The sequence below is a fragment of the Agromyces sp. NPDC057865 genome (assembly GCF_042796995.1).
Lineage (GTDB): Bacteria > Actinomycetota > Actinomycetes > Actinomycetales > Microbacteriaceae > Agromyces.
Genome location: NZ_JBHVMJ010000004.1, coordinates 1 through 111,351 on the forward strand (window position 1 = coordinate 1; position 111,351 = coordinate 111,351).

A 111,351-nucleotide genomic window follows, 5' to 3' on the forward strand; every position below is an offset into this window, starting at 1 on the left:
TCGAGGTCGGCGGCCGCTCGCGGGTCGCCCTCGGCCCGCAGGGCGAACCGGCCGTGGGGGCGCGGGGCGGGGGCGCCCCCCCCCCGCCCCCCGGGGGGTGCCCACCGCCCCGCCCTGGGGGGGCCCCCCCCGGGGGGGGGCGCCCGCCCGCCGGCGCCCCCCGCCCCCCTCGTCGTTGCGGACTACTCGGCCAGCACGGGCTCCGAGAGCTCGGCGCGCACGGCACGCGTCGCCTCGATGATGTGCTCGAGCGAGGCGACGGTCTCGTCGTAGCCGCGCGTCTTCAGGCCGCAGTCGGGGTTGACCCACAGCTTCGACGCCGGGATCTCGGCGACGGCCCGCTCGAGGAGCGCCTGCACCTCGGCGGCGCTCGGCACGCGCGGCGAATGGATGTCGTAGACGCCCGGCCCGATGCCGTGGTCGAAGCCGCTCGTCGACAGGTCGTCGACGACCTCCATGCGGCTGCGTGCGGCCTCGATCGAGGTGACGTCGGCGTCGAGGTTGCGGATCGCGTCGATCACCACGCCGAACTCCGAGTAGCAGAGGTGCGTGTGCACCTGCGTCGCCGACGCGGCACCGCCCGTGGCGAGCCGGAACGAGCCGACCGACCAGTCGAGGTACGCCGGCTGGTCGGCGAGCTTCAGCGGCAGGAGCTCGCGCAGCGCGGGCTCGTCGACCTGGATGACGCGGATGCCGGCCTGCTCGAGGTCGCCGATCTCGTCGCGCAGCGCGAGCGCCACCTGGCGCGCGGTGTCGCCGAGCGGCTGGTCGTCGCGCACGAACGACCACGCGAGGATCGTGACCGGGCCCGTGAGCATGCCCTTGACGGGCTTCTCGGTGAGCGACTGCGCCCAGGTCGACCACTCGACCGTCATCGGCGCGGGGCGCGAGACGTCGCCCCAGAGGATCGACGGGCGCGTGCAGCGCGAGCCGTACGACTGCACCCAGCCGTGCTGCGTCACCGCGAAGCCGTCGAGGAGCTCGGCGAAGTACTGCACCATGTCGTTGCGCTCGGGCTCGCCGTGCACGAGCACGTCGAGGCCGAGGTCCTCCTGCAGGCGGATGACGCGCTCGATCTCCTCGCGCATGAGCGCGCGGTACTCGGCATCCGACAGCTCGCCCTTCACCAGGCGCGCACGCGCGCGGCGGATCTCGGGCGTCTGCGGGAACGAGCCGATCGTCGTGGTCGGCAGCTCGGGCAGGTCGAGCGCCTCCTGCGCCGCGACCCGCTCGTCGTACGCCGCCCGCGTGAAGTCGCGGTCGGCGAGCGCGTCGAGGCGGTGGCGCACGGCGGGCACGCGCACGCCGGGCGCGCCGGCGCGGTCGGCCAGGGCGGCGGATGCCGCGTCGAGCTCGTCCGCGATCGCGTCGCGTCCCTCGGCGAGGCCGCGCGCGAGCGTCGCGACCTGCGCGACCTTCTGGTCGGCGAAGGCGAGCCAGCTGACCAGGCGCGGGTCGAGCAGCGTCTCGTCGTCGACGTCGTGCGGCACGTGCAGCAGCGACGTGGAGGTCGAGACGGCGACGTCGCCCGAGAACGAGCGCAGCGCGTCGGCGCGTTCGAACGCGTGCGCGAGGTCGCCGCGCCAGATGTTGTGCCCGTCGATGACGCCCGCGACGAGCGTCTTCGCGGCGTGCGACTCCTCGGTCGCCGGGTCGAGCTGCTCGGGCGCGGCACCGCGCACGAGGTCGAGCGAGATCGCCTCGACGGGGGCCGCGGCCAGCGCGGGCAGCGCGTCGCCGAGCGCGCCGTAGGGCGCGGCCACGAAGATCGCGGGACGGTCCTCGGCCGAGCCGAGGGCGTCGTAGGCACGGCCGATCGCGTCGAGCACCCGCTCGCGGGGTTCGTCGATGCTCTCGCTCACCAGTGCCGGCTCGTCGAGCTGCACCCAGCCGGCACCCGCCGCGGCGAGCTCCGCGAGGAGCTCGGCGTAGACGGGCACGAGGTCGTCGAGGCGGTCGAGCGGACGGAAGCCCTCGGGCGCGCCGTCGGCGGCCTTGGCGAGGAGGAGGAAGGTGACCGGGCCGACGATGACCGGGCGGGTCAGGAATCCGGCCGCCTTCGCCTCGGCGAACTCCGCGAGGATCCGGTCGGCGTGCAGCGCGAAGGCGGTGTCGGGGCCGATCTCGGGGACGAGGTAGTGGTAGTTCGAGTCGAACCACTTCGTCATCTCGAGCGGGGCGTCCTCGCCCTCGCCGCGGGCGATGGTGAAGTACCCGGCGAGGTCGACCCGGCCGGCCTCGTCCTGCAGGCGGCGGAAGCGCTCGGGCACGGCGCCGACGGCGATCGCGGCGTCGAGCACCTGGTCGTAGTACGAGAACGACTCGGGGATCGACGAGTCGTCGCGCCCGAGGCCGAGCGACGCGAGGCGCTCCCGGGTCGCGGCCCGGAGCTCGGCCGCGGCGGCCTCGAGCTCGGCGGCGTCGATCGCGCCGGCCCAGAAGGCCTCGACGGCCTTCTTGAGCTCGCGACGGCGGCCGATGCGCGGGTAGCCCAGGATCGTGCCGGTGGGGAAGGCGTGTGCGGTCATCGTTCTGTGGTGTTCCTCTCGTTGACGAGTCGGTCGTGGGGGCCGAGGCCGAGGCGGTCGACGACGTCGAGCACGGCTTCGTGGCGGTTGAAGGTGTAGAGGTGCAGGCCGGGGGCGTCGTCGCCGTCCAGCACCGCGGCGGCGAGCCGGGTCGCGTAGTCGATGCCGATCTCGGTCTGCGCGGCGGGGTCGGGCTCGATCTCGAGGTCGATCGCGAGCGACGCGGGCGGCTCGACGCCGGTGAGCTCGGTGAGCCGCGCGAGACGGGCGGGCGTCGTGACGGGCATGATGCCCGGCAGGATCGGGATGGTGACCCCGCCGGCGCGGGCGCGCTCGACGAACCCGAAGTAGTCGTCCGCGTGCCAGAAGAGTTGCGTGATCGCCAGGTTCGCCCCGGCGATCTCCTTCGCGAGCAGGGTGTCCACGTCCTGCGCGGGGCCTCGCGAGCGCGGATGCCCCGTGGGGAACGCCGCGACGGCGACGCGCTCGGGCCGCGGACGCTCGCGGATCTGCGTGACGCCGGGCAGCCCGGGGATGCCGACCTGCGCGAATGGCTCCCGTTCCTCCTGCACGCGGTGGATGAGCTGGACGAGCTCGGCGGCGCTGTCGAGGTCGCCGATCCCCGCGTCGGGATCGGCGCCCACGGGCGGGTCGCCCCGGAGCGCGAGGAAGCTCGTGATGCCGGCGTCGAGGAACTGCCGGACGAGGCGGTTCGCCTCGGCGTGCGAGGAGCCCACGCACGTGAGGTGCGCCATGGGCTCCACGTCGGTGTTCTCGAGCATGTAGCGGAGCACGGTGAGTGAGCGCTCGCGCGACGAGCCGCCGGCGCCGAAGGTCACCGAGATGAAGGCGGGATCAGCCTCGGCGAGGCGGTCGATCGTGCGCCCGAGCGCGAGCGCCGCGGCATCCGATCGCGGCGGGAACAGCTCGAACGAGACCGGCGGGCGGGGCCGACAGTCGGCGCCTCCGGCGTCCTGTCCGGTCTCTGCCATGGTGCTCCTGCGGGGCGGGGCCGCGTCGTCGGGGAAGGCACGGCAGGCCGCGTCCCCCGGCCGGACTCGGCGGGTGGGTGTCGCGGGCGGGTGCCGGGCTCGGCGGTCGCTCCTGGTGCCCGGCATCCGGCCGTGCACCGACGATCACCAGCGACGATACGCCTGCGTTCCGCGGAAATGAGCACTATGACGTGACGTGACGCCCCGAAACGGGACGATCGGCACACCCGGGGTCGGGTGCGCCGATCGTGTCGAGCGTTTCGCCCGCTCGTCAGGCGGGCACGGATGCCGCGTCGAACTCCGCGAGCTGTGCGGCCTGCTCGGGCGACGCGAGCGCACGGATGCGGGTGCCGTCCTCGACGTACTCGACCGAGAGGACGCGACCCGTCTCGTGCAGCGTGGAGACCACGTCGCCGCGGTCGTACGGCACGAGGAGGTCGACCTCCACGGCGGGGTCGGGCAGCATGCGCCCGATCGCCTCCAGCACGTCGGCGACGCCCTCGCCCGTGCGGGCCGAGGCGAACACGGCGTTCGGCTCGAGGCCGCGCAGCACGAGGCGGTCCTCGGGCGACACGAGGTCGGCCTTGTTGAAGACCACGAGCTCGGGCACGTCGCGCGCGCCCACCTCGCCGATGACGTCGCGCACGGTCGCGATCTGGCCGGCGGGATCGGGGTGCGCCGCGTCGACGACGTGCACGATCAGGTCGGCGTCGCCGACCTCCTCGAGCGTCGAGCGGAACGCCTCGACGAGCTGGTGCGGCAGGTTCCGCACGAACCCGACGGTGTCGGCGATCGTGTACACGCGGCCGTCGGCGGTGGTGTTGCGGCGCACGGTGGCGTCGAGGGTGGCGAACAGGGCGTTCTCGACGAGGACGCCCGCGCCCGTGATGCGGTTGAGCAGGCTCGACTTGCCCGCGTTCGTGTACCCGGCGATCGCGACCGACGGCACCGCGTTGCGGCGGCGGTTGGCCCGCTTCGCCTCGCGCGCGGGCTTCATGCCCGCGATCTGCCGGCGCAGCTTCGCCATGCGCGAGTGGATGCGACGGCGATCGAGCTCGATCTTCGTCTCACCCGGGCCACGGGAGCCCATGCCCGCACCTGCGCCGCCGACCTGGCCACCGGCTTGCCGGGACATCGACTCACCCCAGCCGCGCAGGCGCGGGAGGAGGTACTCGAGCTGCGCGAGCTCGACCTGGGCCTTGCCCTCGCGGCTCTTCGCGTGCTGGCTGAAGATGTCGAGGATCGTCGCGGTGCGGTCGATGACCTTCACCTTCACGACGTCCTCCAGCGCACGCCGCTGGCTCGGCGCGAGCTCGGTGTCGGCGATCACGGTGTCGGCGCCGAGCGCCGCCACGACGTGCCGGAGCTCCTCCGCCTTGCCGCTGCCGAGGTACGTGCTGGGGTCGGGGTGCGGACGACGCTGGAGCAGGCCGTCGAGCACGCGGGCGCCCGCGGTCTCGGCGAGGGCGGCCAGCTCGCGGAGCGAGTTCTCGGCGTCCTCCTGCGATCCCTGCGAGTAGACGCCGATGAGCACGACGTTCTCGAGTCGCAGCTGCCGGTACTCGACCTCGGTGACGTCCTCGAGCTCGGTGGAGAGCCCGCTGACGCGACGGAGCGCCGCGCGCTCCTCGCGGTCGTACTGCTCGCCGTCGGCGGTATCGGCGCCCGCGGCATCCGACCAGTCCCGCTGGATCGCCGTCGCCTCGGCGGCGCCGAATCGCGCCACGCCCGCGCGGGTCTCCGCGCTGCGCAGCACGCGCTCGACGGCGTCGTCGGCGGTGCTTCGCTCTGGTTCGTTCATCGAATCCACCCTACTTCTCTCGGTCCTGCTGTCGTGCGATAGCTTGCTTGCATGGGCTCCGACCACTACTTCTCCCCTGCCCCTCGGAGCGACTCCACCGTCCGCACCATCCGTGCGCGGCTGGCCGAGCGTGAGCTCGAGCTCGTGACGTCCGCCGGCGTCTTCAGCCCCGAGCACCTCGACCAGGGGACGCGGGTGCTGCTCGACACCGTGCCCGAGCCGCCCGCTGCGGGCCACCTGCTCGACCTCGGCGCCGGATGGGGGCCGATCGCAGTGAGTCTCGCGCTGCAGTCGCCGGATGCCACGGTCTGGGCGGTCGACGTCAACGAACGTGCGCTCGACCTCGTGCGGCGGAACTGTCAGCGGCTCTCCATATCGAATGTCAACGCCGTGGTGCCCGACGATGTTCCCGCCGAGGTGCGATTCGCGCAGATCGTGTCGAATCCGCCCATCCGCGTGGGCAAGGCCGAGCTGCACGCGATGCTCGGCCAGTGGCTGCCGCGCCTCGAGCCCGCCGCGGCGGCGTGGCTCGTGGTCGCGAAGCACCTCGGCGCCGAGTCGCTGCAGCGCTGGATCGGCACGGACCTCGGGTTCGACGTCGAGCGGGCGGCGAACTCGAAGGGGTTCCGCGTGCTCGAGGTGCGGCACGCGGCCGGCGACTGAGCCGCGGGTCAGCCGAGGCTGAGGACCCCGTCGAAGACGAGCTCGGCCGGCCCGGCGAGGGCCACGTGCTCGCCGTCGTGTGCTTGGAACATCCGCACGCCGAGCACCCCGCCCGGCACATGCACACGCCAGTCGTTCGGCGCACCCTCGCCCGCCCAGTGCCGAACGGCGAGGGCGGATGCCACGGCGCCCGTGCCGCACGAGAGCGTCTCGCCCGAGCCGCGCTCGTGCACGCGCATCCGGATGCGGCCGATGCCGTCCTCGACGAGCGGCTCCGCCGGAACGACGAACTCGATGTTCGCGCCCGCGTCGGGAACCGGGTCGATGAGCGGCTGGTAGTTCAGGTCGACCGTGTCGAGCTCGTCGTCGTCGGCGAGGGCCACGACGACGTGCGGGTTGCCGACGTCGATGCCGAGGCCGGGGCGTGCGACGGGCAGCTCCTTCGCCCGCACGAGCGGCTCGCCGCCGGCGAGGCGCCACGGGCCGAGGTCGGCCTGGAACCCGGTCGCCGTGCGGCTCACGGTGCGGACGCCCGCGCGCGTGCCGATCGCGATCGACCCGCCGGCCGGCAGCTCGGCGAGGCCCTGGTCGAGCAGGTAGCTCGTGAAGACCCGGATGCCGTTGCCGCACATCTCGGAGACGCTGCCGTCGGCGTTCCAGTAGTCCATGAACCAGACAGCATGGGGATCGGCGGCGAGTGCCGCGGCGCCGTCGTCGAGGTTGCTCGACCGCACGGCGCGGATGACGCCGTCGGCGCCGACGCCGAACCGTCGGTCGCAGATCGCGGCGATCTGCGTGGGCGTGAGCTCGGTGTCACCCTCGGGGTCGCTGAAGAGCACGAAGTCGTTGCCGGTGCCCTGCCCCTTGGTGAATCGCAGATCGAAGGACATTCGATCAGTCTAGGGCCGCCTGGCGGGCCAGCTCGGCGCCCCGCTCGACCGCGTCGTCGGCGTCGATCGTGGTGGCGTGGGCGTAGCGGCGGAACCAGCCGACCTGCCGTCGGGCGTACGTGCGGGTGAGCTGCTGCGTCTCGGCGACGGCGTCGTCGCGCGACATCCGCCCGTGCAGCTCGGCGAGCGCCTGGGCGTAGCCGATCGCCTTGCGGGCCGTGACACCCCGCTCGAGGCCCTGCGGCACGAGCGCCTCCACCTCGCCGACGAGCCCGTCGCGCCACATGCGCTCGACGCGGGCGTCGAGGCGCTCGACGAGACGCGCGCGGTCGCTGCGGAGGTGGACGATGCGGTGCTCGCGCCACGCGACCGGCTCGTCGGGCAGTCGTGCGGCCTTGGGCTCCCCCGTGAGCTCGATGACCTCGAGCGCGCGCACGATGCGCCGTCCGTTCTGCGCGTCGACACTCGCCGCGGTCTCGGGGTCGATGCCGCGCAGTCGCGCATGCAGCAGGCCGGGGCCCAGCTCGACGAGCTCGGCCTCGAGGCGCGCGCGGATCGCGGCATCCGTGCCCGGGAACCGGAAGTCGTGGATGACGGAGGACACGTAGAGACCCGACCCGCCGACGAGCAGGGCGACGCCGTCGCGCGCGACGATCTCGTCGATCACGGCGCGGGCGTCGGGTTGGTAGGCGGCGACGGATGCCTCCTGCGCGACGTCGAGCACGTCGAGCAGGTGGTGGGGCACCCCGCGGCGCGCCTTGGGCGGCAGCTTCGCCGTGCCGATGTCCATGCCGCGGTAGAGCTGCATCGCGTCGGCGTTCACGACCTCGGCGACCCGGCCGACGCGTCCGAACGCCTCGGCGAGGTCGAGCGCGAAGTCGGACTTGCCGGTGCCGGTGGCGCCGACGATCGCGATGAGGGTCACGTCAGCGCTGGGCGTCGGTGGGGTCGTAGATCGGCATGGTGCCGACGCCGGGCGCGACGAGCGGCTCGGTGCCGCGGGCGCGCAGCACGGGCAGCCCGAGCGAGACCCTGCCGGTGCCGGATGCCCCCGGGGCCGCCGGCACGCCGCAGCTCTCGGCCTCGGCGCGGTCCCACGCGTCGCCCGCGCGGGTGCGGCGGACGCGGAGCGGCGCGTCGTCGAGCGAGTCGGCGAGCAGGTGGAACGGCGCCGCCTGCGTGATCGTGACCGTGACGACGTCGCCCGGGCGCGGCAGCTCGGAGCCCGCCGGTACCTCGAAGTGCACGAGGCGGCTGTCTTCGGCGCGGCCGCTCAGGCGGTGCGTCTCAGCGTCCTTCTTGCCGTCGCCCGTGGAGACGAGCACCTCGACGGCCCGGCCGACGAGCCGCTGGTTCTCCTCCCACGAGATGCGTTCCTGGAGGGCGATGAGGCGCTCGTAGCGCTCGTGCACGACCTCCTTCGGCACCTGCTCGTCCATGGTCGCCGCGGGCGTGCCGGGGCGGATGGAGTACTGGAAGGTGAACGCGGACGCGAAGCGTGCCGCCTCGACGACGCGGAGGGTCTCCTGGAAGTCCTCCTCGGTCTCGCCGGGGAAGCCCACGATGATGTCGGTCGAGATGGCCGCGTTCGGGATCCTCGCGCGCACCCGGTCGAGGATGCCGAGGAACTTCTCGGAGCGGTAGGACCGGCGCATCGCCTTGAGGATGCGGTCGGAGCCCGACTGCAGCGGCATGTGCAGCTGCGGCATGACCGAGGGCGTCTCCGCCATCGCGTCGATGACGTCGTCGGTGAACGCGGCGGGATGCGGGCTCGTGAAGCGGATGCGCTCGAGGCCCTCGATCTGCCCGGCGGCGCGGAGCAGCTTGCCGAACGCCTGCCGGTCGCCGAACTCGACGCCGTAGGAGTTCACGTTCTGCCCGAGGAGGGTGACCTCGACGGCGCCGTCGTCGACGAGCGCCTGGATCTCGGCGAGGATCTCGCCGGGCCGGCGGTCCTTCTCCTTGCCGCGCAGCGCGGGCACGATGCAGAAGGTGCAGGTGTTGTTGCAGCCGACCGAGATCGACACCCAGCCGCTGTAGGTCGAGTCGCGCTTGGTCGGCAGCGTCGACGGGAAGACCTCGAGCGCGTCGAGGATCTCGAGCTGCGCCTCGTCGTTGTGGCGCGCCCGCTCGAGCAGGCTCGGGAGCGACCCCATGTTGTGGGTGCCGAACACGACGTCGACCCAGGGCGCCTTCTCGAGGATGACGTTCTTGTCCTTCTGGGCGAGGCAGCCGCCGACGGCGATCTGCATGCCGGCGTGGCGGCGCTTGACGCCGGCGAGGTGGCCGAGGTTGCCGTAGAGCTTGTTGTCGGCGTTCTCGCGGACGGCGCACGTGTTGATGACCACGACGTCGGGCTCCGCACCGTCGGCGGGGACGTACCCGGCGGCCTCGAGGGATCCGCTCAGGCGCTCGGAGTCGTGCACGTTCATCTGGCAGCCGAAGGTGCGGACCTCGTAGGTGCGCGGCGCCGCGGCCGGTTCGACGGCCTCGACGGTCGGGGCCTGGTGAAGGGTGCTCATGATCGCACCAGTCTACGAGCCCGCAGCGGACAGCGCCGCCGTCACCACCTCGCGCACCAGCTCGCCCGGATACCCGCGCCGCTGCAGGAACGCCGACAGCCGCCGCTCTGCCGTCTGCCGTTCGAGCCCGGCCAGCTGGCGCGCCCGCCTTTCGGCCAAGGCGTAGGCATTGCGCCGCTCCATGTCGGGATCGAGCTCGTCGACCGCGGCCCTGGCCGCCGCCGCGTCGACGCCGCGCCGAGTGAGCTCCTGCAGGATCGCGCCGCTCCCCCGCCCGCGACGCGTGCCGTTGACGTGGACGAGCTGCTCGGCGAGCCGGGCGTCGTCGAGGTAGCCGAGCCGCTCGTAGCGCTCGATCCACTCCTCGATCTCGACGTCGTCGAGCCCGTGCTCGGCGAGCACCGCCCGGACCTCGGCGACCGACAGCGCGGACCGGCGCAGTCGCGACACGACCAGGCGGTCGATGCGCTCGTCTCGTTCGGGCCCCGTCTCGGCGGGCTCGTCGTCGACGACGGTGAACCGGGCCCGGCGGGAGGCGACACGCCGATCATCGGATCGTGCCCGATCGCGGCGGTCGGATCGCCCGCGCTCACCGCGCTCGTGCCCGTCGGCGGGGCGCTTCCCGTCGACCTCGGCATCGACGTCGTCGGGCTCTTCGTCCTGCTCGGCGGAGTCGTTCAGTCCAGGGGTCCACGGCTCGGCCGGGACCTCGCCCGGCTTCGCCCACCGCTCGCCGGCGACCTCGCCGGGCTTCGCCCACGGCAGGTACGAGACCGGGGCGAGGTGCTCGGATGCGTCGCTCATCTGGTTCCCCTCCCCGGTCTCGGCTGCACACCGGGTGTGCGATGGTCGCTCAGGCGCCCTTGCGCCCGAGCTTGCTCTCGATGGACTCGACGTTGGACGGCGCGGCCTGCGCGCCGCCGGCCGGCTGGCCGATGCCGAGCTTCACGAGGATCTTCTTCTCGATGTCGGCGGCGATGTCGGGATTCTGCAGGAGGAAGTTGCGCGCGTTCTCCTTGCCCTGCCCGAGCTGGTCGCCGTCGTAGGTGTACCAGGCGCCCGACTTCTTCACGATGCCTTGGTCGACGCCGTAGTCGATGAGGCTGCCCTCGCGCGAGATGCCGACGCCGTAGAGGATGTCGAACTCGGCCTGCTTGAAGGGCGGCGCCATCTTGTTCTTGACGACTTTGACGCGAGTGCGGTTGCCCACGGCCTCGGTGCCGTCTTTCAGGGTCTCGATGCGGCGGATGTCGAGGCGCACCGAGGCGTAGAACTTCAGCGCCTTGCCGCCGGCCGTGGTCTCGGGGCTGCCGAAGAACACGCCGATCTTCTCGCGGAGCTGGTTGATGAAGATCATGGTGGTGTTCGTCTGGTTGAGCCCACCGGTGAGCTTGCGGAGCGCCTGCGACATGAGTCGCGCCTGGAGGCCCACGTGGGAGTCGCCCATCTCGCCCTCGATCTCGGCGCGCGGCACCAGCGCCGCCACCGAGTCGATGACGATGAGGTCGATCGAACCGGACCGCACGAGCATGTCGGCGATCTCGAGCGCCTGCTCACCCGTGTCGGGCTGGGAGACGAGGAGCGAGTCGATGTCGACGCCGAGCTTCTTCGCGTAGTCGGGGTCGAGCGCGTGCTCGGCGTCGACGAACGCCGCGATGCCGCCGGCGCGCTGGGCGTTGGCGATCGCGTGCAGCGTGAGCGTGGTCTTGCCCGAGGACTCGGGGCCGTAGATCTCGATGATGCGGCCTCGGGGAAGGCCCCCGACGCCGAGCGCCACGTCGAGCGCGATGGATCCGGTGGGGATGACCTCGACGGGAGCGCGCTCCTCGCTGCCGAGGCGCATGACCGAACCCTTGCCGAACTGGCGGTCGATCTGGGCGAGTGCGGTCTCGAGTGCTTTCTCGCGGTCTACAGGTGATGGCATGTGCTGGCTCCCTCGTGCTCGATGCGGCTGCCTCTAGGCTGTCGTTCCACGTTGCGGGCCGTGACCCGCGGCGTCTCGCGACAAGGCGTTTGCGGTGTGTTCCGACGCTTCGACCGTATGGCCGCCCACCGACATCCGGAGCTCCGAGGAGCCGGGTGTGGAGAGACGCGTCGTTCCTCCTGCTGTCGAGGACGAGCCTAGCCGAGCATCCGAACGGATGTTCGAAGCCGCGCCCGCGTGTCGAACACGTCTTCGGGCGCGTCCGAGCGACGGCGCGAAGGAGTCATGGCACCGTCTCGGCGCCCGTGATCAGCCCTCCGCGGGCTCGCGGAGGCCGACGCCGTGCCGGCGCGAGGGCGGGACATCCGTCGCCTCGCAGAGGGCGAGCCAGACGTCGCGGGCGGGCACGCCGGCGGCGAGCGCCTCGCGTGCGGTGCGGTCGCCGACGCCCGAGAGCACGACGTCGTTGACGACGACGTTGCCGTAGGCGGTGCCGAACTCGTCGTCGACGGCGTTCTGGAACTCGCTGAGCTTCATCGGACCCCTCCTCTGCGGGATCGGAGCATGGGGACACGGGGCTGCATGGCCCGGACACGCGATCGGCCGGTCCGAAGACCGGCCGATCGGGTTGGAACGTGCGTGATCAGCGGACCATCATGTCCGCATCGAACTCCGCCACGAGCTCGTCGGGGAGGCTGTCGGGCACCGTGGCCAGACCCTCGATGACCGCGATGCGGTCGCCGACCTCGTGCATGATGACGGAGATGGGGGTGTCGAGCGCGTCGGCGACCGACGCGAGGATCTCGGACGAGGCCTCCTTCTGGCCTCGCTCGACCTCGCTCAGGTAGCCGAGCGCGACGCTCGCCTTCGACGCGACCTGCCGGAGCGTGCGCCCCTTCTGCAGCCGGAAGTCCCTCAGCACGTCGCCGATCTCTTGTCGAACCAGAACCATCGGAACCTCCTTCTCTCTGCCCTGCGACTCCGCCGGAGCCGGAACGGGAGCGTCAGTTTACACTGACTCTCCGTACCCTCTAATCTAGCGTCGCACACTGTGGCTTCGGTGTGAACTCGACACATGTAACAGGGTGTTCACGTACGTTATTCCGCGACCGGTCCGCCCTCGCGGAGGCGCGCGAGGACCGCGTCGATCGCCGCGCGGACCGTCGCCGAGCGGATCTCCTGCCGGTCGCCGGTGAGCGCAAGCTCGACCGCCTCGACCTCGCCGAAGGCCGCGATGCCGACGAAGACCGTCCCCGGCTCGCGGCCGTCCTGGCCGTCGGGACCGGCCACGCCGGTCGTCGCGATGCCGATGTCGGCCGGGCGCCCGTCGACGGCCAGCGCCGCCGCGACGCCCGACGCCATCTGACGGGCGACCTCGGGATGCACCGCCCCCTCGCGCGCGAGAAGCGCCGCGTCGACGCCGAGCACCGACGCCTTCACGGCCGTGTCGTAGGCCACCACGCCGCCCGAGACGGCGAGCGAGGCACCGGGGATCCGCGTGAGCTCGGCCGTCACGAGTCCGCCGGTGAGCGACTCGGCCACGGCGATCCGGAGCCCGCGCCGGGTGAGCTCGGCGATGACGAGGGCGGTCGGGGCGGTCGGGTCGGTCGGGTCGGTCGGCTCGGCGGCGGGGTCGCCGGCCGCGGCATCCGTCGGCACCGGCGTCACCCCTGCGCGCGGTGCTCGCGCGCGAGGCGCACGGCGTCGCGCACGTAGAGCAGGCCCGACCAGACGGTGAGCACCAGGGCGATCGCCATGAGGACCGCGTTGACCCACGCCATCCACTCGCCGAGCAGCGCAGGCAGCGGCGCGAGGGCGAACGAGATCGCGATCGACTGGGCGAGGGTCTTCAGCTTGCCGCCCGAGGAGGCCGGGACCACGTTGCCGCGGCCGAGTTCGACGAAGCGCCAGATCGTGATGCCGACCTCGCGGATGACGATGAGCGCAGTGACCCACCACGGCACCTCGCCGAGGATCGAGAGGCACACGAGCGCGCCGCTCGTGAGGAGCTTGTCGGCGATGGGGTCGAGGATCTTGCCCAGGTCGGTGACCTGCCCGCGGCTGCGCGCGAGGTAGCCGTCGATGCCGTCGGTCGAGATGGCGATCACGAAGAGCGCGGTGGCGATCCACCGCAGCGTGCCGCCCTCGCCGTCGTCGGCCAGCAGCAGCCAGAAGAAGACGGGTGCGAGCAGGATCCGCACCACCGTGATGGCGTTGGGGAGGTTCCAGTTGGCCGAGCGCGCCGGGCTGCCGGCGGAGGAGGTCATATGGCCAAGGATAACGGGCGGCGGTCAGTCGCGGCCGGTCAGTCCCCAGGCGTCCTCGTCGGAGTCCCCGTCGACCTCCTCGAGGCCCTCGGAGCTGCGGCCCACGGGGTCGTCGTAGCGGTCGTCGACGGCCTGCTCGGCGGCCGCGTGGGCGGCGGCCGACGCACTCATGCCCGATCCGGCCGCAGCGGATGCCCCGCCGCCGGCGCCGCCCGCGGGCTCCTCGCCGCGCAGCCTCGCGAGCACGCCGGGCAGCTGCTCGGCCGTGACGAGCACGTCGCGGGCCTTCGATCCCTCGGACGGCCCGACGATCTCGCGCGACTCCAGCAGGTCCATGAGGCGCCCGGCCTTCGCGAAGCCCACGCGGAGCTTGCGCTGCAGCATCGAGGTCGAGCCGAACTGGGTCGACACCACGAGCTCGGCGGCGGCGAGCAGCAGCTCGAGGTCGTCGCCGATGTCCGCGTCGATCTCCTTGCGTTCGACGGCGGCCGCGACATCCTGCCGGTACTCGGGCCGTGCCTGCCGCGTGACGTGCGTGACGACCTTCTCGATCTCGGCCTCGCTCACCCAGGCGCCCTGCACGCGGATCGGCTTCGACGCCCCCATCGGGAGGAAGAGGCCGTCGCCCTGGCCGATGAGCTTGTCGGCGCCGGGCTGGTCGAGGATGACGCGGGAGTCGGTGACGCTCGTCACGGCGAACGCGAGGCGCGACGGCACGTTGGCCTTGATGAGGCCCGTGACCACATCGACCGACGGACGCTGGGTCGCGAGCACGAGGTGGATGCCCGAGGCGCGAGCGAGCTGGGTGATGCGCACGATCGAGTCCTCGACGTCGCGCGGGGCGACCATCATGAGGTCGGCGAGCTCGTCGACCACGACGAGGAGGTACGGGTACGGCTTGAGCTTGCGCTCGGAGCCGGCCGGCAGCACGATCTCGTCGTTGACGACGGCCTTGTTGAAGTCGTCGATGTGGCGGAAGCCGAACGACGCGAGGTCGTCGTACCGCATGTCCATCTCCTTCACGACCCACTGCAGCGCCTCGGCGGCCTTCTTGGGGTTCGTGATGATGGGCGTGATGAGGTGCGGCACGCCGCCGTAGGGCGCGAGCTCGACGCGCTTCGGGTCGATGAGCACCATGCGCACGTCGGCGGGCTTCGCCCGCATGAGCAGCGACGTGATCATCGAGTTCACGAAGCTCGACTTGCCCGAGCCGGTCGAGCCTGCGACGAGGAGGTGCGGCATCTTCGCGAGGTTCGCGACGACGTAGCCGCCGCCGACGTCCTTGCCGACGCCGATGGTCATCGGGTGCTTGGCGTTCGCCGACGCGCCCGACCGCAGCACGTCGCCGAGTGTCACGATCTCGCGGTCGGCGTTGGGGATCTCGACGCCGATCGCGCTCTTGCCGGGGATCGGCGAGAGGATGCGCACCTCGTTCGAGGCCACCGCGTAGGAGAGGTTCTTCGACAGCGCCGTGACCCGCTCGACCTTGACGCCGGGACCGAGCTCGATCTCGTACTGCGTCACCGTCGGGCCGCGCGAGAAGCCCGTGACCTTCGCGTCGACCTGGAACTGCTCGAGCACGCCCGTGATCTGGCGCACCACGTCGTCGTTCGCCGCCGAGCGCGACTTCGCGGGCGCACCGGCCGCGAGGGTCGATGAGGCCGGCAGGTGGTAGGGGCGCTCGGGCTCGGATGCCGCGGGCTCGCCGAGCGCGGCATCCGCACCGCCTGGCGCCCCCGGCTCGCCGTCGCCGGGCTCGTCGAACACCGAGAGCACGTTCGTCGCGCCGGCGTCGTCGCCGCGGAGGCCGGTGCCTCCGCGCGGCACGTCGCCGGTGAACGACTGGAGCGCCGACTCGGCGCGCTCGAGGTCGCCCATGACCTCGGTGCTGTAGGCGCCCGCGCCGCCGACGCCCTCGAGCGGCGACTCGAAGCTGCCCGCGGCGGATCCGGGGCCGAACACCTCGGTGATGCCGTCGACGCCGCCGGCCGCGAACGCGGGGTCCTCCTCGCGGTTGGACGCGTTGCGGCGCCACCACGGCACGAGGCCGCCCCGCTCTCCGTCGGCGTCGTCAATCCCGTCGAGCTCGGTCTGGACCGACTTGCCCTTGCGGCGCGACGCCTTGGCGTCGGCGGCCTCCTCGTCGCGCTCGGGTGCGCCGAAGAGCCAGACGTACAGCTCGCGGAAGCGCGCCGGGATCCGGTTCGGCGGAGTCTTCGTGATGATGAGGAGCGACAGCAGCAGGAGCAGCACGATGACGATCACCGCGCCGACCTCGGTGATGAGGAGGATCAGCGGCTGCGCCAGCATCCATCCCAGGATGCCGCCCGCACGGGCGAGGACCGCCATGCCCTGGCTCGGCTCGGGCTGCCCGCCGAACAGGTGGCAGAGCCCCGAGACGGTGAGCAGCAGCAGTCCGAGCCCGATGCCGATGCGGGTGTTGTCGTGCACCGAGCTCGGATGCCGGAACAGCCAGACCGCGAACAGCAGCATGATGACGGGCAGCGCGAACGCGACGCGTCCGAAGAGGCCGCCGAACGTCCAGGCGTCGAACGTCTGCGCGACCGGGTCGTTGATGAAGAACCACTCGACGACGGCGCCCGCGATGGCCAGCAGCACGATGAAGAAGGGGAGGCCGTCGCGACGCTCCTCCTTCGCGAGCGTCTCGGGGCCGAGCGCGCGCGCGGCACCGCCCGTGAGGTGGGCGAGGCCCATCCAGGCGCGCACGAAGACGTTGGGACCGTCGGACGGCGCCTTGGCCGGCTTCGCCTTCGAGGCGGCGGCACGCCCCGTGCTGCTCGACCCGCGGGCCGTCGTCGCCGGCAGCTTCTTCGTCGGCGCCGTCTTGGAGCTCGAGCCGCGCCCGGACGCGCCCGAGGCACGCCCGTTCGACCTGGTGCTCGTAGCCATGTCCCCAACGTTACGGCCGACGGGCGACGCGCGCCGACAGGACGCGGCGCATGTCCGCGATCAGCGAAGCCGCCGCACCATCGTGTCGCGCCCACTGCCGGTGCCGACGACGGTGAAGCCCTCCGAGCGGTAGAGCGCCTCGGCGAAGTTGCCGTGCTCCACGCTCAGCGTCAGCCGGGCGAATCCGGCCGAGCGCGCGGCATCCGCCAGCGACTGCAGCAGCGCACGACCGACGCCCTGCGCGCGCCAGAGCGGACGCACCCCGATGATGAGCTCGGGCACGCCGCTGCCGATGAAGCCGTGCGCCGGGGCATCCGCGGCGAAGAGCCGGTACCAGGCCGCGCCGACGGGCTTGCCGTCGCGGTCGAGGGCGACGACGCCCTGGTCGGACGGACGCTGCCAGCCCGCGATGTAGCCGCGGTAGGCGGGGTCGGCGAGCACGACCGGGCGGGGCCGGGTGATCCCCGCCCGCCAGTTCGCCGCCTCGACCACCATGTCCGCGAGGAACGCGCCGTCGCCGGAGATGGCCGGGCGGATGGTGAAGTCCGCCATGCGCGGATGCTACGCCGGGCGTGTTTCCGCGGTGTTTCTCCCCCTGGTCCCTCCGACGGCCCGCTACGCCTCGATGACGAGCGGGACGAGCATCGGCCGCCGCCGCAGCCGCCGGTTCACCCACGTGCCGACCGTGCGTCGCACCGTCTGCTGCAGCGCGTGCTGGTCGCGGACGCCGTTCTGCGCCGCCTCGAGCAGGGCCGCCGAGATCTTCGGCTTGACCTCCTCGAACACGGCGTCGTCCTCGGCGAAGCCACGGGCGTGGATCTCGGGGCCGACGATGATGCGGCCCGTCGAGGCGTCCACGACGATGATGACCGAGATGAAGCCCTCCTCGCCGAGGATGCGTCGGTCCTTGAGGTCGGCGTCGGTGATCTCGCCGACCGTGGAGCCGTCGACGTAGACGAAGCCGAGGTCGAGCTGCCCCGTCACCCGCACGACGCCGTCGCGCAGGTCGTAGACCGTGCCGTTCTCGCCGATGAACGTGTTCGCCTCGGGGATGCCCGTGTCCTGCGCGAGCTTGGCGTTCGCGAACAGGTGCCGGTACTCGCCGTGGATCGGGAGGACGTTGCGCGGCTTCAGGATGTTGTAGCAGTAGAGGAGCTCCCCCGCCGCCGCATGGCCAGAGACGTGCACCTTCGCGTTGCCCTTGTGCACGACGTTGGCGCCGAGCTTCGTGAGCCCGTCGATCACGCGGTACACCGCGTTCTCGTTGCCCGGGATGAGGCTCGAGGCGAGGATGACCGTGTCGCCCTCGCCGATCTCGATCTGGTGGTCGCGGTTCGCCATGCGGCTCAGGACCGCCATCGGCTCGCCCTGCGACCCGGTCGACATGTAGACGATCTCGTCGTCGGGGATGTCGCCGGCCTTCTTGTAGTCGACGAGCACGCCCTCGGGCACCTTGAGGTAGCCGAGCTCGGCGGCGATCGTCATGTTGCGCACCATGCTGCGCCCGAGGAGCGCGACGCGCCGGCCGTTGAAGGCGGCGGCGTCGAGCACCTGCTGCACACGGTGAACGTGGCTCGAGAAGCTCGCGACGATGACACGACGCGGCGAGCGCGCGATGACCTCGTCGAGCACGGGGCCGATCGAGCGCTCGAGCGGGGTGAAGCCCGGGACATCCGCGTTGGTGGAATCGACCATGAAGAGGTCGACGCCCTCTTCGCCGAGGCGTGCGAACTCGCGCAGGTCGGTGAGCCGGCCGTCGAGCGGCAGCTGGTCCATCTTGAAGTCGCCGGTGGCGAGGACGGTGCCCGCGCTCGTCTTGATGGCCACGGCGAGCGCGTCGGGGATGGAGTGGTTCACCGCGATGAACTCGAGGTCGAACGGGCCGATCCGCTCGCGCTGCCCCTCGCGCACGGTGAGCGTGTAGGGCTGGATGCGGTGCTCCTTGAGCTTCGCCTCGACGAGCGCGAGCGTGAGCGTCGAGCCGATGAGCGGGATGTCGCGGCGCAGGCGGAGGAGATACGGCACGGAGCCGATGTGGTCCTCGTGGCCGTGCGTGAGCACGACGCCCACGATGTCGTCGAGCCGCTCCCGGAGGAACCCGAAGTCGGGCAGGATCAGGTCCACGCCGGGCTGGTGCTCCTCGGGGAAGAGCACGCCGCAGTCGACGATGAGGATCTTGCCGTCGATCTCGTAGCTCGTCATGTTGCGGCCGACCTCGCCGAGGCCGCCGATGGGGATGATGCGCAGGGTCCCCGGATCGAGCGGCTCGGGTTCGATGACGACGTCGGGCATGGGCCCTCCTTACGTTGCGGTGTTCAGTTCGTGCGGGCCTTCACGGCTCCGCGGATGCCTCGTGGCGCGCGTCAGCGCGTCGTGCCCGCGACCTTCGGCAGCGCGCCGCCGGCGGCGGCGTTGCGGTCGGGGCGGAAGTTGTGGAAGTCGGCGCCGGGGATGCCCTGGACGAGGTCGATCTCGTCCTCGATGAGGGCGGCCTCCCACTCCTCGGGGCCGACGAGCGGCAGGCGCACGCGCGGGCTGCCGATGCGGCCGAGCCCGTGCAGGATGTACTTCGCCGCGACCGTGCCCGGCACGTGCGTCATGACCGCGCGCACGAGCGGTTCGAGCCGCTGGTGCTCGGCCGTGGCCGTCGTCAGGTCGCCCGCGTTCACGGCGTCCACGATGGTGCGGTAGGGCGCCGGCGCGATGTTCGCGGTGACGCCGATGAGCCCGGTGGCGCCGATCGCGAGGTGCGGCAGAACGTTCGCGTCGTCGCCCGAGAAGTACATGAGGTCGGTCTGGTTGAGCACGCGGCTGACCTCGCTGAAGTCGCCCTTGGCGTCCTTGATGGCGAGGATGTTCGGGTGCTTCGCGAGCCGCAGGATCGTCTCGTACTTGATGGGCACGCCCGTGCGCCCGGGGATGTCGTAGAGGATGACCGGGAGGTCCGTGGCATCCGCCACCAGCCGGAAGTGCGTGAGGATGCCCGCCTGCGTGGGCTTGTTGTAGTACGGCGTGACGATCATGATGCCGTCGGCGCCGACCCGCTCGCTGTGCTTGTAGAGCTCGATCGCGTGCGCGGTCTCGTTCGAGCCGCCGCCCGTGATGATCTTCGCGCGCCCCGCCGCGACGTCCTTGCCGACCTCGACGAGGCGGATCTTCTCGGGGTCGGTGAGCGTCGACGTCTCCCCCGTCGTGCCCGTGACCACGATGCCGTCGGCGCCCGCGGTGATGACGTCGTCGATGTGCTTCTCGACCCCGGGCCAATCGACCTCGCCGTCCGCCGTCATCGGCGTGACGAGCGCGACGAGCACCTGTCCGAAGGGGTTGTCCTGAGTCACGTGCTCAAGGCTATCGGGTCGAGCGGATGCCGCGCGGCCCCGCGACGCCGTGGGCACCACGCCCGGTCAGATGCAGGCCGCGGTCGAGCTTGGCGAGGATCGCCGCCTCGACGAGCGGCCAGTCGTGGACGACGAGCGCGTAGTCGAATCGCAACGTGTCGAATCCATGCGCGGCGGCGACCGCACCCCGCACGAGATCGCGATGGCGCTTCGGCGCTTCCTCGTGGTTCTGCCGGCCGTCGACCTCGAGGATGAGCCGGTCGCCGAGCACGAAGTCCACGCGGCCGACGCCCGGAACCTGGACCTGCGTATGCAGCGGGATCCCGAGACGGTGCAGGCGGATCCGGAGCAGGGACTCCAGACCGCTCTCGGCGTCACGCCGAGCGAAGTCCACGAGCCATCGTGCGGAGTCCGTGATCCGGCGGCGGAGCTCGTCCCGATCCAGTCGCGTGAGGACACCCTGGTGCAGTGCCGACTCGAGCGCGGCGAAGAACGCGTCCACGCCCTGACATCCGCGGACCTGCAGGAGCGCATCCACCAGCGAGACTTCGGTCGTCGTGCATTCGAGCGCGTTCCAGTGCTGGACGCAGGCGCAGCCGGGATGCCGTCGCGCGTGGCCGTTCGGCGGCAGCGAGACGTGCACGATCTCCGCAAGCGGCATCGCCCAGAGCCCCCGCATCCTCAGGACGGAGACGCACGCGAGGACGCCTCCGTGTCGGAGGGCGATGCGGACCGGCGCGGGGAGGTCGGGATCCGCGTAGGTCCCGGGTCGTACGCGCTCGAGCCCACCCGCGCGGACGGCGTGCCGCAGCATCCGGTCATCGACGCCCGCGCGTATGAGCTGCTCGCGCCGCGCGACCCCGCCGAGCGCGCGGCACACCGCAGCGACCGATCCCGCCGGCCTCTCGCTGCGCATGCCCCGATGGTCCCGGTCGCCGCCCTCGGCCGCGCCGCCGGCGCGAGGCACGTACGACGCCCGCCGACCCGCGGGCGCCTGTCGAGGACGAGTCGCCCGTCAAGGTCTGCGGATATACGATCCGCCACCCCGATGAATCGGGCGGCAGCGCGGCGGGTCGGATCGTATATCCGCCATGTTTGACGCGGGCGCGGGCACGGGCGCGGGCGCGGCACGGGCACGCTCGGGGACGAGCGGCCCCGAGACAGGGCCGGAGGGCGCGATTACGGCTCAGGCGCGGAGGTAGCGCAGGAAGCGGTACTCGAGGCCCGAGCGGGAGGGCAGCCAACCCGTGGCCGGGTCGACGTGGGCGAGGTGCCAGCCGGCGGGGTCGATCGTCGGTGCGGGGGTGTCGCCGGGCTCGGGCACGACCGCGTCGCCGCCGCCTGGGGCGCGCAGCTCGGTCACCTCGAGGCGGTCGGCCGTCGGCATGAGCTGGCCGAAGAGGTCGGCGCCGCCGATGACCCAGATCCAGGGCGGGTCGCCGGCCTCGGCGCGTGCGAGGGCGTCGTCGACGGATGCCGCGCGCATGGCGCCATCCGCTTCCCAGCCGTCGTTGCGGGTCACCACGATGTTGGCCCGCCCGGGCAGTGGGCGGAACCGTGGCGGCAGGGACTCCCACGTGCGGCGGCCCATCACGACGGGCGCGCCGAGCGTGACCTCCTTGAAGTGGGCGAGGTCCTCGGGGACGTGCCACGGCATGCCGCCGTCGCGGCCGATGATTCCCGCGGATTCGGCCCAGATCAGGCCGATGCGCGGCCGGCCGGCATCGACGGGCACTGCCCCCGCGGCATCCGCACCGCCCGTCATACGGCGACGGCCGCGCGGATCGCCGGGTGGTGCTCGTAGCCCTCCACGACGAAGTCGTCGAACTCGTAGTCGAAGATCGAGTCGGGGCGGCGAGCGAAGCGGAGCGTCGGCGCCGGGTACGGGTCGCGGGACAGCTGCTCGGTGACCTGCTCGACGTGGTTGTCGTAGATGTGGCAGTCGCCGCCGGTCCAGACGAAGTCGCCGACCTCGAGGCCGGTCTGCTGCGCCACCATGTGCGTCAGCAGCGCGTAGGACGCGATGTTGAACGGCACGCCCAGGAAGAGGTCGGCGCTGCGCTGGTAGAGCTGGCACGAGAGGCGGCCGTCGGCCACGTAGAACTGGAACAGCGCGTGGCACGGCGCGAGGGCCATGTCGGGGATGTCGGCCGGATTCCAGGCCGAGACGATGAGCCGGCGCGAATCGGGGTTCACCCGGATCTGCTCGATGACCTGGGAGATCTGGTCGATGGTGTCGCCGCCCGGCGTCGGCCACGAGCGCCACTGCACGCCGTAGACGGGGCCGAGCTCGCCCGCGGCATCCGCCCACTCGTCCCAGATGCTGACGCCGTGCTCCTGCAGCCACCGCACGTTGGACTCGCCGCGCAGGAACCAGAGCAGCTCGTACGCGATCGACTTGAAGTGGACGCGCTTCGTCGTGACGAGCGGGAACCCCTGCGCGAGGTCGAACCGCAGCTGCCGGCCGAACACGCTGCGCGTGCCGGTGCCCGTTCGGTCCGTCTTGTGCGTGCCGTGCTCGAGCACGTCGCGGAGGAGGTCTTCGTAGGGCGTGGGGATCGTCGCGGCCATCGCGTCGATGGTAACCCCGGCGTGCGTCATCCGCCGTCATACCGGGCCGGGCGGATGCCGCGTCGGCGTAGCATCCCCGCATGGACTGGCCCGCCGCGCTCATCGCCGCCGTCGCGCTGCCCGCGGCGGCCGCGGCGATCGGCCTCGCGTGGAAGTCGCGCACCGGCCGCGTCCGGACCGTCCGCAGCGCGGGCCGGACCGGCGACGAGGCCGCGGCCCCGACGACCGCCGACGCGGGCCGCGACCTGGGCGTCGCGACCGAGGCGTTCGGCGACTCGGCGACGCTCGTCCAGTTCTCCACCGCCTACTGCAGCCGCTGCCCCGCCACGGCCCGCGAGCTCGCATCGATCGCGCACGACTACGCCGGGGTGCGCCACGTCGAGGTCGACCTCACGCACCGCCCCGACATCGCGGACCGGTTCCGCGTGCTGCAGACGCCCACCACGCTCATCCTCGACGCGCGCGGCGCGACCACGGCACGCATCGCCGGGGTTCCGCGCTCGAACGAGGTGCGCGACCGCCTCGACGAACTCACCGGGAGGACCCGTGTCCCAGCCTGAACCCGCCGGCATCGATCCGCGCGGTCCCCGCTTCACCGCCGGCATCACGGCCGTGCTGCTCCTCGTGGTCGCCGTACTCGGCTTCGGCGGGGCCGACCTGGCCGCGTGGCTCCTGCTCGCGGCCCTCGCCGCCCTGTTCGCCTGGGGCGCGTTCGCCGGGGTCCGGCGGCATCCGTTCGGCCTGCTGTTCAAGCGATTCGTGCGGCCCCGCCTCTCGACGCCCGACGAGCTCGAGGACCCGCGGCCGCCGACCTTCGCCCAGGGCGTCGGGTTCGCGGTGACCGTCGTCGGCGTGCTGCTCGGCGCGATCGGGCTGCCGCTCGCCGTGCCGATCGCGGCGTCGCTGGCGTTCGTCGCGGCCTTCCTCAACGCCGTGTTCGGCTACTGCCTCGGCTGCCAGCTCTACCTGCTGCTGGTGCGCGCCCGAGTCATCCCCAGGACCTGACGACGCCTGCGCCCCCCGGGCTAGGCTGGGATCCCGGCTCGAGGAGGAGGACAACATGGCACTGACGTCTGAAGCGACCACCATCTGGAAGGGCACGCTTTTCGAAGGGTCCGGCGACGTGTCGCTCGACTCGTCGGGGCTCGCGACCTTCGGGGTGAACTGGGACGCTCGGGCGGCAGGCGTGGCGAACACCACCAATCCCGAGGAACTCCTCGCCGCTTCGCATTCGGCGTGCTTCTGCATGGCGCTCTCCCTGGCGCTCGCGCAGGCCGGCCATCCGGCCGACAGCATCCAGGCGACGGCCGCCGTGACGTTCGAGGCGGGGCGCGGCGTGCTCGGCAGCCACCTGCTCGTGAGCGCCCGGGTTCCCGGCATCACCGAGGAGGAGTTCGAGCGCTTCGCCGACGACGCCAAGGCGAACTGCCCCATCTCGCAGGCGCTGTCCATCCCGATCACGATCGAAGCCGAGCTCGCCTGACGTGCGGATCCTCATCGCCGGCGCCTCCGGTTTCATCGGAACGGCCCTCATCGAGCGGCTCACCGCCGAGGGCCACGAGGTCGTGCGATTGGTGCGGCGTCGCGCGCAGGGTCCCGACGAGGCATCCTGGTCGCCGGCCTCGGGCATCATCGACTTCACCGTCATGGACCGGGTCGACGCGGTCGTCAACCTGTCGGGCGCGTCGCTCGCGCGGCTGCCGTGGACGAAGAGCTATCGCGGCGAGATCGTCGACTCCCGGGTGACCGCGACGCGCACGCTCGCCGACGCGATGCGCAAGGCGCGACAGCCCCCCGCGGTGTTCCTCAGCGCGTCCGCCGTCGGGTACTACGGCGACCGTCCCGGCGAGCTGCTCACGGAGTTCTCCAGCGCGGGCTCGGGCTTCCTCGCCGAGGTCGTGCAGCGCTGGGAGGGCGCCGCCACGCTCGCACCCGACGAGACGCGCACGGTCGTGTTCCGCACGGGCATCGTGATCGGCCACGGCGGCGCCATGCAGCGGGTCGGCACCATCACCCGGCTCGGCCTGTCGGGCCGGCTCGGCACGGGCGGCCAGCACTGGCCGTGGATCTCGCTGCACGACGAGGTCGCCGGCATCGCGCACCTGCTCACGTCGCACGTCTCGGGGGCCGTGAACCTCTCCGGCCCGACGCCGGCGACGGCCGATCGCGTGATGACCGCGATGGCCGAGCGGATGCACCGCCCCTACACGTTCACCGTGCCCGAGCGCATGCTCGAGCTCGCGCTCGGCCGCGCCGCCGACGAGCTGCTGCTCTCCAGCCAGAAGGTGCGGCCGCAGCGCCTGATCGACGACGGCTTCCGCTTCGAGCACGTGACCGTCGAGTCGGCGCTCGACGCGATGCTCAGCGCTCCGAGCGCTCGAGCGTGATCGCGCGCCGCACGGCGCTTCGCGCCCGGCGACGGTCGCCCGCGGCGTCGTAGGCGAGGCCGAGCCGCAGCCACGCCCGCCAGGAATCGGGCTCGGCCTCGGCCGCCTCGCGGAATGCGGGGAACGCGGCATCCGCACCGGCGCGCTCTGCCCGGCCGCTCGGGGTGGTCGGGATGCCGAGGTCGAGCCCGTCCTCGGCCTCCAGGCGGCGCATGAGCGCCTGCGAGCGCACGCCGAACGCGATCTCGCGCCACAGCGCCCACGCCGCGATGACCGGCAGCACGATGAGCGCGATGCCGATGCCGACCGCGACCGGTTCCCCCGTGGCGACGAACTGCACCGCCCGCCAGCCGACGAGCACGAGGTAGATCGCGAGCAGCACCCCCATGAGGATGGCGCCCGCACGCGTCGTCACGGGGCGCCCGGGAGCCCGAGGTCGAGCAGCGCGTCGAGGCCGACGGTGACCCCCGTGGCCGACGGCGCGCGTCGCAGTGCGAGGAGGATGCCCTGCTCGTACGCCGACGACGACACGGTCGAGTGCGCGATCGTGAGCGTCTCCCCGTCGCCGCCGAGCACCACGCGCTGCTCGGCGAGCAGTCCGTTGAGGCGGAGGCTGTGCACGGGCACGCCCGAGACGAGCTGGCCGCGGGCGCGCTGGTCGGCGTGCGGCGCGGACACGGGGCCGATCGCGGCGCGGGCCTCGCCGATGAGCTCGGCCGTGCGCACCGCGGTGCCCGACGGGGAGTCGACCTTGCCCGCGTGGTGCGCCTCGACGATCTCGATCGAGTCGAAGAAGCGCGCCGCGAGCGCCGCGAAGGCGGTGCCGAGCACGCTGCCGATCGAGAAGTTCGGGATGAACAGCACGGCGCCCGCGTCGTCGTGCCCGCGCACGAACTGCGCGATCTCGGCGATGCGGTCGTGCGACCACCCGGACGTGCCCACGACGATCGGGATGCCGGCGCCCGTCGCGAACTCCACGACGCCCGCGCTGGCCGCGGGGTGCGTGACATCGAGGGCGACGTCGGCGCCGAGCATCTCGTCGAGCTCCGAGCTCGAGTCGAGTGCCGCGTGCAGTTCGAGGTCGTCGGATGCCTCGATGAGGTCGATCGCCAAGCGTCCCATCTTGCCCGTGGCTCCGGCCACGGCGACCCGTATCGTCACGTGCTTCACCCTAGCAAGGGCGGTCGGATGGCCCGTCCGCCCGCCCTAGGCTGGGGCCATGCGGTTCCGAGAAGTCGACGTCACGAGCGCCGAGGCGCTCGTCCTGCTCGATGCGTACTTCGCCGAGCGTGCGGCCGGATTCCCGGCGGAGCAGGGCGAGTACCGTCCCACGTATCCCACGTCCGAGCAGTTCACGCGGCCGGCGGGCGTGTTCCTCGTCGTCGAGGACGATGCCGGCGAGGTCATCGGCTGCGGCGGCGTGCGCCGTATCCAGCGCCGACCCGAGACCTACGAGGTGCGCTTCGAGGTGAAGCACCTGTGGCTCGCGCCGAACGCTCGAGGCAAGGGCGCGGGGCGACAGCTCCTCCATGAGCTCGAGCGTCGCGCGATCGGGTTCGGCGCGCAGGAGCTCGTGCTCGACACGAATGCGAGCCTCGAGGCCGCGGGCGGGCTCTATCGCTCGAGCGGCTACGTCGAGGTCGAGCCGTACAACGCGAACCCGAACGCCACGCACTGGTACGGCAAGCGGGTCGGCTGAGCGGGTCGCGAGGCCGCGGGGGTCGGGGCCGGGCCCGCGCTACAGGGCGTACTGCTCGGGCAGCCCGGTGCGCAGCTCGGGCGGCAGGTGCGCCAGGTCGTTGTGCACCATGAGGCTCCACGGCCGCCCGCTCTTCTGCGTGAGCACCGTGAGCCCGCAGTTCGCCTGGTTGATCGAGAGCCAGCGCCAGTCGGGCGCCCCGAGCGCCTCGCGCACGAGCCAGGCGATCACGAAGTTGTGGGTGATGAGGAGGTCGTGCCGGTCCTCGCGGTGCGACCGCAGGAACTCCGCCGCGGCATCCGCCATCTGGGCGCTGCCGGCCTCGATCTGGGCCTCGGTGACCGACCCGAAGAACCCCTCGTAGACCTTCGGCGTCTCGGGCGCCGGACCCGACGGGATGCAGTCGAACAGCAGCGCCGAGGGCTCGGGCTCGAGGGCCGGCATCTTCGCGGCGATGATCGCGGCGGTCTCGGCGGCGCGCTGCAGCGGCGAGTGCCACGCGTGGTCGAACGGCACGCCACCGAGGCGTTCGCCCAGCAGCTCCGCCTGGCGGCGCCCGCGCGGGGAGAGGGGTCCGTCGGGCATGCCGTGCTCCGCGTCGAGCTGCTCGCCGTGGCGGACGAGGTAGAGGTGGTGTGGCACGGTCCTGCTTTCCTGTGCTGCGTCGGAGCCTGGTCGGCGTCGGTCGGATCCGGCGTCAGGCGACGTCGGTGCCGGCGGCGATCTCGTCGACCGCGCCGTGGAGCGCCGCCTCGTCGGTCGCGCCGACGGCGACGAGCGAGAACGGCCGGGAGGCGAGGTCGGCCGCCAGCGCCTGCACGTCGTCGACGGTGACGAGCGAGATGCGGCGGAGGGCCTCGTCGAGGTCGGCGAACTCGCCGAGCGTGAGCTCGGCGCGTCCGAGCCGGGACATGCGGGTGTCGGAGTCCTCGAGCGCGAGCGCCGACGCGCCCGCGAGCTGGCCGGAGGCGCGACGCAGCTCGTCGGCGGTGACGCCGTGCTCGGCGACGCGCTCGAGCTCGGTGCGCATGAGCGCGGCGACCGTGCCGGCCTTGGCAGGGGCGCAGCCGGCGTACATGCCGAACAGCCCGGCGTCGGAGTAGGCGGGCGCGAACGAGTACACCGCGTAGGCGAGCCCGCGCCGCTCGCGCACCTGCTGGAACAGCCGCGACGACATGCCAGAGCCGAAGATCGCATTGAGCATGCTCATGGTCGAGCGGCGCTCGTCGGTCGCGACGATGCCGGGCACCCCGAGCAGCAGGTTGACCTGCTCGATGGGCCGCTCGACGACCGTCAGCGGTGTGCCGGTCGCGAGCGTCGCGGGCGCCTCGCTGCGGCGGTCGACGGGCGCGGCCTCGGTGCCGAGCTCCCAGCCGTGGCGGGTGAGCGCCGCCGTGAGGTCGGCGACGAGGGTGTCGTGGTCGACCGCGCCGGCGACCGTGACCACCAGGTCCTGCGGCCGGTAGTTGGCGCGGTAGTGGTCCCACACGGCGTCGCGGGTCGCGGCGCGGATGGTCGTCGGGTCACCGCCGATCGGGCGGCCGAGCGGATGCTGCCCCAGCACGGCCTCGAAGAACCGCTCGTTCGCGACGTCGGCTGGGTCGTCGCCGGCCATCGAGAGCTCCTCGAGGATCACGCCGCGCTCGTTGTCGAACTCGACCGGGTCGAGCAGCGACGACGTGAACATGTCGGCGAGCACCTCGACGGCCATCGGCAGGTCGCGATCCTGCACCTTGGCGTAGTAGCAGGTGTACTCCTTGGCGGTGAGCGCGTTGTGCTCGCCGCCGACCGCGTCGAACGAGATCGCGATGTCGAGGGCGGTGCGGCTCGTGGTGCCCTTGAAGAGCAGGTGCTCGAGGAAGTGCGTCGAGCCGTACGTCGCCGGGTGCGCGGCATCCGCGTGCTGCTCGTCGCGCGAGCCCACGGCGACCCAGAAGCCGACCGTGACGCTGCGGCTGCCCGGCACCTGCTCGGAGAGGACCCGGACGCCCGACGGGAGCACGCTGCGCCGAACTCGCGCGTCGCCTGCTGCCGTGAACGAGAGTTCGGCCTGGCCGAGTGGGAGGTCGACGGCGCCGTTCATCCCGAACAGCCTATGCCACGACGTCCCCGATGGGCAGGACGAGACCTGTCGGCGCGGCTCGCCGCGCGTCGGCGGCCTCGGCTCAGGCGGACGCGCGGTCGAGCTCGACGAGCTCCGAGCGGTGCAGCTCCACGGATGCCGCGGCGATGAGCGCCTCGACCTGGTCGGATCGCGTGGCGCTCGCCACCGGCGCGACGACCGTGGGCTTGGCGAGGAGCCAGGCCAGCGCGATCGACGCGGGCTGCACGCCGTGCGCGAAGGCGATCTCGTCGACGGCGGACATCACCCGGTGGCCGCGACGGCCGAGGTGCTTGGCCACCCGGTGGCCGCGGGCGTCGTGTCGGACGTCGGAGCGACGACGCACCTGGCCCCCGAGGAAGCCGTTGGCGAGCGCGAAGTACGGCAGCACCGCGAGCCCCTGCGCGTGCGCGACGAGCTCGGTCGCGCCCTCGAACGGCTTGCGCTCCATGAGATTGTAGCGCGTCGTCAGCAGCTCGAACCGCGGCAGGCCGTTCGCGGCCAGCACGCGCGCCTCGATGAGGCGCTCGGGCGAGAAGTCGGCCGCGCCGATCGTGAGCACCTTGCCCGCCGTGATGAGCGCGTCGACCTCGCCGAGGCTCTCCTCGAGCGGCACCTCGGGGTCGTCGCCGTGGAAGAACAGCACGTCGATGCGATCCGTGCCCAGTCGCTGGAGCGAGTCCTCGACGGCGGCGCGGATGTCGACCGGCGCGAGGCCCCGGTGGTCGGGGTGGCGACCGATCTTGGTCATGATCCGCATGCGGTCGCGCGTGTTCCGCGTGCGCATCCACGAGCCGAGGATGCACTCGCTGCGACCCGCGGCGTAACTGTCGGCCGTGTCGATCAGGTCGCCGCCGATGCCGGCGAACCGGTCGAGCACGTCGTACGCCTCGTCGCGGCCGAGCGTCCAGCCGAATGTGCTGCCGCCGAGCGCGAGCGGATGCGTCGAAATGCCGGTGTCGCCGAGCGGGCGCCGCACGGGGACCATGATCGGTCCCGACATGGTGTTCGTCTCGACCGTCTCGACCCGCAGCGCCGAGGTCGCCGCAGCGGACGCCGTGACGCTCGCCGCGTCGTCGACCGCGGTCGTGATGCCGTCCTCGACCAGCGTCGCCCCCGCGACGCTCGCCTCGTGGGCGCGGTAGCTATGCCGTCGTGCCACGCGCTCCTCCTCCCCAGGATTGACTCCGAGGATACGTCCTCGGGGTACCTGTCCCCCGGCGAACCCGCGAAATTCGGTGAACCGTTACCGAATCGTTTGCGGTGGCGGTACGGCGTGTCCCCCGAATCGAGGACCGAGCACGTGATATGTGCCCCCATCGGGGGGCGAACGACGTCCTCAGACGATTCAGTCCCGGTCGCGACGCACGACGGCCTCCGCCTGCTGGAGCAGCGGCGCGTCGACCATCGCGCCGCGGAAGGCGAACACGCCGGGCTCGTCGGCGGCGGCCGCGAGCACGGCGCGCGCCCACTCCAGCCGTTCGGGATCGGGTCGATAGGCTTCGCGCACGACGTCGACCTGCGACGGGTGGATGCACGCCGTGGCCGCGAACCCGACCGCCGCGGCATCCGTCGCCTCGGCGCGCAGGCCGTCGACGTCGGCGATCTCGAGGTGCACCGTGTCGATCGCGGCGACGTCGTGCGCGCCCGCCGCGAGCAGCACCTGGGACCGGGCGTGCGTCGCAACGTCGCGGTACCGGCCGTCGGCGTGCCGGCTCGAGGAGCCGCCCAGCGACGCGACGAGGTCCTCGGCGCCCCACATGAGCGCGGAGACGTTCGGGAGCGCGGCGACTTCGGCGGCGGCGAGCACGCCGCGCGCGGTCTCGCAGAGTGCGACGACCTCGTACTCCTCGAGGTCGACGAGGTCGGCGGTGCCCTCGCACTTCGCGAGCATGACGGTGCGGTACGCGGTGCCGGCGAGCGCCGCGAGGTCGTCGACGAAGTACGGGCTCCCGGCCGGGTTCACGCGCACGATGACGCGCTCGGGGTCGAGGTCCGACTCGACGAGCGCGATGCGCGCGTCGCGCTTGTCGGCGTCGGCGACGGCGTCCTCGAGGTCGAGGATCACCGCGTCGGCCCGCTCGAGCGCCTTCGCGTAGCGGTCGGGACGGTCGGCCGGGCAGAACAGCAGGGCCGGGCCGAAGCGGAACGGCGGATGCGTCATCCGTCGCTCCCGGATGCCGCATCGGTCGTGGATGCCGCGGCGGCGCGCTCCCCCGCCTCGCGCGTCCACACGAGCATGGTGCGCGACGCCGTGGCGACGACCACGCCGTCCTGGTTGCGCGCGGTGTGCCCGAGCACGACGATGCCCTCGCCGGGTCGCGACGACGACAGGCGCTTCGACTCGACGACGCTCTCGCCGTAGAGCGTGTCGCCCACGAACACCGGGTTCGGGAACGCGACCGCCCCGAACCCGAGGTTCGCGACGAGCGTGCCCTGCGTGAGCTGCCCCACGGACTGCCCGACGAGCGTCGACAGCGTGAAGAGCGAGTTCACGAGGATCCTGCCGAACGGCTGGCGCGTCGACCAGGCCGCGTCGAGGTGCAGCGGCTGCGGGTTCATGGTCAGCGTCGTGAAGAGGACGTTGTCCGCCTCCGTCACCGTGCGGCCGGGGCGGTGCAGGTAGCGCACGCCCTCCTCGAACTCCTCGAACCAGAGTCCGCGCTGCACGACCTCGCGCATCGGGGCATCCGTCATGACGCTCCCCTCCTTCCCGGCGGCCGAGCCGCCCTAGCCGGCCAGCCCGAGCTCGCGGGCGATGACCATGAGCTGCACCTCGTTCGTGCCTTCGCCGATCTCGAGGATCTTCGAGTCACGGTAGTGCCGGGCCACGGTCGTCTCGTTCATGAAGCCCATGCCGCCGAAGATCTGGGTCGCGTCGCGGGCGTTCAGCATGGCGGCGTCGCTCGAGACGAGCTTCGCGATCGCGGCCTCCTTCTTGAACGGGAGGCCGGCGTCGGCGCGCCGCGCCGCGTCGTGCCAGGCGAGGCGAGCGGTGTGCACGCGGGCCTGCATCCCGGCGATGGTGAACGCGATGTACTGGTGGCTCGCGATCGGCACGCCGAAGACGTTGCGCGTCTTCGCGTAGGCGAGGGCCTCGTCGAGGCATCCCTGGGCCGCACCCGTCGCGAGTGCGGCGATCGCGATGCGTCCCTCGTCGAGCGCCTGGAGGAAGTTGGCGAATCCGCGGCCACGCTCGCCGAGCAGGTTGGCGGCCGGCACCCGGACGTCGTCGAACGTCAGCGGGTGGGTGTCGGAGGCGCGCCAGCCGGACTTGTCGTAACCCGGCCCGACCGTGAAGCCGGGCGTGTCGTTCGGCACGATGATCGTCGAGAGCTCCTTCGAGACGGAGCCGTCGGGGCGCGTGCGCTCCCCGGTCACCGCGGTGACGGTGACGAATCGGGTGATGGGCGTGCCCGAGTTGGTGATGAACTGCTTCGAGCCGTTGATGACCCACTCGTCGCCGTCGAGCACGGCCGTCGTCCGGGTGGCTCCGGCGTCGGATCCGGCCTCGGGCTCGGTGAGGCCGAAGCCCGCCAGGGCGCGGCCCGCCACGAGGTCGGGCAGGAACTCGGCCTTCTGCTCGTCGGTGCCGTGACGGTAGATCGGCATGGCACCCAGGCCGACGCCGGCCTCGAGGGTGATCGCGATCGACTGGTCGACGCGGGCGAGCGCCTCGATCGCGAGGCACAGCGCCATGTAGTCGCCGCCCTGGCCGCCGAACTCCTCGGGGAACGGCAGGCCGAAGAGCCCGAGCTCGCCCATCTGCGCGACGACGTCCATCGACAGCTCGTGCGTGCGGTCGGCCTCGTAGGCCTGCCGGGCGACGACGGTGTCGGCGAACTCGCAGACCATGTCGTACAGCTGCTGTTCCTCGTCGGTCAGGTCGTGCATGGTGCTCCTCATTCCTGGTCGGATGCGTTCGCCACGGCGCCCTCGTGAGGGCCGTCGGTCGATTGGGGTTCGGATGCCTCGGGGTGCGGCTCGATGCGGGCGACCGCCTGGTCGCGGCTCACGAGGTCGCCCACGGCGACGCCGAGCCGCACGGTGCCGTCGAAGGCGGCGACGACGCGGTGCTCCATCTTCATCGCCTCGATGGCGACGATGGCGTCGCCCTCCTCGACGCGGTCGCCGTCTGCGGCGAACACCGCGGTGACGGTGCCCGGCATGGGGGCGCGCAGCTCGGGCTCCGCGGCGAGTCCGCCGCGCTCTGCCGCGGCGCGTCGTTGCTCGGCGCGCGTGCGACGGTTCACGCGCACGAAGGCGACGGACTCGCCGTCGCGGTGGACCCAGACCGCTCCGTCGTCGCCGATCCGGACGACCTCGTCGGCCGAAGCGGATGCCGCGGCGCCGTCGGGTTCGGCCGCGACCGCGCGCACGTCGTGCGGATGATCGCGCGGCGCGAGCAGCACCTCGAGCGGGCGCGCGGTGCCCGGACGCCAGCCCGCGGCCGACTGCCAGGTCCGCGGTCCTGCCGCGATCGACCCGAGCCGGCCTGCGACGTCGTCGCTCGCGAATCGGTGCGCGGCCGCCTCGACGAGCGACGGCGACAGGTCGGTCGCGTCGGCCTCGGGCATCCGATCGATGAGTCCGGTGTCGAGGTCGCCGGCCTGCACCGCGGGATCGGCGAGCAGGCGGCGGAGGAAGGCGATGTTCGTGTCGACGCCGAGCACGACGGAGTCGGCGAGCGCGCGGTCGAGCCGGCCGATGGCCTGCGCGCGATCGGAACCGTACGCGATCACCTTGGCGATCATCGGGTCGTAGTGGGCGGTGATCTCGAGGCCCTCGTCGATGCCCGCGTCGACGCGCACGCCCTCGCCGACCGGCGCGCGCCAGGCGAGCACCTCTCCGGTCGACGGGAGGAAGCCGCGGTGCGGCGTCTCGGCGTAGACGCGGGCCTCGATCGCGTGCCCGTGCAGCTCGACGTCCTGCTGCGCGACGGCGAGCGGCTCGCCGGCGGCGATCCGCAGCTGCTGCTCGACGAGGTCGATGCCCGTGACGAGCTCCGTCACGGGGTGCTCGACCTGGAGCCGGGTGTTCATCTCGATGAAGAAGAACTCGTCGGACGCGGCATCCGATACCAGGAACTCGACCGTGCCCGCACCGAGGTAGTCGACGCTGCGCGCCGCGTCGCACGCCGCCTGTCCGATGCGCGACCGGGTCTCGGGATCGAGCAGCGGCGAGGGCGCCTCCTCGATGACCTTCTGGTGGCGGCGCTGCAGCGAGCACTCGCGCTCGCCCAGGTGGATGACGGTGCCGTGGGCGTCGGCCAGCACCTGCACCTCGATGTGCCGCGGGCGCTCGATGAGCCGCTCGATGAGCATCGTGTCGTCGCCGAATGCGGCGAGGGCGATTCGGCGGGCCGCGGGCAGCGCGGCGGCCAGCTCCTCGGCGTCGCGCGCGACCTGCATGCCCTTGCCGCCACCGCCGGCCGAGGGCTTCACGAGCAGCGGGAATCCGACGGACCCCGAGGCGGCGATGAGCGCCGCGTCGTCGAGGGTGGGGTCGGCGATGCCGGGCACGGTCGGCACGCCGGATGCCTCGACGTGCCGCTTCGCGCGGATCTTGTCGCCCATCACCTCGAGCGCCTCGACGCCCGGACCGACGAACACCAGGCCCGCGTCGCGGCACGCCTCGGCGAACCCGGCGTGCTCGGAGAGGAAGCCGTAACCCGGGTGGATCGCCTGGGCGCCGGTCGCGAGCGCCGCGGCGACGATGCGCTCGGGGTCGAGGTAGCTCTCGGCCGCGGGGGCCGGCCCGATGCGCACGGCCTCGTCGGCGAGACGGACGTGCGGTGCATGGGCGTCGGCGTCGGAGTAGACGGCGATCGAGCGGATCCCGAGGCGGCGCAGCGTGCCGATGACCCGCACGGCGATCTCGCCGCGGTTGGCGACGAGCACCCGGTCGAAGGGTCGCGAGCCGGCGTTCGGCGCGGCCTGCGGCGTCGGTTCCGATGCCCGATCGGGCGGGCTCGTGAGCGTGACCATCCGCGCCTCTCTGCGACGTCGTCCGCGCGCCATCCAGTTAGCGCGCACTAACTGGATTCGATGTTAGCGGTCGCTAACTGAAATGACAAGAGGACTAGCGGCCGACCTTGCCGAACAGCCCCGCGATCGGCGCGAGCAGCGACGGCCGAGCGGCGACCCACGCCGCGGCGATCACCACGAGCGAGGCGACGAAGATCCAGAAGCCGAGCCAGCCGTCGGCGTCGCTCGCCGCGTACATGTGGTTGAGGTTGCGCAGCGCCCCGGTCAGGAAGACGAGCGTGACGTGCACCACGATGAACGCGACGAAGTAGAGCATCACCGGGAAGTGCACGGCCCGTGCCCACTCGACGGGATACACGCGGTTGAGCGTCGTCGCGTTCTTCGGCCACAGGCCCGACATGCGCACGCCGGTGATCGCCGCGAGCGGCGCCGCGACGAAGATCGTCACGAAGTACGCGAGCACCTGGAGGCTGTTGTAGTTGACCCACCCGTTCTCGAGCGGCCAGTCGAGCGACAGGTACTGCAGGCCGGCCGAGATCGCATTCGGCACGACCTCCCAGCTCGTCGGCACGACGCGCATCCACTGTCCGGTCGCGAACAGCAGCACCACGAAGACGAGTCCGTTCACCAGCCACAGGATGTCGAGCGACTGGTGGAACCACAGGTTGAGGCTGATCCTGCCCTGCCCGCCCTTGGCCCACCTGGGCGTCCAATAGGCCGGGGGCCGGCGCTCGGTGCGCACCTGCAGCCCCGAACGGATGATGAGCACGATCAGGAACACGTTGAAGAAGTGCTGCCAGCCGAGCCACGCCGGCAGTCCCACCGGCGCGCCCTCGGGGAGCGGCGTCTCGCCGGGGTAGGTCGCGAGGAAGTCCTGCATGAACTCGAGCCCGATGAACCAACGGGTGAGCTGCACGACGATCGTCGCGGCGCCGATGATCGCGAGGATGCCGACGACGGAGGCCCCGACCCACTGCTTCATGGTGAGGCGGCCGTATCGCTTCGGGCCGGCGGAGGCCGCGGGTGCGGGCGTCGCGGCCGACTCGGCTGACTGCGGGGGCGCCGCGGGCGCGGTCGCCACGGATGCCGCGGGAGCCGGGGCCGTGGGGGCGGGCACGGCGGGCGGCGCCACCTCCGCTTCCCTGGGCGGTGCGGATGCCGCCACTGACGCCGCGGGCGCGGGCTCGGCGGGCGCTGCTGACGGCTGCGATTCCGAGGCCGGCACCACCGGCATGGCCTCGGCGATCGGTGCGACGACGGACGCGGGCGGCCACGGGTCTCCCCCGGCGACCCTCGGGAGCCCGCGGCGAAGTCCGGTGGCCGTCGCGGCCGCCGAGGCTGCTGCGGCAGCGGCGACCGGAGCGGGCTGCGCGGCAGGTGCCGCGGGAACGGCCAACTCGGCGATGGGCTCCGCGGTGACGGCGGGCGCCGGCGTCGGCGCGGCATCCGTCACCGCGGCATCCGCCACCACGGCCTTCGCAGCGACGATCGCCTCGCCGGTCACCGGCCACGACGCACCGCCGGGCACGCGCGGGAGCCCGCTTCGCAGCCGACGACCCGACGCCCCCGTGGCTGCGACGACCGGAGCTGCGGGCGTGGACGCGACAGGCGGCGCAGGCGTCGTCGCAACGGGTTCCGCGGCGATGACCACCGTGGCGGCCGCCGGAGCCGCGGAGGCCTCGACCGGCGCACCGACGAGACCGACCGAGGCTTCGCCGCCCGGCGGCCAGGGCTCACCGCCGCGCTGCCGAGGCAGTCCCCTGCGCAGGTTCCGCACCGCGGTCACGGGTCAGCGCTTCCGTTCGGCGAGCGCGCTGATCAGCTGCGGGACCACGGTGAAGACGTCGCCGACGATGCCGAAGTCGGCGACCTCGAAGATCGGCGCGTCGGGGTCCTTGTTCACGGCGACGATGTTCTTGGCCGTCTGCATGCCGGCGCGGTGCTGGATGGCGCCCGAGATGCCGAGGGCGATGTAGAGCTGCGGCGAGACCGAGACGCCGGTCTGCCCGACCTGGGCGCTCGCCGGGATGTAGCCGGCGTCGACGGCGGCGCGCGATGCGCCGACGGCGGCGCCGAGCGCGTCGGCGAGCTCCTCGACGAGGGCGAACTGCTCGGCGGAGCCGAGGCCACGACCGCCCGAGACGACCCGCTTCGCCCCACGCAGCTCGGGTCGGCTCGACGTCTCGGTGACGGCTTCGACCGACTCGATGGTGGCGGATGCCGCGCCCGACGCGGGCACCTCGAGCGACTCGAGGACGACCGGCCGTGCCTCGGCGCGCGCGTCGACGGCGCCCTGGCGGACGGTGACGACGAGCGGACCGAAGGTGGCCGCGGAGTCGACGTTGTACGCGCCTCCGTAGACGGAGTGGTGGGCGAGGACGCCCTCGTCGTCGCGCGCGACGCCGATCGCGTCCACGGCGATGGCGGCGCCGGTGCGGGCGGCGAACCGGCCGGCGACATCGCGGCCGTCGATGGAGTTCGAGACGAGCACCGCCTCGGGGGCGACGAGGGCCGCCGCAGCGGCGAGGGCGTCGACCTGCGGGATGGTGAGCTCGGACGGCGCCGACGCCGTCTCGACGGCGAGCACGCGGTCGGCTCCGAACGCGGCGGCCTGCTCGGCGAGCGACTGCGCCTGTCCGGGCGCGGTGACGGCGAGCGCGACGGGCGTGCCGACGTGCGAGGCGGCAGCGAGGAGGCCGGCCGCGCTCGTCGCGAGCTCGCCGGTCGGCGTCGCCTCGAGCAGGACCAGGATCGAGTCTGCGGGGAAGTCGGTCATGATCGTCCTCTCAGACCAGCCGGTTCTCGATCAGGAACTCCGCGATCCTCGTGCCGCCGTCGCCCTCGTCCGTGATCTTGGTCCCCGCGGTGCGCGGGGGCCTCTCGGCGATGGCGGTCATGATCGACACGGCGACGGACAGGTCCTCGGGGTCGATGCCCAGCTCGGTCGCGCTCAGCGTCTCGTACGGCTTCTTCTTGGCGGCCATGATGCCCTTGAAGTTCGGGAAGCGGGCGTCGGGGAGCGCCTCGGTGATCGAGATGACGGCCGGCAGTGGGGCGCGCACGCGCATGACTCCGCCGTCGACGTTGCGGGTTCCTGACACGGCGTCGGCCGCGATCTCGACGGACGAGAGGCCGGTCGCGTTCGGCACCTCGAGCAGCTCGGCGAGCATGGCCGGGATCACGCCGCCGCTGCCGTCGGTCGAGAGGTTGCCGGTGATGACGAGGTCGAACCCGGTGCGCCGGATCGCCGCGGCGAGCGTGCGCGCGGTGAGGCCCAGGTCCGCAGCCGCCAGACCGGGGTCGGCGATGTGCACGGCGGAGGCGGCTCCCATGGCCAGGCCCTTGCGGATGGTCGTCGCGGCGCTCTCGGCCGACATCGACAGGACCACCACCTCGGTGTCGTCGTGCCCGTCGGCGTAGCTGAGGGCCACCTCGAGGGCCCGCTCGCTGATCTCGTCGAGCACGGCCTCGCTGGCTGCGCGATCGGCGAGCCCCGTCTCGAGGTCGAGCTTGCGCTCCCCGTAGGTGTCGGGGACCTCCTTCACGAGGACGATGATCCTCATCGGGCCCCGCTCCCCGGCGTGCTCAGCATGACCATCGGCGCCTCTCTGCGACGTTGCCTCGCGCGCTCGCAGTGAGCGCGCCGAACCCGAACTAGGTTAGTGGCCGCTAACTGAAATGGCAAGCGACGCGCGGCGGGCGGGCGAGCGTGCACCGAGGCGATCAGCGAGCGCCGGATGCCGCGACGGCGTCGGCGAGGCGCTCGACCCCGAACTCGAACGCGCGATCGACGTCGCCGCCGAGCCGGAAGGCGCCGGCGAGCTCCATGCTCACGAACCCGTTGGCCCAGGCCGTGAACGTGCGGGCGGCGTCGAGCGCGTGCTCCTCGCCCGCCAGCTCCCCCGAGACCGCCACGACTGACGCGCTCGACCGTGCCAGCGAATCGGGATCGAGTCGTAGCTCCGCGCCGGGCGCGAAGATGAGCCGGAACGCCACCGGGCGTCGACGGGCGAACGCGCGGACCGCGCGCGCCATCTCCCGCAACCGCTCGCGCGGGTCGCGCTCGAGATCGCCCGCCACCGCGTCGACCGAGTCGCCGAGCTCGCGCAGCGTCGCGTCGGCCACGAGGGCCACGAGCGCGTCGCGGTTGCTCACGCGCTTGTAGAGCGAGGGCGCGCGCACGCCGACGCGCGTGGCGACCGCCTGCATGGTGAGGCCGTCGAGTCCGTCGCGCTCGAGGAGCTCGCGCCCCGCCTCGACGATCTCGGCGAGCGAGGTGCGATCGGGTGTCGGCATGGGGTCCTCCGGAGTCCGTCGGCGAGCGGTTCGATCATTGGCTATTGACCGTAGCCATCATAGCTATGTAGCATAGCTATCGTCCAGTCCGCTCACCCACATCGAGGAATCAGGATGCAACTCCGACCCCACCTCCACCGCGTCGGCAACGACATCGTCGCGGTCTACCTCGTCGACACACCCGAGGGCGTCACCGTCATCGACGCCGGCCTCGCCGGGCAGTGGTCCGACTTCACCGCCGAGCTCGCCGCCATGGGCCGCTCGGTCGACGACGTGCGAGGTGTCGTCCTCACGCACGGCGACAGCGACCACCTCGGCTTCGCCGAGCGCCTCCGCCGCGATCACGACATCCCGATCTACGTGCACGAAGCGGATGCCGCGCGCGCACGTGGCGAGGTCTCGACCAAGCCCGAGTGGGGGCACCTCAAGCTCGGCGCCACCGCGAAGTTCCTCTGGTACGCCATGCGCAAGAACGGCCTGCGCACGACCCCGGTCGCCGAGGTCGTCCCCGTTCACGACGGCGACGTGCTCGACCTACCGGGCTCGCCGCGGGTGATCGGGATGCCCGGCCACTCCCCCGGCAGCATCGCGATCCACGTGCCCGCCGTCGACGCGGTGTTCGTCGGCGACGCGCTCACCACGCGACACGTCCTCACGGGCGCGAACGGTCCCCAGCCGGCGCCGTTCACCGACGACCCCGCCGGGGCGATCACCTCGCTCCAGCACCTCGCCGGGATCGGCGCCACCTGGGTGCTGCCCGGCCACGGCACGCCGTGGGACGGCGGCGTCGACGAGGCCGTGCGGCGGGTCACCGAGGCGGCGGGGCATCCGACGGCCTGACTCGCGGTTGCGCCACTTCGACGCCGCCTGCGCCACGTCAAGTGGCGCGCGGGCAGGCGAACAGGCGCAGCGGCCCGCGCAGCCGCCCGTCACATGCGGAACAGGCCGAACGCGGGCTCGGGCAGCGGCGTGCGGCTCGCGAGCTCGAGCGCCAGGCCGAGCACTGTGCGGGTGTCGGCGGGGTCGATGATCCCGTCGTCCCACAGTCGCGCCGTCGAGTGGTACGGGCTCCCCTGGTGCTCGTACTGCTCCTGGATCGGCGCCTTGAACGCCTGCTCCGCGTCATCCGACCATGCTTCGCCCCGCACCGCGAGCTGGTCGCGCTTCACGGTCGAGAGCACGGATGCCGCCTGCTCGCCGCCCATCACCGAGATGCGGGCGTTCGGCCACATCCAGAGGAACCGCGGCGAGTACGCCCGGCCGCACATGGAGTAGTTGCCGGCGCCGAACGAGCCGCCGATGACGACCGTGAGCTTCGGCACGCGGGTCGTGGCGACGGCCGTGACCATCTTCGCGCCGTGCTTGGCGATGCCGCCGGCCTCCGCGTCGCGACCGACCATGAAGCCCGAGATGTTCTGCAGGAACACCAGCGCGATGCCGCGCTGGTCGCACAGCTCGATGAAGTGCGCGCCCTTCATCGCCGACTCGCTGAACAGCACGCCGTTGTTCGCGATGATGCCGACCGGGTGGCCGTCGATGTGGGCGAAGCCCGTCACGAGGGTATCGCCGTAGTCGGGCTTGAACTCGTTGAACGCGCTCGCGTCGACGAGGCGCGCGATGACCTCGTGGACGTCATACGGCTGCTGCACGTCGACCGGCACCGCGGCGAGGAGGTCGGCGGGGTCGACGGCGGGCGGACGCGACTCCCGCACCGCCCAGGCGCGCTCGGCGGGCTGCGGCAGGGTCGCGACCATGTCGCGCACGAGCTCGAGCGCGTGCTCGTCGTCGTCGGCGAGGTGATCGGTGACGCCCGAGATCCGCGAGTGCAGTTCGCCACCACCGAGCTCCTCGGGGGTGACGACCTCGCCGATCGCGGCCTTCACGAGCGGCGGCCCGCCGAGGAAGATGGTGCCCTGGTTGCGCACGATCACGGACTCGTCGCTCATCGCGGGCACGTAGGCGCCACCGGCCGTGCACGAGCCGAGCACGGCCGCGAGCTGCGGGATCCGCATCGACGAGAGCTGCGCCTGGTTGTAGAAGATCCGGCCGAAGTGGTCGCGGTCGGGGAACACCTCGTCCTGCCTCGGCAGGAACGCGCCGCCCGAGTCGACGAGGTACACGCACGGCAGCCGGTGCTCGCGGGCGACCTCCTGCGCACGCAGGTGCTTCTTCACGGTCATCGGATAGTAGGTGCCGCCCTTCACGGTCGCGTCGTTGCAGACGACCACGACCGGACGGCCCTGCACGAGCCCGACGCCCGTGATGATGCCCGCGCCCGGCGAGTCGCCGTCGTACAGCCCGTCGGCCGCGAGCGGCGACAGCTCGAGGAAGGGACTGCCCTCGTCGAGCAGCCGGTCGACGCGGTCGCGGGGCAGCAGCTTGCCGCGCGAGACGTGCCGTTCGCGGGATGCCTCGGGCCCGCCGAGGGCGGCCGTGGCGAGCTTCTCGCGCAGCTCCTGCACGAGCACCGCGTGGCCCGCGGCGTTGCGCCGTGCCTCGTCGCTCGAGGGGTCGATGCCCGTCGTGAGGGTCGTCATGGCCTGCCCGTCTTCGTCGACGGCGTGCCCTCTTGTGCAGCGCACGCCATTTCGGTTAGTGTTCACTAACTCGATTCCCGATGTTAGCGAGCACTCACCGACATGGCAAGCACCCTCGACGACGCGGCGGTCCCCTTCGCGGACCCGCAGGCCGACGCCCCGGCGACCGACCTGCCGCGCACCGAGCGCGGACGGCTCAAGGCCGATCGACGCGCCGCGATCCTGAGCTCGGCCGCCACGCTGTTCGCCGAGCGCGGGTACGCCGGCGTCACGATCGAAGACCTCGGTGCCGCCGTCGGCGTGTCCGGTCCGGCCGTCTACCGGCACTTCCCGGGCAAGGCCGCTGTGCTCGCCGCGATCCTCGAGGGCGCCAGCCGTTCGCTGCTCGAAGGTGCGGAGGGCGTGCTCCGCGACGCCCCCGACGCGGCCGCCGCGCTCCGCTCGCTCATCCGCTTCCACGTCGACTTCGCCCTCGGCGAGGCCGACGTCATCGTCGTGCAGGATCGCGAGCTCGAGCAGCTCGACGGCGGCGCACGGCACGAGGTGCGCTCGCTCCAGCGGCGCTACGTCGAGCACTGGGTCGACACCCTCTCGCGACTCCGGCCCGATCGGGCCGAGACGGAGCTCAGGTTCCGGGCACACGCCGCCTTCGGACTCCTGAACTCCACTCCGCACAGCGCCCGCATCCCTGGGCGCAGACCCGCCGACGGCACCATCCGCGGCATCCTGGAGGAGATGACATGGGCGAGCCTCATGTCGTGACCCTGCGCGCGACCCGCGACGGGGATCTCGATGCACTGTTCACCTTCGAGCAGGACGAGGCGGCCGTGCAGATGGCCGCCTTCACGCCGCCCGACCCGACCGACCGCGCCACGTTCGACGCCCACTGGCGCCGGCTCCTCGCGGACCCGTCGGTCGACGCGCGCACGGTCCGCGCCGACGGCGCCGTGGTGGGCAGCGTCGCCCGCTGGTACGACGAGGGCACGGCCGAGATGACGTACTGGATCGACCCCGCGCACTGGGGCGAGGGCATCGGCAGCCGCGCGGTGCGACTGTTCCTCGACGCCGTCCACGACCGCCCGGTGCGCGTGCGCGTCGCGGCCGACAACGCGCGCTCGATCGCGATCGTCGAGAAGCTCGGCTTCGTGCAGGTCGGCACCGAGCGGAGCTTCGCGAACGCGCGCGGCATCGAGGTCGAGGAGCGGATCTACCTCCTCGATTGAGTCGGCGTCGGCCCGGCCTCAGCCCGGCGTCGCGCCGAGCTCGTCGGCGATCGCGCGGATGCGCAGCGCGAGGTCCACGTCGCGCTGGGTGACCCCGCCGACGTCGTGCGACGTGAGGGCGAACTCCACGTGGCCCCAGCCGAGCCGCACGTCGGGGTGGTGGTTCAGTTCGTCCGCGACATCGGCCACCCTGTCGACGAACTGCACCGCGCTGCGGAAGTCGGCCGTCGTGAAGGCGCCCACGAGGTGGTTCTGCGAGTTGCGGAATCCCGAGCCCTCGAGGCTCGCCTCGGTCTCGGTCGGCGAGAGGATGCTGCGTGCGTCCATGACGCCCATCCTCCAGCCGATCGCGACGTCACGCCATGGTCAGCGCCAGGCCGGGCTCCCGGAGGATCGCGCCGATGTCGGCGAGGAACCGCGACCCCTGCTCGCCGTCGACCAGGCGGTGGTCGAACGAGAGGCTCAGCGTCATGAGCTCGCGCAGCGCGATCTCGCCGCGGTGCTCCCACGGCTGGCGACGCACGGCGCCCATGGCGAGGATGGCCGCCTCCCCCGGATTGAGGATCGGCGTGCCTGCGTCGATGCCGAAGACGCCGATGTTCGTGATCGAGATCGTGCCGCCCGAGAGGTCGGCCGGCGGCGTGCGTCCGGCTCGCGCGGTCTCGGCGAGCGCGGAGATCGCGTCGGCGAGCTCGATGAGCGTCATCCGCTCGGCGCCCTTGACGTTGGGCACGACGAGCCCGCGGCCGGTCGCCGCGGCGATGCCGAGGTTCACGCCGCCGTACTGCACGATCTCCTGGGCGCCCTCGTCCCACCGCGAGTTCACCTCGGGCGTGCGGCGTGCCGCGATGCAGACGGCCTTCGCCACCACCGTGAGCGGGGTGACCTTGTGCCCGGCGAACGCGCGGTCCTCGCGGATGCTGCGGAGCAGCTCCATGGTCGCGGTCACGTCGAGCGTGAGGAACTCCGTCACGTGCGGCGCGGTGAACGCGCTCTGCACCATGGCCGCGGCGGTGTGCTTGCGCACGCCCTTGATCGGGATGCGGGTCTCGGCGGGCCGCTCGGCGCCGGCGACGGCCGGAGCGGCCGGAGCAGCGCCCGAGACTGCAGTCGGCGCGACGCCCGGCTCGGCGCTCGTCGGAGCACCGGAGGCGACGGCCTCGACGTCGGCGCGCGTGATGAGCCCGCGCTCCCCCGTGCCGTTCACGGTCGTGAGGTCGATGCCGAGGTCGCGCGCGAGCTTGCGCACGGGCGGGGTCGAGCGGGGACGCTCGGGTGCGCCCGTCGAGAGGTCCGTCGGCGGGGGCGTCGCCGCTGCGGCCGCGGCGCCGGCGGGCGGCGCGTCGAGGTCGGTCGCCCCGCCGTTCTCGGGAACGGACGGCACGAGGTCGTCCGCGAGCGCGGTGCGGCGGGCACGTCGCTTCGGCCCGCCCTCGTCGCGGGCTCCGTAGCCCACGAGGTTCGGTCCGGGTGCGGCGTCGGGCTCGGCCCCGGGGGCGGGCTCGGCAGCGGCGGTGGCAGGGGCCGCGGCGGCATCCGCCGACGTCGCGCCCGCGGCATCCGTCGGCGCACCTTCACCGGCGCCCTCGCCGGTGTCGCACGAGAAGAGCGGCTCGCCGACGTTCACGGTCTCGCCCTCGGCGGCGTGCAGCGCCGTGATGACACCCGAGTACGGCGACGGCAGCTCGACCACGGCCTTGGCCGTCTCGACGTCGGCGATGATCTGGTTGAGCTCGACGCGGTCGCCGACCGCGACGCGCCAGGCCACGATCTCGGACTCGGTGAGGCCCTCGCCGAGGTCGGGGAGCGGGAACTCCTTGATCATCCGGCTCACGCCTCCACTCCGCTCAGCGAGTTCGGTCGTCCGAGCGCGCGGTCGACGCCGTCGAGGATGCGGTCGAGGTCGGGCAGGTGGTGCTTCTCGAGCTTCGCGGGCGGGTACGGGATGTCGTGGCCGGTGACGCGCACGGGCGCGGCCTCGAGGAACTCGAAGCAGCGCTCGGTGATGCTCGCGGCGAGCTCCGCGCCGACGCCGCCCTGCTGGCCGGCCTCGTGCGCGACGACGAGCCGGCCGGTGCGGCGCACGGATGCCTCGACCGTCGCGTAGTCGACCGGAGCGAGTGAGCGCAGATCGATGACCTCGATCGACACGCCGTCCTCCGCGGCCGCGATCGCCGCGTCGCGCGCGGTCGTCACGAGCGCGCCGTAGGTGACGAGGGTCACGTCGGAGCCGGCGGTGACGACGGAGGCGACGCCCATGGGCTTCGCGTCGGCGAGGCTCGCGGTCTCGTGGACCTCGCCCTTCACGTGGTAGCGGCGCTTCGGCTCGAGGAAGATCACGGGGTCGTCGCTCGCGATCGCCTGCTGGATCATGACGTACGCGTCGGCGGGGTTCGAGCACGCGACGACGCGCAATCCCGCGGTGTGGGCGAAGTACGCCTCGGGCGACTCGGAGTGGTGCTCGGCCGCGCCGATGCCGCCACCGAACGGGATGCGGATCGTCAGCGGCATCCGCACCGTGCCGCGCGAGCGGTAGTGCAGCTTCGCGACCTGGGCGACCAGCTGGTCGAAGCCCGGGTAGACGAAGCCGTCGAACTGGATCTCGACGACCGGTCGGAAGCCGCGGTACGCGAGGCCCACAGCGGTGCCGACGATGCCCGCCTCCGACAGCGGCGTGTCCACGACGCGGTGCGCACCGAACTCGGCCTTCAGGCCATCGGTGATCCGGAAGACGCCGCCGAGCGTGCCGATGTCCTCGCCCATGAGCACGACCTTGTCGTCGCCCGCGAGGGAGCGGCGCAGGCCCTGGTTGAGGGCCTTGCCGAGCGTGAGCGTGGTCATCGTGCGGCTCCTTCGGCGGAAGCCGCGGCGCCCTCGTCGAACATCGCGAGGTAGCGGGCGTAGTGGTCGCGCTGGCGCGCGAGGTGCGTGTTCGGCTCGGCGTAGACGTGGTCGAAGACCGTCATCGCCTCGGGGTCGGGGATGGTCGTGATCGCCGCGCGCAGCTCGGCCGCGACGCGGTTCGCCTCCTCGGCGACCTCGCGCTCGAGCGCCTCGGTGTCGAAGCCCGTCGAGGCGAGCAGGGTGAGCACGCGCGCGAGCGGGTCGCGAGCGCCCCACTCGACGAGCTCTTCGTCGGTGCGGTAGCGCTTCGGGTCGTCGGCGGTGGTGTGCGGGCCGACCCGGTAGGTCACGGCCTCGATGAGCGTCGGGCCCTCGCCGCGGCGGGCGCGGTCGAGCGCGATGCGGGTGGCCGCGAGCACGGCGAGCACGTCGTTGCCGTCGACGCGGATGCCGGGCATGCCGAAGCCGTCCGCACGGCGCGCGAGGGGCTGCTTCGACTGCAGGCCGACGGGCTCGGAGATCGCCCACTGGTTGTTCTGGCAGAAGAACACGACGGGCGCGTCGAAGCTCGCGGCGAAGATGAACGCCTCGTTCACGTCGCCCTCGCTCGTGGCGCCGTCGCCGAAGTACGCGATGGTGGCGGTGTCGGTGCCCTCCCAAGCCGCGCCCATGGCGTAGCCCGTGGCGTGCAGGGCCTGCGCGCCGATGATGATCTGCGGCACGGCCATGTTGTGGTCGTAGGGGTTCCAGCCGGATGCCGCGGACCCGCGCCAGACGCGCAGCAGGTCGGCGGCGCTCACGCCGCGGCACCACGCCACCGCGTGCTCGCGGTAGCTCGAGAACACGAAGTCGTCGTCGCGGAGTCCGCGGGCGGAGCCGATCTGGGCGGCCTCCTGGCCCATGAGCGGCGGCCAGAGGCCGAGCTCGCCCTGGCGCTGGAGCGCGGTGGCCTCGGTGTCGATGCGGCGCACGATCGCCATGTCGCGGTACAGCCGGCCGAGGGCGGCGGTGTCGACGTCGGCGACCCACGGGTCGAACTCGGCGTCGGCGCGGCGCTCGCCGGCAGGGGTGACGAGCTGCACGAAGTGGTCGGGTCGGGTGAGGAGCCCGGTTGCGTCTCGGTCGGATGGGGTCATCGTCGATCCTCGCTCTCGGCGGGCTGCCTTGTGGGCGTGCCCGCGCCCGGCGGCTCTGCCGGATACCGTGAGCGTACGTCGATATGTCACTGCGCTCAAGTTGGCGCGGACGCGTTGAGCATGTTGCCAAGTACCTCCCCGCGATCCGGTGCTATCGTGTGGCGATATGAACGGCTACGACTCGGTGGACCGGGCACTGCTCGCGGCCCTCGCGGCGGACCCGAGGGCGACGGTCGTGGCCCTCGCCGATCGCCTCGCGCTGTCGCGCAACACGGTGCAGGCGCGCATGGCGCGGCTGGAGGCATCCGGTGCCTTCCTCTCGTTCGAGCGGAGCATCGATCCGGTGCCGCTCGGGTACCCGCTCGAGGCGTTCATCTCGGTGCACGTGCGGCAGAAGCAGCTCGCCGAGGTGGTCGACCAGATCGCGCTCATCCCCGAGGTGATCCAGGCGCACGGGCTCTCGGGCACCGTCGACCTGCTTGTGCGCGTGGTGTGCCGCGACGCGCACGACCTGTTCCGGATCGACGGCGTCATCCTCGCCATCGACGGCGTCGAGCGCACCGAGACCTCGCTCGCGATGGGCGAGCTGATCCCCTTCCGGCTCGCACCCCTCCTCGACAAGCGGGCCTGACGTCCATGCGCGTCGCGGTGCTGCGGTGCGAACGGCTCCCGAGCTTCGTCGACTGGGAGATCCCCGACGTGGAGGCGCTGTTCGACGACGACCGCCGGGTCCTCGACGCGTTCGCCGAGCGCGACGTCGACGCCGAGGCCGTGGCCTGGTCGCGCCCCGACGTCGACTGGGATGCGTACGACGTCGCACTGCTGCGCAGCACCTGGGACTACGTCGACCACCTCGGCGAGTTCCTCGACGTCACCGGCGAGATCGCGCGGTCGCGATGCACGCTCCTCAATCCGGTCGCCGCCGTGCACTGGAACGCCGACAAGCACTACCTCGACGACCTCGCGCGGATCGGCGTGCCGATCGTGCCGCTCGTGCGCGGCACGGCGGCCGAGGCATCCCGCCTGCTCGGTGCGGTGGAGGACGCGGGCTGGCACGAGCTCGTGCTGAAGCCCGCGATCGGCGTCGGCGGCTCGGGCGTCGTGCGCACGGATGCCGCGGGGCTGGCCGACGCGCTCGGCGCCATGGCGCCCGGGACCGAGGTCATGGTGCAGCCCTTCGCGGACGCGATCGTGGACGAGGGCGAGCTGTCGTTCGCGTTCGTCGGCGGCGTGCCGAGCCACGCGCTGCGCAAGCGCCCGGCCGCGGGCGACTTCCGCGCCCACGGGATCTACGGCGGGACGGTGGAGCTCACGGACCCCGATCCGGCCGACGTCGCGGCGGTGTCGGCGATGCTCGATCGGCTTCCCTTCGACCTGCTCTACGCGCGGTTCGACGTCGTGCGCTTCGCCGGGCGCCTCGCAGTGCTCGAGCTCGAGCTCATCGAGCCGATGCTCTACCTCGGCCTCGCGCCGGGGAGCGCCGAGCGCCTCGCCGACGCGACGATCGCGCGGCTCGACTCGGCGTGAGGCGACGCGCGCACCGGTGCCGGTGAGACGACGGATGCCCGCCCCGAACGAGTCGGGACGGGCATCCGGTGACGCGGTGATCGACTAGACGTCGGCGCCCTCGGCGGGAGCGTCGGCGTGCACGCCGGTCGCCTCGCGGCCCTCGGTGTCAGCCTCCTCGGCCAGCACCGGGGCGAGCGAGAGCTTGCCGCGGTCGTCGATCTTGGTGATCTCGACGAGGATCTTCTGGCCGACGCCGAGCACGTCTTCGACGTTCTCGACGCGCTTGCCGCCGGCGAGCTTGCGCACCTCGGAGATGTGCAGCAGGCCGTCCTTGCCGGGCAGCAGCGAGATGAAGGCGCCGAACGCGGCGATCTTCACGACGGTGCCGAGGAACTGCTCGCCGACCTCGGGGTTGGTCGGGTTGGCGATCGCGTTGACCTGGGCGCGGGCGGCCTCGGCCGAGGGGCCGTCGGTCGCGCCGATGTAGACGGTGCCGTCCTCCTCGATGGAGATCTCGGCGCCGGTCTCGTCCTGGATCGCGTTGATCGTCTTGCCCTTCGGGCCGATCAACTCGCCGATCTTGTCGACCGGGATCTGCACGCTGATGACGCGCGGCGCGGTCGGGGCCATCTCGTCGGGACCGTCGATCGCGGCGTTGAGCACCGCGAGGATGGTCGTGCGGGCGTCCTTCGCCTGCGTCAGCGCGCCGGCCAGCACCGAGGCGGGGATGCCGTCGAGCTTGGTGTCGAGCTGGATCGCGGTGACGAACTCCGACGTGCCGGCGACCTTGAAGTCCATGTCGCCGAGGGCGTCCTCGGCACCGAGGATGTCGGTGAGGGCCGCGTAGCGGGTCTCGCCGTTCACGGTGTCGGAGATGAGGCCCATCGCGATGCCCGCGACGGGAGCGCGCAGCGGCACGCCCGCATTGAGCAGCGAGAGCGTCGAGGCGCAGACGGAGCCCATCGAGGTCGAGCCGTTGGAGCCGAGCGCCTCGGACACCTGGCGGATCGCGTAGGGGAACTCGTCGCGCGTGGGCAGCACCGGCACGAGCGCGCGCTCGGCGAGTGCGCCGTGCCCGATCTCGCGACGCTTCGGCGACCCGACGCGGCCGGTCTCACCGGTCGAGTAGGGCGGGAAGTTGTAGTTGTGCATGTAGCGCTTCTTGGTGACCGGGCTCAGCGAGTCGATCTGCTGCTCGAGCTTCAGCATGTTCAGCGTGGTGACGCCGAGGATCTGCGTCTCGCCGCGCTGGAAGATGGCCGAGCCGTGCACGCGGGGCACGACCTGCACCTCGGCGTCGAGCGGGCGGATGTCCGCGAGGCCGCGGCCGTCGATTCGGACGCCCTCCTCGAGCACGCGCGAGCGGACGACCAGCTTGGTGACCGACTTGTACGCGGCGGACACCTCGGCGTTGGCGGACTCGGGGAGCTCGCCGCTCTCGACCTTGGCGGCCACCTCGGCCTTGACGCGGGCCTTGAGCTCGTCGTCGGCGTCCTGGCGCTCGACCTTGCCGGCGATCTGGTAGATGCCCTTGAGCTCGTCGTACGCCGCGGACGCGACCACGTCGTAGGTCGACTGCTGGTAGGGCGGGAACGTCGGGTAGTCGGCGGTCGGCTTCGCCGCGGTGGCCGCGACCTGCTGCTGCGCCTCGACGAGCTGGCGGATGAACGGCTTCGACGCCTCGATGCCCTCGGCGATGACGGTCTCGTCGGGCTTGACCCCGCCGGCCTGGATGAGGTTCCACGCGTTGTCGGTGGCCTCGGCCTCGATCATCATGATCGCGACGTCCTGCGAGCCGTCGGCCTCGGTGACCACGCGACCGGCGACGACCATGCTGAACACGGCCTCCTCGATCTGCGAGTACTTCGGGAACGCGACCCACTGGCCGTCGATGAGCGCGACGCGAACGCCGCCGATCGGACCCGAGAAGGGCAGGCCGGAAAGCTGCGTCGAGAGCGACGCGGCGTTGATCGCGAGCACGTCGTAGTACTCGTCGGGCTCGATGGCGAGCACCGTGACGACGACCTGGACCTCGTTGCGGAGGCCGTCGACGAACGAGGGACGCAGCGGGCGGTCGATGAGACGGCAGGTGAGGATCGCCTCGGTCGAGGGACGGCCCTCGCGGCGGAAGAACGAGCCGGGGATGCGGCCCGCGGCGTACATGCGCTCCTCGACGTCGATCGTGAGCGGGAAGAAGTCGAAGTGCTCCTTCGGCTGCTTGGAGACCGAGGTCGCCGACAGCAGCATGGTCTCCTCGTCGATGTAGGCGACCGCGGAGCCCTGCGCCTGCTGGGCGAGGCGGCCGGTCTCGAACCGGATGGTGCGGGTGCCGAACCGACCGTTGTCGATGACGGTTTCGGCGAACGTGATCTCAGGACCTTCCAAGAGGTCTTCTCCTTTGTTTTACGTCGCACCCCGTCGTGGGCGCGACTCATACGTCAGGAGCAGGAACAGGCATTACGAAACGCATCAGGCGATGTGCTCACGCTGGCCACCAGTAGAAGTCCACCAAGCCTCGCGGTTTGGTAAGCCACCACAGGGGACCAGCTTCCTGCCGGCCTGCTCCGTGTGTGCTCGAACTGAGCACGGTGCTCGATGTGCAGTTGTGCCGCCGGGATCATCCGAGCGGATGCGCCGGTTCACGGCACCCCAGACGGCGGTGGCCCATCGGGCGACCGGTCCCAGCCTAGCAGAGGGGTGCGTCGCGGCATCCGTGCCAGACTCGTGGACATGACTTCCGACGAGCAGAGCACCACCGGACCCTCCGAGGAGACGAAGCGCAAGTTCCGCGAGGCGCTCGATCGCAAGAACAAGGCCTCGAAGCAGCGCGAGGGCGAGTCGCATCTCGACGGCACCTCGGGCGCGAACAACACGCACGGCCCGGTCGACCACAAGCGGGAATTCCGCCGCAAGAGCGGCTGAGCGCCGCCCGGTTCGTTCGCCACCGCGCCACCCTGTCGGACCGGCTCAACGCGCGCGCAGAGTCGACGTCGTCGGCACCGCCACGAGCCCGGGCCGCTTCGCCTCACGCCCGTCGCCCGCGGTGCGCCCGCGCAGCCGACGCAGCACCCAGGGCGCGGCGTGCCGCGCCAGCCACTCGGCATCGCCGACCGGCCGGTCGGGCACCGCGCCGTCGTCGTGGACCGCCCGCTCGAGGCGCTCGAGCTCGGCCGCGTCGGGCACGCCCAGCACTCCGGCCGCCGCGTAGGCGAGCGCACGGTGTCCGGCCGAGTTCAAGTGCACCCGATCGGCGGCCCACATCGCGGGTGCGACGAGGCCGGAGTCCGAGCGCACGTCGAGGAGCCGCACGCCGGCGCCGTCGACGATCCCGGCGAGCCGCTCGGCGAACTGCGCGAACCGCAGGTCGAACAGGCGCGCGGCCGGACGGGCCGGCATGAACGGCGTGACGAGCAGCACGTCGGCGCCCGTGCCGCGCACCTCGAGCACCGCCTCGCCGAGTCGGGTCGCCAGCGCCGCGGCATCCGCTCGACGCCCGACGAGGTCGTTGGCGCCGATGAGCACGCTGACGAGGTCGGCCCCGAGGGCGACGGCCGACGGCAGCTGGTCGTCGATCGCGTCGGCGACCTTCCGGCTGCGCACCGCGAGGTTCGCGTACTCGACCGGGGCATCGGCCGGGCTCGCGAGCGCGAGCAGCAGGGCGAGGCGGTCGGCCCAGCCGCGGTACTCCCCCGCCGGCATCCGCGACGCGTCGCAGAGTCCCTCGGTGAGCGAGTCGCCGACGGCCACGTAGCGCCGCCAGCGGGGCGGGGCGACGACGGATGCCGCGGGCGCGCGATCCACCGTCGTCATCGGCGTCCGGCGCGCGGGGCGCGTCGGGCTCTCGACCACGTCCTCGTAGTGGCCGATGAGCTCGTCGCCGAGGACGTCCCAGCCGCGACCGCGGACGGCCTCCCGGGCGCGCACGCCGAACGCGCGACGCTTGGCGTCGTCGCCCGCGAGGTCGCGCACACGCTCGCGGAGCTCCTCGAGGTCGCCGGGGCGGTACAGCCAGCCGTCGACGCTCGAGCGCACGAGGTCGAGCGGGCCGCCGGCGCCCGTCGCGACGACGGGCACGCCGCTCGCGAGCGCCTCCTGCACCGTCTGGCAGAACGTCTCCCGCTCCCCCGGGTGCACGAACACGTCGAGGCTCGCCATCGCCTCGGCGAGCGCGTCGCCGCCGAGGAAGCCCGTGAAGTGCGCGCCCGGCAGGAGGCGCTCCAGGGCGGGACGGGACGGGCCGTCGCCGATGACGACGAGGCGCACGCCCGGCAGCGCGGTGATCGCCCGGAGGTCCTCGACCTGCTTCTCGGGGGCGAGGCGTCCGACGTAGCCGACGATCACCTCGCCGGGCGCAGCCACCTCGCGACGCCACCGCTCGCTCCGGCGGCCTGGCGCGAATCGCTCGGTGTCGACGCCTCGGCGCCAGATGCGCACGCGGTCGTCCTCCACGCCGGCCGCGGCGAGGCGCTCCACCGCGGACGACGACGGCGCGAGGGTCAGCGTCGCGCGGCGGTGCAGCCGGCCGAGGTGGCGCATGAGCGCGGGCGCCGCGCCGGGCACGCCGTACTTCTCGGCGTACGACGGGATGTCGGTCTGGTACACCGCCACCGACGGGATGCCGAGGGGTTCGGCCGCGGCGAGCCCCCGCCAGCCGAGCACGAACGGGGAGGCGAGGTGCATCACGTCGGCGCCGTGCTCGCGGAGCACGGCCGACAGCCGCTGCGTCGTCGCGAGCGTGACGCGCACGTCGGGGTAGCTCGGCAGCGGCATCGACGGGAGCAGCACGGTCTGCGCGCCGTGCAGCGAACGGTCGATGGGCCCGGATCGCGGTGCGACGACCAGGGCCTCGTGTCCGCGCCGCTCGAGGTGCCGGAGCACCTGGAGCAGCGAGTGGGTCACGCCGTTCATGTGCGGGAGGAACGATTCGGCGAGGAGGGCGACCTTCACGACTCCAGCGTGGGTGCTCCACGAGGCCGCGACCGACCGGAACGGCCCCGATCGCCGAGGATTCATCGAGTCGTCGGCGGCCGTTCGCCGGGCCGTCGCCGTGACGTCGGCTCGCGGCATCCGACCGTCAACCCCTCGCGGGCGGCAGGCCGAGGGCGGATGATGGGGCCCGAGGAAAACCCGCCTGTTCGAGGAGGAACGCCATGTCATCCGTCGCAAGGGTCACCACCATCACCGTCCGTTCGGACACCAGCTTCGAGGACGCCGTCGCGGTCGGCATCGAGCGCGCGGCGCAGACCCTGCGCCATGTCAGCGGCGCCTGGGTGAAGGAGCAGAAGGTCGAGGCGTCCGAGGGGAAGATCACCGCGTGGTCGGTCGTCCTCGAGGTCAGCTTCGTGCTCGACTGACCGTCGAAGGGCACGCCTGACACCGTCCCGTCGCCGGCCGTTCACATCGCCTCGATAGAACGGCGGGGTGGATGCTGCGTGGGTCGCCGGCCTCGCGGCCTCGCCGTGGCTCGTGCCCGCGCTGTTCGCGCTCGTGGTCGGCGACGCGTTCCTCGTCGTGGTCCCCAGCGAGACGGCGGTCGTCGCGCTGGGCGCGCTCTGGGCGACCGAGGGGGCGCCGCCGCTGCTCGCGATCGTGCTCGCGGCCGCCGCGGGCGCGGTCGTCGGCGACGGCCTGTGCTACCTCATCGGCCGCCGGATCGGGCTCGACCGGTGGCGCTGGCAGCGCGAGGGCCGCGCGGCCGCCGCGATCGCGCGCGCCCGCGCCACGGTGCACCGGCGCACGGCCGTGCTCGTGTTCACGGCGCGGTACGTGCCGTTCGCCCGCATCGCCGTGAACCTCGCCGCGGGCGCCGGACGGGTGCCGCTGCGTCGCTACCTCCCGCTCTCGCTCGCGGCGGGCATCGCCTGGGCGCTCTACAACGTCGGCGTCGGCGCCATCGTCGGGAGCGCGTTCCGCGACACCCCGCTCGTCGCGGTCGCGGTCTCGATTCCCGTCGCGATCGCACTCGGGCTGCTCGTCGACCGGATGGTCGCGGGGCTCGACGCCAGGACGGCGTCGAGCCCCGATGGCGACTCCTGACCTACTCCCCTGCGAGACCGCCGACGAGGTGGCCCATCGGACGGTCGAGCGCGAACGGGTCGTTCACGAGCTGCGAGCGGTCGGTGCGCTCGACGAGGTCGGCGAGCTCGCTCGCGCCTCGGAAGACGCGGTCGGGCAGCGACCGGACGCCGTCGCCGGCCTCGCCCGTGCCGCCCCAGTCGCTGGTCGCGGCGAAGACGCCGGTCGTGACCGGGATGGCGTGCAGGTAGGTGAACAGTGGGCGGATCGCGTAGTCGATCGCGAGCGAGTGGCGCGGGGTGCCCCCGGTCGCGCCGAGCAGCACAGGCAGGTCGGTGAGCGCCTGCGGGTCGACCACGTCGATGAACGACTTGAACAGGCCCGCGTAGCTCGTCGTGAAGATCGGCGTGACGGCGATGAGGCCGTCGGCCGACGACACGGCGTCGAGCGCCTCCTGCAGCTTCGGCGGGGCGAAGCCCATGAGCAGGTGGTTCGTGATGTCGTGCGCGAGGTCGCGCAGCTCGAACGTCTGCACCTCCACGTCGACGCCCCGCTCGCGCAGGATGCCGAGGGTGTCGGAGGCGAGCCGGTCGGCCAGCTGCCGGGTGGAGCTCGGGGTCGAGAGACCGGCCGAGATGACGACGATCTTCTTCGTGCTCATCGCACGACCTCCTTGCGGGTGGCGGCGGGGCCGAAGGCCGAGCCGGACTGGTTCGACGTCGCGGACGCGGCGGGCGCGTCCTGCTGGGCGTCCTGGTAGGGCGACCCGACGGTCAGGTTGTCGCCGCGGTTCGCGTTGGGCGTCGCCTGGCGCGGCGCCTCGTCGCCGTACGTCGCCCGCACGAGCGAAGCGTGCGTCGGCGCGTCGGGCACGTCGGCCGGGCGGTCCTTCGCGAACTCCTCGCGCAGCACCGGCACGACCTCGCCGCCGAGCAGGTCGAGCTGCTCGAGCACGGTCTTCAGCGGGAGCCCGGCGTGGTCGATGAGCCACAGCTGGCGCTGGTAGTCGCCGACGTAGTCGCGGAAGCCGAGCGTGCGGTCGATGACCTCCTGCGGGCTGCCCACGGTGAGCGGGGTCTGCTGGCTGAACTCCTCGAGGCTCGGGCCGTGCCCGTAGACCGGCGCGTTGTCGAAGTACGGACGGAAGTCGCGCACCGCGTCCTGCGAGTTCTTGCGCATGAAGACCTGACCGCCGAGTCCGACGATCGCCTGCGCCGCGGTGCCGTGGCCGTGGTGCTCGAAGCGCTGGCGGTACAGCGCGATCATGCGCTGCGTGTGCGACGCGGGCCAGAAGATGTGGTTCGCGAAGAAGCCGTCGCCGTAGAACGCGGCCTGCTCGGCGATCTCGGGGCTGCGGATCGAGCCGTGCCACACGAAGGGCGGCACGCCGTCGAGCGGACGCGGGGTCGAGGTGAAGCCCTGCAGCGGGGTGCGGAACTTGCCCTCCCAGTCCACGACGTCCTCACGCCAGAGGCGGTGCAGCAGCTCGTACGACTCGAGGGTGATCGGCAGGCCCTGGCGGATGTCCTTGCCGAACCAGGGGTACACCGGACCGGTGTTGCCGCGGCCGAGCATGAGGTCGGCGCGACCGCCCGATACGTGCTGCAGCATCGCGTAGTCCTCGGCGATCTTGACCGGGTCGTTGGTCGTGATCAGCGTGGTCGCGGTCGACAGCTGCAGCGTCGACGTCTGGCCGGCGATGTACGCGAGGGTGGTGGTGGGCGATGACGACCAGAACGGCGGGTTGTGGTGCTCACCGAGCGCGAAGACGTCGAGTCCGACCTCCTCCGCGTGCTTGGCGATCGTCAGCGTCGCCTGGATCCGCTCGGCCTCGGTCGGGGTTCGACCGGTCGTCGGGTCCTGCGTGATGTCGCTGACCGTGAAGATTCCGAACTGCATCTCGCCCTCCTGGGCTCTTCCTGCTACTTCATGCGTTTGCATGCAATTGTACTGAACGGATGCCCCCACGAATCTATTCCCGCATCCGTCGCGTCAGGTTCCCGCGAGTTCCAGCACCCGCTCCGCGGCATCCGCGAGGGCGATGCCGTAGCCGCGGCCGTGTCCGGCGGCGTGCACCGCGAGCGGATGCAGCTGGTGCAGCGGCACGCGATCGCGCCAGCCTTCCCGCAGCGGCGCCGCCGTGTCGTACGCCGCGAGCACCACCTCGAGATGCGGGCAGCCGAACAGGGCGAGCATGGCGAGGTCGGTCTCGCGATGACCGCCGTGCGCCGCGGGGTCGATCAGCACCACCCCGCGCGTCGACCAGAGCACGTTGCCGTTCCACAGGTCACCGTGCAGGCGGGCCGGCGGCTCGTCGTCGTCGAACGCGCCCGCCGCGACGATGTCGAGCGCCCGGCGCACGAGCCGACCCTCGGCCGGCGTCGTGTCGCCGACCTCCTCCGCGAGCTCGAGGTACGGCAGCACGCGGTCGCGCGCGTAGAACACGCCCCAGCTGCGATCGGTTGCCGCGGGGGGGGCCCTCCCAGCCGTCGGGCGGTGCGCCGAACGCCCGCGCGCCCGCGGCGTGCGTTCGGGCGAGGGCCGCCCCGAACGCCTCCGCCGCCGCGGGATCGGGACGCGTCTCGTCGATGCGCTCGAGCTCGATCCGGCCCGGCGACACGGCCGCGACGCCCACCGTGTCGACGCCGCCGGCCGCGGCCAGCCACGCGAGCCCGGCCGCCTCGGCCTCGAAGAAGCCCGGCGGGGCATCCGCCCGGCGCTTGACGATCGTCTGCACGCGTCACAGTCTGCCCGACCCGCTCCGGAGCAGCCGAAGGGCGGGGGCGCCTCGCGGCACCCCCGCCCCTGCATCACGCCGACTCAGTCGGCGTCGTCGTGACCGTGGCCGTGGTCGGGAGCGAGCCCGCCGCCGCCGGGCAGGTTCACGGTGCCCTCGGGGCCGGCCGGGGCCGGGAGGCTGAAGTTCCCGGGCACCTTCTTGCCCTTCACGCCGTTCACCGACTCGGTCGAGTACGCGTAGGTGAGCACCGCCGTCGCGATGGCGTCGGTGTTCACGTCGAGCGCGTGCAGCGACAGGTTGTCGATGTCGTCGCATGCGAGGTGGTAGCACGGGTCGTACTGCGCACCTGCGGTGCCGCCCCAGATCGCCGCCTGCTGCGCGGTCTTCACGACTTCGGCACCCGTGAACAGGCCGCCCGACGGGATGCCCTCCTGGATGAACCCCTGGTAGTCGCTGCGACCGCTGAACTGCGCGTCGTCGTACGGCACGCCCGCCCACGTGTAGTAACTCTCGAAGAGGTCCTCGATCTGGATCGACCCCTCGGGGATCGGCACGCCGGCCGGCGCGGCCCAACCGGACTCGTCGCCGTCGTACACCATGAAGATGTAGTTGGGCGAGGCGACCATGTCGAAGTTCAGGTACAGCGCGATGTCCTCGATGCCACCCGTCTCGACCTGCTCGTCGACGTAGGCGTGCGACCCGAGCAGGCCGCTCTCCTCGGCACCCCACCACGCGAAGCGCAGCGTGTTCTCGGGCTTGAGCTTCGAGATCTGCTGGGCGATCTCGAGCAGGGCCGACGAGCCGCTGCCGTTGTCGTTGATGCCGGGACCCGCCTGCACGGAGTCGAGGTGCGCGCCGGCCATCACGACGTTGGTGTCGTTCCTGCCCGGCAGCTCCGCGATCACGTTGACCTGCGGGCGCGACTCGGGCTGGTCGACCACGATGTGCGCCCGCGAGCCGGCCTGCGACAGCGCGGAGCCGTCGGCGAAGCTGGCGCCGACCACGGGGATGCTCAGCGGCGTCTGGTTGACGCCGAACAGCGTGCCGGTGATCAGCCCCTCGCGCAGCGGCGTGTTGCCCTGGTTGAAGATGATGACCGCTTCGGCGCCGGCGTTCTGGGCGTTGATGGCCTTGACGCCGAACTCGCAGGTGCCACGTTGGATGAGCGCGATGTCGGTGGGGCCGGTGAAGTTCAGCCCGCTGAAGTCGGACGCCTCGCACCCGCTCGTCACGGGGTCCCGCGGCGGCGTCAGGTTGATGTCGACCGGGATCACATTGCCCGTGATCTCGCCATAGCCCGTGCCGGTGAAGACGCCGGTGCCGTACTCGGCCTGCACCGGCGCCGTCTGCTCGAGCAGGGGCGGCGGCACGAACGTGAACGGGAACTCGTCGAGCTCGACGTTCCATCCGGCGGCTTCGAGGGTGTCGACGACGTACTCGACGCTCTCGGTGTAGCCCGTCGTGCCGGCAGCGCGGGTGTCGCCGTTGGCATCCGCGATGGCCTGCAGCGCCCGTTCGTGCTCGAGCACGCCGTCGACCGTGACGCAGCCGAGGAGCTTGTCGTAGGTGATGTTGGCGCGGTTGTCGCAGCCCTGCGACGACGGCGCGGCGATCGCGCCTCCGGCCGGCACCAGCGCCAGGGCCGCGATCGCGGTGGTCGCGATGATGGCCGTCTTGGCGCGTCTCGAAAGTGGTGCAGATGGGTACATCGTCTTCCCTTCCGTGCGGATGTCCTCGTTGACACCCGTTCCGGGGGAGCCTATGCGTTGGCTGTGCGCGGGCGGAACCCCCGGATGCGAAATGCCGTCGCGCCACGCACGATTGCTGCGTGGGCGCGCTCCCCCGATGGCTAGACTCGCCGTGATGAGCACGATCTCGGTCGTCATTCCGTGTCTGGACGACGCGGACTTCCTGGCGGCGTGCCTCGACGCGCTCGCGCGGCAGACCCGCCCGGCCGACGAGGTCGTCGTCGTCGACAACGGCTCCACGGATGCCTCGGTCGAGGTCGCCCGCGCGGCCGGCGCCCGCGTGGTCGACCAGCCCGTTCGCGGCATCTGGCCCGCGACCGCGGCGGGCTTCGACGCGGCATCCGGCGACGTGCTGGCCCGGCTCGACGCCGACTCGGTGCCGGCGCCCGACTGGCTCGAGTGCGTCGAGCAGCGGATGTCGCGCCGCGACCACCCGACGGTCGTGACCGGCACCGGGGTGTTCTACGGGCAGACGGCGCCGCGCCGGTGGATCGCCCGATACGTCTACCTGGGCGGCTACTTCACGGTGATCGGCGCACTGCTGGGGCATCCGCCGATCTTCGGCTCGAACTACGCCATCCGCTCCGACGCGTGGCTCGTGCTGCGCGACGTCGTGCATCGCGACCGCGCCGACCTGCATGACGACCTCGACCTCGCGTGGTGGCTGCGCCCCGGCATGACCGTCGTGTACGACCGGTCGCTCGTGGTGGGCGTCTCGGCACGGCCGTTCGACAGCTTCGCCGAGCTCCGCCGGCGCGTGCGCATGGCGTTCCACACGCTCGGCGTCGAGTGGCGGGCGTGGCCGCCGTTCGAGCGCCGCGCCGACCGGCGGATCGACGTCGACCTCGTCTCACCCGCGATGCTCGCCGAGGCGACCGACCCCGACGGCGACGGCGAGCGGCCGCTGCCCGCCTGAGGCGATCTACGGCACCGCGTCGGTGAGCTCGAAGAGCTCCCGCATGTCGCGCACGAGCTGGTGCGGCGCGGTCTCGCAGGGGCTGTGCCCCGTCGCGTACACGGCGAAGCGCGCGCCGATCTGCTGCGCGAACCGCTCGTGCAGTTCGCGTGGCCACAGGTCGTGCGCGCCGACGGCGACGAGCTTCGGCACGGGCGACGCCGCGAGCCGCGACCGCAGGTCGGGCGTGCGCATCATGAGCCCGATGATGTCGTCGACGCTCTCGCGCCGGGTCAGCGCGAACCGCTCGCGCACGAACGCGAGCCGCCGCGGCGGCACCTTGTTGAGGTTGTTGCGGATGCCCCAGAGCATGAGCGCCGCGCCTTGGCGCGGCGAGGTCAGGCCGCTGATGGGCCCGATGCGCTTGACCCCGCGGAACGCCTGGCCCGGTTCGGGCGGTGCACTGAGCAGCGTGAGGCTCGCGAACCGGTCGGGACGCTCGAGCAGTGCGAGCTCGGCGAGCGTGGCCGCGAAGCTGTAGCCCAGCACGTGCGCGTCGCCGGCGCCGTCGTCGAGCACGGCGAGCAGGTCGTCGAGGAAGAGGCGCTCGTCGTAGCGGCTGCGCGGCGGCTCGAGGTTCCACGGACCCGCGTTCCACGACTCGTACTGGCCTGCGAGGTCGTAGGACTCCACCCGATAGCCCGCGTCGGCCAGCAGCGGCATCATGAGGACGAAGTCCTCCTTCGACCCCGTCGCGCCGGGGACGAGCACGACGCGCGGCCCGTCGGCGGGGCCGAGCGCCACTCGGGCGAGGGGGCCGCTGGGCGCGGGGAACTCGGCGCGCTCCGTGCCGGGCGGGAAGGCACACCAGTCGAGGTCGGGGATCGTGCCGTCGAGCGCGAGGGCCTCGTCGCCGGGCACGTCGGCCTGCACGGGCTCGTCGTCGGGCGACGAGCCGCGCCGACGGAACGAACCGAGCACGCCTCCGAATGCGACCACGCCATGAGGATACTCGCGGCGTGCGGGTCGCCCACAGCGAACACCGGGCGATCCCCGGCCCGGTCGACATAGGGTGGTCGCATGGCTACCGTGGCGCTCACCCTCGACGACTTCGAGAAGACCATCCTCGACGGGGGCACCGTCTTCGTCGACTTCTGGGCGGAGTGGTGCGGTCCGTGCCGCCAGTTCGCCCCCAACTACGAGGCGGCGTCCGAGGCGAATCCCGACTTCGTCTTCGCGAAGGTCGACACCGAGGACCAGCAGCAGCTGGCCGCCGCGATGAACATCACGTCGATCCCCACGATCATGGCGTTCAAGGACGGCATCGGCGTGTTCGCCCAGGCCGGCGCGCTCCCCCGTCCCATGCTCGACGATCTCATCTCGCAGGTTCGGGCGCTCGACATGGACCGCGTCCGCGCCGAGCTCGCGCAGCGCGAGACCGAGCAGGCGGTCGCCTCCTCGCAGGCGACCGAGGCCTGAGCCGGGCGTCAGGCGTCAGGCGTCAGGCGTCGACGCCCTCGAGCCCGCTGAGGTCGAGGTCGATGCCGTAGGGCCGTGACGCGCCCACGATGATGGCGGGGACGCGCACGTAGGTCCCGCGCTCGCGCAGCCCGTCGAGCAGGTCGACCCATCGGTCCTCGGCGACGCGCCCGAGGAAGCCGGCGTGGCGCGGCCGGTCGCCGCCCACGAGCTGCACGCCGATGCGGTAGCGCCGCTTCAGCCAGCGGCTCGCGCGCGGCACGAGCACCGCATGCTGCTCGGCGCCGCCGTAGAGCCGCGCCAGCTCGATGGCGGGCTGGTGCCGGTTCGCCTCGTCGACCGGCACGACCGACCGCACCTCGCGGTCGCGTCGGGGCGCGTCGAGCAGGTCGAGCCCCTCGATCGTCGAGAGGTCGCCCCAGCGGTCGGGATTCGTGCGCCGGAGCCCGCGGACGAGCGAGACGATGAGCCACGCGACCGCGAGGCCGATGACCACGAGGTACGGCCAGAACACCGAGGGCGGGCCCTCGGGGCGGATCACCCCGGTCAGCAGCAGCAGCCCGACGAGCACGAGGAACGGGAGCGGCTCCCAGGCGAGCAGGGGCTTCGAGCGCGGAGCGGGCATGCCCCTCAGGCTATCGGTCAGCGCAGGCCGGGAAGCCGGGCCGCGACCTCGTCGAGCACCGCCTCATCGGCGGCGTAGAGGCCGTGCTCGCGGGGCCAGTGCGAGACCACGTCGGTGAACCCGAGCTCGGTCGCACGGCCGACGGCATCCTCGAAGACGCGGACGCTCGCGAGGCTGTGGAACGCCTCGGAGTCGAGCGAGAGCGTGCGCGCGATCGTCGACGGATCCCGGCCGATCGCCGCGCACGCGTCGTCGAGCCGCTTCGAGAGCTCGCCGGCCTCGCGCCACCATCCCTCCACGTCGTCGTCGCCGCGCGACGTGGTGACCCATCCGTCGCCGAGGCGGGCGGCCAGCGCGAGCGCCTTCGGCCCGTTCGCGGCGAGGTGCAGCGGCATCCGCGGATGCTGCGACGGCTCGCCCACCATGCGCGCGTTCGACGCGGTGTACCAGGACCCCTCGAACGAGACGCCGCCCGACCCGGGCGCTTCGAACCGCAGGAGCATGTCGAGCCCCTCGACGAACTCCGCGTACCGCTCGAACCGCTCGCGAGGGGTGAGCTCGGGCTGGCCGAGCACGTACGCGTCGAAGCCGGTGCCGCCGGATCCGAGGCCGAGCAGCACGCGCCCGCCCGCGACGTCGTCGACCGAGGCGATGTCCTTCGCGAACGGCACGGGATGGCGGTAGTTCGGCGACGCCACGAACGTGCCGAGGCCGATGCGGCTCGTCACGGTCGCCGCCGCCGTCAGCGTCGGGACGGTGGCGTGCCAGCGCTCCCCCGCGAGGCCGCGCCACGCGAGGTGGTCGTAGGTCCACGCGTGGTCGAACCCGTACTCCTCCGCCGCGCGCCAGCGTCGCGCCGCCTCGGGCCAGTCGTACTGGGGCAGGATGACGACGCCGAACCGCATGGGCCCGAGCCTAGCGGGGGTCGGCGGCTGTGGCGGAGGTCGGGGCGGCGCGCACGGTGGTCGACGCCGTGACCGGCACGGGTTCGCCGCCGAGCTCGACCACGCCGGCCGCCGCGGGCGCAGGGCGCTCCATGCGCACGCAGATGATGCCGCCGAGGATCAGCAGGCCGCCGAGGATCTGCAGCGGGCCGAGCGCCTCGCCGATGAGGATCCAGCCGACGATGCCCGCGAACACGACCTCGGAGAGGCCGAGGAACGCCGCGAGTCGCGCGCCGAGCATGCGGATGGCGGCGAGGCCCGCCACGTACGCGAACGCGGTCGAGACCGCGCCGACCGTGAGGAGCGGCACCCACCACGGCGCCGTGCCGCCGAGGAACGGCACGTCGGTGAAGGTCGCCTCCATCGGAAGCAGGCCGACCAGTCCGGTGAGCGCGAGCGCGACGGCGCCGACGACGAAGCCGGCTGCGATGAGCGCCACCGGCGGCAGCTGCTCGGCGGCGCGCTCGCCGACCGCGTAGTAGACGCAGACGCCGATCATGGCGATGGCGGCGAACAGGAGTCCGATCGGGTCGAGCGAGCCCCCGCCGGGCCCGATGACGAGCACGAGCCCGGCGATCGCCAGTGCCGAGCCGGCGAGCACGATGCGCTGCGGCATCCGTCGCGTGCGGACCCAGGCGTAGAGCACGAGCGCGATGGGCGCGAGGTACTCGATGAGGAGGGTCGTGGACACGGGGATGCGCTCGAGCGATGCGTAGAACGCGAACTGCACGCCCGCGACGGCGACGAGGCCGAAGACGAGCACGGTCCAGCGTGCGCGCCAGAGCGGACGCAGGTCGAAGCGGAGCGCGATGAGGCCGGGCACCGCGAGCAGGACGGCCGCCACGGTGATGCGCGCGAGGACGGCGGCGCCCGGCGACCAGCCGCTCTCGAGGAGCGGCTTCACGAACACGCCGCCGGCGCCGAACGCGAGCCCCGCCGCGAGGCCGAGTGCGATGCCGATCAGGCCACGCGATGCGCGCACGGCTGCCTCCCCGGAATGTGCGTCGAATTCGGCGCTGTCATGGGCGAACGCCGTTATGCTGATGACAGTACCGGAGACGGATGTCAGGAGTCAAATGATTTTCACCGATGACACGACCGCGGCGTTGAACTTCGTCGCGGCGCTCGCCGACACGGTGCCCGAGGCCTCCGAATCCGGCGAGGACGAGCTCGCGACGACGGCGCAGCTGAACGACCTGCTCGACGAGTGGATCTACTCCGGGCGCCGCGACGGCGACCCGCGCGAGCTCGCCGAGGTCGTCGCCGCACGAGAGCGGCTGCGCGCGCTGTGGGCGCTCGACCGCGACGACGCCGTGGTCGAGGTGAACGCGATCCTCGCCGAGTCGAGAGCCGTCCCCCGCCTGGTGCGGCACGACACGCTCGACTGGCACATCCATGCGACATCGCTCGAGGCGCCGCTCGCCGAGCGCATCCTCGTCGAGGCGGCGATGGCGCTCGTCGACGTCATCCGCGCCGACGAGACCGACCGCATGCGCGCGTGCGCCGCCGACGACTGCACCGGCATCTTCCTCGACCTCTCGAAGAACGGCTCCCGCCGGTTCTGCTCGACGCGGTGCGGCAACCGCATGGCCGTGCGCGCGTACCGGGCGCGCAGCACGGGGTAGGCCGGCCCGCGGCATCCGAGCATGACGAAGGCCCCCGCCCGTGCATGCACGGTGGGGGCCTTCGCAAGAAGTTCGCGGTATCAGCGAGAGCCGCGTCCGGAAAGACGCTTAGCGGCGCAGGCCGAGACGCTCGATGAGCGAGCGGTAGCGGTTGATGTCCACGTCGGCGAGGTAGCCGAGCAGACGACGACGCTGACCGACGAGGAGCAGCAGGCCACGACGCGAGTGGTGGTCGTGCTTGTGCTCCTTGAGGTGCTCCGTGAGGTCCTTGATGCGCTTGGTGAGCAGCGCGATCTGGACCTCGGGGGATCCAGTGTCACCGGGGTGCGTCGCGTACTCTTCGATGATCGCCTTCTTGACATCAGCTTCAAGTGCCATAGATGGGATCCCCTTTCTCCTCGTTGCGCGCTGCCCGGGGCCTTGTGCCTGGGCTCTCTTGATGCGCGGCCGTCATGACGGCAACCTGAAGAGTCTACCAGAGCGGATGCCGCACGGCCGACGGCCCCGCATCCGCCGCGTCCGTCGCGTTCGTCCCCCACTCTGGCGACTCCACGGCGTTCGCACGGCGGTGTAGCGTTCGGACCAGGTGGTCGAGGTGGCTCTGGACGACGCACGATCGGAGCTCGAGGCGCGAGTCTACTCCCGCGCCGGGGCCGACGAGCCGCGGGTCGAGCGCTTCGATCCCGAGACCGGGGTCACGCTGGTCGTCTCCGAGAGCGAGTGGATGCTGCTGCAGGCCGATCGGGCCATGCGCGCCGCCGCGGGCGAGGGCGTGCCGTCGCCTGTGTCGGTCGACCAGCGGGCGGCCGCGGGCGGTCTAGCTGGTCCGGGCGGTCCGGGCGGTCCGGGCGGTCCGGGCGGGGCCGATACCCGGCCGGGCTCGACGGATGCCGCGCGGGCGCGACGGCGGCGGCCCGCCACGACGACGATCGTCGCCGCGGTCGTCGGGCTCGCCGCGGGCGCGGCCCTCGTCGCGGGCGGGCTCTGGGCCGTCAGCACGGCGGGCCGGTCGCCGGTGCTCGAGCTCGCGTTCACGCCCGCCCCCACGGCGTCGGAGATGCTCGCCGACGAGACGCTCTACAGCGCCCCGGCGATGGAGGTCTTCCGGGACCCGTCCCGCGACCCCGGCTCGCTGCCGACGTGGCTGCGGGACGTCTTCCCCGATGCGCGGGTCGCGCGTCTCGTCGCGTCGGCCGACGGCCCGATCCCCGGCGTGAGCGTGTACGCGGCGACGACCGACTACACCACGGCATGCCTGATCGTGCGGCTCGACGCGAGCGGCATGGTGTGGAACTGCCGCCCGATCCGCGACGTGCTCGACGAGGGCATGCGCCTGCACGCGTCGATCCCGGCGAACCTCGGCACGGACGCCGACCTCGACGGCGACGGCATCTCGGGCGACGCGTCGCGCACCGACCTGCTGACGGTCGACTGGCACGCCGACGGCACCTTCGACGTGCGGCGCTCGCCGGGCTGAGAAGTCCGCCGCTCAGGCCGTCGTGTCGATGACGAGCTTGCCGTGCACCTCGCCGGCGCCGATGCGGCGCAGCGCCTGGGGCACCTCGGCCAGGGGCAGCACGGCGTCGATCACCGGATGCACCTCGCCTGCCAGGACGCGGGCGTCGAGCTCCTCGAGCCCCTGGTTCGGCTTCGCCGCCAGCAACCGGTACGACCGTCCGTCTCGCCCGAGCCGCGAGCCGAAGACGAACGTCGCGAGGATGATCCCCATGCGGCCGCCGACGATGACGAACCGCCCGCCCGGTGCGAGCATCGCCTGGTAGTCGCGCAGGCGACGCTGGGCGACGAGCTCGATGATGGCGTCGTAGCCGCCGTCGGGCGGCACGGCCGCCGCGGCATCCGCGAGGTCGATCGCCTGCGTGGCGCCGAGGCCGGTCAGCATGGCGAGCTTGTCGGCGCGGTCGACGGCCGTGACGATCGCGCCCGCGCGGTGCGCGAGCTGCACGGCGAGCGTGCCCGCTCCCCCGCCGGCGCCGTTGACGAGCACCCGGTCGCCGGCGGCGACCTCGGCGAGCGCGAGGCCCTGGATCGCGAGCCCGCCCGCCTGCGGCAGCGCCGCGGCGTCGACGAAGGCGATGCCGTCTGGAATGCGCCGGAACGCCGTCGCGTCGGCGGCGACGAACTCGGCGAACCCGCCCCAGCCGGCGCCCGACAGGTCGCCGTGCACGCGGTCGCCGACGGCGAATCCCGTCGTGCCGTCGCCGACGGCGACCACCTCGCCCGCGACGTCGGCGCCGAGCACGCGCATGCGCGGCCGGAACGGGCCGCCCATGCGGGCGAACAGCGGCCGCCCGCGCAGCAGGTCCCAGTCCCATGAGTTCACGGATGCCGCGTGCACGCGCACGAGCACCTGGCCCGGACCGGCCTCGGGGGTCGGCGCGTCGACCAGCCGCAGGCGCTCCGGGCCTCCGTACCGCTCGTACCGCACCGCCCGCATGCCGCGAGCCTATCGAGGCGGCGGCACTCGGCGGCGCGGCGGACCTCCTCACGGTGGCGGAATACCGGCGGCCCCGCGCCGGTTCCGATGCATGTGGATGTGATCGAGGTGGACGTCGCCATCATCGGCGCCGGGCAGGCCGGGCTCTCCGCCGCCCACCACCTGCAGCGCCGCGGCTTCGTGCCCGTGAGGCGCGAGACGTCGGCCGACCGGACGTTCGTGGTCCTCGACGCGAACCCGGCCCCCGGCGGTGCCTGGCAGCACCGGTGGGCCTCGCTGCGCATGGCCACCGTCAACGGCATCCACGAGCTGCCCGGGTTCCCGGTGCCGCCTGCCGACCCCGCCATGTCGAGCCGGGACGCGTTGCCGCCGTACTTCGCCGAGTACGAGCGGCGCTTCGACCTCGACGTGCAGCGCCCGGTCGCGGTGCGCGCGGTGCGCCGGGCCGACGACGACCCCGACGGGCGCCTCCTCGTCGAGACCGACCGGGGCACCTGGGCCGCTCGCTACGTCATCAACGCGACCGGCACCTGGACCCGCCCGTTCCGTCCGTACTACCCCGGCATCGAGCGCTTCCGCGGACGCCAGCTGCACGTGGCCGATTACGTCTCCGCCGAGGAGTTCGCGGGCAAGCGCGTCGTCATCGTGGGCGCCGGCGTCTCGGCCGTACAGCTGCTCGACGAGATCTCGCATGTCGCCGAGACCGTCTGGATGACGCGGCGCGAGCCCGAGTGGGTCGAGGAGGACTTCGACCTCGCCGCCCGCAGCGCGGCGATCGCAGGCGTCGAGGAACGCGTCCGTCGGGGCCTGCCGCCGGGCAGCGTCATCGCCGTCACCGGGATGCACTGGACCCCGTGGGCGCGCGCCGCCCAGGCCCGGGGCGTGCTCGTGCGGCATCCGATGTTCGCGGCGATCGAGGAGGACGGCGTGCGCATGCCCGACGGCTCGTTCATCGAGGCCGACGTCATCCTCTGGGCGACCGGGTTCCGCCCGGCGCTCGACCACCTCGCGCCGCTCCGGCTGCGCACTCCCGAGGGCGGCTTCCGCGTCGCCGACACGCGATCGCTCGACGAGCCGCGCCTGTTCCTCATCGGCTACGGGCCGTCCCAGTCGACGGTCGGCGCGAACCGCGCCGGGCGCGCGGCGGTGCAGCAGATCGTGATGGCGGAGAAGACTCGCAGCGACGGAGTCGAAGCAGACGTCGCCGCCTCCGCGGCCTGATTGCCGCGCCCGAGGCCAGTCACTCGGTCGAGGGCGTCAAGGCGCTGAGGCGTCGACTTCGCGGCGTCCCTCCGCCGCAGTCTCCCCTGACCCTGAGAACAACCTCGGCTCCAGCTCGAGGACGAGCCCGGTAATCACCGTGATCGGCAGCCATAGCGTTCCGGTCACTCCCCAGGTCTCCGCCTTGAACGTGCTCGGCAGCGCCATCACCGCGACAACGAAGCTGAGCAGGACGGCACTCGATGCTCCGATGAGGTCGAGTGCACGACGCCGCGGGTCCGCGGCGACCTTCGGGAGGAAGAGCAGCAACGAGAGGACCGCGCCCACGATCAAGACGTATCGTGCCGACCAGTCGAGCACGGCCGGCAGCAGGAGGCCCGCGTGAACAACCACCAGTGGAACCACTGCAAGGCGGGCAACCACCCTCCAGCCCACTGAGTGAGTCCGCCCCACGAGGTTCCACAACCCCAGCGCGATCGCAATCGCAAGCAGAACGAGGACGACTTGGACCGACGTCGCGACGCTGTACCAGCTTGGGGCGTTGGCAATGAAGACGATCAGAAGGAGGGCCGGGATGAGATACAGCGCGCTCGCCCACGCAATCGCCCTGGACGCCGTTCGACGGAACGCAGGGAGACATGCGACCACGGCAAGGAGGACGATGATCGCGAGCTGCACCGGTTGGTACCAGTCGACCCACGCATCAGGCAGAACGTTGGCACCGCTGACGATCGCAACGATCATTCCGATCACCACTGCAACCCAGGACAGCACCAACTCGAGCACGCCAGTGGCCGCGATCGTCCCTGCGATGAGGCGCTCACCATATCGACGGAATGGGCGGATCGAGGATCGGACTGCCGCCAGCGCGATGAACATAGCTACCGATGCGGCGATCACCCACGAGGTCGGAGCCTTCTGCCACGGAGTCCAGATCTCAGCATCGCTTTCATTGAACAGACCGTTGGCGACAGTAGATCTGAGGATGACGAGGCCGAGAACGATCAAGACGCACGTCCAGGCCACCGCCGGCCGGAGGTCGCGTCGCTTCGTGAACGCGAGCCCCTTCACCCGGACTTCCGACGCTCGAACAAGGCCGTAGTACGCACCGAAAACGGCGAATGTCGCCGCGAACCAGAAGAGCGAGGCCCACGTCCAACCACCGGACGGTACGCCCCCGAAGAGTTGTGCAATGAGCATGATCAGCCACGGAACCAATACCAAGGCGGCGATGATCGGGATCGAAGCCCAGCCGCGCCGCCCGATCACAGGGAGATGGGCAGTGATCTCCACGCCGAGAAAGGCGACCGATGCAATGCCTGCGAGAAGCAGTTGACGGTCGGCGGCTAATGCGAAGGCGGGGAATCCGGCGGCCACCGCAAGCACCACCTCGTAGCGAACTTCACGGCGCTGAGAACGCGCTCCTCCAAGGTCGGCACTGAGCGCTGCGAGCACGCATGCACTCACGGCCAATACTGCGATCGCCGCCATGAGCACCTCACGCAGCCAGAGCGGCGCGAAGAATCGGTCGACGGGATCCCCGCCGCTCGCGGGCTGGAGGTTGACCTGATCGGGGTCCATGAAGACCAGTACGACCGCTGTGACCACGGCCGAGACCCAGAGGGTGAGCAGGACCATGAGGAAGCCGCCGTGCACGCGGTCGGGGCGCAGCCGTCGAGTGCGTTTGGCGAATGCGGCGCCGATCCGCTGGAGCGGACCGATATCGGAAGGTGCGGCTGTCGTCACTTCCGCCTCCATCGTCGGAGCCAGTGCGGGCTTCGAAGCGGAACGTAGCATCGACTGCAATCAAACCCCAAGCCACGCGAACGGGTGCCATCCCGGCCGCCAACGGCGGGGCTGGAGTCGCCGTGGCTCGTCCGAGGGAGCAGACTGGCGGCATGGCGTTCACGATGAAGCGCGTGTACGAGCCGGCCGAGGCATCCGACGGCTACCGGGTGCTCGTCGACCGCCTCTGGCCGCGCGGGGTGAAGAAGGAGCGCGCGGAGCTCGACGAGTGGGACAAGGACGTCGCACCCTCGCCCGAGCTGCGCACCGAGTGGCATCACCATCGCGAGCGGTTCGACGAGTTCGCGGCGCAGTACCGCGCGGAGCTCGACGCGGGTCCGGCCGCGCAGGAGCTGCTCCAGACTGGCCGCGAGCACGATCGCGTGACCCTCGTGTTCGCCGCGCGCGATGAGCAGGTCAACCACGTGAGCGTGCTGCTCGAGTGGCTCGCGGCGCACGGGGCATCCGTCGAGTCGTAGGGGCGCGGATGCCGCGGGGCGGGGCTCTTGCAGGCGCTCGGGGGTCGGCGTAGCGTGCCGAGAAACCCGAGGAATCGAGCAATCATCATGATCACCCATCGGCATGCTCGGACCGCGGCACTGACGCTCGCCGTCGCCGCCGCCTTCACCTTCGCCGGCGCCGGCGCTGCCCAGGCCGCACCCGCCATCCCCTTGACCGGCGGACAGGAGTCGCCGAGGCCGAATAACTTCGGCGCGCACGGCTCGTTCAGCTACGAGATCGACGACGACCTCAACCAGTTCTGCTACACGCTCGTCGTGAACGGACTGTCCGCGCCGGCGACCGCCGCGCACGTGCACGTCGCCCCGCGCAACACGCCGGGCCCGGTCGTGATCCCGCTGGGCGTGCCGAGCGCGACCGACTTCTCGGTCAGCGGCTGCACGACCGTCAACGACGAGGCGCTCCTCGACGCGATCGCGGCGAACCCGAGCGCGTATTACGTCAACGTGCACAACGTGAACAACATGCCCGGGGAGATCCGGGGGCAGCTGAAGTAGCGCCGGCCAGAGCCGCCGCCTCACGCCCTTCGCGTGGTCGGGATCGCGATTGAACGGGAGGTCGCCCCCAACGATGACCGACGAACGACGAAGCGACGACCGCGCCGGATACCCGCCGCCCGCGGTCACCGCCGCCGTGCTCGCGATCGCGGCCATCGTGTTCGCCGTGGTCGCGGTCGTCATGATCGTCGAGACCTCGTCGCGCGCGTTCGCGTCGTACACGCCGCTCCAGGCCACCGTCGTCGACGAGCACAGTGAGCAGCTGATGGTCGCCGACCGGCGAGGGAACCGCACGGAGACCGTCCGCGTCGTGACGGTCGAGCTCCCCGACGGCGCCCTCACCGACCTGCGCAGCGAGGATCTCGCCGTCGGCTCGACGGCGACCGTCTACCTCGACGGGTCGGGCGCGGCGTACGAGACGCCGCCCGAGCCGCCGGGGGTGCTCGAGTGGGTCCTGTGCGCCGCGGCGGTGGGCGCTTCGGTCGTGCTCGCGGTCTTGGCGGTGCGGAGCGTGCGGCGGGTTCGCGCGTCGACATAGGCTGCACTCGCGCGCGGAATGCGGAACGGTGTTCTGATTTCCTCGCTGACCTGCGGTTCATGGCGTACAGGCGATGTCGGTGGGTCCTGCTTGGATGGATCCATGCCAGCCACTCTCGACCTCTCGCACGAAGCGGCGCTCGAGGCGGAGTTGGCGGCGATCGCCACGTTCGAGACGGCCATCCGACAGCTCCAGGCGGGGCAGTACCGGTGCATCCAGCGGGCTCGCCAGCTCGCTTCCGACGTCGAGCGTGTGACCGGATCGAGCACCCCACGCGAGCGCGAGATGGCGAAGCGCTCGTTCGTCGCCGAACTGGCGACGACGCTCGGCTGTCACGAGGCATCCGCTGCTCGTCTCGTCGCCGAGGCCGAGCGGCTCACGGGGCCGCGTCATGCGACGCTCGAGGCGCTGGGGGCGGGCGAGCTCGCACTTGCGCAAGTACGGTCTGTGCTCGAACTCACGCAGGGGCTTCCGGTCGAGGTCGCGGACGCGGTGGAGCTGGTCGCCCTCGACGCGGCATCCGCCGCAGCGACGCGCGGCGTTGTGTCGACAAACGCAGAGCTGCGACGTCGCATGCGGCGCGTGCGCGAGCGACTGCATCCCGAGCCGTTGGCCGAGCGACGAGCGCGCGCCGCCGACGACCGGCGGGTCTGCCTCGATCCGGCTCCCGACGGCATGGCCTGGCTGAGCCTCCACCTCGAGGCCGAGCGGGCGGTCGCGATCGACGCGCGCCTCACCTCGCTCGCGGCGCGTCCTGGCGTGGCCGGGGACACCCGCACATCGCTGCAGCGTGCGGTCGACATCGCCGCCGACCTGCTGCTCGGCGGAGCGCTGCCCGATGACGAGCGCACGCGTGACGGCGCGGCGGCAACCGGCGCGGTCGCGCCGCGCATCAACGTGACGGTGCCCGTGCTGTCGATGCTCGGGCTCGACGACGAGCCCGCCGAGCTCGAGGGCTACGGCCCGATCGACGCCGAGACCGCCCGCGTGCTCACCGCACACGCACCGTCGATGCGCCGCATCCTGGTGCACCCCGAGACCGGCGCGGTGCTGAGCTACGGGCGCGAGACCTACCGCGTGCCGACCGACCTCGCCGGGCTGGTGCGCTTCCGCGACGGGCAGTGCCGGTTCCCGGGATGCTCGCGGCCCGCCACGCACGCCGATCTCGACCACACGAACGCCTTCGCGCGCGGTGGCGCGACCTCCGCGACCAACCTCGCCGCGCTCTGCGAAGGGCACCATCACCTGAAGCACGAGAGCCGGTGGCGGGTGCTGCAGGAGCCCGGCGGCGTGATGCGCTGGACCTCGCCCGCGGGTCACGTGCTGCGAACGCTGCCCGAGCGGCCGTTCCTGCCGGTGGCTGCCGGCGAGGGCATCGATTCGGGGTCGGACGCCGCGTGGCGGATGGCTGAAGGGGTGGAGCGCCCTGGCGATCCGCCGCCGATCCCACCCGATCCGAGCTCGACGATCGACGACGAGTGGCAGGCGCTCCTCGAGCGATGCGAGCCGGTGCCGTTCTGAGGTCGGTGGTGCGCGGCGTGCGGGACCTCCGGTGCATTCGGCATTACCGTCAGGCGCAGGCAGGCACCGACTCATCGCAGGAAGGCGTCACTCGATGGGCGATCGGACAACGGAATCCGAGCCCGGCGCAGGTCTCGCCATCCAACGGGCGCTGGAAGCGGCTCAGCTGCGCGCCGGGGATTCCCTCGGCGGAACGACCGCGTCGGCCGTGACCGAGTGGGAACCGTCCGCCGCTGAAGCGGGCGATCTCGCCGGAGCGGTCGCGGCGACTGATCCGGTCATCCGCGTCGCGGCATCCGCTCGCTCGTCGCGCGCCCCGCTTCGCCCACCTCGATCAGGACGGCACGAGCGGGAAGATCGCCGGCCAGCCGTTGTGCGCATAGACGATGACGCAGAACACGACCGCGTCGAAGATGAGGTGCACGACCAGCACGTACGTGAGCGACTTCGTGAGCTTGAACGTGTACCCCTGGATCAGCACGAACGGGATCGTGAGCAGCGGACCCCACGACTGGTAGCCGAGCTCCCACAGGAACGAGACGAACACGATCGCCTGCAGCAGGTTCGCCTGCCAGGTCGGGAAGTGCCGGCGCAGCAGCGCGAAGACGGTGCAGATGAAGAACAGCTCGTCCCACGTGCCCACGGCGTTGACGCCGACGAAGAGGCGGGCGATCTCGTCGGGCGCGGTGACGGTCGGCCAGTTCTGGTAGACGCCCGACGTGATGAAGTAGAAGGGCAGGATGAGCCAGCCCGCGACCGTCACGGCGACGAGGTAGATCCACTGCGTGCGGGTCCAGCGCCGGCCGGTGCGCCACGGGAAGCGGATGACCCGGTCGCCGTACCAGTACCGCGAGATCACGTAGGGCACGGCAACCGCGGCGCCGAGCACCACGGCGAAGCGCAGCATCGCGGGATAGCTGATGTCGGCCTCGAGCGAGATCGTCGAGATGATCGCCTGCCCGAGCGCGATGAGGAAGAGGTCGGGCAGGAGCCGGCTCGTGCGCCCTGAGCGGTCGGTCAACCACGCCGCGACGAGACCGGCGAGGAGCATCGCGTACCCGGCGAGCGGGAGCAGGAACCCGAACAGCAGCACCGCCGCGCCGCACACCAGCACCGCGGGCACGAGGCCGATCGGATGCGTGCGCACCTCGGTCGGGGCGGCGACGGGAGCGGCGGTCACCGTTCCAGCTTCGCAAGCGGCGTTTCCCGCGGCAAGTGGCGACCCCACGCCGCGGCGTGTCGCACGCGGCGAGTGCGGGCGCGCATGTCGGCCCGACGTGGCACGATCGGGTGCATGACACGGATGCCCCGGCCCTACCCCCATCCGTCGGCCCACGCGGCCATCGTGCCGCCCTACCTGCTGGCGCGCATCGCACGAACCGACGATCCCGCCTACGCGGACGCCGCCGACGCCGCCCGACGTTCCTTGCTCCGCGATGCGCCGCTGCGCGAGTTCCGCGTGGCCGGCGAGCTGCCGTCGTTCATGGGGCCCGAGCGTCCCGTGCGCGACGAGCGACCCGCCGCGGCGCCCGGCACCGCGCCGCAGCCCGACCGGCGCATCTCCGACGCCGAGGGCGACGACAAGCTGCCCGGGCGGCTCGTGCGCCGCGAGGGCCAGCCGCCGAGCGCCGACCCTGCGGTGAACCAGGCCTACGACGGACTCGGCGACACCTTCGAGATGTTCGCGCGCGTCTTCGCCCGCGACTCGATCGACGACGCCGGCATGCCGCTCGAGGCCACCGTGCACTACGGCGACCGCTACGACAACGCATTCTGGGACGGCGAGCGCATGGTGTTCGGCGACGGCGACGGCGACGTGTTCCGCGGGTTCACCGAGTCGATCAGCGTCATCGGGCACGAGCTCGCGCACGGCGTCACCGAGCGCACGGCGCGCCTGCGCTACCAGGGCCAGTCGGGTGCCCTCAACGAGCACGTCTCCGACGTGTTCGGCGCGCTCGTCGAGCAGTACGCGATGGGGCAGGATGCCGCGTCGGCGACGTGGCTCATCGGCGAGGGCGTGTTCACCGACGCCGTGGAGGGTCGCGCCATCCGCTCGATGAAGGAGCCCGGCACCGCGTACGACGACGACGTGCTCGGACGCGACCCCCAACCCGACCACTTCGACCGCTACATCGAGACCGACGAGGACAACGGCGGGGTGCACCTCAACTCGGGCATCCCCAACCGCGCCTTCGCGCTCGCGGCCATCGAGCTCGGCGGGTTCGCGTGGGAGACGGTGGGTCGTATCTGGTACGACGTGCTCACGTCGGGTCGGCTGGAGCCCGACACCGACTTCGCGACGTTCGCGACCGAGACGGTTCGCGCGGCGCGCGAGCGCTACGGGCGCACCTCGCCTGAGGCGCGGGCGGTCGCGAACGGGTGGGAGAGCGTCGGCATCGAGGTGCCGCCGACGTCGTGACCCGCACGGCCGGGTCGGCTTCACGCCCGGGTCGGCTCGGCGGCGCCGGGAGTACGATCGCGGCATGGACGTCATCGTGTCGCGGAGCGGCGGCCTGGCGGGCCTGCGGCTCACGTGGGAGGTGCGCGTCGACGAGCAGCCCGACGCCGACGACTGGTACCTCCTCATCGAGGAGATCCCCTGGAGCCAGCCCCCGCCCGTGCCGCCTGAGCCCGACCGGTTCGTCTACCGGATCCGGTGCGCGCCGCACGAGGCGACGCTCGCCGAGCGCCAGCTCACCGGGCCGTGGCGGAAGCTGGTCGACCGGGTGCAGGAGACGACGGAGCCGGAGCGGAGAGCCGCACCACGCCGAGCGCGATGAGGCCCTGCGCGGCGAGGTACGTCGACATGACCGTGAGGTCGTGCAGAGAGAACTCGTAGCCCGGCAGGAAGCGCCCGAGCGCGAGCACCGAGTCGGACACCACGAACAGTGCGCCGCCCAGCGCGACGACGCCCCCGACCCCGCCGGCCAGCGCCGCCATCGCGCCGAGCACGAGCCCGTAGATCGCGACGGGCACGAACAGCACGCCGAGGTCGGGTCCGAGCAGGGCGAGGAATGCGGCGTACCAGGCGACGTAGACGACCGTCCACAGCGGGAGGCGCCGGCCGCGGGGACGCAGCCGGAGGAACAGCACGATGTACGCCACGTGCCCGACAAGGAACAGGCACAGCCCGACGACGAAGAGCAGCTGGCCCGGGAACGACAGTGCGACGTCGCCACCCCACGACAGCGCGATCGCCAGCAGCAGGAGGCCGATCGTCCGGCCGCGCAGCGGCCGGGCGACCATCATCACCGCGAGCGCGAGCAGCGGCATCAGGAGGGCCTTCGTCGCGGTGACCGCCCATGCGGGCCCGGTGTAGAGCAGGACGAGGTGCGCGGCCGACAGCACCAGGTAGGGCAGGAAGGCCGGCAGGAGCCGGCGGCGGTCGCCGGAATCGGGGCGGGAATCGGTCACGTCGTCGTGCCTCTCGGGGTCGGGTCCTCCCGATCGTAACGGGCGTCGGCCCGGCAGCTGCGCCGAGGCCCCCTACGAGCCGCAGCGGGCATGGCGAAGGCCGGCGGGAACGTCGCCCGCCGGCCTTCGCCCGGTTCGCTGGGGCTCAGCTCACGCCGAGCAGGTCGATCACGAAGATCAGGGTCTTGCCGCTGAGCTGGTGGCCACCGCCCGCGGGGCCGTAGGCCTTCTGCGGGGGCACGATGAGCTGGCGGCGACCGCCGACCCGCATGCCCGGGATGCCCTCCTGCCAGCCGGCGATGAGAGCCTGCAGCGGGAAGTTGATGGACTGCCCGCGGCTCCACGACGAGTCGAACTCGTCGCCGGTGTCGTACTCGACGCCGAGGTAGTGCACATCGACGGTCGAGCCCGGGGTGGCCTCGGGGCCGTCGCCGACGACGATGTCCTCGATGACGAGCTCGACGGGGGCCGGGCCCTCGGGGGCGTCGACCTCGGGCTTGCTGTTGGTGTCAGTCATGCGTTCCATCCAACTGGAGACGGCCGTCGCGGACAACCGTCCACCCTCCTCTTGCGCTGACTGCGAACAGCCTGCACGCTGGAATCCGGAGAACTCGTCGCCCGGTAGAGATGTCGGCATTGCCACACCACAAGGCGGCGAGTTTCCTTGTGTACGGGAGCCGTCAGCCGTCCATGAGCCGGGAGCGGATCAGGAAGCGCACGCCCTCCGGCGCCTCCACCGAGAATCCGCTGCCCCGGCCGGGCACCACGTCGACGACGAGGTACGTGTGCCGCCAGTAGGCGAACTGCTCGGCGCTCATCCAGAACGGCGCCACACGAGCATCGCCGCCGCCGCCGGCGCCGTCGCCGCCGGGCCCGAGGTCGAGCTCGCCGAGGAGCACGTCGGCGTCGCCGGTGAGGAACTCCCCCGCGGGGTAGCACATCGGGGCGCTGCCGTCGCAGCATCCGCCCGACTGGTGGAACATGAGGGGGCCGTGCTTCGCCCAGAGCCGGTCGAGGAGCACCGCCGCCGCGGGTGACAGCTCCACCCGCGGCGACGACTCCCCACCGATCGTGACGGACGCGACGACACCGTGGGCCAGGCGTGCCAGGGACATCGGTCCGCTCCGATCAGAAGAACCCGAGCGGATTCTCGCTGTAGCTGACGAGGAGGTTCTTCGTCTGCTGGTAGTGGTCGAGGGCCTGCTTGTTGTTCTCGCGTCCGATGCCCGAGGATTTGTAGCCGCCGAACGCCGCACCCGCGGGGTACGCGTGGTAGTTGTTCACCCACACGCGGCCGGCCTGGATGTCGCGGCCGGCGCGGTAGGCCTCGTTGCCATTGCGGCTCCAGACGCCGGCGCCGAGCCCGTAGAGCGTGTCGTTCGCGATCGCGATCGCGTCGTCGTAGTCGCGGAAGCTCGTGACCGCGACGACCGGCCCGAAGATCTCCTCCTGGAAGAGCCGCATGCGGTTCTGGCCCTCGAAGATCGTCGGCGCGACGTAGTAGCCCTCGCTGAGGTCGCCGCCGAGGTCGACCCGCTCGCCGCCGAGCAGCAGCTTCGCGCCCTCCTGCTTGCCGATGTCGATGTAGCTCAGGATCTTCTCGAGCTGGTCGTTCGACGCCTGCGCGCCGACCTGGGTCTCGGTGTCGAGCGGGTTGCCCTGCTTCGCCAGCTTGGTGCGCTCGATCGCATCGTCGAGGAAGGTGTCGTAGATGGACTTCTGGATCAGCGAGCGGCTCGGGCAGGTGCAGACCTCGCCCTGGTTGAACGCGAACAGGCTGAAGCCCTCGAGCGCCTTGTCGTAGAACGAGTCGCGGCGGTCGGCGACCGACTCGAACACGATGTTCGGGCTCTTCCCGCCGAGCTCGACGGTCGACGGGATGATGTTGTTCGACGCGTACTGCAGGATGAGCCGGCCGGTCGTCGTCTCGCCCGTGAAGGCGATCTTGCGGATGCGGTTCGACGACGCGAGCGGCTTGCCGGCCTCGACGCCGAAGCCGTTCACGACGTTGAGGACGCCGGCCGGGAGCAGGTCGGCGATGAGCTCGACGAGCACGAGGATCGATGTCGGCGTCTGCTCGGCCGGCTTCAGCACGACCGCGTTGCCTGCCGCGAGCGCCGGCGCGAGCTTCCACACGGCCATGAGCAGCGGGAAGTTCCACGGGATGATCTGCCCGACGACGCCGAGCGGCTCCTGGAAGTGGTATGCGACGGTGTCCTCGTCGAGCTGCGTGAAGCTGCCCTCCTGCGCCCGGACGAGGCTGGCGAAGTAGCGGAAGTGGTCGCTCGCGAGCGGCAGGTCGGCGTTGAGCGGCTCCCGCACGGACTTGCCGTTGTCCCACGTCTCGGCCACCGCGAGCAGCTCGCGGTGCTGGTCGATGCGGTCAGCGATGGCGTTCAGGATGCCCGCGCGGTGCGCGGCGCTCGTGCGGCCCCACGCGGGGGCCGCCTTGTGCGCGGCATCCAGTGCCGCGTCGATGTCCGCGGCGGTGCCGCGGGCGACCTCGGTGAACGGCTTGCCGTTCACGGGCGAGATGTTCTCGAAGTAGGCGCCTTCGGCGGGCTTCACCCACTCGCCGCCGATGAAGTGCTCGTAGCGCGGCTTGAACTCGATCAGTGCGCCGGCGGTGCCGGGCGCGGCGTACACGGTCATCGTGTCTCCTCGACGTCGTCGTCTGTGCCCGAAGCGGGCGCTGCCACGCTAGGCGCGCACGGGTTGCCGCCCCGTTGCCCGAGGGTTGCAAGGACGTTGCAACGGGCTCAGCGCAGTGCGGCCTCGATGCGCTCGAGGTGCGCGACGACGGAGGCGCGTCGCGGCGAGCGCGGCGGCAGCACCCCGAGGAGCGCCCGCCAGACCTCGGCGTCGTAGCGGCACTCGTCGCGCTCGGCGTAGGCGGCGAGCACCTCGGGCGAGGCATCCGACAGCATGGATTCGCGCAGTCGCCCGGCGAGCTCGTCGCGCAGCCCCCACGATGCCGGGCGCCGTCGAGGCGGGCAGCACGGGGCCCGCGTAGCGCTCGGCGGCGCGCTTCAGCGAGCCCTGCGTGAGCAGCTTCGCCACGGATGCCGCGTCGAGGTCGACCTCGCGACCGAGGCGGTAGGGACGCGACTCGAGCGGCGGCTCCCCCGCGCCCTCGAGCACGCGACGGAGGCGCACGAGCTCGGCGCGGAGCGTGACGGGCGACGCCTCGGTCTCGTAGACGAGGCTCGCGAGGCGCTCGGCGCCGAGGCCGCGCGGATGCCACGCCAAGAGCGTGAGGATCTCGGCGTGCCGCGGGCTCAGCTCCACCGCGCCGAGTCGCGGACGACGCTCGCCGAGCACCGTGAGCGGCGTGCGCGTCGGACGCGGCGTGGGCACGGCGGTCATGCGCGACCGGCGAAGCGTCGCGCGCACCGTGGACTCGAGGCTCGCGATGCGCAGCTCCGCCTCGACGGCGGCGACCGTCGCCTGCACGAGCGAGAGGGTGTGCGGCGCGACGGCGTGGTCGGTGCCCGTGATGTCGATGACGCCGAGGAGCTCGCCGCTGGCCGGGTCGTGCACGGGCGCCGCGGTGCAGCTCCACGGGTGCACGATCCGGTTGTAGTGCTCGGCGCCCCGGATCTGCACGGCGCGGTCGAGCTGCAGGGCCGTGCCGGGCGCGCTCGTGCCGACGCTCGCCTCCGACCAGTCGGCGCCGGCGATGAACAGCATGTCCTCGGCGCGTCGACGGAGCCCGGGGTCGCCCTCGACCCAGAGCAGCCGGCCGTGCTCGTCGCCCACGGCGACCACGAGGCCCGCGTCGTCGGCGCCGTCGACGAGCAGCCGGCGGATGACGGGCAGCACGGGCGCGAGCGCATGCGAGGCGCGGTACTCGCGGAACTCGTCCTCGTCGAGCTCGACCCGCGGCAGCGCGTGGTCGGGATCGATCTGCCCGCGGAGGGCCCGCTCCCACGACTCCCGCACGACGGGGCGGAGGGTGGGCGGCACGGTGCCGGTGGCGATCGCCGTCTCCTGGGCGCGCAGCAGCCGGTCGCGCAGGTCGTGCAGGTCGTAGCCCTGCGGATGCCGCGGCACGGGCATGCCGTCTCCGATCGCCGTCGATTCCGGATGCCGTCATCATAGTCGCGGCATCCGGGCGGCATCGGGGCGTGCGGTCAGCCCAGCAGCGCTGCGCGATCCGCCACGACGGCCCGCAGGAGCGCATCCTCGTCGACCGACGAGCGGAGCCCGGACCGCCCGGTGACGAGCCGCTGGCGCGTGAACGCCAGGTGCGTGGCATCCGTGATCAACCGCCGCATCTCGGCGGTGCGCGGCGGCGTCTGCTGCCTCGCCCACGCGCGCGCCTGCCGCCGGCCCGCCGGCGTGGCGAGCATCTGCACCTCGGCCGGGCTGAACCAGCCGGCCGCGCCGTACTCGGCGAGTCGTGTGCGCGTGACCCTGACCTCCTCGCGCCGGAGGAACACGGTCACGAGTATGAAGCCGATGAAGATCGGCACCTGAACGGTGAAGTACAGGCCGATCGCGTCGTCGGCGAACGCGAGCGAGCCGTTCCAGAGCGCGTGCAGCAGGATCGCGCCGGTCAGGCCGAGGAGGAACCAGCCGATCACGCCCGCGCCGCCGCCGCGTCGGGCGCCGATGCCGATGGCGATGCCCGTGCAGGCGGTGAACAGCACGTGCGCGAACGGCGAGAAGATGCCACGCACGACGAAGGTCGCGCCGAGCTCCTCCGCGCCGCCCTCGATGAGCGCGGCCCCGAAGTAGAGGATGTTCTCGGTGAACGCGAACCCCGCGGCGACCGTCGCGCCGTAGACGAGCCCGTCGACCGGACCGTCGAAGTGCGACCGCGAGAAGGCGAAGATGAGCAGCACGCCGATGCCCTTCGCCGTCTCCTCGACGATGGGCGCCTGCACGACGGCCTGCATCGCCTCGTCGAGCGTCGCGCCCGACTCGGCGTACGCGACGGCGAGCTGGATGCCGAGGTCGACGACGAGGGCGAAGGCGACCGAGACGGCGGCACCCCAGAGGAACGCGAACCAGAGCGCCCATCGCGGCTCGGGCTCCCAACGGTCGACCCACCGGATGGTCAGCAGCACGACCGCGAGCGGCAGGAGCGCGAGCGCCGCGCCGAGGGCGACGGTGGGCACCCCGAGCGCGAGCGCGAGGTAGCCGACCACGAGCAACCCGACCGAGCCGGCGATCACGATGCCGGTGACGGCGAACGCGATGCCGCCGGTGCGCCTCTTAGGGGGCGGGGCCGACCACAACGGGGGCGCGGGCGACGGGTTCGGCGGCGGAGGCTGCAGCGGCACGGTGCTCACTCGCGCAGCATACCGAGCGGGTGCGTCAGCGGCCGGATGCCTCGAACATGACGCCCGGGTTGAGGATGCCGGTCGGGTCGAACAGCGCCTTGATCCCCCGCTGCAGCTCGAACGAATCCTCGCCCAGCTCGTCGGCGAGCCAGCGTCGCTTCAGGATGCCGACGCCGTGCTCGCCCGTGAGCGTGCCGCCGAGCGCGACCGCCGCGCGGAACATCTCGTCGGCCGCCGCCCAGACGTGCGCGGGAACCTCGTCTCCGGTGAAGACGAAGTTCGGGTGCAGGTTGCCGTCGCCCGCGTGCGCGAGCGTCGGGATCTCCACGCCGTGGCGCCGACCGATCTCCTCGATCGCGCGGAACATCTCGGGGAGGCGCGAGCGCGGCACGGCGACGTCCTCGATGAGCACCTGTCCCGATGCGGCGAGCGCCGGGTGCATCGAGCGACGGATCGCGAGGAGCCGCTCGCCCGTCGCGGCATCCGTCGACACCGTGACCCGGCCGCCGGCGCCCGCGAACGCCTCGCCGATGCGCGCCGCCTCGGCGACGGACGCCCCGCCGTCGCTCTGCGCGACCAGGAACGCCTCGTCGGGCGCGAGCGACTCGAGGGGCGTGCCGGCGAGCTCCTCGGGTCCGAGGTGCGCCGCGACCCGGGCGAGGCCGGCCGCGTCGATGAGCTCGAGCACTGCGGGCCTGATGCGCGCGGCGGTGACGGCGGCGGATGCCGCGGCGGCCGCCTCGACGTCGGGGAACACCGCCGCGACCGTTACCACGTCGCCGGGCGTCAGGGGCCGCAGCCGCAGCGTCGCCTCGACGATGACGCCGAGCGTGCCCTCGGAGCCGACCATGAGCGCCGTGAGGTCGTAGCCCGTGACGCCCTTCACGGTGCGGTGCCCGGTGCGCAGCAGGCGTCCGTCGGCGAGCACGACGGCCAGCCCGAGCACGGCCTCGCGCGTGACGCCGTACTTCGCGCACAGGAGGCCGCCGGCGTTCGTCGCGATGTTGCCGCCGATCGACGAGATCGCGCGGCTCGCCGGGTCGGGCGCGAACCAGAGTCCGAGCGGTGCGAGCGCGGCGTTGAGGTCGCCGTTGAGCACGCCCGGCTCGACGACGGCGAGCTCGTCGGCCTCCGAGACCTCGAGGATCCGGTTCATGCGCGTCACGTCGAGCACGATCGCACCCGGGCTCGCGAGCGCCCCGCCCGCGAGGCCCGTGCCCGCGCCGCGCGGCACGACGGGCGTGCCGGTGGCGTGCGCGAGGCGCATGACGGCCTGCACGTCGTCGACGGATGCCGCGTGCACGACCGCCAGCGGCGGGGTCGCGCTGCGCCAGCCCGACTTGTCCTCGCGCGTCGCGTCGAGCACGGCGGGGTCGGTGATGACGGATGCCCCGAGGGCGTCCTGGAGGCGGGCGAGCACGTCGGTCGGCATCCGACCACGCTAGCCGCTGCGCCCGGCCGGCCGTGTCGGCGGGGCTCCATCGCGCATCGGAGGCCATGTCCGATTCCCGCTGGTCGATGTCGGTGCCGCGTGCGAGGCTGGACGCATGACCCCGCCGAACGCCACCGCCACGCGGCCCGCCGATCCCCTCGCCGACCCCGTGTTCGCCGAGCGGTACCGCGCCATGCGCGCCCGCGACGCACGATTCGACGGCCAGTTCATCACGGGCGTGCACTCGACCGGCATCTACTGCCGGCCGAGCTGCCCGGCGGTCTCCCCCAAGGCCACGAACGTGAGCTTCTACCTCACCGCTGCGGCGGCGCACGAGGCGGGGCTGCGCGCCTGCAAGCGCTGCCTGCCCGACGCGGTCCCCGGCTCCCCCGAGTGGGACCTGCGCGACGACCTCGCCGCACGCGCCATGCGGCTCATCGCCGACGGCGTGGTCGAGCGCGAGGGCGTGCCGGGCCTCGCCGCGCGTCTCGGCTACACGCCGCGCCACCTCACCCGCGTGCTCACCGCCGAGCTCGGCGCCGGGCCCCTTGCGCTCTCGCGAGCGCACCGGGCGCAGACGGCGCGTGCACTGCTCACCTCCACGTCACTGCCCGTCGCCGATGTCGCGTTCGCGTCGGGGTTCGGCAGCATCCGCCAGTTCAACGACACGATCCGCGCGGTGTACGAGCGCAGCCCGCTCGAGCTCCGGGCGACGGCGCGTCTGCGCGATCGCGGGCTCGCGGCGCCCGTCGCGCACGCCGGCGGCGACGACGGGGTCGCGCCGGGCTCGGTGCCGGGCGCCGAGGCCGACCCGCACGGCGGACTCGTGCGACTGCGGCTGCCCGCCCGGGCGCCCTTCGACGCGGCGGGCGTGTTCACCTGGCTCGGTACGCGCGCGCTCGACGGCGTCGAGGAGGCGGGCGCGCTGCACTACCGGCGCACGCTCCGGCTCCCCGGCGGGCCGGCGCTCGTGGGGTTCGAGTCCGGCGGCGACGTCGACGCCCCCTCGATCGACGTCGAGGCGCGCCTCGCGACGCTCGCCGACCTGCCGCCACTCGTCGCCCGCGTGCGACGACTGTTCGACCTCGACGCCGACGCCGTGGCGATCGACGAGGCCCTCGCGGCCGACCCGCGCCTCGCGGCATCCGTCGCCGCCGTCCCCGGCATCCGCGTGCCCGGATGCCTCGATCCGCACGAGCTCGTCTTCCGGGCGCTCATCGGACAACAGGTCTCGGTGAAGGCCGCCCGCACGGCGCTCGTGCGCCTCGCCGCCGAGCTCGGCGAGCACGTCGGCGACGGACCGTCGGTGCTCTTCCCCACGACGGCGGCGATCGCCGAGGAGGGCGAGCGCGTGCTCCGCGGCCCCGCCGCGCGCATCCGCACGATCGTCGACGTCGCCCGCCGGCTCGAGCACGGCGACCTCGTGGTGTCGGCCGACCGCGAGCGCGAGGAGCTCGCGCGCGACCTCCTCGCGGTGCCGGGGATCGGGCCGTGGACCGCGGGGTACGTGTCGATGCGCGTCACCCGTGCGCCCGACGTGCTGCTCACGAGCGACCTCGTGCTGCGCTACGGCGCCGCCGCGCTCGGGCTGCCGTCCGACGCGGCCGCGCTCGCGGCCGAGGGTGTCCGCTGGGCACCGTGGCGCAGCTACGCGTCGATGCACCTCTGGCGCGCCGCGCCCTAGACGTCCGATGTCTGCGCCGGTTCGCGCTACGATGCCGGAATGGCGGTCACCGACGAAGCGATCCTGCGCATCAAGGAGATGATCATCGCGGGCGACCTCGCCCCCGGCGATCGGCTCCCGCCCGAGAAGGAGCTCAGCGAGCGGCTCGGGCTCTCGCGGTCGTCGCTGCGCGAGGCCGTGAAGGCGCTGGAGGTCATCCGCGTGCTCGACGTGCGGCGCGGCGACGGCACGTACGTCACGAGCCTCGAGCCGCGCCTGCTGCTCGAGGCGATGTCGTTCGTGGTCGACCTGCACGACGACCAGTCGGTGCTCGAGATCTTCGCGGTGCGCCGCATCCTCGAGCCCGCGGCATCCGCCCTCGCGGCCCGCAACGCCGACGAGGAGGCCGTCGCACAGTTGCGCGAGGTCGTCGCGAGCGTCGACCAGGCCGCCGACGTCGAGAGCCTCGTCGAGCACGACCTCGAGTTCCACCGCGGCATCGCCGAGGCGACCGGCAACACCTACCTCGCGAGCCTCATCGACTCGCTGTCGAGCCACACGGTGCGGGCGCGCATCTGGCGCGGCATCACCCAGGAGAACGCCGTCGGCCGCACCCTGCAGGAGCACCACGCCATCCTCGACGCGATCTCGGCCGGCGACGCCGACCTCGCCTCCGCGCTGACCGTCGTGCACGTGTCGGGCGTGGAGCAGTGGCTCCGCAGCGCCCTCTGAGCGCGCGCCTCGCCTGACACGCAGGTGTGCCCGGCGACCGAGGTCGGTCGCCGGGCACACGCTGTTCAGCGGATCAGCGGAACGTGGCGGTGAGCGCCTGCAGCGCCTCCACGAGCTCGGCACTCGCCGCGCCCTTCCGAACGGCGTTGTCGAGCTGCGCGATCACGGCCCGGCGCGACGCGGGCGAGTCGGCGAGGTCCTCCGCCTGCTCGACGCGCTTCCGCACGTCGTCCGCGACGTCGCCGGTGAGGTCGCCCACCTGCTCGGCGCGATCGATGAGCCAGTGGACCGTCGAGAACCCGGCGCCGTCCGAAATCCGGTAGGTCTCACCGCCCTCCACGTCGAACCGGATGGTGTGGCCGTCGAGGTCGCCGTCATAGTCCGCCACCGCTTCGAACCGCACTTCGTCGCCGTTCGAGTCCGTCACCTTCATGCGGGCGAGGTCGGTGCCCTTGAGGGTGACGGTCTGCGAGACGTCGGGGGTCAGCACGGCCTCGGTGAGGTCGCCGCCGGCCCACGCGATGTCGACCCCGACGTCGCCGCGAGCCCGCAGGCCCGTCACCGAGCCGGTGCCCCAGACCTCCGGCATCGCCGGCAGGAGTTCGATGGCGTCGCCCTGGGACTGCAGGAGCATCTCGGTCGCGCCGGCGGTGCCGCCGAAGTTGCCGTCGATCTGGAACGGCGGGTGCGCATCCCACAGGTTGTCGTACGTGCCCTGCTTCAGCAGGGTGCTGTACAGGACGTGTGCGCGGTCGCCGTCGCGGACCCGCGCCCAGAAGTTCAGCTTCCAGGCCATGGACCACCCCGTCGAGGAGTCGCCGCGCGTGTTCAGCGTGACCTTCATCGCGTCGACGAGCGCATCCTCCTCGGCGCTCCGCCCGGCCACGACCTGGTCACCGGGGTGCAGGGCGTAGAGGTGGTTGGTGTGGCGGTGGCTCCCGTCGCCCGTGAAGTCGATGGCGATGGGGTTCTGCCACTCCTGCAGCTGACCGCCCTGGTAGGTGCGGCCGCCCTGCGTGTACGTGCCCTTGGGCGCGATCTGCAGGCCGAGCATGCCGTCCTTCGCCGTGGCGATCTCGTCCAGGTACCCGTCCTCGGCGGCGCGCCCTTCGAGACCAACGGCGGCGTCGGCCGCGTCGAGTCGGTCGCCGAGCACGTCGTGGGCCTCGATCACGTCCTCGAAGAGGCCGCTCACCACGGACTGCGGCTCCGTCGCGCCGGCCGAGTACGGTCCGTGCTCGGGCGAGTACGAGGGGCTCACGACGAGCTTGTTGCTCTTCGTGTCGAGCACGAGGGTGTCCACCCAGAACAGGGCCGCGTCGCGGAGGAGGTCGTAGTGCTCCGCGAGGAAGTCGACGTCCTTCGTGTACAGGTAGTGCTCCCACACGTGCTGCGCGAGCCAGGCGCCGTCCTCGGGGCTGAAGAAGGCCGAGGATGTCGCGGGCGCGGTGTTGCCCCAGGTGTTGTTCTCGTGCCAGGTCGTCCACCCGCGCGTGCCCTCGCCGAAGACCCGCTCGACGCCCTCCGTGCCACGCGGCACGAGGCTGTCGATGTAGCTGATCAGCGGTTCGGTGAGCTCGGAGAGGTTCGTCTGCTCGGCCAGCCAGTAGTTCATCTGCAGGTTGATGTTCGCGTGGTAGTCGCTGGCCCATGGCGGGTTGGTGCCGTAGGCCCAGATGCCCTGCAGGTTCGCCGGGAGCGACCCCTCGCGCGACGACGCGATGAGCAGGTATCGGCCGAACTGGTAGTACAGCGTCTCGAGGTACAGGTTCTCGTCGGCGGTGTTGGTGCCGTCGCGGTACCCCTTGAGCAGCTGCGGCGTCGTCTTCGAGGTCGCGGATGCCACGTTGCCGAGGTTCAGCTCCACGCGGTCGTAGAGGGCCGAGTAGTCGGCGAGGTGCGTCTCGTACAGCGCGTCGAAGCCCTTGGCGGATGCCGCGTCGATGCGCTCCTCGACCTCGGGGAGCGGGTCCTGGCCGTCGAAGTAGTTGTTCAGCGGGTCCTCGCCCGGGTAGGGCTCGTCTGCGGTGATGTCCTCCTGGTAGTTGGTGTTCGTGGTGGTGAGCAGCACGACCGAGTCGGCGTCCTCGACGCGGATCGCGTTGCCGGACTTCACGAGCTTCGCGTGCTCGCCCTGCGGGATCACCTGGAGCTGCTGGGCGTAGTGCAGGGCGTCGTTGAACCGGTTGACGTCGTCGGCCGCCTGGTTGTGGCCGCCGACCCAGCCGGTCGCGGTGATGGTGTCGCCCTCGACCGTGAGCTTCTGCGGGTCGATGGGCTTGATCGAGAACGCCTGCGTGATCGCCCCGGGCTCGGAGGCGGTGAAGCGGATCGCCATGACCTGGTCGGGGTTCGAGACGAAGTACTCGCGCTCGAAGTCGACGCCGTCGCGCGTGTACGAGACCGAGGCCTTGCCGCCGTCGAGGTCGAGCTCGCGGCGGTAGTCGGTGACGGGGTCCTCCTCCTCGACGGGTGCGGTGGGCAGCACGTCGATCTCCGACATCTGCGGCTGCTGGCTGAGCTGCGAGAGCGCCGTGACCGTCATGCGGAACGCATCGTACGTACCGGGCACGTCGACCTCGAACTGCTTGTAGGCCTTGCGCTCGGAGCCGAAGCCCGCGTTGTCGACGGTGTCGATGAGCACCCAGGCGCCGGTGCCCGCCTTGCCGTAGAGCTTCCAGGTCTTGAAGTCGCGCCCGGGCACGTCGTTGCCGGTGGCGAGCCGGTAGGTCGTCACCGCGAACGGCGCCGTGTACGACCAGTCGACCGTGTACGGGTTGGCCTCGGTGATCTGCCCGGCGCCGTCGGCGTACATCTTCGTGCCGGTGTCACCGTCGAACAGGGACGGTGAGCGTTCGGCCGCGTTGCCGGGGTGCTCTCGGCTGGCGGTGGAGCTGACGAACTTCGGCGCGCCGCTCCCGGGGATCGGCACGTCGATCTCCGACATCTGCGGGTCGCCGTTGCCTGCGGTCGCGGTCACCGACATCCGGTACTGGTCGTACGAGCCGGGCACGTCGAGGGTGAACGACTTGTAGGTCTGCCTGGCGGAGCCGAACGCGGCATCCGTCACCGTGTCGACGACGACCCAGGAGCCGTCGCCCTTCCTCGCGGAGAGCACCCAGCTCGTGAAGTCGCGGTTCGGGCTGTCGTTGCCCGTCGCGAGCCGGTACGTCGCCGCGTCGAACGCCTTCGAGTACGACCACTCGACCTCGTACGGCTTGGCCGTGCTCGGGGCGCCGAACTTGTCGGCGTACATCTTCGTCTGCGTGGTGCCGTCGAACAGCGACCGTGTCGTCTCGCCGGCGTTGTTCGGGTTCGTGTAGTTCGCCGAGTACCCGGCGATCTCGATGACGTCGCCCGAGTTCATGACGATGGAGCTCAGCTGCCGGTAGCTGCCGAAGTTCGCCTTGTCGCCGACGAGCTGGTTGACGACGCCCGTGATCTCGTTCATCTTCGCCGAGCTCGGCGTCGTCGCGGGCGTGATGTTGCCGTTGGCGTCGACCGTCGCCGGGGCGGTCTCGTCCCACGCTGCCTGGATGAGGTCCTGGGCCTTCGTGATGTTGGCCGCGTTCTCCTCCGACGTCTTCGAGCTGAACCCGCCGTCGTAGGCCGGGTTCTGCCCCGGCCCGCCGGTCCAGTACGTGTGGTCGTTGATGATGATCTCGTCGCTGTCGACGCCGCCGAGGATGCTGGCGCCGAGGAAGCCGTTGCCGAGCGGGATGCTCTCCTTCTCCCAGGCTCCCGCCTTGTCGTTGGCCGGTCCCGCGGGTGCGGCGTACCAGGCCTTCAGCGCCGGCTGCTCGCCGAACGGCGGGGATTCCTCCGCTGCAGCGGGCGGCGTGCCCAGTGCGACGACAGCGCCCGCGGTCAGTGCGAGGGCGAGCGAACCCGAGATCCACCTCCTCCCGCGTCGTCTCGCGCCGAGCGCGGCGGTCCCATCCGTATGCAGTCGATCTGATGTCAGCACAGTTCTCTCTCCATTGATCGGGCACGGCGAAGCGAGCCGGGTCGCGTTCCCAACTGGTTGGATGCGTCACCGCAGCGCGCGGTGTGAGTGGTGCATCACGACAGCGGGGCATCCGAGCCGCTGCGCGGGATCAGGGGAGGAATCCTCCATCGCTCGACATGGGACTGGACATGGAAGAGGCGGGGTGCCTTGGACACCCCGCCTCTGCTCGCTCACTCGTAGAGGACGGCCTGGATCTCGTCGTCGTCGATGTTCGACACGTCGTACCAGTAGAAGCCGGTGTCGATCGTCTTCGGCAGCTCCTTGCCGTCGATCGCCTCGACGGCGGCCTTCACCGTCTCGTAGCCGATGCCGACCGGGTTCTGCGTGATCGCACCGAGCATGAGCCCGTCGCGGATCGCGTCCATCTGCGCCTTGCCCGAGTCGAAGCCGACGACGACGAGCTGCGTCGGGTCGATGCCGAGCTCCTTGACCGCCTGCACGACGCCGATCGCCGACCCCTCGTTCGAGCCGTAGATGCCCTTGAGGTCGGGGTTCGCCGCGATGATCGCCTTGGCGAGGTCGGCCGACTTGGCCTGGTCGCCGCCGCCGTACTGGATGTCGACGATCTCGATGTTCGGCTCGTTCTCCTCCATGTAGTCGACGAAGCCGTCGCGGCGCTGCTGGCCGGTCACGGACGTCTGGTCGTGCACGACGAGCGCGACCTTGCCCTCGTGGCCGACGGCCTCCGCCATGTGCTCGGCCGCCTCGGCGGCCGCGGCGAGGTTGTCGGTCGCGGCGGTCGTCAGCGGGATGTCGCTGTCGACGCCGGAGTCGAAGGCGATGACCGGAATGCTCTGGTCCTTCGCCTGCTGCAGCAGCGGGCCGGCCGCCTGGCTGTCGAGCGCGGCGAAGCCGATCGCCGCCGGGCTCTTGTCGAGGGCGGTCTGCAGCATCTGGATCTGCTGGTCGACGTCGGCCTCGGTGTCGGGGCCCTCGAAGGTGATCTCGACGTCGAACTCCTCGGCGGCCTGCTCCGCGCCCGCCTTCACGGCCTGCCAGAACTGGTGCTGGAATCCCTTCGAGATGAGGGCGACGTACGGCTTCTCGCCGTCGGCGGCCGCGGAGCCGCCCCCGTCGCTCGCGCAGCCGGCGAGGACGAGCGCCGCAGCCGCGAGGCCGACGACGGCCCCGATCGTGCGCTTCTTGAACATGGTCACTCCCTTGTGTCGGTGGTTCGGTGTTGGTGCTGTGTTGCGGATGATCCGGGGTGGGGTCCCGGTGGTCTCAGGCCCGCCGGCGGCGAAGCATGTCGAGGTAGACGGCGATCAGGATCACGATGCCGACCGCGACGGACTGCCATTCCTGCGGGACCGAGATGATGCGGAGGCCGTTGGTGAGCACGGCCATGATGAGGGCGCCGATGACGGTGCCGACGATGGAGCCCTTGCCGCCTTGCAGCGAGGTGCCGCCGATGACGACGGCGGCGATCGCCTCGAGCTCGAGGCCCATGCCGCCCGTCGGCTGCGCCGACGAGAGGCGGGACGCCGAGAGCACGCCGGCCAGGCCGACGAAGAGGCCGGCCATCGTGTAGATGATGATCTTCCAGCGGCGCACGTTCACGCCCGACAGCTCGGTCGCGGCCTCGTTCGAGCCGATCGAGAAGGCGTATCGGCCCACGATCGTCTTCGACAGGAGCAGCGCGGCCACGACGATCATGACGATGAAGATCACGACGCCGAGCGGGAAGCGCAGCCCCGGGATGATCGACAGGTTCATGATCTGCTGGAACTCGGGGGTGTCGTTGAAGTAGATCGGCTTCGTGCCCGAGATGACCAGCGACAGGCCCGCGGCGATGAGCATCATGCCGAGCGTCGCGATGAACGGCGGGATGCCGAAGATCGAGATGTTCACGCCGTTGACCAGTCCGATGAGCGCACCGAACAGGATCGTCGCGATCACGCCCGCCCAGAGCGGCCAGCCCCAGTACGTGAGGAACACGCCGGCCATGACGCCGCAGAGCACCATGCCCGTGCCGATCGACAGGTCGATGCCGCCCGTGATGATGACGAACGTCGTGCCGAGCGCGAGGATGCCCGTGACGGTCGCCGCGGTCAGGATCGAGATGAGGTTGTTCGCGGTGAAGAAGTGCGAGCTCGCGAACGAGAAGAACACGACGATGACGATGAGGCTCGCCGCTGCGAGCAGCTGCTGCAGCGAGCCGCGCAGCCGCGCGAACCGGGGTGTGCCGGCCTCGACCGCGGCATAGGCCGACGTCGAGGGCGTCTCGGTCGTCGGGGTGGTGGTGGGGCTCATGCGATGGTCCCTTCGGCGCTGAAGCGGGTGGCGTAGTCCATGACGTTCTCCTGGGTGGCGTCGGCGTTGTCGAGGACGGCGGTGAGCCGTCCCTCGGCCATGACGGCGATGCGGTCGGCGAGGCGGAGCACCTCGGGCAGCTCGGAGGAGATCATGACGATCGCCTTGCCCTGATCGGCGAGCTCGCGCAGCAGGATGTAGATCTCCTCCTTGGCGCCCACGTCGATGCCGCGCGTCGGCTCGTCGAAGATGAGGACGTCGCAGTCCTTCGCGAGCCACTTGGCGATGACGACCTTCTGCTGGTTGCCGCCCGAGAGGTTGCGCACGAGCTGCGCGGTCGACGGGGTCTTGATGCGGAGCTTCCGCACGTACTCCCGGCCGGTCGCCTCGATGCGGCCGCTCCTGACGAATCCGAGGGCGCCCACGTAGTCGCGGAGCGACGCGAGCACGATGTTCTCGCGCACGCTGCGCTCGAGGAGGACGCCGAGCTGCTTGCGGTCCTCGGAGAGGTAGCCGATGCCGAGGCGCGCGGCATCCGCCGGGTTCTGGATGTTGACCTCGCGGCCGCGCACGGAGACCGCGCCCGCGTCGCGGCGGTCGGCGCCCACGATGGCGCGCGCCACCTCGGTGCGGCCGGCGCCCATGAGCCCGGCGAAGCCGAGGATCTCCCCCGCGTGCACGTCGAAGCTCACGTCGCGCAACAGCCGCTTCGTCGACAGCCCGCGTACGGAGAGCACGGGCTCCCCCTCGACGCGGCCGCCGGCCGGGCGCTGCTCGCCGCGCAGCTCGCGGCCGACCATGAGCGAGATGACCTCGCGCTGGTCGGTGGCGGCGGTCTCGAGCGTGTCGATGTAGCGCCCGTCGCGCAGCACGGTGATGCGGTCGGAGATGCGCGAGAGCTCCTCCATGCGGTGCGAGATGTAGATGACGCCGGTCTCGGGCGAGCGGAACCGGCCGATGAGCTCGAACAGCACGTCGACCTCGGCGTCGTTCAGCGCGGCCGTCGGCTCGTCCATGATGAGCACCTTCGCGTCGAACGAGAGCGCCTTGGCGATCTCGACCATCTGCTGCCGTGCGACGGTGAGCTGCTCGACGGGCTCCGCCGGGTCGAGCGCGAGGCCGAGGCGGTCGAACAGGTCCTGCGCGCGCCGGTTGAGGGCCCGGTCGTCGAGGAAGAGCCCACCGCTGCGGTGCTCGCGGCCGATGAAGATGTTCTGCGCGACCGTGAGGTCGGGCATCAGGTTGAACTCCTGGTGGATGATGCTGATGCCCTGCTCCTGCGCGTGACGGGGCCCGTCGATGACGAGCTCGTGCCCGTTCATCCGGAACACGCCCGCGTCGGGGGTGTAGATGCCCGCGAGGAGCTTCATGAGCGTCGACTTGCCGGCGCCGTTCTCGCCCACGAGGGCGAGCACCTCGCCGTGCCGCAGGTCGAGCCGCACGTCGTCGAGGGCCTGCACGCCCGGGAATCCCTTGCTCACGCCCTCGAGCTCGAGGAGCGGCACGCCGTCGACCGCGCTCATCGCGCGGCTCCCGTCGCGACGTAGGCGTTCACGACGCCCTTGCGGAGCAGGAGGTTGCCGTACGGGCGCAGCTCCCCCGTGCGGACGACGAGCCGCGCGGCGGCGGCGCGCTCGTAGAAGGCGAAGCGCTCGAGCTCCGCGACGCGGTCGGCCGGCGCGCTCGCGGCCTCGACCAGCTCGTGCTGCACCGCCAGCCGCTCGCCGCCCTCGGCGGCCATGAGGAGCACGGATGCGCCCTCGTATCCGTCGAGCGGGACGACCGTGCGGATCGCCTCGACCACCTCGGGCGACGGGAGGCCCGGGGTCTCGACGACCTGGGCGCCCATGCGGTGGGCGGGGAAGTTGGCGTCGGCGACGACGAGTTCGTCGCCGTGCCCGAGCCGATCGAGCGCGGCGAGCAGCTCGCCGGCGAGGATCGGGTGGATGCCGGTCAGCACCTGGGCCTCTCTTCCTTGAGATGGACGGGGATGAGTGTACTACTCATCCGATGTTTCGTGCGGATTCGTCGATGATTCGGGGTGATAGGCCAGATTCTGGGACGATCGATCTGATCTCTGGGTCGAGATAGACGCGTTCGGCGTTGCCCCCGAGCACCGCGTCGCGCTCGTCGGGCGCGAGGCGGTCGAGGCACGCGCGCATGACCTGCCAGGTCGGCTGGTACCCGCCGTGCGGCACCGACATGGGCCAGTCGCCGCCGTAGACGAGCCGCTCGGCGCCGAACGCGTCGAGCGCGAGGTCGAGCAGCGCGCCCACGGTCGCCTCGTCGAACGACACGCCCGGCAGGTGCAGGCCCGAGAACTTCGCCATGGTGTTCGGCAGGGCCGCGACGGCCCGCAGCTCGGCCTTCCACGCGGGGAGTGCATCGGTGCCGGCCGGCGGCTTCGCGAGGTGGTCGATGACGACCGTCAGCTCGGGCACGGCGCGCGCGACGCGACCGGCCGCGGCGAGGTGGCGGGGCCACGCGTCGGGCACGTCGAACACGAGGCCGTGCTCGGCCACGCGGCGCAGCGACGCCCGCACGTCGGGCAGGTCGAGGAAGTCGTCGCGCGGGTCGTCGTGCACCAGGTGGCGGATGCCGCGGAGCAGCGGCTCTCCGTCGAGCGCGTCGAGCGCCGAGGCGGCCGCGCGCTCGTCGTCGAGCGGCACCCATCCGACCACGCCGACGACCCAGTCGTTCGTCGCGGCGACGTCGAGCATGAAGCGGGTGTCGGCCGCGGTGTCGTCGGCCTGCACGAGGATGGCCGCGTCGACGCCCGCGGCCCGGAGCTCGGCGGCGGCCTCCTCGGGCGCGAAGTCCCGGTCGAGCGGACCGAGCTCGGGCGTGATCCAGGGGTACCCGCCCCGCGATCGATCCCAGAGGTGCAGGTGCGCGTCGACGATCCGGCCGCTCATGGGATCAGCCCCTCGTCGCGCAGGTCGGTCCAGAGCCCCTCGGGCACCTCGACGGCCAGCCGCGCCGCGTTCTCGCGCACGGAGCTCGCGCGAGCGGAGCCGACGACGACCGTGCGCACCGCCGGATGGCGCAACGGGAAGCGGAGCGCGGCGACCGGCAGCGACACGCCGCGTGCACGGCACGCCTCGGCGAGCCGTCGGGCGCGCTCGAGCACATCGCCGGGCGCCTCGGCGTAGTCGTAGCGGGCGCCGTCCGCGGGCGTGTCGGTCGCGAGCAGGCCCGAGTTGTAGGGCGCGGCCGCGACCACGCCGACGCCGCGCGCCTCGCACAGCGGCAGGAGGTCGTCGAGCGCGGGCTGCTCGAGCAGCGTGTACCGGCCGGCGATCATGACGAGGTCGAGGTCGCCCTCGCGCACGGCGCGCGCCGCGGCATCCGCGTCGTTCGTGCCGATGCCGATGGCGCCGACGACACCCTCGTCGCGCAGGCGCGCGAGGGCGGGCAGGCCCTCGGCGAGGCCCTGGTCGAGGTCGTACACGTCGGGGTCGTGCAGGTAGGCGATGTCGATGCGGTCGAGGCCGAGCCGTTCGAGCGAGTCCTCGATGCTCCGTCGGATGCCCGCCTCGCTCGGGTCGAAGCGCCGCACGAGGTCGTTGGGCACCGCGTAGGCGTCGGCGAGGTCGTCGCCGCCCGCGAAGTCGGGGTTCGGCTCGAGCACGCGGCCGACCTTCGTCGAGACGACCACCTCGTCGCGCGGCCGTCCGCGGAGGAATGCGCCGAGCCGTCGCTCCGACAGGCCGAGCCCGTAGTGGGGCGCGGTGTCGTAGTAGCGGATGCCGCCCTCCCACGCCGCCTCGAGGGCGGCCGAGGCGTCCTCGTCGGACACCGGGCGGTAGAGGTTGCCGATGGGCGCGGCCCCGAAGCCGAGCGGCCCGAGCCGTTCGGTGCTCGTCACGTCGTTCGCGGCTCCGCGATGCAGGGCGGTCATGCCGGCGCCACGGCGTGCGCGCCGTGCCAGGTGTAGGCGTCGACGGAGGCCTGCAGCATCTCGGTCGAGGCGCCGGGGGCGGTCGGCGCGAGGTAGCGCCCGCGGACGACCTCGGTGGGGACGGCGAAGTGCTCGTGGAGGTGGTCGACGTATTCGATCATGCGCCCGTCCATGCTGCCCGAGACTGCGACGTAGTCGAACATCGAGAGGTGCTGCACGGCCTCGCAGAGGCCGACACCGCCGGCGTGCGGGCAGACGGGGACGCCGAACTTGGCGGCGAGCAGGAGGTTCGCGACGTTCTCGTTGACGCCGCCGACGCGCGTGGCGTCGATCTGCATCACGGCCATGCCGCCGGCCTGCAGGAGCTGCTTGAACACGATCCGGTTCTGCACGTGCTCGCCGGTCGCCACGCGCACCGGCCGGATGCCGCGGGCGATCGCCGCGTGGCCGAGGATGTCGTCGGGGCTCGTCGGCTCCTCGATCCAGGCGGGGTGGAACTCGGCGAGGGCGTTCACCCAGGCGATCGCGTCGGACACGTCCCAGCGCTGGTTCGCGTCGATGGCGATCGGGAAGTCGGGACCCACCGCCCGGCGCGCGATGCCGAGGCGACGCACGTCGTCGTCGAGGTCGGCGCCGACCTTGAGCTTGATCTGCGGGAACCCATCGGCGACGGCCTCGCGGCACAGCCGCTCGAGCTTCTCGTCGGAGTACCCGAGCCAGCCGGGCGTCGTCGTGTACGCGGGATATCCGACCTCGAGCAGGCGCGCGGTGCGCTCGGCCCGGCCGGGCTCCGCCGCGCGGAGGATCGCGAGCGCCTCGTCGGGCGTGATCGCGTCGGTGAGGTAGCGGAAGTCCACGAGCGAGACGAGCTCCTCGGGGCTGAGGCTCGCGAGGTGCTGCCAGAGCGGGAGGCCGGCGCGCTTCGCGCGGAGGTCCCACAGGGCGTTCACGACCGCGCCGATCGCCATGTGCATGACGCCCTTCTCGGGGCCGAGCCAGCGCAGCTGCGAGTCGTGCATGAGCAGCCGCGACGTCGCGCCCATGTCGCCCAGGAGCTCCTCGACGTCACGGCCGAGCAGGTGGCCGCGCAGCGTGTCGATCGCCGCGACCTCGACGTCGTTGCCGCGTCCGATCGTGAACACGAACGCGTCGCCGGAGAGGCCGTCGGAGGCGTCCGTGCGGATCGTGACGTACGCCGCCGAGTAGTCGGGGTCGGGGTTCATGGCGTCCGACCCGTCGAGTTCGAGGGAGGTCGGGAAGCGGATGTCCCGGGTGTCAACACTGACGATCGTGCTCATGGCGTCCTTTCGTGGGCGACCTGAGCATAAACATCGGATGTCTCGGCTGTCAACATCTGAGATCTGTGCAAGAATCTCCATGATTCCACGGTCGCTCGGATCAGAGTTCCGATGTTCGACCACGCCACGATGGAGAGGACCCCCATGAGATTCGCCCGGCTCGGCAACGTGGGCACCGAGATCCCCGTCGTCCTCGACGGCGACGTGGCCCTCGACCTGCGCAGCGTGACGAACGACGTGGACGGGGCCTTCCTCGCCTCCGACGGCATCGCCCGCACGCGCGCCGCCCTCGAGGCGGGCGCCCTCCCCGTGCTGGCGGACGCCGGGTCACTGCGCGTCGGCGCACCCATCGCGCGTCCCTCGGCGGTGTACTGCATCGGCATGAACTACGCCGCCCACGCGGCGGAGTCGGGCTCGGAACCGCCCACGCGGCTGGTGATGTTCATGAAGTCCCCCAACACGGTCGTCGGCCCCTACGACGATGTCGCGATCCCGCGCGGCAGCACCAAGACCGACTGGGAGGTCGAGCTCGGCGTCGTGATCGGCCGTCGCGCGAGCTACCTCGCCTCGCCCGCCGAGGCGCGCGAGCACGTCGCCGGCTACGTCGTGGCGAACGACCTCTCGGAGCGGGACTGGCAGCTCGCGATCTCGGGCGGGCAGTGGTCGAAGGGCAAGAGCGCCCCGGGCTTCTGCCCCACCGGGCCGTGGTTCGTGACCGCCGACGACCTCGACGCCGACGACGTGCGCCTGACCAGCACGGTCAACGGCGAGCCGCGCCAGGACTCCCGCACCAGCGACCTCATCTTCGGCATCGACCGGATCGTGCACGAGCTCAGCCAGGTGCTCGCGCTCGAGCCGGGCGACCTCGTGCTCACCGGCACGCCCGAGGGCGTCGCGCTCTCCGGCCGCTTCCCCTACCTCGCCCCCGGCGACGTCGTCGAGCTCGAGATCGACGGCCTGGGGCGACAGCGCCAGCAGGTCGTCGCGGCCGCCTGACCCACCCGCTCCGCATCATCCAGCACCCACTTCGAGAGGACCGTCACCCACGATGTCGAACGACTTCACCGGACTCGTCGCGATCGTCACCGGCGGGGCATCCGGCATCGGCGCCGCGATCGCCCAGCGCCTGCGCTCGGGCGGCGCCACCGTCGCCGTGTTCGACCTGCGACCGGATGCCGCGCCGCACGCCGACCTCGCGGTCGCCGTCGACGTCGCCGACGACGCGAGCGTGCGCGCCGGCGTCGAGCGCGTCGTCGCCGAGCTCGGCCGCATCGACGTGCTCGTGAACAACGCGGGCATCGGCGCCCAGGGCACGGTCGAGGCGAACGACGACGACGAGTGGCACCGCGTGCTCGACGTGAACGTGGTCGGCATGGTCCGCGTGAGCCGCGCGGTCATCCCCCACCTGCGCCGCTCCCCCGCGGCCGCGATCGTCAACACGTCCTCCATCGCCGCCACGGCGGGGCTGCCCCAGCGCGCGCTCTACAGCGCGAGCAAGGGCGCCGTGGCCGCCCTCACCCGCGCCATGGCGGCCGACCACCTGCGCGAGGGGATCCGGGTGAACGCCGTGAACCCGGGCACCGCCGACACCCCGTGGGTCGGACGGCTCCTCGACTCGGCACCCGACCCGGCGGCCGAGCGCGCCGCGCTCGAGGCCCGCCAGCCGCACGGCCGGCTCGTCGCCGCCGACGAGGTGGCCGACGCCGTCGCGTACCTCGCGAGCCCGGCGGCCGGTTCGACCACGGGCGTCGCGCTCGCGGTCGACGGCGGCATGCAGGAGCTCCGGCTCCGGCCCGCCTCGAGCTGACGGGCGCGCCGCGCCGACGTGCCCCGGTTGTCGACGTCGTGGCGTCCCGGCATCCGTTCGTTGTACGCCATGCACATCGGCGGCGGCAACGCGGCCGATAGCCTAGACGGGTGAGATTCGCGCACCTCAGAGCCGAAGGCCAGACGACCCCTCGGCTCGCGGTGGTGGTGGCGGAGGCCGCGCTCTTCCTCGACGACGTCATGGAGCGGGCGCCCCGCGACCTGCAGGACCTCATCGAACGCGGCCGCGAGGGCCTCGCCGAGGTGCGGGAGGCCGTGGACGTCGCCCTCGGGAACGGCGCGGAGCTGACCGCCGTCTCGGAACTGCGCCACTCGTCCGCCGTGCTGCGTCCGGCCCAGGTCATCGCCATCGGCGCGAACTACGCGGCGCACGCCTCGGAGCTCAAGCTCCGCTCCGAGTCGGCCATGACGATCTTCTCGCTCTGGCCGAACTCGCTGGCGGGTCACGGCGCGACCACGACCTGGCCCGAGGACCTCACGACGCAGGTCGACTACGAGGCCGAGCTCGGCGTCATCACCGGCCGCCCGGCACGCGGCGTGCACGTGCGCGATGCGCTCGACTACGTCTGGGGCTACACCGTCGTGAACGACATCACGGCGCGCGACCTGCAGTTCAGCGAGGCGCAGTGGTCGCGGTGCAAGTCGTTCGACGGATTCACCCCGACGGGTCCTGTCGTGGTCACCGCCGACGAGATCGCCGACCCGCAGGACCTCTGGCTCACCACGAACCTCGACGGGCGCATCATGCAGGACGCGTCGACGAACGAGATGGTGCGCGGCGTCGCCGAGATCATCTCCTACCTCTCGCGGTCGGCGACGATCCCCGCGGGCACGCTCATCTCCACCGGGAGCCCCGGGGGCGCGGGCTACTCCCGCAACCCCCAGGTGTTCCTGCGCGACGGCTCCACCGTCACCGTGTCGATCGAGGGCATCGGCTCCCTGACGACCCACTGCCGCGTCGTCTGAGGCGACGGGCTACTCGCTGGCCTCGCCCATCAGGTCGACGACCGGGATGGCCTGCGTGACCGGCCGGATGCCCGAGAGGCGCCCAGGCTGCAGCTGCTTCATGACGTCCTCGCGGGTCATCAGGCCCGCCTCGACGACGAGGTCGGCGACCGGTCGGCCGGTGGCCAGCGCCTGCTTGGCGAGCTTCGACGCCTCGTGGTACCCGATGAACGGGATGAGCGCGGTGATCACGCCGACGCTCGAGGCGACCATCGCGTCGAGCCGCTCGACGTTGGCGGTGATGCCATCGACGCAGTTGACGCGGAGCGTCCAGCACGCCTGGCGCATCCAGGTGATCGACTGCAGCAGCGAGTGCGCGATGACCGGCTCGAAGGCGTTGAGCTGCAGCTGGCCGCTCTCGGACGCCATCGTGACCGTGACGTCGGCGCCCGCGACCGCGTAGGCGACCTGGCTGACCGCCTCGGGGATGACCGGGTTCACCTTGCCGGGCATGATGCTCGAGCCCGCCTGGCGCGGCGGGAGGTTGATCTCGCCGAGGCCCGCCTGCGGGCCCGACGAGAGCAGGCGCAGGTCGTTGCAGATCTTCGAGAGCTTGATGGCGCTGCGCTTGAGCGCGCTCGAGAACGTCATGAACACGCCCGTGTCGCTCGTCGCCTCGACGAGGTCGGGCGCGGTCTCGAGGTACTGGCCGGTGATCTCGCTGAGGTGGCGCACGACGGAGGCGCCGTAGCCCGGGTCGGCCGTGATGCCGGTGCCGACGGCGGTGCCGCCGAGGTTGACCTCGCTCAGCAGCTTGATGGTCTCGCGCAGGCGCGCGATGTCCTCGCCGAGGGTCGTGGCGAAGCCGTGGAACTCCTGGCCGAGCGTCATCGGCACGGCGTCCTGCAGCTGCGTGCGGCCGACCTTCAGCACGTCGGCGAACTCCCGACCCTTGCGGCCGAAGGCGATGCGCAGCTGGTCGAGCTCGTAGAGCATCGTCGTCAGCGACGCGGTCATCGCGAGCTTCAGGGCCGTCGGGTAGGTGTCGTTCGTCGACTGGCTGCGGTTGACGTCGTCGATCGGGTGGACGATGTCGTACCGACCCTTGGGGTACCCGGCGATCTCGAGCGCGAGGTTCGCGATGACCTCGTTGGCGTTCATGTTCGTCGACGTGCCCGCGCCGCCCTGGATGACGCCCACGACGAACTGGTCGTTGAGCTCGCCGTCGATGATGCGCTGGCACGCCTCGTCGATCAGGGCCGCCTTCTGCGGCGACAGCGCGCCGACCTCGCGATTCGCACGCGACGCGGCCTGCTTGACCTGCGCGAGCGCGATGACGAGGTCGGGGTAGACGGAGATCGGGCGCTTCGAGATCGGGAAGTTCTCGAGCGCGCGCATGGTGTGCACGCCCCAGTACGCGTCGGCCGGAACCTGGACGCTCCCGAGCGAGTCCGTCTCGGTTCGCGTCTCGATCGGTTCGTCGGTTCTGGCCACGTACTCCTCCTCGGCGGTCGGGCGGGTGGGCAGATGTTGGGGTCGGGTCATCGACACAGGTGGCTCCATTGCCTCGTGCGGTCGCCGTCTCGTGCGGCGGCATCCCGCTGTTCGCGCGCGGGGTCTCCGCGACTGGATACCCTTCGAGCCTACCGCTCCAGCATCGCCCCGGCGGCCCCGCCGGCAACGGCCCGGGGCCCCCGGGAGCGCGCACGAGGGCGGCGGGACGCCCCCACGCCCCGCCGCCCGTCGCGCCCCGCGCCTCAGACCTTGTCGGGCTCGTCGACGTCGTCGACCACGACCGCCGCAGCGGTGCCGTCGACGCCGTCGGCCGCGAGCAGCTCCTCCTCGACCGAGCCGCCGTAGCCCTCCTTCTGCGGGTTGCCGTGCAGGCCGCCCGAGACCGCGTACTCCTCCTCGGGCGACAGGATCAGCCGGTGCCGGCCCCACAGCGCGAAGACGAGCAGCATCACGGCGTACACGACGCCGATGGCGATGATCGCCGGCACGAACGTCGGGTTGAGCAGGAAGCCCAGGAAGATGAGCGCCGCGATCACCGCCGCCACGACCGCCCCCGGGATGCCCCACGGGCTGCGGTACGGGCGCTCTGCGTTCGGGTACTTGCGCCGCAGGATCACGAAGGCGACCATCTGCAGCAGGTACGCGAGCACGGCGCCCCAGACCGCGATGTTCAGCACGATCGCGCCGGCCACCGCACCGGCGCCCTCGGCGTCGGCCTGGGCGAGCAGGTCGAGCACGATGAGGGCGACGAAGCCGATGACCGCGCCCGCGACGAGCGCGACCCACGGGGTCTGCCGCTTGCCGGTGAGCGAGAGGAACTTCGGGTAGTACCCGGCGCGCGAGAGCGAGTACATGTTTCGCCCGTAGGCGAACATGATGCCCTGCAGCGACGCGAGCAGGCCGATGAGGGCGAACAGCGCGAGCAGCGCGGCGAGCTCGTCGCCGACGATCGCACGGAACCCGTCGAGCAGCGGCTCGGCGGCCACGCCCGTCGCCTCGGCGCCGACCACGCCCGTGTTGAGGAACAGCACGAGCAGGCCCGTGACGATGAGGGTGCCGCGGGCGATGAGACCGGCTCGCGGGATGTCGCGCACGGGGTCGTGCGACTCCTCCGCCGCGAGCGGCAGCTCCTCGATGCCGAGGAAGAACCACATCGCGAACGGCAGCGCGAACAGGATCGGCAGCACGCCGTGCGGCAGGAACGCCGTCTGGCCCGCGTCGGGCACGATGTCGAACAGCTTGTCCCAGGAGAACTGGCCCGAGAAGATCGCCATCGCGCTGAACACGAGCAGGATCGCGATGGAGATGATCGAGACCACGATCGCGAACTTGAACGAGATGTTCGCGCCCGCGGCGTTGATGCCGATGAAGATCAGGTAGAGGATGATCCACCACACCCAGCCGGGCATCGAGAAGCCGAGCAGCTCGCTCGTGATGGCGTCGGCGTACGAGGCCGAGAAGAACACGATGACCGCGGTCGTCGCGACGTACTCGATGGTCTCGGCGAGGCCGGTCACGAACCCGCCCCACGGCCCCATCGCCGCGCGCGAGAACGAGTACGCGCCGCCGGTGTGCGGCATGGCCGACGACATCTCCCCGATCGAGAAGATGAGGCCGTAGTACATCGCCACGAGGATCACGAAGGCGATGAGCATGCCGCCGAAGCCGGCGAAGTCGATGCCGAAGTTCCAGCCGGAGAAGTCGCCCGAGATGACCGCCGCGACGGCGAGTCCCCACAGGCCCCACACGCCGGCGGCGCGGGTGAGCTTCCGTTTCTCGAAGTATCCGGAGTCGGCGGTCGTGTACTTCACTCCCGAGACCCTCAAGGTGTCTTTCGCCATGACGGCTCCCTTGCTCTCATCGCGCGGGCCGGAGGGGCCGGCGCAGGGGGGTGCGATGCGTTGGCCCCGACTATAGGGCTCCCAATGGTCGCTCGTACAGACCTTTTTCGGGGACGTGACGGCGCGGCATCCGCAGACCGCCCGGAGTGGACGCGCGCCAAGCGGTGTCGCAGCCGCCGTCGGCTGTGGTGTAATGGTCGCCACCGCAGACCATTCACCGCCTCGAGGAGGAGCCACGGATGTCGGCACCGACCGGATACCTCTCGCTCGACCAACTGCGCGACGCGGTCGCCGACGGCCACGTCGACACCGTCATCGTCGCCTTCACCGACATGCAGGGCCGCCTCGTCGGCAAGCGCGTCTCGGCGCGGCTCTTCCTCGAGGACGTCGCCGCGCACGGCGCCGAGTGCTGCAACTACCTGCTCGCGGTCGACGTGGAGATGAACACCGTCGACGGCTACGCGATGTCGAGCTGGGAGCGGGGCTACGGCGACATGGCGATGATCCCCGACTTCACGACGCTGCGCATCGCGCCCTGGCTCGAGGCGACGGCCCTCGTGACGGCCGACCTGCAGTGGCTCGACGGCACGCCCGTCGAGGCGTCGCCCCGCCGCATCCTGCAGCGCCAGCTCGAGCGGCTCGCCGAGCGGGGCCTCACGGCGCACGTCGGCACCGAGCTCGAGTTCATCGTGTTCGACGACTCCTACCGCGAGGCCTGGCGCAAGGGGTACCGCGACCTGACCCCCGCGAGCGACTACAACATCGACTACGCGCTGCTCGCCTCCACCCGCATGGAGCCGCTGCTCCGCGACATCCGGAACGCCATGGACGGCGCCGGCATGTACTGCGAGGGTGTGAAGGGCGAGTGCAACTTCGGGCAGCAGGAGATCGCGTTCCGCTACGACACCGCGCTCACGACGTGCGACAACCACTCGATCTACAAGAACGGGGCGAAGGAGATCGCCGACCGCCACGGCAAGTCGCTGACGTACATGGCGAAGTTCAACGAGCGCGAGGGCAACAGCTGCCACATCCACATCAGCCTGCGCGGCGAGGGCGGCTCGGCGGTCTTCAGCGACGCGGATGCCCCGCACGGCATGTCGACGCTGTTCCGGCAGTTCCTGGCCGGGCAGCTCGCCGCCATGCGCGAGCTCACGCTCTTCTCGGCGCCGAACGTGAACTCCTACAAGCGCTACGTCGCCGGATCCTTCGCACCGACCGCCATCGCGTGGGGCCTCGACAACCGCACGTGCGCGCTGCGCGTCGTCGGCCACGGGCACGGCATGCGCGTCGAGAACCGGGTGCCCGGCGGCGACGTGAACCAGTACCTCGCCGTCGCGGCCCTGATCGCCGCGGGCCTGCACGGCATCGAGCAGGAGCTCGAGCCCGACGACCTCTTCGTGGGCAACGCCTACGAGAGCGACGTCGCACGCGTGCCGGCGACCCTGCGCGAGTCCGCCGACCTGTTCGCGGCGTCCGCCGTGGCGCGCGAGGCGTTCGGCGACGAGGTCGTCGAGCACTACCTCAACAACGCGCGCGTGGAGCTCGCGGCCTACGACGCGGCCGTCACCGACTGGGAGCGCGTGCGTGGCTTCGAACGACTCTGAACCCGACTTCGCGACGACGAGTGGGAGGGGGGACGGTGCGGATGCCCCGGCACGGCGGCCGGCGGCATCCGCACCGTTGATCGGCGTCACCACCTACCTGGAGCAGGCGCAGTCCGGCGTCTGGGACCTCCGGGCCTCGTTCCTGCCGAAGGTGTACCTCGACGCGGTGACGGATGCCGGCGGCATCGCCGTGCTGCTGCCGCCGCAGCCCGTCTCCCCCGCGATCGCCCGCACGGTGCTCGCGTCGCTCGACGGCCTCATCGTCGCCGGCGGCGCCGACGTCGACCCCGCCCGCTACGGGCAGGAGCCCCACCCGCGCACCGGGTCGCCGCGCACCGACCGCGACGAATGGGAGGACGCGCTGCTCACCGAGGCGATCGCCACCGAGCTGCCCTTCCTCGGCATCTGCCGCGGCGCGCAGGTGCTCAACGTCGCCCTCGGCGGCACGCTCGTGCAGCACCTCCCCGACGTCGTCGGCAGCGAGCGCTACCAGCCCTCCGCCGCCGTGTTCGGCGAGGGCGAGGTGAGCGTCGAGCCCGGATCCCGGCTCTCGAACGTGCTCGGCGACGAGGGCGGCACGCTGCCCGTGCACTACTACCACCACCAGGCGCTCGACGTGGTCGCCGACGGCCTCACCGTCACGGCGCGCAGCGAGGACGGCGTCATCGAGGCCGTCGAGCTCGAGTCCGTGCCGTTCGGCCTCGGCGTGCAGTGGCACCCCGAGGAGAACGCCGCCGACCGACGCCTGTTCGCCGGCCTCGTCGACGCCGCCCGCACGCACCGCACGAGAAGGAGCATCGCGTGAGCCACACGATCGTGAACCCCGCCGACGAGCAGGTCGTCGCCACGGTCACGTCCGCCACCATCGAGGAGGCGGATGCTGCGATCGCGCGCGCCGCGGCCGCGCAGCGCGACTGGGCGGCGCTCGCCCCGGTCGACCGGGCACGGATGCTGCGGCGCTTCGCCGAGGCGGTCGACGGCGCCGTGGAGGAGCTCGCCGCCATCGAGGTGCGCAACTCGGGGCATCCGATCTCGCAGGCCCGCTGGGAGGCCGGCCACGTGCGCGACGTGCTCGAGTACTACTCGGCCGCGCCCGAGCGGCTGTTCGGCCGCCAGATCCCGGTCGCGGGCGGGCTCGACGTGACGTTCCTGGAGCCGCTCGGCGTCGTCGGCGTCATCACGCCGTGGAACTTCCCCATGACCATCGCCTCGTGGGGCTTCGCCCCGGCGCTCGCGGCGGGCAACGCCGTGGTGCTGAAGCCCGCGGAGTGGACGCCGCTCACGAGCCTGCGGCTCGCTGAGCTCGGCCTCGAGGCAGGGCTCCCCGAGGGGCTGTTCCAGGTCGTGCCCGGCAAGGGCTCGGTCGTCGGCGAGCGGTTCGTGACGAACCCGACGGTGGGCAAGGTCGTGTTCACGGGCTCGACCGAGGTCGGCAAGCACATCATGGCGGGGTGCGCCGAGCAGGTGAAGCGCGTGACCCTCGAGCTCGGCGGCAAGAGCGCGAACATCGTCTTCGCCGACGCCGACCTCGAGCGCGCGGCCGCGACCGCGCCCTACGGCGTGTTCGAGAACGCCGGGCAGGACTGCTGCGCCCGCAGCCGGATCCTCGTGGAGCGCAGCGTCTACGAGCGGTTCATGGAGCTGCTCGAGCCGGCCGTCCACGGCGTGAAGGTCGGCGACCCAGCCGACGAGACGACCGAGATGGGCCCGCTCGTCGCCCGCCGGCACCTCGAGCGCGTGCGGTCGTTCGTGCCCGACGACGCCGATGTCGCGTTCCGCGGCAGCGCACCCGACGGCGCGGGATTCTGGTTCGCGCCGACCGTGCTCACGCCGTCGCGGGAGTCGCGCGCGGCGCGCGAGGAGATCTTCGGTCCGGTCGTGTCGGTGTTCCCGTTCGACGACGAGGCCGACGCGATCACGTTCGCGAACGCGAGCGAGTACGGCCTCTCGGGCTCGATCTGGACGCGCGACCTGAGCCGCGGCATCCGCGTCGCCCGTGCGGTCGAGTCGGGCAACCTCAGCGTCAACTCGCACTCGTCGGTGCGCTACGCCACGCCCTTCGGCGGGTTCAAGCAGTCGGGCCTCGGGCGCGAGCTCGGACCCGACGCCCCGCTCGCCTTCACCGAGACGAAGAACGTCTTCCTCGCCGTCGACTGACCCGCCATCCCTACGACAGGAGCACCATGACCGACCTGGCCCGCATCGACCTCACCCAGCGGCTCGCCGGACGCGTCGCCGTCATCACCGGCGGGGCATCCGGCATCGGACTGGCCACCGCGAAGCGCCTCGCCGCCGAGGGCGCGACCGTCGTCATCGGCGACATGGACGCCACGGCGGGCCCGGCCGCGGCCGAGCTCGTCGGCGGCCTGTTCGTCCGGGTCGACGTGACCGACCAGGAGCAGGTGGACCACCTCTTCGACGAGGCGGCCCGCGTCTACGGATCCGTCGACATCGCGTTCAACAACGCGGGCATCTCACCGCCCGACGACGACTCGATCGAGATCACCGAGCTGCCCGCGTGGCAGAAGGTGCAGGACGTGAACCTGAAGTCGGTCTACCTCTGCTCGCGCGCGGCGCTGCGGCACATGGTCGCGCAGGGCCGCGGGTCGATCATCAACACGGCCTCGTTCGTCGCGGTCCTGGGATCGGCCACCTCGCAGATCTCCTACACGGCCTCGAAGGGCGGCGTGCTGGCGATGAGCCGGGAGCTCGGCGTGCAGTTCGCCCGCCAGGGCATCCGCGTGAACGCGCTCTGCCCCGGGCCCGTGAACACACCCCTCCTCCAGGAGCTGTTCGCGAAGGATCCCGAGCGCGCGCAGCGCCGCCTCGTGCACATCCCCGTGGGCCGGTTCGCCGAGCCCGAGGAGCTGGCGGCCGCGGTCGCGTTCCTCGCCAGCGACGACGCCTCGTTCATCACGGGCTCGACCTTCCTCGTCGACGGCGGCATCAGCTCCGCCTACGTCACGCCGCTCTAGGCTCGAAGCATGCGAACCGACGCGCACGACGAGCGGGCGGCGGCGGATGCCGCGGCTCCCGTCGACGGCGCCGCGGAGGTGCTGAGCGCGGGGCTGCTGCTCACGCCCGCGCGGCCGGCGAACGCGTTCGAGGAGACCGTGCAGCGGCTGCTGCAATCGATCCGGCTCGGCCTCATCGGACCGGGCGAGCGGCTGCCGCCCGAGCGCGAGCTCGCGGGCATGCTCGCCGTGAGCCGCGACACGATCCGCGAGGCCATCGGCTCGCTCGCCGACGCGGGATGGGTGCTGTCGCGCCGGGGGCGCTACGGGGGCACGTTCGTCTCCGACGAGCTGCCGACGGCCTCGCCGCGCAGCTCGGCGCTCGACCGCGACCCGACCGACTCGCGCTCACGGCTCGAGGACACCTTGTCGCTCCGTGCGGTCATCGAGGTGGGCACAGCCCGCCGTGCGGCGGAGAGCGAGCTCGCGGCCGCCGACCGCGAGCGGCTGTGGCAGGCCTACGAGGAGTGCCGCACGGCCCGCGGCGACCAGTACCGCATGGCCGACTCCCGCCTGCACCTGCTCATCGCCGAGGTGCTCGGGGCGCCGAGCGTGATCCCACTGCTCGCCGACGTGCGCATGCGCGTCAACGAGCTCCTCGACGGGATCCCGCTGCTCGCGCCGAACATCGCGCACTCCGACGAGCAGCACCGCGCGATCGTCGACGCGATCCTGCGCGGCAGCCCCGACGACGCCGCGGCCGCGATGGCCGAGCACCTCGAGGGCACCGAGGCGCTGCTGCGCGGCTTCTACGCCTGACACGAGGCGGCGCGGCATCCGCTCGGCGACGGGGCGGGCACGTACCGGACACGCGAACGGGCCGCCCCCGAAGCCAGGGGGCGGCCCGTTCTGCCCGACGCGCGCCGGGCTGCCGATCAGAGGAACGCGAACGGCAGGAACGCGAGTCCGACGAGCGCGGCGCCGAACGCGAACAGCACCGTGCCGGCCAGCATGACCGCGTTGAGGACGATGCCCCAGATGGCCATGGTGCGCGTGTTCGGCTCGCGGCTGAGCGCCATGATGCCGAGCACGAGGCCGATGATCGGCACGAAGAACGTGGAGCTCGCGACGATCGACACGAGGCCGAGCACGAGGCTCGCGATGCTGAATCCGCGCGACTCGGCCACGGATGCGGCGGGGGTCGCGTAGGGGTTCGGCTCGCCGAACGGCGCCTGCTGCGACGAGGTGGGAGCTGCGGTGGTCATGGTGGTGATCTCCTGTTCGTGGGTGTGCTTCCACGCTACGGATGCCGCGCACGCCGCAGTATGGAGCTATCCCCCCGAAACGGAGGTGGGGTCGCTGCCGTCGGGGTCAGGCGATGCCGATGAACCGGTGCAGCGCCGGCACGATCAGGAAGATGCCCACGAGCACGGCGAGCGCGCTGAACACGAAGCAGCTCCAGGCGCCGATGAACGCCGCCCGCTTCTGCCCGTCGGTGAGCGGGCTCTTCTTCGCGGCCTTCGCCGCCTTCTTCGCCGCCGCCTTCGCCTCGGCGGGCGTGATGACCGTGATGGCGTCGGTGAACTCGGCCGGGGTCACGATCGGCGTGCGGCCCGAGATCGTCAGCAGCCGGATGCCGAGCGCGTAGGCGCTCACGATCACGGTCGCGCCGAGGAACGCCGCGATGAACACGACGACGAATGCGGCCCAGTCGATCATCGGGTCACCTGCTTCTTCGGCTTCGGGTTGCGCTTGATCTTCACGGCCCGGCCGGAGTCGGCGACCTCGCTGACCACGTTCTGGGAGGAGACCTCGCTGCGCCGCGACCACAGGAAGATGGTCGCGATGACCACGACGCCCGCGATGGTGTCGATGATGATACCGACGACGCCGAGCGAGGCGACGAGCGCGGCGAGCGCCCCCACCGCGCCGGCGGCCGGCAGCGTCATGAGCCAGCCCACGCCGATGCGGCCGGCGGTGCGCCAGCGCACCTTCGAACCGCGACGGCCGAGGCCCGAACCGACGACGGAGCCCGAGGCGACCTGGGTCGTCGAGAGTGCGAAGCCGAGGTGGGTCGACGCGAGGATCGTGGCCGCAGTCGAGGTCTCTGCCGCGAAGCCTTGGGCGGGCTTCACGTCGGTGAGGCCCGTGCCGAGCGTCTTGATGATGCGCCATCCGCCCATGTAGGTGCCGAGCGCGATGGCGATCGCGCAGACCACGATGACCCAGAACTCGGGACCGGCGCCCGCGGGCTGGAGGCCCACCGAGATCAGGGTGAGCGTGATGACGCCCATGGTCTTCTGCGCGTCGTTGGTGCCGTGCGCGAGCGCCACGAGGGAGCTCGAGAAGATCTGCGCATGCCGGAAGCCGTCGCGTCCATCGGGCTTGCCGTCGTAGCGGCGGGTGATCGAGTACGCGAGCTTCGTGGCGGTGTAGGCGACGACCCCCGCGGTCAACGGCGCGAGCACGGCCGGCAGCACGATCTTCGAGAGCACGACGCTGAAGTCGATGGCCTGGACGCCGAAGCCGACGAGGGCGGACCCGATGAGGCCGCCGAAGAGGGCGTGGCTCGATGACGACGGGAGCCCGAGCAGCCAGGTGACCATGTTCCACACGATGGCGCCGATGAGGCCGGCGAAGATCAGCTCCGGCGTGATGAGCACGCCGCCGTCGCCCTCCTTGATGATGCCGCCCGAGATGGTCTTGGCCACCTCGGTGGACAGGAACGCGCCCACGAGGTTGAGGATGGCGGCGATCGTGACGGCGACCTTCGGGCGGAGCGCGCCCGTCGCGATCGGCGTCGCCATCGCGTTGGCGGTGTCGTGGAAGCCGTTCGTGAAGTCGAAGAAGAGCGCCAGTGCGATGACCAGCACGACGATGAGGAGGGTTTCCACCGGCGTCTTTCTCTGTCTCGGTGGTGCGTTTCACCGAATGTTCAGGGGACGTTGGTTGCGGATCCGGCGAGCGCCGTGCCCCGTCGATACTACGCGACCGACTCCGGCTCAGCCACCACGGTCGCGAGATCCTCACCGAACACGAAGGTGCGGCGCACGCGGCCTCCCGCGAGCACCTCGGGCAGCCAGCGCCGCGCGTCGTCCCACATCTCGTCGAAGGGCACGTCATCGAGGGCGATCCACTCGGGGTCCAGCTCGTCGGAGCCCGACGGCTCGCCCGTCCACGTGCGGCACACGAAGACGTTCGACTCCTGGCTCCACGCCTCGCGGTGCGGGAAGTGGTAGGTCAGCAGCCCGCGCGGTTCGAGGTCGGATGCCGCGACCACGACGCCCGACTCCTCGAACACCTCGCGCACCGCCGCGTCGACGGCCGACTCCCCCGGCTCGAGCTTGCCGCCGAGGCCGACGAAGTAGCCCTCGCCGAGTCCGTGCTTCTTGCGCCCGAGGAGCACCTGCACGACGCCGCCCTCCTCGCGCAGGAGGTAGCAGACGCAGACCTGGGGCAGCGGCATCCGTCAGTCTCCCTTTCCCGGTCCCTGAGCCTGTCGAAGGGCGAAGGGTCAGCCGAAGAGGATCTTCGCCTCGTCGTACCGGTCCTGCGGGACGCGGTTGAGGCTGCCGGTCGCCTCGGCGATCGACACGGTCTTGATGTCGGTGCCGCGCAGCGTCACCATCGAGCCCCACGCGTGCGCGTAGGCCGCCTCGATGGCGGCCATGCCGAGGCGCGTGGCGAGCACGCGGTCGTAGGCGGTGGGCTCGCCGCCGCGCTGGATGTGGCCGAGCACGGTCGAGCGGGACTCGATGCCCGTGCGCTCCTCGATGAGCGGCGCGAGCAGCTCGCCGATGCCGCCGAGACGCGGCCGGTTGAACGCGTCGAGGCCCTTGTGCGAGTGCGCCTCGGTCATGCCGGGCAGCGTGAAGCCCTCGGCGACGACGACGAGCGGCGCACGGCCGCGGTCGCGCACCGACTCGACCCACTCGCAGAT

107 protein-coding genes and 1 pseudogene (1 of these 108 only partly in view) are annotated in these 111,351 nt (G+C 72.0%); 35 read left to right on the top strand and 73 right to left on the bottom strand.

From position 1 onward, the window contains the following. Positions 1-182: 182 nt before the first annotated feature. The 3 genes from metE to hflX all read right to left on the bottom strand — a co-directional run bounded on the left by metE (position 183) and on the right by hflX (position 5,321). Positions 183-2,528, bottom strand: coding sequence for a 5-methyltetrahydropteroyltriglutamate--homocysteine S-methyltransferase (gene metE / locus ACFVN5_RS17755; protein WP_376956849.1), 2,346 nt, complete (start codon positions 2,526-2,528; stop codon positions 183-185). Further along, positions 2,525-3,520 (bottom strand): methylenetetrahydrofolate reductase, encoded by a 996-nt coding sequence (locus ACFVN5_RS17760; RefSeq protein WP_376956851.1) that lies wholly within the window; start codon positions 3,518-3,520, stop codon positions 2,525-2,527. Before ACFVN5_RS17760 ends, metE begins: the two co-directional genes overlap by 4 nt. A gap of 271 nt (positions 3,521-3,791) precedes the next feature. Further along, positions 3,792-5,321 (bottom strand): GTPase HflX, encoded by a 1,530-nt coding sequence (gene hflX / locus ACFVN5_RS17765; protein ID WP_376956853.1) that lies wholly within the window; start codon positions 5,319-5,321, stop codon positions 3,792-3,794. A 51-nt stretch (positions 5,322-5,372) separates the two neighbouring features. On the opposite strand from hflX, the gene ACFVN5_RS17770 reads away from it, so the two are divergent. Next, entirely contained in the window at positions 5,373-5,984 is a 612-nt protein-coding gene (locus ACFVN5_RS17770) for a class I SAM-dependent methyltransferase (protein ID WP_376956855.1), read from the top strand. Positions 5,985-5,992: 8 nt separating this feature from the next. Here the strand turns inward: ACFVN5_RS17770 and dapF are convergent, their stop codons facing one another. From dapF to ACFVN5_RS17850, 16 genes are all read right to left on the bottom strand, one after another. Then, positions 5,993-6,874: a diaminopimelate epimerase gene (dapF, locus tag ACFVN5_RS17775; protein WP_376956857.1), complete on the bottom strand. Its 882-nt coding sequence runs from the start codon at positions 6,872-6,874 to the stop codon at positions 5,993-5,995. 4 nt (positions 6,875-6,878) lie between these two features. Continuing rightward, entirely contained in the window at positions 6,879-7,799 is a 921-nt protein-coding gene (gene miaA, locus ACFVN5_RS17780) for a tRNA (adenosine(37)-N6)-dimethylallyltransferase MiaA (RefSeq protein WP_376956859.1), read from the bottom strand. 1 nt (position 7,800) lies between these two features. Beyond that, positions 7,801-9,396: a tRNA (N6-isopentenyl adenosine(37)-C2)-methylthiotransferase MiaB gene (gene miaB, locus ACFVN5_RS17785; RefSeq protein ID WP_376956861.1), complete on the bottom strand. Its 1,596-nt coding sequence runs from the start codon at positions 9,394-9,396 to the stop codon at positions 7,801-7,803. 12 nt (positions 9,397-9,408) lie between these two features. After that, positions 9,409-10,200, bottom strand: coding sequence for a regulatory protein RecX (locus ACFVN5_RS17790; RefSeq protein WP_376956862.1), 792 nt, complete (start codon positions 10,198-10,200; stop codon positions 9,409-9,411). 49 nt (positions 10,201-10,249) lie between these two features. Next, positions 10,250-11,320, bottom strand: a complete 1,071-nt coding sequence (gene recA / locus ACFVN5_RS17795) for a recombinase RecA (RefSeq protein WP_376956864.1) — start codon at positions 11,318-11,320, stop codon at positions 10,250-10,252. Between the two features lie 309 nt (positions 11,321-11,629). Then, positions 11,630-11,857, bottom strand: coding sequence for a DUF3046 domain-containing protein (locus tag ACFVN5_RS17800; RefSeq protein ID WP_376956866.1), 228 nt, complete (start codon positions 11,855-11,857; stop codon positions 11,630-11,632). Positions 11,858-11,963: 106 nt separating this feature from the next. Further along, positions 11,964-12,272: a helix-turn-helix domain-containing protein gene (locus tag ACFVN5_RS17805; protein ID WP_376956868.1), complete on the bottom strand. Its 309-nt coding sequence runs from the start codon at positions 12,270-12,272 to the stop codon at positions 11,964-11,966. A gap of 146 nt (positions 12,273-12,418) precedes the next feature. Continuing rightward, positions 12,419-12,979 carry a CinA family protein gene (locus tag ACFVN5_RS17810; RefSeq protein ID WP_376957255.1) on the bottom strand — a complete coding sequence of 187 codons (561 nt, stop codon included), beginning with the start codon at positions 12,977-12,979 and terminating at the stop codon, positions 12,419-12,421. 5 nt (positions 12,980-12,984) lie between these two features. Beyond that, positions 12,985-13,587, bottom strand: a complete 603-nt coding sequence (gene pgsA / locus ACFVN5_RS17815; RefSeq protein WP_376956870.1) for a CDP-diacylglycerol--glycerol-3-phosphate 3-phosphatidyltransferase — start codon at positions 13,585-13,587, stop codon at positions 12,985-12,987. A gap of 24 nt (positions 13,588-13,611) precedes the next feature. Further along, entirely contained in the window at positions 13,612-16,497 is a 2,886-nt protein-coding gene (locus ACFVN5_RS17820; RefSeq protein ID WP_376956872.1) for a DNA translocase FtsK, read from the bottom strand. A gap of 60 nt (positions 16,498-16,557) precedes the next feature. Beyond that, positions 16,558-17,049, bottom strand: coding sequence for a GNAT family N-acetyltransferase (locus tag ACFVN5_RS17825; RefSeq protein ID WP_376956874.1), 492 nt, complete (start codon positions 17,047-17,049; stop codon positions 16,558-16,560). Positions 17,050-17,112: 63 nt separating this feature from the next. Further along, the gene (locus ACFVN5_RS17830) at positions 17,113-18,789 is read right to left on the bottom strand and encodes a ribonuclease J (protein WP_376956876.1); all 1,677 of its coding nucleotides are present in this window, start codon (positions 18,787-18,789) and stop codon (positions 17,113-17,115) included. A gap of 71 nt (positions 18,790-18,860) precedes the next feature. Further along, entirely contained in the window at positions 18,861-19,835 is a 975-nt protein-coding gene (gene dapA, locus ACFVN5_RS17835; protein WP_376956878.1) for a 4-hydroxy-tetrahydrodipicolinate synthase, read from the bottom strand. 10 nt (positions 19,836-19,845) lie between these two features. After that, positions 19,846-20,751, bottom strand: a complete 906-nt coding sequence (locus ACFVN5_RS17840) for a type IV toxin-antitoxin system AbiEi family antitoxin domain-containing protein (RefSeq protein WP_376956880.1) — start codon at positions 20,749-20,751, stop codon at positions 19,846-19,848. A 270-nt stretch (positions 20,752-21,021) separates the two neighbouring features. Next, positions 21,022-21,600 carry a dihydrofolate reductase gene (locus tag ACFVN5_RS17845; RefSeq protein WP_376956882.1) on the bottom strand — a complete coding sequence of 193 codons (579 nt, stop codon included), beginning with the start codon at positions 21,598-21,600 and terminating at the stop codon, positions 21,022-21,024. Next, positions 21,597-22,406 (bottom strand): thymidylate synthase, encoded by an 810-nt coding sequence (locus ACFVN5_RS17850; RefSeq protein WP_376956884.1) that lies wholly within the window; start codon positions 22,404-22,406, stop codon positions 21,597-21,599. The genes ACFVN5_RS17845 and ACFVN5_RS17850 overlap by 4 nt, the downstream gene beginning before the upstream one ends. Before the next feature lie 80 nt (positions 22,407-22,486). Between ACFVN5_RS17850 and ACFVN5_RS17855 the strand changes: the two genes are divergently transcribed. From ACFVN5_RS17855 to ACFVN5_RS17870, 4 genes are read left to right on the top strand one after another with little or no spacing between them, the layout of a single operon-like run. Continuing rightward, positions 22,487-22,966: a TlpA family protein disulfide reductase gene (locus tag ACFVN5_RS17855; protein WP_376956886.1), complete on the top strand. Its 480-nt coding sequence runs from the start codon at positions 22,487-22,489 to the stop codon at positions 22,964-22,966. Next, the gene (locus ACFVN5_RS17860) at positions 22,953-23,411 is read left to right on the top strand and encodes a DUF4395 domain-containing protein (protein ID WP_376956888.1); all 459 of its coding nucleotides are present in this window, start codon (positions 22,953-22,955) and stop codon (positions 23,409-23,411) included. Before ACFVN5_RS17855 ends, ACFVN5_RS17860 begins: the two co-directional genes overlap by 14 nt. 55 nt (positions 23,412-23,466) lie before the next feature. After that, the gene (locus ACFVN5_RS17865; RefSeq protein WP_376956889.1) at positions 23,467-23,889 is read left to right on the top strand and encodes an OsmC family peroxiredoxin; all 423 of its coding nucleotides are present in this window, start codon (positions 23,467-23,469) and stop codon (positions 23,887-23,889) included. A 1-nt stretch (position 23,890) separates the two neighbouring features. Continuing rightward, positions 23,891-24,793 (top strand): TIGR01777 family oxidoreductase, encoded by a 903-nt coding sequence (locus ACFVN5_RS17870; RefSeq protein WP_376956891.1) that lies wholly within the window; start codon positions 23,891-23,893, stop codon positions 24,791-24,793. On the opposite strand, the gene ACFVN5_RS17875 is transcribed toward ACFVN5_RS17870, so the two are convergent. Continuing rightward, positions 24,768-25,208: a hypothetical protein gene (locus tag ACFVN5_RS17875; RefSeq protein WP_376956893.1), complete on the bottom strand. Its 441-nt coding sequence runs from the start codon at positions 25,206-25,208 to the stop codon at positions 24,768-24,770. The two genes, ACFVN5_RS17870 and ACFVN5_RS17875, sit on opposite strands and share 26 nt — an antisense overlap. After that, a complete protein-coding gene (gene dapB, locus ACFVN5_RS17880) occupies positions 25,205-25,954 on the bottom strand; it encodes a 4-hydroxy-tetrahydrodipicolinate reductase (protein ID WP_376956894.1) in 750 nt (249 codons plus the stop codon). Before dapB ends, ACFVN5_RS17875 begins: the two co-directional genes overlap by 4 nt. Positions 25,955-26,012: 58 nt before the next feature. Between dapB and ACFVN5_RS17885 the strand changes: the two genes are divergently transcribed. Beyond that, positions 26,013-26,492, top strand: coding sequence for a GNAT family N-acetyltransferase (locus tag ACFVN5_RS17885; RefSeq protein ID WP_376956896.1), 480 nt, complete (start codon positions 26,013-26,015; stop codon positions 26,490-26,492). Between the two features lie 39 nt (positions 26,493-26,531). Here the strand turns inward: ACFVN5_RS17885 and ACFVN5_RS17890 are convergent, their stop codons facing one another. From ACFVN5_RS17890 to ACFVN5_RS17940, 11 genes are all read right to left on the bottom strand, one after another. Beyond that, positions 26,532-27,134 carry a histidine phosphatase family protein gene (locus ACFVN5_RS17890; RefSeq protein ID WP_376956898.1) on the bottom strand — a complete coding sequence of 201 codons (603 nt, stop codon included), beginning with the start codon at positions 27,132-27,134 and terminating at the stop codon, positions 26,532-26,534. A 55-nt stretch (positions 27,135-27,189) separates the two neighbouring features. Beyond that, positions 27,190-28,575 (bottom strand): M16 family metallopeptidase, encoded by a 1,386-nt coding sequence (locus tag ACFVN5_RS17895; RefSeq protein WP_376956899.1) that lies wholly within the window; start codon positions 28,573-28,575, stop codon positions 27,190-27,192. Between the two features lie 82 nt (positions 28,576-28,657). After that, positions 28,658-29,755 carry an aldo/keto reductase gene (locus ACFVN5_RS17900; RefSeq protein ID WP_376956901.1) on the bottom strand — a complete coding sequence of 366 codons (1,098 nt, stop codon included), beginning with the start codon at positions 29,753-29,755 and terminating at the stop codon, positions 28,658-28,660. A gap of 186 nt (positions 29,756-29,941) precedes the next feature. Continuing rightward, positions 29,942-30,757 carry an HpcH/HpaI aldolase/citrate lyase family protein gene (locus ACFVN5_RS17905; protein ID WP_376956903.1) on the bottom strand — a complete coding sequence of 272 codons (816 nt, stop codon included), beginning with the start codon at positions 30,755-30,757 and terminating at the stop codon, positions 29,942-29,944. Then, the gene (locus tag ACFVN5_RS17910; protein WP_376956905.1) at positions 30,754-31,290 is read right to left on the bottom strand and encodes a MaoC family dehydratase; all 537 of its coding nucleotides are present in this window, start codon (positions 31,288-31,290) and stop codon (positions 30,754-30,756) included. The genes ACFVN5_RS17905 and ACFVN5_RS17910 overlap by 4 nt, the downstream gene beginning before the upstream one ends. A 33-nt stretch (positions 31,291-31,323) precedes the next feature. Next, positions 31,324-32,487: an acyl-CoA dehydrogenase family protein gene (locus ACFVN5_RS17915; RefSeq protein WP_376956907.1), complete on the bottom strand. Its 1,164-nt coding sequence runs from the start codon at positions 32,485-32,487 to the stop codon at positions 31,324-31,326. Positions 32,488-32,495: 8 nt separating this feature from the next. Next, the gene (locus tag ACFVN5_RS17920) at positions 32,496-34,580 is read right to left on the bottom strand and encodes an acetyl/propionyl/methylcrotonyl-CoA carboxylase subunit alpha (RefSeq protein ID WP_376956909.1); all 2,085 of its coding nucleotides are present in this window, start codon (positions 34,578-34,580) and stop codon (positions 32,496-32,498) included. A gap of 94 nt (positions 34,581-34,674) precedes the next feature. Then, positions 34,675-36,366: a cytochrome b/b6 domain-containing protein gene (locus ACFVN5_RS17925; protein WP_376956911.1), complete on the bottom strand. Its 1,692-nt coding sequence runs from the start codon at positions 36,364-36,366 to the stop codon at positions 34,675-34,677. A gap of 3 nt (positions 36,367-36,369) precedes the next feature. Beyond that, a complete protein-coding gene (locus tag ACFVN5_RS17930; protein WP_376956913.1) occupies positions 36,370-37,356 on the bottom strand; it encodes an electron transfer flavoprotein subunit alpha/FixB family protein in 987 nt (328 codons plus the stop codon). Positions 37,357-37,366: 10 nt separating this feature from the next. Further along, positions 37,367-38,143 (bottom strand): electron transfer flavoprotein subunit beta/FixA family protein, encoded by a 777-nt coding sequence (locus ACFVN5_RS17935; protein ID WP_376956915.1) that lies wholly within the window; start codon positions 38,141-38,143, stop codon positions 37,367-37,369. Between the two features lie 160 nt (positions 38,144-38,303). Further along, positions 38,304-38,876, bottom strand: coding sequence for a TetR/AcrR family transcriptional regulator (locus tag ACFVN5_RS17940; protein WP_376956917.1), 573 nt, complete (start codon positions 38,874-38,876; stop codon positions 38,304-38,306). A 114-nt stretch (positions 38,877-38,990) separates the two neighbouring features. Here ACFVN5_RS17940 and ACFVN5_RS17945 point away from each other — a divergent pair, with 114 nt between their 5' ends. Next, complete coding sequence (locus ACFVN5_RS17945) at positions 38,991-39,716, top strand: MBL fold metallo-hydrolase (RefSeq protein ID WP_376956919.1); 726 nt, start codon at positions 38,991-38,993, stop codon at positions 39,714-39,716. Positions 39,717-39,805: 89 nt separating this feature from the next. Here the strand turns inward: ACFVN5_RS17945 and ACFVN5_RS17950 are convergent, their stop codons facing one another. Beyond that, positions 39,806-41,413 carry a carboxyl transferase domain-containing protein gene (locus ACFVN5_RS17950; protein ID WP_376956921.1) on the bottom strand — a complete coding sequence of 536 codons (1,608 nt, stop codon included), beginning with the start codon at positions 41,411-41,413 and terminating at the stop codon, positions 39,806-39,808. 102 nt (positions 41,414-41,515) lie between these two features. Between ACFVN5_RS17950 and ACFVN5_RS17955 the strand changes: the two genes are divergently transcribed. After that, complete coding sequence (locus ACFVN5_RS17955; protein WP_376956923.1) at positions 41,516-42,175, top strand: TetR/AcrR family transcriptional regulator; 660 nt, start codon at positions 41,516-41,518, stop codon at positions 42,173-42,175. Next, positions 42,154-42,636: a GNAT family N-acetyltransferase gene (locus ACFVN5_RS17960; RefSeq protein ID WP_376956925.1), complete on the top strand. Its 483-nt coding sequence runs from the start codon at positions 42,154-42,156 to the stop codon at positions 42,634-42,636. Before ACFVN5_RS17955 ends, ACFVN5_RS17960 begins: the two co-directional genes overlap by 22 nt. An 18-nt stretch (positions 42,637-42,654) precedes the next feature. Here ACFVN5_RS17960 and ACFVN5_RS17965 read toward each other — a convergent pair whose 3' ends face one another. The 4 genes from ACFVN5_RS17965 to pdhA are packed head-to-tail and all read right to left on the bottom strand — an operon-like array spanning position 42,655 to position 46,616. Beyond that, positions 42,655-42,963 carry a 4a-hydroxytetrahydrobiopterin dehydratase gene (locus ACFVN5_RS17965; protein WP_376956927.1) on the bottom strand — a complete coding sequence of 103 codons (309 nt, stop codon included), beginning with the start codon at positions 42,961-42,963 and terminating at the stop codon, positions 42,655-42,657. A 28-nt stretch (positions 42,964-42,991) separates the two neighbouring features. Then, complete coding sequence (locus tag ACFVN5_RS17970; protein ID WP_376957257.1) at positions 42,992-44,461, bottom strand: dihydrolipoamide acetyltransferase family protein; 1,470 nt, start codon at positions 44,459-44,461, stop codon at positions 42,992-42,994. Between the two features lie 5 nt (positions 44,462-44,466). Continuing rightward, the gene (locus ACFVN5_RS17975; RefSeq protein ID WP_376956929.1) at positions 44,467-45,477 is read right to left on the bottom strand and encodes an alpha-ketoacid dehydrogenase subunit beta; all 1,011 of its coding nucleotides are present in this window, start codon (positions 45,475-45,477) and stop codon (positions 44,467-44,469) included. Then, positions 45,474-46,616 carry a pyruvate dehydrogenase (acetyl-transferring) E1 component subunit alpha gene (gene pdhA, locus ACFVN5_RS17980; RefSeq protein ID WP_376956931.1) on the bottom strand — a complete coding sequence of 381 codons (1,143 nt, stop codon included), beginning with the start codon at positions 46,614-46,616 and terminating at the stop codon, positions 45,474-45,476. Before pdhA ends, ACFVN5_RS17975 begins: the two co-directional genes overlap by 4 nt. Before the next feature lie 166 nt (positions 46,617-46,782). On the opposite strand from pdhA, the gene ACFVN5_RS17985 reads away from it, so the two are divergent. Beyond that, positions 46,783-47,247, top strand: coding sequence for an Lrp/AsnC family transcriptional regulator (locus ACFVN5_RS17985; protein ID WP_376956933.1), 465 nt, complete (start codon positions 46,783-46,785; stop codon positions 47,245-47,247). A gap of 5 nt (positions 47,248-47,252) precedes the next feature. Then, positions 47,253-48,143 carry a RimK family alpha-L-glutamate ligase gene (locus ACFVN5_RS17990; RefSeq protein WP_376956935.1) on the top strand — a complete coding sequence of 297 codons (891 nt, stop codon included), beginning with the start codon at positions 47,253-47,255 and terminating at the stop codon, positions 48,141-48,143. Positions 48,144-48,227: 84 nt separating this feature from the next. On the opposite strand, the gene ACFVN5_RS17995 is transcribed toward ACFVN5_RS17990, so the two are convergent. Continuing rightward, entirely contained in the window at positions 48,228-50,510 is a 2,283-nt protein-coding gene (locus tag ACFVN5_RS17995) for a polyribonucleotide nucleotidyltransferase (protein WP_376956937.1), read from the bottom strand. Between the two features lie 345 nt (positions 50,511-50,855). Between ACFVN5_RS17995 and ACFVN5_RS18000 the strand changes: the two genes are divergently transcribed. Then, positions 50,856-51,047 (top strand): DUF5302 domain-containing protein, encoded by a 192-nt coding sequence (locus tag ACFVN5_RS18000; protein ID WP_376956939.1) that lies wholly within the window; start codon positions 50,856-50,858, stop codon positions 51,045-51,047. Between the two features lie 45 nt (positions 51,048-51,092). On the opposite strand, the gene ACFVN5_RS18005 is transcribed toward ACFVN5_RS18000, so the two are convergent. Next, positions 51,093-53,072: a glycosyltransferase gene (locus ACFVN5_RS18005; RefSeq protein ID WP_376956941.1), complete on the bottom strand. Its 1,980-nt coding sequence runs from the start codon at positions 53,070-53,072 to the stop codon at positions 51,093-51,095. A gap of 203 nt (positions 53,073-53,275) precedes the next feature. On the opposite strand from ACFVN5_RS18005, the gene ACFVN5_RS18010 reads away from it, so the two are divergent. Next, the gene (locus ACFVN5_RS18010) at positions 53,276-53,479 is read left to right on the top strand and encodes a dodecin family protein (RefSeq protein WP_376956943.1); all 204 of its coding nucleotides are present in this window, start codon (positions 53,276-53,278) and stop codon (positions 53,477-53,479) included. Between the two features lie 67 nt (positions 53,480-53,546). Further along, positions 53,547-54,161 (top strand): DedA family protein, encoded by a 615-nt coding sequence (locus tag ACFVN5_RS18015; protein WP_376956944.1) that lies wholly within the window; start codon positions 53,547-53,549, stop codon positions 54,159-54,161. A gap of 1 nt (position 54,162) precedes the next feature. On the opposite strand, the gene ACFVN5_RS18020 is transcribed toward ACFVN5_RS18015, so the two are convergent. The 4 genes and pseudogenes from ACFVN5_RS18020 to ACFVN5_RS18035 all read right to left on the bottom strand — a co-directional run bounded on the left by ACFVN5_RS18020 (position 54,163) and on the right by ACFVN5_RS18035 (position 58,589). Further along, a complete protein-coding gene (locus ACFVN5_RS18020; protein ID WP_376956946.1) occupies positions 54,163-54,801 on the bottom strand; it encodes an FMN reductase in 639 nt (212 codons plus the stop codon). After that, positions 54,798-56,039: an LLM class flavin-dependent oxidoreductase gene (locus ACFVN5_RS18025; protein WP_376956948.1), complete on the bottom strand. Its 1,242-nt coding sequence runs from the start codon at positions 56,037-56,039 to the stop codon at positions 54,798-54,800. Before ACFVN5_RS18025 ends, ACFVN5_RS18020 begins: the two co-directional genes overlap by 4 nt. Before the next feature lie 93 nt (positions 56,040-56,132). Beyond that, a pseudogene (locus tag ACFVN5_RS18030) lies at positions 56,133-56,868 on the bottom strand (fructosamine kinase family protein). A gap of 92 nt (positions 56,869-56,960) precedes the next feature. Beyond that, entirely contained in the window at positions 56,961-58,589 is a 1,629-nt protein-coding gene (locus tag ACFVN5_RS18035) for a M28 family peptidase (protein WP_376956950.1), read from the bottom strand. 154 nt (positions 58,590-58,743) lie between these two features. On the opposite strand from ACFVN5_RS18035, the gene ACFVN5_RS18040 reads away from it, so the two are divergent. Continuing rightward, positions 58,744-59,544, top strand: a complete 801-nt coding sequence (locus ACFVN5_RS18040) for a glycosyltransferase family 2 protein (protein WP_376956952.1) — start codon at positions 58,744-58,746, stop codon at positions 59,542-59,544. A gap of 6 nt (positions 59,545-59,550) precedes the next feature. On the opposite strand, the gene ACFVN5_RS18045 is transcribed toward ACFVN5_RS18040, so the two are convergent. Beyond that, a complete protein-coding gene (locus ACFVN5_RS18045; RefSeq protein WP_376957259.1) occupies positions 59,551-60,456 on the bottom strand; it encodes an alpha/beta fold hydrolase in 906 nt (301 codons plus the stop codon). Between the two features lie 147 nt (positions 60,457-60,603). Between ACFVN5_RS18045 and ACFVN5_RS18050 the strand changes: the two genes are divergently transcribed. Next, positions 60,604-61,002 (top strand): thioredoxin family protein, encoded by a 399-nt coding sequence (locus ACFVN5_RS18050; RefSeq protein ID WP_376956954.1) that lies wholly within the window; start codon positions 60,604-60,606, stop codon positions 61,000-61,002. Between the two features lie 22 nt (positions 61,003-61,024). Here ACFVN5_RS18050 and ACFVN5_RS18055 read toward each other — a convergent pair whose 3' ends face one another. From ACFVN5_RS18055 to ACFVN5_RS18065, 3 genes are read right to left on the bottom strand one after another with little or no spacing between them, the layout of a single operon-like run. Further along, a complete protein-coding gene (locus tag ACFVN5_RS18055) occupies positions 61,025-61,627 on the bottom strand; it encodes a hypothetical protein (protein ID WP_376956956.1) in 603 nt (200 codons plus the stop codon). A gap of 17 nt (positions 61,628-61,644) precedes the next feature. Next, positions 61,645-62,532, bottom strand: coding sequence for an LLM class flavin-dependent oxidoreductase (locus tag ACFVN5_RS18060; RefSeq protein ID WP_376956958.1), 888 nt, complete (start codon positions 62,530-62,532; stop codon positions 61,645-61,647). A 10-nt stretch (positions 62,533-62,542) separates the two neighbouring features. Next, a complete protein-coding gene (locus ACFVN5_RS18065; RefSeq protein ID WP_376956960.1) occupies positions 62,543-63,553 on the bottom strand; it encodes a DMT family transporter in 1,011 nt (336 codons plus the stop codon). A gap of 94 nt (positions 63,554-63,647) precedes the next feature. On the opposite strand from ACFVN5_RS18065, the gene ACFVN5_RS18070 reads away from it, so the two are divergent. After that, the gene (locus ACFVN5_RS18070) at positions 63,648-64,196 is read left to right on the top strand and encodes a CGNR zinc finger domain-containing protein (protein ID WP_376956962.1); all 549 of its coding nucleotides are present in this window, start codon (positions 63,648-63,650) and stop codon (positions 64,194-64,196) included. 108 nt (positions 64,197-64,304) lie between these two features. Here the strand turns inward: ACFVN5_RS18070 and rpsO are convergent, their stop codons facing one another. After that, a complete protein-coding gene (rpsO, locus tag ACFVN5_RS18075; protein ID WP_130351110.1) occupies positions 64,305-64,574 on the bottom strand; it encodes a 30S ribosomal protein S15 in 270 nt (89 codons plus the stop codon). A 217-nt stretch (positions 64,575-64,791) separates the two neighbouring features. On the opposite strand from rpsO, the gene ACFVN5_RS18080 reads away from it, so the two are divergent. After that, a complete protein-coding gene (locus tag ACFVN5_RS18080) occupies positions 64,792-65,673 on the top strand; it encodes a hypothetical protein (protein ID WP_376956964.1) in 882 nt (293 codons plus the stop codon). Between the two features lie 12 nt (positions 65,674-65,685). Here ACFVN5_RS18080 and ACFVN5_RS18085 read toward each other — a convergent pair whose 3' ends face one another. Continuing rightward, a complete protein-coding gene (locus ACFVN5_RS18085) occupies positions 65,686-66,651 on the bottom strand; it encodes an NAD(P)-dependent alcohol dehydrogenase (RefSeq protein WP_376956966.1) in 966 nt (321 codons plus the stop codon). An 87-nt stretch (positions 66,652-66,738) separates the two neighbouring features. Here ACFVN5_RS18085 and ACFVN5_RS18090 point away from each other — a divergent pair, with 87 nt between their 5' ends. Then, positions 66,739-67,872: an NAD(P)-binding domain-containing protein gene (locus tag ACFVN5_RS18090; protein WP_376956967.1), complete on the top strand. Its 1,134-nt coding sequence runs from the start codon at positions 66,739-66,741 to the stop codon at positions 67,870-67,872. A gap of 36 nt (positions 67,873-67,908) precedes the next feature. Here the strand turns inward: ACFVN5_RS18090 and ACFVN5_RS18095 are convergent, their stop codons facing one another. After that, on the bottom strand, positions 67,909-69,630 hold the full coding sequence (locus ACFVN5_RS18095) for a hypothetical protein (protein WP_376956969.1): 1,722 nt from the start codon (positions 69,628-69,630) through the stop codon (positions 67,909-67,911). 140 nt (positions 69,631-69,770) lie between these two features. On the opposite strand from ACFVN5_RS18095, the gene ACFVN5_RS18100 reads away from it, so the two are divergent. The 4 genes from ACFVN5_RS18100 (at position 69,771) to ACFVN5_RS18115 (ending at position 72,732) form a co-directional block, all read left to right on the top strand. Continuing rightward, the gene (locus tag ACFVN5_RS18100; RefSeq protein WP_376956971.1) at positions 69,771-70,136 is read left to right on the top strand and encodes a DUF488 domain-containing protein; all 366 of its coding nucleotides are present in this window, start codon (positions 69,771-69,773) and stop codon (positions 70,134-70,136) included. 87 nt (positions 70,137-70,223) lie between these two features. After that, positions 70,224-70,673 (top strand): CHRD domain-containing protein, encoded by a 450-nt coding sequence (locus tag ACFVN5_RS18105; protein WP_376956973.1) that lies wholly within the window; start codon positions 70,224-70,226, stop codon positions 70,671-70,673. Positions 70,674-70,746: 73 nt separating this feature from the next. Continuing rightward, positions 70,747-71,211 (top strand): hypothetical protein, encoded by a 465-nt coding sequence (locus ACFVN5_RS18110; protein ID WP_376956975.1) that lies wholly within the window; start codon positions 70,747-70,749, stop codon positions 71,209-71,211. Between the two features lie 102 nt (positions 71,212-71,313). Then, positions 71,314-72,732 (top strand): DUF222 domain-containing protein, encoded by a 1,419-nt coding sequence (locus ACFVN5_RS18115; protein ID WP_376956977.1) that lies wholly within the window; start codon positions 71,314-71,316, stop codon positions 72,730-72,732. 334 nt (positions 72,733-73,066) lie between these two features. Here ACFVN5_RS18115 and ACFVN5_RS18120 read toward each other — a convergent pair whose 3' ends face one another. After that, positions 73,067-73,912: a type II CAAX prenyl endopeptidase Rce1 family protein gene (locus ACFVN5_RS18120; RefSeq protein ID WP_376956979.1), complete on the bottom strand. Its 846-nt coding sequence runs from the start codon at positions 73,910-73,912 to the stop codon at positions 73,067-73,069. Positions 73,913-74,026: 114 nt separating this feature from the next. On the opposite strand from ACFVN5_RS18120, the gene ACFVN5_RS18125 reads away from it, so the two are divergent. Beyond that, on the top strand, positions 74,027-75,151 hold the full coding sequence (locus ACFVN5_RS18125) for a M4 family metallopeptidase (protein ID WP_376956981.1): 1,125 nt from the start codon (positions 74,027-74,029) through the stop codon (positions 75,149-75,151). Between the two features lie 64 nt (positions 75,152-75,215). Next, on the top strand, positions 75,216-75,512 hold the full coding sequence (locus ACFVN5_RS18130) for a protealysin inhibitor emfourin (RefSeq protein WP_376956983.1): 297 nt from the start codon (positions 75,216-75,218) through the stop codon (positions 75,510-75,512). Here ACFVN5_RS18130 and ACFVN5_RS18135 read toward each other — a convergent pair. The 7 genes from ACFVN5_RS18135 to ACFVN5_RS18165 form a co-directional block, all read right to left on the bottom strand. Beyond that, the gene (locus ACFVN5_RS18135) at positions 75,427-76,146 is read right to left on the bottom strand and encodes a lysoplasmalogenase family protein (RefSeq protein ID WP_376956985.1); all 720 of its coding nucleotides are present in this window, start codon (positions 76,144-76,146) and stop codon (positions 75,427-75,429) included. The genes ACFVN5_RS18130 and ACFVN5_RS18135 overlap by 86 nt on opposite strands. 145 nt (positions 76,147-76,291) lie before the next feature. Further along, positions 76,292-76,663 carry an FKBP-type peptidyl-prolyl cis-trans isomerase gene (locus tag ACFVN5_RS18140; RefSeq protein ID WP_376956987.1) on the bottom strand — a complete coding sequence of 124 codons (372 nt, stop codon included), beginning with the start codon at positions 76,661-76,663 and terminating at the stop codon, positions 76,292-76,294. Positions 76,664-76,826: 163 nt separating this feature from the next. Then, positions 76,827-77,261, bottom strand: a complete 435-nt coding sequence (locus tag ACFVN5_RS18145; protein WP_376956988.1) for a DUF779 domain-containing protein — start codon at positions 77,259-77,261, stop codon at positions 76,827-76,829. A 13-nt stretch (positions 77,262-77,274) separates the two neighbouring features. Then, on the bottom strand, positions 77,275-78,798 hold the full coding sequence (locus tag ACFVN5_RS18150) for an aldehyde dehydrogenase family protein (RefSeq protein ID WP_376956990.1): 1,524 nt from the start codon (positions 78,796-78,798) through the stop codon (positions 77,275-77,277). Positions 78,799-78,846: 48 nt separating this feature from the next. Further along, positions 78,847-80,205, bottom strand: a complete 1,359-nt coding sequence (locus ACFVN5_RS18155) for a GAF domain-containing protein (RefSeq protein WP_376956992.1) — start codon at positions 80,203-80,205, stop codon at positions 78,847-78,849. Positions 80,206-80,279: 74 nt separating this feature from the next. Then, positions 80,280-81,443: a PrsW family intramembrane metalloprotease gene (locus ACFVN5_RS18160; RefSeq protein WP_376956994.1), complete on the bottom strand. Its 1,164-nt coding sequence runs from the start codon at positions 81,441-81,443 to the stop codon at positions 80,280-80,282. Positions 81,444-81,468: 25 nt separating this feature from the next. After that, positions 81,469-82,866: an FAD-binding oxidoreductase gene (locus ACFVN5_RS18165; RefSeq protein WP_376956996.1), complete on the bottom strand. Its 1,398-nt coding sequence runs from the start codon at positions 82,864-82,866 to the stop codon at positions 81,469-81,471. A 115-nt stretch (positions 82,867-82,981) separates the two neighbouring features. On the opposite strand from ACFVN5_RS18165, the gene ACFVN5_RS18170 reads away from it, so the two are divergent. Continuing rightward, on the top strand, positions 82,982-84,550 hold the full coding sequence (locus tag ACFVN5_RS18170) for an AlkA N-terminal domain-containing protein (RefSeq protein ID WP_376956997.1): 1,569 nt from the start codon (positions 82,982-82,984) through the stop codon (positions 84,548-84,550). Positions 84,551-84,589: 39 nt separating this feature from the next. Further along, positions 84,590-85,261: a FadR/GntR family transcriptional regulator gene (locus tag ACFVN5_RS18175; protein ID WP_376956999.1), complete on the top strand. Its 672-nt coding sequence runs from the start codon at positions 84,590-84,592 to the stop codon at positions 85,259-85,261. Positions 85,262-85,334: 73 nt separating this feature from the next. On the opposite strand, the gene ACFVN5_RS18180 is transcribed toward ACFVN5_RS18175, so the two are convergent. The 8 genes from ACFVN5_RS18180 to ACFVN5_RS18215 form a co-directional block, all read right to left on the bottom strand. Beyond that, complete coding sequence (locus ACFVN5_RS18180; RefSeq protein WP_376957001.1) at positions 85,335-89,228, bottom strand: glycoside hydrolase N-terminal domain-containing protein; 3,894 nt, start codon at positions 89,226-89,228, stop codon at positions 85,335-85,337. 212 nt (positions 89,229-89,440) lie between these two features. Continuing rightward, positions 89,441-90,421, bottom strand: a complete 981-nt coding sequence (locus tag ACFVN5_RS18185) for an ABC transporter substrate-binding protein (protein ID WP_376957003.1) — start codon at positions 90,419-90,421, stop codon at positions 89,441-89,443. A 73-nt stretch (positions 90,422-90,494) separates the two neighbouring features. After that, positions 90,495-91,523, bottom strand: coding sequence for an ABC transporter permease (locus ACFVN5_RS18190; protein ID WP_376957005.1), 1,029 nt, complete (start codon positions 91,521-91,523; stop codon positions 90,495-90,497). Then, positions 91,520-93,046 carry a sugar ABC transporter ATP-binding protein gene (locus ACFVN5_RS18195; RefSeq protein ID WP_376957007.1) on the bottom strand — a complete coding sequence of 509 codons (1,527 nt, stop codon included), beginning with the start codon at positions 93,044-93,046 and terminating at the stop codon, positions 91,520-91,522. The genes ACFVN5_RS18190 and ACFVN5_RS18195 overlap by 4 nt, the downstream gene beginning before the upstream one ends. Beyond that, complete coding sequence (locus tag ACFVN5_RS18200) at positions 93,043-93,483, bottom strand: RbsD/FucU family protein (RefSeq protein WP_376957009.1); 441 nt, start codon at positions 93,481-93,483, stop codon at positions 93,043-93,045. The genes ACFVN5_RS18195 and ACFVN5_RS18200 overlap by 4 nt, the downstream gene beginning before the upstream one ends. Positions 93,484-93,526: 43 nt before the next feature. After that, the gene (locus tag ACFVN5_RS18205; RefSeq protein ID WP_376957011.1) at positions 93,527-94,438 is read right to left on the bottom strand and encodes an amidohydrolase family protein; all 912 of its coding nucleotides are present in this window, start codon (positions 94,436-94,438) and stop codon (positions 93,527-93,529) included. Continuing rightward, a complete protein-coding gene (locus ACFVN5_RS18210; RefSeq protein ID WP_376957013.1) occupies positions 94,435-95,424 on the bottom strand; it encodes an aldo/keto reductase in 990 nt (329 codons plus the stop codon). Before ACFVN5_RS18210 ends, ACFVN5_RS18205 begins: the two co-directional genes overlap by 4 nt. Next, positions 95,421-96,722, bottom strand: coding sequence for an L-fuconate dehydratase (locus ACFVN5_RS18215; RefSeq protein WP_376957014.1), 1,302 nt, complete (start codon positions 96,720-96,722; stop codon positions 95,421-95,423). Before ACFVN5_RS18215 ends, ACFVN5_RS18210 begins: the two co-directional genes overlap by 4 nt. Positions 96,723-96,866: 144 nt before the next feature. Between ACFVN5_RS18215 and ACFVN5_RS18220 the strand changes: the two genes are divergently transcribed. The 3 genes from ACFVN5_RS18220 to ACFVN5_RS18230 all read left to right on the top strand — a co-directional run bounded on the left by ACFVN5_RS18220 (position 96,867) and on the right by ACFVN5_RS18230 (position 99,515). Continuing rightward, positions 96,867-97,718 carry a fumarylacetoacetate hydrolase family protein gene (locus ACFVN5_RS18220; RefSeq protein WP_376957016.1) on the top strand — a complete coding sequence of 284 codons (852 nt, stop codon included), beginning with the start codon at positions 96,867-96,869 and terminating at the stop codon, positions 97,716-97,718. A 52-nt stretch (positions 97,719-97,770) separates the two neighbouring features. Beyond that, positions 97,771-98,529, top strand: a complete 759-nt coding sequence (locus ACFVN5_RS18225; protein WP_376957018.1) for an SDR family NAD(P)-dependent oxidoreductase — start codon at positions 97,771-97,773, stop codon at positions 98,527-98,529. 110 nt (positions 98,530-98,639) lie between these two features. After that, positions 98,640-99,515: a fumarylacetoacetate hydrolase family protein gene (locus ACFVN5_RS18230; protein WP_376957020.1), complete on the top strand. Its 876-nt coding sequence runs from the start codon at positions 98,640-98,642 to the stop codon at positions 99,513-99,515. A 9-nt stretch (positions 99,516-99,524) separates the two neighbouring features. Here the strand turns inward: ACFVN5_RS18230 and ACFVN5_RS18235 are convergent, their stop codons facing one another. Both ACFVN5_RS18235 and ACFVN5_RS18240 read right to left on the bottom strand, forming a co-directional pair. Then, positions 99,525-101,039, bottom strand: coding sequence for an aspartate ammonia-lyase (locus ACFVN5_RS18235; RefSeq protein WP_376957022.1), 1,515 nt, complete (start codon positions 101,037-101,039; stop codon positions 99,525-99,527). 212 nt (positions 101,040-101,251) lie between these two features. After that, positions 101,252-102,850, bottom strand: a complete 1,599-nt coding sequence (locus tag ACFVN5_RS18240) for an amino acid permease (protein WP_376957023.1) — start codon at positions 102,848-102,850, stop codon at positions 101,252-101,254. Positions 102,851-103,089: 239 nt separating this feature from the next. Between ACFVN5_RS18240 and ACFVN5_RS18245 the strand changes: the two genes are divergently transcribed. The 5 genes from ACFVN5_RS18245 (at position 103,090) to ACFVN5_RS18265 (ending at position 108,230) form a co-directional block, all read left to right on the top strand. Then, positions 103,090-104,457, top strand: coding sequence for a glutamine synthetase family protein (locus tag ACFVN5_RS18245; RefSeq protein WP_376957025.1), 1,368 nt, complete (start codon positions 103,090-103,092; stop codon positions 104,455-104,457). 76 nt (positions 104,458-104,533) lie between these two features. Next, a complete protein-coding gene (locus ACFVN5_RS18250) occupies positions 104,534-105,262 on the top strand; it encodes a gamma-glutamyl-gamma-aminobutyrate hydrolase family protein (protein ID WP_376957261.1) in 729 nt (242 codons plus the stop codon). Continuing rightward, positions 105,259-106,614 (top strand): aldehyde dehydrogenase family protein, encoded by a 1,356-nt coding sequence (locus ACFVN5_RS18255; protein WP_376957027.1) that lies wholly within the window; start codon positions 105,259-105,261, stop codon positions 106,612-106,614. Before ACFVN5_RS18250 ends, ACFVN5_RS18255 begins: the two co-directional genes overlap by 4 nt. 26 nt (positions 106,615-106,640) lie before the next feature. Continuing rightward, positions 106,641-107,432 carry a 3-oxoacyl-ACP reductase gene (locus ACFVN5_RS18260; RefSeq protein WP_376957029.1) on the top strand — a complete coding sequence of 264 codons (792 nt, stop codon included), beginning with the start codon at positions 106,641-106,643 and terminating at the stop codon, positions 107,430-107,432. Between the two features lie 9 nt (positions 107,433-107,441). Further along, on the top strand, positions 107,442-108,230 hold the full coding sequence (locus ACFVN5_RS18265) for a FadR/GntR family transcriptional regulator (protein WP_376957031.1): 789 nt from the start codon (positions 107,442-107,444) through the stop codon (positions 108,228-108,230). Between the two features lie 116 nt (positions 108,231-108,346). Here ACFVN5_RS18265 and ACFVN5_RS18270 read toward each other — a convergent pair whose 3' ends face one another. From ACFVN5_RS18270 to ACFVN5_RS18290, 5 genes are all read right to left on the bottom strand, one after another. After that, a complete protein-coding gene (locus tag ACFVN5_RS18270; RefSeq protein ID WP_376957033.1) occupies positions 108,347-108,676 on the bottom strand; it encodes a DUF4190 domain-containing protein in 330 nt (109 codons plus the stop codon). Positions 108,677-108,782: 106 nt separating this feature from the next. Continuing rightward, on the bottom strand, positions 108,783-109,130 hold the full coding sequence (locus ACFVN5_RS18275; protein WP_376957035.1) for a peptidase: 348 nt from the start codon (positions 109,128-109,130) through the stop codon (positions 108,783-108,785). Continuing rightward, positions 109,127-110,305, bottom strand: a complete 1,179-nt coding sequence (locus ACFVN5_RS18280) for an anion permease (RefSeq protein WP_376957038.1) — start codon at positions 110,303-110,305, stop codon at positions 109,127-109,129. The genes ACFVN5_RS18275 and ACFVN5_RS18280 overlap by 4 nt, the downstream gene beginning before the upstream one ends. An 89-nt stretch (positions 110,306-110,394) precedes the next feature. Further along, on the bottom strand, positions 110,395-110,877 hold the full coding sequence (locus tag ACFVN5_RS18285) for an 8-oxo-dGTP diphosphatase (RefSeq protein ID WP_376957040.1): 483 nt from the start codon (positions 110,875-110,877) through the stop codon (positions 110,395-110,397). 48 nt (positions 110,878-110,925) lie between these two features. Then, on the bottom strand, positions 110,926-111,351 hold the end of the coding sequence (locus ACFVN5_RS18290; protein WP_376957042.1) for a 6-phosphofructokinase. 606 nt of this gene lie beyond the right edge of the window; only the last 426 of its 1,032 coding nucleotides appear in the window; its start codon lies beyond the right edge, outside the window — the gene reads right to left on this strand; it ends in the stop codon at positions 110,926-110,928.

Coding starts and splice junctions, on each gene's coding strand:
- metE (WP_376956849.1), bottom strand. CDS start 2,528: ATGACCGCACACGCCTTCCCCACCGGCACGATCCTGGGCTACCCGCGC.
- ACFVN5_RS17760 (WP_376956851.1), bottom strand. CDS start 3,520: ATGGCAGAGACCGGACAGGACGCCGGAGGCGCCGACTGTCGGCCCCGC.
- hflX (WP_376956853.1), bottom strand. CDS start 5,321: ATGAACGAACCAGAGCGAAGCACCGCCGACGACGCCGTCGAGCGCGTG.
- ACFVN5_RS17770 (WP_376956855.1), top strand. CDS start 5,373: ATGGGCTCCGACCACTACTTCTCCCCTGCCCCTCGGAGCGACTCCACC.
- dapF (WP_376956857.1), bottom strand. CDS start 6,874: ATGTCCTTCGATCTGCGATTCACCAAGGGGCAGGGCACCGGCAACGAC.
- miaB (WP_376956861.1), bottom strand. CDS start 9,396: ATGAGCACCCTTCACCAGGCCCCGACCGTCGAGGCCGTCGAACCGGCC.
- ACFVN5_RS17790 (WP_376956862.1), bottom strand. CDS start 10,200: ATGAGCGACGCATCCGAGCACCTCGCCCCGGTCTCGTACCTGCCGTGG.
- recA (WP_376956864.1), bottom strand. CDS start 11,320: ATGCCATCACCTGTAGACCGCGAGAAAGCACTCGAGACCGCACTCGCC.
- ACFVN5_RS17800 (WP_376956866.1), bottom strand. CDS start 11,857: ATGAAGCTCAGCGAGTTCCAGAACGCCGTCGACGACGAGTTCGGCACC.
- ACFVN5_RS17805 (WP_376956868.1), bottom strand. CDS start 12,272: ATGGTTCTGGTTCGACAAGAGATCGGCGACGTGCTGAGGGACTTCCGG.
- pgsA (WP_376956870.1), bottom strand. CDS start 13,587: ATGACCTCCTCCGCCGGCAGCCCGGCGCGCTCGGCCAACTGGAACCTC.
- ACFVN5_RS17820 (WP_376956872.1), bottom strand. CDS start 16,497: ATGGCTACGAGCACCAGGTCGAACGGGCGTGCCTCGGGCGCGTCCGGG.
- ACFVN5_RS17825 (WP_376956874.1), bottom strand. CDS start 17,049: ATGGCGGACTTCACCATCCGCCCGGCCATCTCCGGCGACGGCGCGTTC.
- ACFVN5_RS17830 (WP_376956876.1), bottom strand. CDS start 18,789: ATGCCCGACGTCGTCATCGAACCCGAGCCGCTCGATCCGGGGACCCTG.
- ACFVN5_RS17840 (WP_376956880.1), bottom strand. CDS start 20,751: ATGCGCAGCGAGAGGCCGGCGGGATCGGTCGCTGCGGTGTGCCGCGCG.
- ACFVN5_RS17845 (WP_376956882.1), bottom strand. CDS start 21,600: ATGACGGGCGGTGCGGATGCCGCGGGGGCAGTGCCCGTCGATGCCGGC.
- ACFVN5_RS17850 (WP_376956884.1), bottom strand. CDS start 22,406: ATGGCCGCGACGATCCCCACGCCCTACGAAGACCTCCTCCGCGACGTG.
- ACFVN5_RS17855 (WP_376956886.1), top strand. CDS start 22,487: ATGGACTGGCCCGCCGCGCTCATCGCCGCCGTCGCGCTGCCCGCGGCG.
- ACFVN5_RS17865 (WP_376956889.1), top strand. CDS start 23,467: ATGGCACTGACGTCTGAAGCGACCACCATCTGGAAGGGCACGCTTTTC.
- ACFVN5_RS17885 (WP_376956896.1), top strand. CDS start 26,013: ATGCGGTTCCGAGAAGTCGACGTCACGAGCGCCGAGGCGCTCGTCCTG.
- ACFVN5_RS17895 (WP_376956899.1), bottom strand. CDS start 28,575: ATGAACGGCGCCGTCGACCTCCCACTCGGCCAGGCCGAACTCTCGTTC.
- ACFVN5_RS17905 (WP_376956903.1), bottom strand. CDS start 30,757: ATGACGCATCCGCCGTTCCGCTTCGGCCCGGCCCTGCTGTTCTGCCCG.
- ACFVN5_RS17910 (WP_376956905.1), bottom strand. CDS start 31,290: ATGACGGATGCCCCGATGCGCGAGGTCGTGCAGCGCGGACTCTGGTTC.
- ACFVN5_RS17915 (WP_376956907.1), bottom strand. CDS start 32,487: ATGCACGACCTGACCGACGAGGAACAGCAGCTGTACGACATGGTCTGC.
- ACFVN5_RS17920 (WP_376956909.1), bottom strand. CDS start 34,580: ATGGTCACGCTCACGAGCCCGCCCGATCGGGCATCGGAACCGACGCCG.
- ACFVN5_RS17930 (WP_376956913.1), bottom strand. CDS start 37,356: ATGACCGACTTCCCCGCAGACTCGATCCTGGTCCTGCTCGAGGCGACG.
- ACFVN5_RS17935 (WP_376956915.1), bottom strand. CDS start 38,143: ATGAGGATCATCGTCCTCGTGAAGGAGGTCCCCGACACCTACGGGGAG.
- ACFVN5_RS17940 (WP_376956917.1), bottom strand. CDS start 38,876: ATGCCGACACCCGATCGCACCTCGCTCGCCGAGATCGTCGAGGCGGGG.
- ACFVN5_RS17945 (WP_376956919.1), top strand. CDS start 38,991: ATGCAACTCCGACCCCACCTCCACCGCGTCGGCAACGACATCGTCGCG.
- ACFVN5_RS17950 (WP_376956921.1), bottom strand. CDS start 41,413: ATGACGACCCTCACGACGGGCATCGACCCCTCGAGCGACGAGGCACGG.
- ACFVN5_RS17955 (WP_376956923.1), top strand. CDS start 41,516: ATGGCAAGCACCCTCGACGACGCGGCGGTCCCCTTCGCGGACCCGCAG.
- ACFVN5_RS17960 (WP_376956925.1), top strand. CDS start 42,154: ATGGGCGAGCCTCATGTCGTGACCCTGCGCGCGACCCGCGACGGGGAT.
- ACFVN5_RS17965 (WP_376956927.1), bottom strand. CDS start 42,963: ATGGACGCACGCAGCATCCTCTCGCCGACCGAGACCGAGGCGAGCCTC.
- ACFVN5_RS17970 (WP_376957257.1), bottom strand. CDS start 44,461: ATGATCAAGGAGTTCCCGCTCCCCGACCTCGGCGAGGGCCTCACCGAG.
- ACFVN5_RS17975 (WP_376956929.1), bottom strand. CDS start 45,477: ATGACCACGCTCACGCTCGGCAAGGCCCTCAACCAGGGCCTGCGCCGC.
- pdhA (WP_376956931.1), bottom strand. CDS start 46,616: ATGACCCCATCCGACCGAGACGCAACCGGGCTCCTCACCCGACCCGAC.
- ACFVN5_RS17985 (WP_376956933.1), top strand. CDS start 46,783: ATGAACGGCTACGACTCGGTGGACCGGGCACTGCTCGCGGCCCTCGCG.
- ACFVN5_RS17990 (WP_376956935.1), top strand. CDS start 47,253: ATGCGCGTCGCGGTGCTGCGGTGCGAACGGCTCCCGAGCTTCGTCGAC.
- ACFVN5_RS18000 (WP_376956939.1), top strand. CDS start 50,856: ATGACTTCCGACGAGCAGAGCACCACCGGACCCTCCGAGGAGACGAAG.
- ACFVN5_RS18010 (WP_376956943.1), top strand. CDS start 53,276: ATGTCATCCGTCGCAAGGGTCACCACCATCACCGTCCGTTCGGACACC.
- ACFVN5_RS18020 (WP_376956946.1), bottom strand. CDS start 54,801: ATGAGCACGAAGAAGATCGTCGTCATCTCGGCCGGTCTCTCGACCCCG.
- ACFVN5_RS18025 (WP_376956948.1), bottom strand. CDS start 56,039: ATGCAGTTCGGAATCTTCACGGTCAGCGACATCACGCAGGACCCGACG.
- ACFVN5_RS18035 (WP_376956950.1), bottom strand. CDS start 58,589: ATGTACCCATCTGCACCACTTTCGAGACGCGCCAAGACGGCCATCATC.
- ACFVN5_RS18040 (WP_376956952.1), top strand. CDS start 58,744: ATGAGCACGATCTCGGTCGTCATTCCGTGTCTGGACGACGCGGACTTC.
- ACFVN5_RS18050 (WP_376956954.1), top strand. CDS start 60,604: ATGGCTACCGTGGCGCTCACCCTCGACGACTTCGAGAAGACCATCCTC.
- ACFVN5_RS18055 (WP_376956956.1), bottom strand. CDS start 61,627: ATGCCCGCTCCGCGCTCGAAGCCCCTGCTCGCCTGGGAGCCGCTCCCG.
- ACFVN5_RS18060 (WP_376956958.1), bottom strand. CDS start 62,532: ATGCGGTTCGGCGTCGTCATCCTGCCCCAGTACGACTGGCCCGAGGCG.
- ACFVN5_RS18070 (WP_376956962.1), top strand. CDS start 63,648: ATGATTTTCACCGATGACACGACCGCGGCGTTGAACTTCGTCGCGGCG.
- rpsO (WP_130351110.1), bottom strand. CDS start 64,574: ATGGCACTTGAAGCTGATGTCAAGAAGGCGATCATCGAAGAGTACGCG.
- ACFVN5_RS18085 (WP_376956966.1), bottom strand. CDS start 66,651: ATGCGGGCGGTGCGGTACGAGCGGTACGGAGGCCCGGAGCGCCTGCGG.
- ACFVN5_RS18090 (WP_376956967.1), top strand. CDS start 66,739: ATGCATGTGGATGTGATCGAGGTGGACGTCGCCATCATCGGCGCCGGG.
- ACFVN5_RS18095 (WP_376956969.1), bottom strand. CDS start 69,630: ATGGAGGCGGAAGTGACGACAGCCGCACCTTCCGATATCGGTCCGCTC.
- ACFVN5_RS18100 (WP_376956971.1), top strand. CDS start 69,771: ATGGCGTTCACGATGAAGCGCGTGTACGAGCCGGCCGAGGCATCCGAC.
- ACFVN5_RS18105 (WP_376956973.1), top strand. CDS start 70,224: ATGATCACCCATCGGCATGCTCGGACCGCGGCACTGACGCTCGCCGTC.
- ACFVN5_RS18110 (WP_376956975.1), top strand. CDS start 70,747: ATGACCGACGAACGACGAAGCGACGACCGCGCCGGATACCCGCCGCCC.
- ACFVN5_RS18115 (WP_376956977.1), top strand. CDS start 71,314: ATGCCAGCCACTCTCGACCTCTCGCACGAAGCGGCGCTCGAGGCGGAG.
- ACFVN5_RS18125 (WP_376956981.1), top strand. CDS start 74,027: ATGACACGGATGCCCCGGCCCTACCCCCATCCGTCGGCCCACGCGGCC.
- ACFVN5_RS18130 (WP_376956983.1), top strand. CDS start 75,216: ATGGACGTCATCGTGTCGCGGAGCGGCGGCCTGGCGGGCCTGCGGCTC.
- ACFVN5_RS18140 (WP_376956987.1), bottom strand. CDS start 76,663: ATGACTGACACCAACAGCAAGCCCGAGGTCGACGCCCCCGAGGGCCCG.
- ACFVN5_RS18145 (WP_376956988.1), bottom strand. CDS start 77,261: ATGTCCCTGGCACGCCTGGCCCACGGTGTCGTCGCGTCCGTCACGATC.
- ACFVN5_RS18150 (WP_376956990.1), bottom strand. CDS start 78,798: ATGACCGTGTACGCCGCGCCCGGCACCGCCGGCGCACTGATCGAGTTC.
- ACFVN5_RS18155 (WP_376956992.1), bottom strand. CDS start 80,205: ATGCCCGTGCCGCGGCATCCGCAGGGCTACGACCTGCACGACCTGCGC.
- ACFVN5_RS18165 (WP_376956996.1), bottom strand. CDS start 82,866: ATGCCGACCGACGTGCTCGCCCGCCTCCAGGACGCCCTCGGGGCATCC.
- ACFVN5_RS18170 (WP_376956997.1), top strand. CDS start 82,982: ATGACCCCGCCGAACGCCACCGCCACGCGGCCCGCCGATCCCCTCGCC.
- ACFVN5_RS18175 (WP_376956999.1), top strand. CDS start 84,590: ATGGCGGTCACCGACGAAGCGATCCTGCGCATCAAGGAGATGATCATC.
- ACFVN5_RS18185 (WP_376957003.1), bottom strand. CDS start 90,421: ATGTTCAAGAAGCGCACGATCGGGGCCGTCGTCGGCCTCGCGGCTGCG.
- ACFVN5_RS18190 (WP_376957005.1), bottom strand. CDS start 91,523: ATGAGCCCCACCACCACCCCGACGACCGAGACGCCCTCGACGTCGGCC.
- ACFVN5_RS18195 (WP_376957007.1), bottom strand. CDS start 93,046: ATGAGCGCGGTCGACGGCGTGCCGCTCCTCGAGCTCGAGGGCGTGAGC.
- ACFVN5_RS18205 (WP_376957011.1), bottom strand. CDS start 94,438: ATGAGCGGCCGGATCGTCGACGCGCACCTGCACCTCTGGGATCGATCG.
- ACFVN5_RS18210 (WP_376957013.1), bottom strand. CDS start 95,424: ATGACCGCCCTGCATCGCGGAGCCGCGAACGACGTGACGAGCACCGAA.
- ACFVN5_RS18215 (WP_376957014.1), bottom strand. CDS start 96,722: ATGAGCACGATCGTCAGTGTTGACACCCGGGACATCCGCTTCCCGACC.
- ACFVN5_RS18220 (WP_376957016.1), top strand. CDS start 96,867: ATGAGATTCGCCCGGCTCGGCAACGTGGGCACCGAGATCCCCGTCGTC.
- ACFVN5_RS18225 (WP_376957018.1), top strand. CDS start 97,771: ATGTCGAACGACTTCACCGGACTCGTCGCGATCGTCACCGGCGGGGCA.
- ACFVN5_RS18235 (WP_376957022.1), bottom strand. CDS start 101,039: ATGACCCGACCCCAACATCTGCCCACCCGCCCGACCGCCGAGGAGGAG.
- ACFVN5_RS18240 (WP_376957023.1), bottom strand. CDS start 102,850: ATGGCGAAAGACACCTTGAGGGTCTCGGGAGTGAAGTACACGACCGCC.
- ACFVN5_RS18245 (WP_376957025.1), top strand. CDS start 103,090: ATGTCGGCACCGACCGGATACCTCTCGCTCGACCAACTGCGCGACGCG.
- ACFVN5_RS18260 (WP_376957029.1), top strand. CDS start 106,641: ATGACCGACCTGGCCCGCATCGACCTCACCCAGCGGCTCGCCGGACGC.
- ACFVN5_RS18265 (WP_376957031.1), top strand. CDS start 107,442: ATGCGAACCGACGCGCACGACGAGCGGGCGGCGGCGGATGCCGCGGCT.
- ACFVN5_RS18270 (WP_376957033.1), bottom strand. CDS start 108,676: ATGACCACCGCAGCTCCCACCTCGTCGCAGCAGGCGCCGTTCGGCGAG.
- ACFVN5_RS18275 (WP_376957035.1), bottom strand. CDS start 109,130: ATGATCGACTGGGCCGCATTCGTCGTCGTGTTCATCGCGGCGTTCCTC.
- ACFVN5_RS18285 (WP_376957040.1), bottom strand. CDS start 110,877: ATGCCGCTGCCCCAGGTCTGCGTCTGCTACCTCCTGCGCGAGGAGGGC.